This window comes from Rhodococcus sp. NKCM2511 (assembly GCF_014905595.1).
GTDB classification, from domain to species: domain Bacteria; phylum Actinomycetota; class Actinomycetes; order Mycobacteriales; family Mycobacteriaceae; genus Rhodococcoides; species Rhodococcoides fascians.
This window is the reverse complement of sequence record NZ_BNHJ02000004.1, coordinates 56,165-168,504: the sequence shown is the minus strand read 5'-3', so window position 1 is coordinate 168,504 and position 112,340 is coordinate 56,165. Positions and strand designations below refer to the sequence as shown.

Genomic DNA, 112,340 nt, shown 5'->3' with positions numbered 1-112,340 from the left:
GCCCAACGTATCGGTGCTGCAGCCGATCTGATCGAGATTCTGGAAGGGAAGCGATGACCCTCGCGGGTAGCTACACGAAGGGACAGTTGACGGTTCACCACGATCCCGCGGTGATCACGTCGGTGTCCAAGGCCCTACGTGGCGTCGGCAAGCAGGTCGCTCTGGTGCCGACCATGGGCGCACTGCATGCCGGCCACCTGCAGTTGGTGCGCCAGGCGAAGCTCACCGGCGCGGTCGTGATCGTGTCGATCTTCGTCAATCCTCTGCAGTTCGGCGTGGGGGAGGACCTCGACGCCTATCCGCGGACCCTCGATGCCGATGTCGAACTGCTCCGCGGGGAGGGTGTGGAATTGGTATTCGCGCCGTCCGCGTCGGACATGTACCCGTCCGGGCCGCGCACCACGGTCCATCCCGGTCCGCTCGGTAGTGAACTCGAAGGTGCCAGCAGGCCAACGCATTTCGCGGGAATGCTCACCGTCGTGGCCAAGCTGCTGCAGATAGCCGCTCCGCATCGGGCGTACTTCGGGGAGAAGGACTACCAGCAGCTGACGTTGATTCGGCAGATGGTGCGAGACCTGAACTTCGACGTCGCGGTCATCGGAGTCCCGACGGTTCGCGAGCAGGACGGTCTGGCGCTGTCCTCGCGCAACAGGTATCTCGATGCCGAACAGCGTGACGCTGCAATGGCGTTGTCGGCTGCACTCGTGGCCGGGGCGCACGCCGCTGCCGGTGGTCCGGAGGCGATCATCGCCACCGCGCGTGCCGTGCTCGACCAGGTGCCGTTGGTGCAGGTCGACTACCTCGAAGTGCGCGACCCGCATCTCGGCCCGGCTCCCGAACGCGGGGACGGCAGACTGCTCGTGGCGGCCAAGGTGGGTACCACGAGATTGATCGACAACGTCGGTGTCGCAGTCGGCACGGGCTTTCTCGAATACCCCGACGATCCCAAAAGTGGAGAGTGACACGATGTTTCGTACCATGATGAAGTCCAAGATCCATCGCGCCACCGTCACGCATGCCGATCTGCACTACGTGGGCTCGGTGACCGTCGATCAGGAGCTGATGGAAGCAGCCGATCTGCTCGAAGGCGAGCAGGTCACCATTGTCGACATCGACAACGGTGCGCGGCTGGAGACCTACGTGATCACCGGCGAGCGGGGCAGTGGCGTCATCGGAATCAATGGGGCTGCAGCGCATTTGGTGAACCCGGGTGATCTGGTCATCCTGATCGCCTACGGGGTCATGAACGAGCAGGAGGTTGCCGACTACTCACCCCGGGTGGTGTTCGTCGACGACAAGAACCGGCCGGTCGAGCTCGGCAGCGACCCGGCTCATGCGCCCGCCGGTTCGGGTCTGATCACGCCGCGCGATCTGCGGGCCGACTCCGTGCTGGTCTGACTCGATGCTTCTCGCAATCGATGTACGCAACACCAGCACGGTGGTCGGGCTCTTCACCGGCACCGGGGATCACTCGAAACTGCTGCGCGATTGGCGTATTCGCACCGATCCCCATGTGACGGCCGACGAGCTGGCGTTCATGTTGCGGGGGTTGTTGGGCGAACAGGCCGAGCAGATCACCGGGGTGACGGCTCTGTCCACGGTGCCGTCCGTGCTGCGCGAGATGCGGACGATGCTCGTGCGCTACTGGGATCACGTGGTGCACGTGGTGGTCGAACCCGGTGTGCGGACCGGGGTTCCGCTGCTGGTCGACAATCCCAAAGAGGTCGGGGCCGATCGCATCGTCAATACCCTTGCCGCACATGATCTGTACGACTCGGCGTGCATCGTGGTGGATTTCGGCACCACCACGTGTGTCGACGTCGTCTCGGCCAAGGGCGAGTTCCTCGGCGGAGCGATCGCGCCCGGTCTCGAAATTTCGGCGTCGGCCATGTCGACTCGCACCGCGACGCTGCGTGAGGTCGAGATGGTGCGGCCGCGATCGGTGCTGGGAAAGAACACCGTCGAGTGCATCCAGGCGGGCACTATCTTCGGTTTCGCCGGCCTCGTGGACGGGCTCGTCGGACGCATCAGACGTGAGGTGCCGGAGGTCAAAGGCGCCGACGTCGCGGTCATCGGTACCGGAGACATCGCTGCGCTGATCCTGCCCGAGTCGACGACCATCGAGCATCACGAACCCGACCTGACGCTCGAAGGACTTCGACTGGTCTACGAACGCAACATGGCAAAGCGGCGGCCACGCTGAATGTTTGAGCGGCGGCCACGCTGAATGTTTCGGCGAAGCGGGGTAGCGCGTCGGGCGTTCGTGTGTCAGAATTCTCGGCGTGATGACGTGCATGGCCACCCAGGAGTGTTGTCGAGGCTGACCGCTGCCTCGTTCGTTACACACCCCTGGAGTAGAGCTTCATGCTTTCCACACCTGTATTTTCTGCACCCACCCGACCCCGTTCGACCTCGCGGTCGGTCTCGACATTGCCGACTCGGCTGCGTCCTCCCGACCTGCTTCGGATCACCGATCAGGGCGCATCGGACGTCCTCGAGGGTCGCTTCGACCACCTGCTTCCCGGCGGTGGACAGTGGCCTACCGACGAGCGTTGGGCCACTCGCCTGCACTCCGACGACGATCTCGACGTCTGGTTGATCAGCTGGGTTCCCGAGCGATCCACCGAACTGCACGATCACGCCGGATCGCTCGGTGCATTGACCGTCCTGAGCGGTTCCTTGCTCGAATACCGTTGGGCGGGAACTGAACTGAAAGAGCGTCACCTCGACGCCGGAGATCAGGCAGCCTTTCCGCTGGGTTGGGTGCACGACGTGATGCACGATCCGGCGTCGGCCACGACCGGGCCCACCCTCAGCGTGCACGCCTACTCACCGCCGCTGACGGCGATGTCGTACTACGAAGTGACCGAGCGTGCCACGCTGCGCCGTACCCGCAGTGAGCTCACCGCCGAACCCGAGAAGGCCACGAGATGACCATCGTCGAAATGCTCGAATCCGCTCGCGAGACCATCGATCGCATGACCGTCTTCGAACTCCGTGACGCTGTCGACCGCGGCGCGGTCGTCGTCGACATTCGCCCGCAGGCGCAGCGCGCAGTCGAGGGCACCCTGCCCGGTGCGTTGGCCATCGAACGCAACGTCCTCGAATGGCGTCTCGATCCCACCAGTGACGCGCGGCTGGCGATCGCCACCGACCACGACGTCGAGTGGATCGTCATCTGCTCCGAGGGCTACACCTCCTCGCTCGCGGCCGCGTCGCTCAAGCTGCTGGGTCTGCACAAGGCCACCGATCTGGTCGGCGGCTATCAGGCACTGAAGTCGGCCGGGCTGCTCGGGGTGTTGACGCAGGCCAAGCACTGCGTTCGCGAGGCCGAGGCCGTCGCAGCGCACTGATCGTCCCGACAGTCTCGGACTGTAAAGTGTGTGCGCGTGAGTGATACAGCTTCTACCCAGCCGGCCGACGACACCCCGGAGCAGCTACGGATTCGTCGCGCCAAGCGCGCTGCGTTGCTCGAGCGCGGGGTCGAGGCGTATCCGGTGTCGGTTCCGCGGACCCATTCGCTGCTCGAGATCCGCACCCAGTTTCCCGAGCTCGACGCCGACACGACGACCGGCCTGATCGTCGGCGCCGTCGGCCGCGTAATCTTCGTCCGTAACACCGGCAAGCTGTGCTTCGCCACCCTGCAGGAGGGCGACGGCACCCAGCTCCAAGCCATGATCAGCCTGGCAGGTGTCGGCGAGGACGCCCTCGCAGCGTGGAAGGCCGACGTCGACCTGGGCGACTTCGTGTTCGTGCACGGCGAGGTCATCAGCTCCCGTCGTGGTGAGCTCAGCGTCATGGCCGACGCATGGCAGATCGCGTCGAAGTCGTTGCGGCCCTTGCCCGTCGCGCACAAGGAACTCAGCGAAGAGACGCGTATTCGGCAGCGCTACCTGGATCTGATCACGCGTCCGGAGGCCCGAGAGACCGCCCGCAAGCGCATCGCCGTGGTTCGTGAACTGCGTAACGCACTCGAGCGTCGCGGCTTCCTCGAGGTCGAGACCCCGATGCTGCAGACGCTGCACGGCGGTGCCGCGGCCCGGCCGTTCGTCACCCACTCCAATGCGATGGACACGGACCTGTACCTGCGCATAGCGCCGGAGCTGTTCCTCAAGCGCTGCGTCGTCGGCGGCATCGAGAAGGTCTTCGAGATCAACCGCAACTTCCGCAACGAAGGTGCCGACTCCTCGCACTCGCCGGAGTTCGCGATGCTCGAGACCTACGAGGCCTACGGCACGTACGACGACTCGGCGAAGATGACGCGGGAACTCGTCCAGGAAGTGGCCATGGCCGCGCTGGGATCCACCGTCGTGACGCTTCCCGACGGCACCTCCTACGATCTCGGCGGCGAATGGACGACGCTCGAGATGTACCCGTCGCTGTCGGAGTCGCTCGGATTCGACGTCACTCCTGACACCACCGTCGACGAACTGCTCGCGATCGCCGACAAGGTCGGGCTGGACGTGCCGCGCAAGGACGGCGTCTCGATCTATGGCCACGGCAAGCTCGTCGAGGAACTGTGGGAACACCAGGTGGGCGACGCGTTGACCGAACCGACGTTCGTTCGTGATTTCCCCGTCGAGACGTCGCCGCTGACGCGTCAGCACCGCAGCAAGCCGGGCGTCACCGAGAAGTGGGACCTGTACGTTCGCGGATTCGAGCTGGCGACCGGCTACTCGGAGCTGGTCGACCCGATCATCCAGCGCGAGCGTTTCGAGGACCAGGCGCGTCAGGCTGCCGCAGGCGACGACGAGGCGATGGTGCTCGACGAGGACTTCCTGGCCGCGATGGAACAGGGCATGCCGCCGACCACCGGAACCGGCATGGGAATCGACCGTCTGCTGATGGCGTTGACCGGGCTCGGGATCCGCGAAACGATCCTGTTTCCGATCGTCAAGCCGTCGCAGGCCTGATCGGAGGCCAGAAAGCTGTTCGCCAGCAGCGGACAGCGATCGGGAAACGTTTTGCAAAGTGCCTGCGTTATGAACAGTAAGCACACGAGGCGGTCCGTCTCGTTGCCGGATACGCAGTATTTCAGGGGTGGAGGGTCGGCGTTCGTCACGTCGGCCAACTACAGTGAGACACAGTCTTACCTTCGAATGCACAAGCGACCGAGTGTTCAGGACACTGCGGCGCTGGAAGAACTGGTGGGCGAGCTACCACCCACCGAGAAGTGAGGGAGAGCGATGTTCGAGAGGTTCACCGATCGCGCGCGGCGTGTTGTCGTCCTGGCTCAAGAAGAAGCCCGGATGCTCAACCACAACTACATCGGCACGGAGCACATTCTGCTGGGCCTCATCCACGAGGGTGAAGGTGTTGCAGCAAAGTCTCTCGAGTCGCTGGGCATCTCCCTCGAAGGAGTCCGCAGCCAGGTAGAGGAAATCATCGGCCAGGGCCAGCAGGCTCCGTCCGGTCACATTCCGTTCACTCCGCGCGCCAAGAAAGTACTCGAGCTCAGCCTGCGTGAAGCACTGCAGCTCGGCCACAACTACATCGGCACCGAGCACATCCTGCTCGGCCTGATCCGCGAAGGCGAAGGCGTCGCAGCTCAGGTTCTGGTCAAGCTCGGAGCCGACCTCAACCGCGTGCGCCAGCAGGTCATTCAGCTGCTGTCGGGCTACCAGGGCAAGGAGCCGTCCGAGAGCGGCAGCGGCCGCGGCGAGGCGGGCACCCCGTCGACGTCACTGGTTCTCGACCAGTTCGGACGCAACCTCACCCAGGCCGCGCTCGAAGGCAAGCTCGACCCGGTCATCGGTCGCGCGAAGGAAATCGAGCGCGTCATGCAGGTGCTGTCGCGTCGTACCAAGAACAACCCTGTTCTCATCGGCGAGCCCGGTGTCGGCAAGACCGCAGTCGTCGAAGGCCTGGCTCAGGCCATCGTCAACGGCGAGGTTCCCGAGACGCTCAAGGACAAGCAGCTCTACACCCTCGACCTCGGCTCGCTCGTGGCCGGCAGCCGTTACCGCGGTGACTTCGAGGAGCGCCTGAAGAAGGTGCTCAAGGAGATCAACACCCGCGGCGACATCATCCTGTTCATCGACGAGCTGCACACGCTCGTCGGCGCAGGTGCAGCCGAAGGTGCCATCGACGCAGCGTCGATCCTCAAGCCGAAGTTGGCTCGTGGCGAACTGCAGACCATCGGTGCCACCACCCTCGACGAGTACCGCAAGTACATCGAGAAGGACGCCGCACTCGAGCGTCGTTTCCAGCCCGTCCAGGTCGGCGAGCCGACCGTCGAGCACACCATCGAGATCCTCAAGGGTCTGCGCGATCGCTACGAGGCACACCACCGCGTCTCGATCACCGACGGTGCACTCGTCGCTGCCGCCACTCTGGCCGACCGGTACATCAACGATCGGTTCTTGCCCGACAAGGCAATCGACCTCATCGACGAGGCGGGCGCGCGGATGCGCATCCGCCGGATGACCGCGCCGCCAGACCTGCGTGAGTTCGACGACAAGATCGCCGACGCACGCCGGGAGAAGGAATCGGCCATCGACGCACAGGACTTCGAGAAGGCTGCGAACCTGCGCGACAAGGAGAAGACCCTCGTCGGTCAGCGTGCCGAGCGGGAGAAGCAGTGGCGTTCCGGTGACCTCGACGTCATCGCCGAGGTCGACGACGAGCAGATCGCCGAGGTTCTGGGCAACTGGACCGGCATCCCCGTCTTCAAGCTCACCGAGGAGGAGACCACCCGTCTGCTCCGCATGGAAGACGAGCTGCACAAGCGGATCATCGGCCAGGTCGAGGCAGTCAAGGCCGTCTCGAAGGCGATCCGTCGTACCCGTGCAGGTCTGAAGGACCCGAAGCGCCCGTCGGGCTCGTTCATCTTCGCCGGCCCGTCCGGTGTCGGTAAGACCGAGCTGTCGAAGGCACTCGCGAACTTCCTCTTCGGCGAGGACGACGCGCTCATCCAGATCGACATGGGCGAGTTCCACGACCGCTTCACGGCCTCGCGTCTGTTCGGTGCTCCTCCCGGATACGTCGGCTACGAAGAGGGTGGCCAGCTTACCGAGAAGGTCCGCCGCAAGCCGTTCTCCGTCGTGCTGTTCGACGAGATCGAGAAGGCCCACTCGGAGATCTACAACACGCTGCTCCAGGTCCTGGAAGACGGTCGTCTGACCGACGGACAGGGACGCACGGTCGACTTCAAGAACACCGTGCTGATCTTCACCTCGAACCTCGGAACCGCAGACATCTCGAAGGCTGTCGGTCTCGGCTTCTCCTCGGGTGAAGGCACCGGCTCGAACTACGAGCGGATGAAGCTCAAGGTCAACGACGAGCTGAAGAAGCATTTCCGCCCCGAGTTCCTGAACCGTATCGATGACATCGTCGTGTTCCACCAGCTCACGCGAGACGAGATCATCCAGATGGTCGATCTCATGCTCAACCGAGTCGAAGGTGCGCTCAAGAACAAGGACATGGCGATCGAGGTCACCGAGAAGGCGAAGTCGTTGCTGGCCAAGCGCGGATTCGACCCCGTACTGGGTGCGCGGCCACTGCGTCGCACCATCCAGCGCGAGATCGAGGACGCGTTGTCGGAGAAGATCCTCTTCGGCGAGATCGAAGCCGGCCAGATCATCCTGGTCGACGTCGAGAACTGGGACGGCGAAGGCGCAGGCGAGGACGCGAAGTTCACGTTCCGCGGTGAGAAGAAAGCCATCATCGTCCCCGACGAGGTTCCGGTCGATCTGGCCAAGGCCGCCGGAGACAGCGACAGCGAGTAAGTTCCACCAGTTCCAACACAACGGGCGATCCTCTTCGGAGGGTCGCCCGTTGTCGTATGTCCACAAGCCAACCAACACCCGCCCCCCGCCCCCGTTCGCGTCAATGGACCCCTGCAGCGCTCAGACGCATGCAATGGTTCATTCACGCAGATCACCTCCGTGGGTGAATGGGCCGTTGCACCGTTCAGACGTGTGTGCAGGGGTCCATTGACGGAGGGTGCGAACAGCGAGAGCAACGGCGATGACGGCAAGTTCCGACAGCACGAGCCAGAACAGCACTGTCACGTCGGGAGCCCAACGGCCCAGGGTGGAGATGGGTACACCGGTGAGCGTCGGTGTCGCGAAGTACAGCACTCCTCCGGCAGCAACAGCGATGAGGACGTGCGCAGGTGCCCACCGGCCGGGCGCGGTTTGCCGGCGAAGCAGAATGCGGATCGCGCACACGGCGAGCAGCACGGCGACAGCGGTCGAGCCGATCAACAGCATGGCGTACAGGCCCGGGCCGGTGCTGCGGGGCTCGTCGAATCCGAGTCGAGTGAGAACCAGTGCGCGGGTCGCCGAGGCCAACTGTTCGGCTTCGAGTTCGCCGTATCGGTTGGTCGCGAACACTACGGCCATGTGGCGGTCCGGGATGAGCGCGACGTGGGTGAAGTAGCCGGGAACGGCCCCCGAGTGCCAGCGCATCTCGGTACCGTCGGGCAGGGTTTCGACGTACCAGCCGAATCCATAGGACAGTCCCGACCCCGTGGGCACCGCATCTCGACCGGTCGACGCCACAGTGGTGAGTTGGCTCGATGCGTAGCGTGAGAGTTCGTCGATGGATCCGGCGAGGTAGCCGTAGCCCAACCCGGCGTTGTCGATTCCGGTGTCGATGCGTCGAGGGAAGGTGAAGAACGGGACGTGACCGGGTGGCACTGCTTCGCTGGTGTGCACACCGGTTTCACGGGCGACGACGTCGGCGAACGGTTCGTCGGTGATTCTCTCGACGATTGCTTGCAGCAGTAGATAGTCGAGGCTGGAGTAGCGGAACGAACCCGGGTCGTCGGGTGTGAGCCGCAGGGTGGGCACCACGTCGAGGGCTCGTTCTGTTCTTCCCCACACGTCCAACGCGGTGACGTCGTGGGGTAGCCCGCCGGTGTGGTGGATCAGGTCTGCAACGGTGACGTCGGCCGAGATGATCGAATTCGATTCGGGCAAAACGTCTTCGACGAGATCGGTCAGGTCGAGACGGTGCTGGGCCACGAGCGCCTGCACCGTTGCTGCCGTCACCGATTTCGATACCGAACCCCACACGAAGGGTGTGCCGTCGTCGATCGGGGAACCGTTTCCGTCCATCCCGACCGCCACGTCCTCGGTGACCTCGCCTTCGGAGACGACGCGAAGCGCCACTCCGGGCAGACCCAACACGTCGGCGACGTGCTCGACGTCCGACCGGGCGTCGGTGTCGGGTGGAACAGGAGAGATCGAGGTAAGGATGGCTGCCACGGTCAACAGGGTGTGCACGATGCGCATGAATGGGCGTCCCTCGGTCGGCGAACTGCGTTGCCGCACGAGTGAATCAAGGAACTCCCCGCGATCGCCTCGGTGAAGACCCTGATTTCGGTGCTGAGATCAGGCGTCGCTTTCGTGAACGAGGTCCGCGATCCAGGGCAATATGTCGGCGTATGCGGCCAGGGCTCCGGGTGTATGGTTCGCGCCGGTGATCGGGACGACCGGAAAGTCGTATTCGCGGTAGGTGACGTCGGCACCGAGTTCCCGCCAGCGTTCGAGCAGAGTGCGGGACTGCTCGATCGGTACGACGTCGTCCGCGACGCCGTGCGACAGGTAGACCGGCATGCTCGGTGCGATTCGGCCGACGGTGTTCGCATCGATCACGTCGAAGATTCCGGGGTCGTTCAGGTGTGCGGTGAGTGGGCGTCCGTCTCGGGTGAGTTCGCTGGTGTCGACGGGGTCGTTCGCGGCGCGGTCGGTGCTGCACCAGTTCTGCGCGGCGTCGAGCATCGCGGTGCCGTCGGCGTCGAACACGCTTCGGATCTCGTCGGCACGTTCGGGGTAGGCGTTGATCATGCCGTCGACCGCGAACAGCACGGCGCTGCCGAGTGTGGTGCCGTCGAGGGGCTCGATGTTGAGCGTCGGATCTGCCGGTGGCGCACCGACATAGGCGCCGACGATGTTGACCTCGGGGGCATACCCATTGGCGAGTTCGGCCGCCGAGGCCGAGGCGAACCCACCCTCCGAGTACCCGTACAGCACCACCGGCGCGTCATCGTCGGCGTTTCTGGCTACGTCGAGCAACGCATGTGCCGAGGCCAGGCGGTTCAGATACGTGTGCCCGCCCGGAGTGCCGAGTCCCTGGTAGTCGGTCGCTACGACGCGATAGCCGGCCAGCAGTAGCGGCAGGATGGCGGGGGACGACCCGACGGTACCGAGTACCGCCGATCCGGCGCAGCGATCGGCCATCCCGGATGTGCCGGGCGCGTAGGCGATCACCGGTCGCGGTCCGGGACCGGGCCACGGCGCGGTGGGGGTCATCGTGTACCCGGAGACGGTCATTGGTTCGCCGTGCGTATCGGTGGAGGTGTACAGGATTCGTTCGATGTCGAAGCCGAGTCCGAAACCTTTGGGCGAGTTCATCGGTCGTACTCGCACCACATCGCCGGGCGAATGTCCCGTCGATTCCACCGGCAGGTCGTAGAAGTCCGACAGGGGATCGGCGACGACGGGTGCCGACAGCGTGACACCCCAGACGAGCGCCGCCGCCACGATCATCGCTGTTCGCCGCAGGCAACTGGTGGCTCGCTCCTTCGTCATGTCGAGATCTCCGCACTCGATGGCCCGGTCACCCCGCCGACGTTAGCCTGAGTATCGGCCCTATGAAGGGTCAACGACGAAAGGACTCGGTTCGATGCCAACACGTACCTCACGCACCGCATGGAATGGAACTCTCGAACAAGGTTCCGGCCAGGTGGAGCTGTCCAGTTCGGGTGCAGCGACGTTCGACGTGTCGTTTCCCAAGCGTGCCGCCGAGAACGCCGACGGCACCACCAGCCCGGAGGAACTGATCGCAGCGGCTCATTCGAGCTGTTACGCGATGCAATTGTCGGCGCTGATCGCCGAAGCAGGCGGTACTCCGCAGAGTCTCGAAGTCACCGCTGATGTCTCGCTCGGTCCGGATCAGCCCGGTTTCAAGCTCACCGGTATCAAATTGACCGTCCGCGGCGAGGTGGACGGTCTCGACGCCGACGGGTTTGCGAAGGCGGCGCAGGCAGCGAAAGAGACGTGCCCGGTCAGCAAGGCTCTCACCGGTGTCGAGATCACGCTGGACGCCGCGCTCGAAGGCTGATCGAACGGATCACCCGATGTGAGACTGGCGAACAGTCGTCAGGTTTGAAATAGTTCGTGAATCGACCCATCCACGGATGGTTCGGTGCCGAATCGAGGTCAAGCATCGGGTTAGATCGGCTGTTGCATACCTTTGGGGAATGTAACGACCAGCCTAGGAAGGATGTGCCCACCATGTTGTGGACGCGCTTCCTAGGCCTGGGTGCCCTCGCAGTCGCAGCGCACGCGGCAGCCCCGCACGGATTACCCCGCGACATCGTCTATGCAATCGTGGTCCTGGCCACAATGGCGGCATTCGTCTATCGGTACCTGCGCGAGAACGGTCCGGATCGGCGCACATGGAAGTACATGGCCCTCGGTGTCGGCTGTTGGGGCGTGGGCGACGGCTTGGTCGCCCTGATGCAGTACGGGGGCGGTCGGGTCTCGACTTTCTCGGCCGCGGACGTGCTGTTTCTGGCCGGGTACGTGATCATCGCTGTGGGGTTCGCGCGTGCGGCCGACGAGAACGGGCTCGTTTTCGGTTTGGAAGAGCTGCTCGAATGTCTGGTGGTCGCAGTGGGCGTCGGTCTGGCCGCGTGGATGTTCGTCGTTCCCGGCGACTGGACGGGGCCGCTGGCCTCGATGCTCTCGTTCCTGCCTGCGACCGTCTACCTGACCATCGACGCGTTCTTGCTCACTCTCATCGGCAGTCTCTATCTGTTGACGCGTTCGACCGGAATCCCGGTCGTGGCTGCCACCATCGGCACAGTGCTTCTCACCGTGTCCGACTTCGCCACCTACTCTCGGCTCGACGATGTCGAGCTCTACCGCTCGCTGATCCCGAACACGCTGTGGCTGGCGGCCTACGTGTGCTTCGGAGTCGTTGCGCTGTTCGTGCCGGAGCGGGCGGTCGCACGGATCGAGCGGCCCAGTCCGTTCAGGTTCGGGCGAGCACGATTCGTCGGTCTGGGTCTCGCGGTTGCCGTCACCCCGGCGGCCATGGCCGTGCAACTGGCTCGCGGAGTGCCCGTCGCGCAGTGGGGTTGGGTGATCGTGCTGTCCTCTGCGTTGGTCATATCCCTGGTCGGCGGCAGGATGGCCTGCTTCCTCGGAACGCTGCGCAGGCAGGCTTCGGTGCTCGAGAACGTGGCACGAACGGATGCCGTTACCGGACTGGGCAACCGCAGGCTGCTTCGGGAGCGGCTCGACACGATGCTCGCCACGCGCGGCGAATCGGACGTCTTCACGCTCGTGGTCGACATCGACCGTTTCGCTCAGATCAACGAGACCTTCGGTTACAGCGTGGGCGACAGCGTGCTCCGCGAGATCGGCCATCGCCTCGTCGCCTCGGTGCGGTCCGACGATCTGGTGGGGCGGCTGGGAGGCGATCAGTTCGTCGTGGCGATGCGTCGGCTCCCGGGCAGGACCGATATTTTCGACATGGCTCATCGGCTCCAATTCGCGGTCAGCAGAACGATGTTCGTGCACGACATCAACGTCGCCCTCGATGCGGCGGTAGGGATAGCGGCGTTCGAGGAGTGTTCGGGAGCGTCCGAGACGAACGGCGTCGACGGCGAGGCGATGTTGCAGCGAGCTCATGTGGCGTTGACGTCCGCGAAGGCAGGCCATGCTCGCATCGGTCTGTACGAGCCCGACATGGACCGAAACCGACACGATCAGATGCGACTGTTGGGCGAACTCGACACGGCGATCCGTGACCATCAGCTCCGGGTGTTCTTCCAGCCGTGTCTCGATCTCGAGTCGGGCAGCGTCGACCGGGTCGAGGCTCTGCTGCGGTGGCTGCACCCTCGCGAGGGACTGATCGGGCCGTCGACGTTTCTCCCCGATGCGGAGCGCACCGGCATGTTGCCCGCCATCACCGCGCTGGTACTGGACGAGGCACTCGCGCAGTGCAGCGCATTACGACGGCGAGGCATCACTCTGTCTGTCTCGGTGAACCTTTCGGTTCGGAATCTTCTGGACGAGACACTCACCGAACAGGTCGCCGCGGCACTGGCGAAACACTCCGTACCGGCGCACGCCCTGGAGTTCGAGGTCACCGAAACGACAGCCATGACCGACCCGGTGCGATCGGTGGCTGCGTTGACCTCGTTGCGCAGCCTGGGGGTGACTCTGGCCATCGACGATTACGGGACCGGCTACAGCTCGCTGGCGTACCTGCAGACCCTGCCGGTGCAGACCCTCAAGATCGACCGCTCGTTCGTCTCGAAGATGAACTCCGACGACACCGACGCGTCCATCGTTCGCTCGACCATCGACCTGGCCCGCAGTCTCGGTGTGCGGATCATGGCCGAGGGCGTCGAGGATGCAGGCACCCTCGACGCCCTTCGTCGGCTGGGTTGCGATGCGGCACAAGGCTTTTACCTCGGTCGCCCGATGCCTGCCGAGCTGTTGTTCGACGCCGTGCACAAGCTCGATTCCGATACGCCCACCAGACTGGAGTGGGAGCTCGCCCGTCAGCCCATCTGACGGGCGAACTGCGTCGTCACGAGGTGGCGGGCACGTCCAGCACGACCTCGAACTCCAGCAGTGACGCGCCCGACGCGACCGGCTTGCTCTCGCCGGAACCGGCGTGCGCCTGCCGTGACGGGCCACCGGACCAGGCCTGGAACGACTCCTCGTCCTCCCACTGGGTGACGACGAAATAGCGTGTCTCGCCCTTGACCGGACGGAGCAACTGGAACCCGAGGAAACCGGGTGAACCGTCGACCGTTCCGGCACGCGCGGCGAAGCGCTTCTCGAGCTCGGGGCCTGCGCCCTCGGGTACGTCGATCGCGTTGATCTTCACAATGGCCATTCTCGGGAGACTACCCCGCCGATATGCTCGGCGGTGATGCTCTACGACGAGGGTGGATCCGGCCGTTCGATACTGCTGCTGCACGGGCTGATGGGCAGTGCGGCGACGTGGCGACGCCAGATTCCGTGGCTCCGAGAATTCGGGCGGGTGCACACCTACGACGCCCCGGGCCACCGTCGGCCTCCGCCGCCCGAACTGACGACCGAGGCGTTCGTGGACGACCTGATCGAGCACCTCGAAACGGTGGGTCCCAGTGTGCTGGTTGGTCATTCGATGGGAGCGCTGCACGGCTGGTGTGCGGCTGCGCGGCGACCCGATCTGGTCACCGCGCTCGTCATCGAAGACATCGCGCCGGACTTTCGCGGTCGAACGGCGGACGGCTGGGCGGCGATGATCCGGGCGTGGCCGCAACCGTTCCCGGACGCCGACGCGGTACGCGCCTTCTTCGGAGATGTTGCCGGACAGTACTTTCTGGATTCGTTCGAGCTCAGCGACGACGGCTGGCGACTGCACGGTGACGTCGATACGTTCGAGGCCATTTCGCAGGAGTGGGGGACGCGGCACTTCTGGAACGAATGGGATGCCGTCCGTGCTCCGGTTCTGTTGATCGAAGGTGAGCACACCATCACGCCTGCCGGACAGATGAGCCGAATGCACTCGGCCAAGCCCGGATCGGTGTACGTCCGAGTCGAGGGTGCGGCGCATCTCGTTCACGACGAAGCCCCGGAGCGGTATCGCGACGCCGTCGAGGGGTTCCTGCGCACACTAGGATCATCCGAATGCCGCTCGCACAGCTCAACGGAATCGACCTGAACTACGACGTCACCGGTGACGGACCGCTCGTGGTTCTGGTGATGGGAACGGGAAGCCCGGGCCGCGTCTGGCGAACCCATCAGGTTCCCGCGCTGGTGAAGAGTGGATATCGCGTGGTCACATTCGACAATCGCGGTATCGCACCGTCGTCCGAGTGTGCGCGCGGGATGACGCTCGACGACCTGGTCGAAGACACCGCCGCCTTGATCGAACATCTCGGCGGCGGAAAGGCGCGCGTCGTCGGCACGTCGATGGGCGCACGCGTCACCCAGGAATTGGCGTTGGCGCGGCCGGATCTGGTGTCGCACGCAGTGATGATGGCCACCTACGGCAAAAACACCACAATGCGTCAGCAGTTGACGAAGGGTGAGAAAGACCTGTTCGACGCCGGAGTCGAACTTCCGGCCTCGTACCGGGCGGCGATGACTGCGATGCAGAACTTCTCGCCCAAGACCTTGGCCGACGAGGCAGCGATCGGCGACTGGCTGGCGGTGCTCGAATACTCCGGCGGCAAGAAGACGGCCGGTATGCGGGCGCAGATCGGACTCGAAATGCGTGCCGGCACAGACAGATTGATAGCGTATCGCCGAATTTCGGCCAAGTCGCTCGTCGTCGGATTCGCCGACGACCGGCTCATTCCGGTGCAGCAGTGTCGTGAAGTGGCTGCGGCGATACCCGGTGCGCGCTACGTCGAAATCGCCGATACGGGCCACTTCGGCTACCTCGAACGACCCGACGCCATCAATGCGACTCTGGTGGAGTTTCTGTCGTCCTAGCTGTCCGAACCCTCACCGGCCAGCGCGAACAAGCCCGATTCGGTCTGCTCGATCAAGCCGTCGGTCAACAGTGAGTCCAATGCGCGGTCACGCTGGGTTGGGTCGGTGGGCCAGACGATGTCGAGCTGAGCCCGCTCCACCGGCCCGGTGCTCTCCCGCAGGACCGACATCAGTTTGCCGCGTACCTGTCGATCGGTTCCGGCGAATTTCTGCACCTTCTTCGCCGGGCCGGTGTGCGCAGGCCGCCCGGCCTCGATCCAGGCGCACTCGGGAAGTGGGCACAGCAGGCACGCCGGATTCTTGGCGGTGCAGATGAGCGCGCCGAGCTCCATCAATGCCGCCGAATACCGGGCGGCGCGGGGCACGCTGACCGGAAGCAGTTGTTCGACGTCGGCCAAATCCCTTGTCGTCGAGGGATTTCCAGGCTCGGCGTTGCCGTGCAACGCACGCGCGACGACGCGTCGAACATTGGTGTCCACCACCGGAACTCGCTGGCCGTAGGCGAAAGTCGCCACCGCCCTGGCCGTGTAGGCCCCGATGCCGGGCAGGCCGAGCAGGGTGTCGACGTCCCGCGGAACCTCGTCGCCGTAGTCCTCGGCAAGCACCCGAGAACACTCGTGCAGACGCAATGCGCGACGCGGGTACCCCAGCTTCCCCCACGCCCGCAGCACCTCGGCCTGCGACGACGCGGCCATCGCCGAGGGGACCGGCCACCGCTGCACCCACTGCTCCCAGATGGGAGCCACCCGCACGACGGGCGTCTGCTGCAGCATGATCTCGCTCATCAGGATCTGCCATGCGGTCACTCCCGGACGACGCCACGGCAGGTCGCGTCCGTCGGTATCGAACCATCCGAGCAGGGCCTCGGGATCGATCGGCAACTGTGCGCCCTTCTTCTCGTGTCTGTGACGGGTACCAACAGTAGTGAACCCGACTCGCCGGTAGCCCGCTGCGCGTGCACCCGACTCGCCGGTAACCCGCTGCGCGTGCACAATGAGAGCTATGCCTGCTTCGAATCCGATCGCTGCCTGGAAGTCACTCAAGGAAGGCAACCAACGGTTCGTCTCCGGAGAGGTCCTGCATCCGTCGCAGGGGATCGAGGACCGCGCCCGGCTCGAGAGCGCTCAGCACCCCGGGGCCATCCTGTTCGGCTGCGCCGACTCACGCGTCGCCGCCGAGATCATCTTCGATCAGGGCCTCGGCGACATGTTCGTCGTTCGCACCGCCGGCCACGTCGTCGATTCCGCTGTTCTGGGCTCCATCGAGTACGGCGTCGCGGTGCTCAATGCTCCGCTGATCGTCGTGCTCGGACACGACCACTGCGGTGCCGTCCAGGCGACTGTCGACGCACTCGAAAGCGGCGACGTGCCCGGCGGCTACATCCGCGACGTCGTCGAGCGCGTCACCCCGTCGGTGCTCTCGGCCCGACGCGACGGCCACGAAGCCGTCGACGAGTTCGAGGCGCGCCACGTCCAGGAAACCGGCAACCTACTGATGCAGCGTTCGCGCATCGTCGCCGAGAAGGTCGAAGCCGGCGAGCTGGCGATCGTCGGGCTCACGTACCAGCTGTCCAAGGGGCGTGCGCAGCTTCGCGAGGTCATCGGCGACATCGGCGAACAGCCCGCCTGAACGGTCGAACAGCCCGCCTGACGGTCCGGCAGCCCCCGAAAGCCCGTTCGCCGGTGCGACACGCCGCGTGGGCTCAGGGATAGCGTGGCTTCGGCCGCATACGGTTGATTCGTGTTGGAACCGACCGGGCCATTGCCTCCCGAAATCTACTGGCGACGCCGCGCACTCGCCATCGGTGCGGCCGTTGTCGTCCTCGGCTTGATCGTGTGGTTCATCGCCTCGCTCAGCGGTCGTTCCGACGACCCCGAGGCCGCTCCGGCCGGGGTCGCAGCTCCGGCGACCACGTCCGCGCTGCCGTCGCCCAGCTCGTCTGCCACGCCCGGTGGTTCGGGTGGCTCCGGTGGTTCGGGTGAGGGATCGGGCGGTTCCGGTGGGTCCGGTGGTTCGGGCGGCGGTACCGACTCCGCGGCCGGCGGTGGCACGACAGCAGCAACGACCAGTGGTGCGCCGGCTCCGGCGATCGCCAACCAGTGCCCGGATCAGTCCCTCGCGATCAAGGTGACGCCCGAGAAGGCCACCTATCGCCTCGGCGAAGAGCCCGTGTTCACCGTCGTGATCACCAACATCGGGTCAGCGGAGTGCCAGCGCGACGTCGGTGCCGGGCTGCAGCAGGCGCTCGTCTACACGCTCGACAATCAGCGCATCTGGTCCAACATCGACTGCTTCCCGAACGCTGCGTCGGATCTGCGAACCTTCAAGCCCGGTGAGCAGGCCGGCTTCACGGTGAAGTGGTCGGGCACCAACTCGGTTCCCGGTTGCGGTGAAGAGCGCGTCCCGGTCGGCGTCGGTGCATACCAGGCCATCGCACAGCTCGGCGAACTCAAGAGCGTGCCGGAACCGTTCAACATCACCGGCTGAGTACGGTCGAATCTCATGACCACCCCGACAGCGCTTGCCCGAGCGGCCTACACGACGCTCGAACCCTTCCATGTGACCGCGTACTTCAATCCTGAACTCGGATCTGCGTACGAGGACACCGGACTCGACGGTCATGCCTGGTACGTGGGCGCGAGGGCCGCGCCGATGGGTCCGTGCGCGCCCAGCGTCGTCGCGGCTGCGTTCTACAACTTCAACCCGGTGTTGATCGAGCAGGCGTGGCCGGCCGCTGTGGCCGTCGGTCTGGATGCAGTGTCCGATCGTCGGTGGGCACTGCTCGACTCCGTCCTCGGCGCAGCACTGGGTTCCTTGGCCTCCGAGCCCGATCTCGCGACCATCGCGGAGCGGTTGCGCAGCATCGGCGACGCGGCGTCCTTCGCCGGCCGTCCTCTCGCAGCAGCATGGCATTCCACCGAACGACCCGACGTGCCTCATCTCGCCCTGTGGCATTCGATCACCGTGCTGCGTGAGTGGCGGGGCGACGGCCACCTCGCCGCGTTGATCGACGCGGAACTCGACCCCGCGGAAGCAGCGGTGTTCCACGAAGCCGTCCGCCCGACACCGCAGCCCGGGCGCCGAGCGCTCGGCAAGCGCATCACACAGCTGACGCGACAGTGGTCCGAGACCGAATGGGATTCGGCTGCAGAACGACTCGCCGTCCGGGGGCTGCTCACCACTTCTGCCGAGGGGGAGACGTTGACCGAGGCCGGCACCGCTCTCGATCGGCACATCGAGGATCGCACCGACGCCATGGCTTCGGCAGTGTGGAAGACCGTTCCGGATGCGGAGCAGCTGATCACGAGCGCACGGCCCTACGTGAAAGCCGTGATCGACGCTGGTTTCCTCCCGGGGACCAAGAAGCGGTAGGCGTTACCGGTTCCCAGTGGTCCCGGGTCTCGGTTGTAGCGCTTCCTAGTCGTAGGGCCCGGAGATCGAGGCCTCTGCCAAGCGCGACAGCCCCTCTCGAATGTGCCTGGCCCACAGGCCGCCGATGCCGTCGACCGACTGCAGATCGGCTGCGGTGGCGGCCAGCAGGCCCTGCAAAGTGCCGAATGCGCCCACGAGTCGGTGAATCTGGCTGAACTGCAACCGCGGCACTCGCGTCAGTACGCGATAACCGCGCGGACTCATCGGGGTGTCCAACGCTTCGATGGTCGCGGGATAACCGAATGCCCGGGACAGAGTCGTCAGGTCCAACAGGTCGACATCGGTCAGCTTGTCCAGCGCCGCGAGCGCTTTCTCCACGCCGGTGGTGCTCGACGGTTCGTTGCCGGCGAGATAGTCGCGCACGATCAGTTGACGGTCGATGTCGTTGTCGCCCAACAACTCTTCGAGCTGGAGAGCGAGCTGACGGCCGTCGGTGCCGAGCTCGAGGACGTTCTGCTCGATTTCCACCGACACCCGTCGCACCATCTCGAGGCGCTGGGCGACGGTCAACGCGTCGCGCAGGGTCACGAAATCTTCGATCTCCACGACCGAGAGCTGACGCGTGTTCTCGTCGAGCCGGGCCTTGTATCGCTCGAGCGTGGCGACGGCCTGATTGGCGCGCGAGAGGATGGTGGCTGAGCCCTCGACGACGTGCCTGATGCCGCTGATGTAGACACTGACGATGCTCATCGACTGGCTCACGGAGACAACGGGATACCCGGTCTGCATCGCGGTTCGCTCGGCCGCGCGGTGTCGGGTGCCGGATTCGACGGTAGGAATCTTGTGGTCGGGGACGAGCTGAACATTGGCCCGAACGATGCGCTGCCCGTCGGTCGAAAGCACTACTGCGCCATCCATTTTCGACAGCTCGCGCAGTCGTGTCGGCGCGAACTCGACATCGAGCTCGAACCCGCCGTCGCAGATGGCCTCGACCTCTTCGTCGTAGCCCAGGACGATCAATCCGCCGGTGCGGCCGCGCAGGATTCGTTCGAGACCGTCCCGCAGGGCGGTGCCCGGTGCCAGTCGAGCGATGGTCTCGCGTAACGCCGGGGACTGCGCGGCGCCTTCCATGGCCAACCCCCTCGTGTCGTAACGGCATGCGGCAGATCTGGAGCTCGTGCCCAACAAAGACTAACGCGCCGCCGAATGCGGGCCACGCCGTTGCACACGGGCAGCGCCGTAAAGGGTACCGCCCGGTGTCATACCGGCCGCATACGCGTGTACGTCAGGGCCTCGCCGACGTTGGTGACGGTTTTGACCTTGATGCCGGGCGGGATGGGGCCCGCGTCCTCGGGGACGATGGCGTAGTTGAACCCCAGTCTGGCTGCCTCGGCGAGGCGGCGCCCGAGCCCGGCGACGCGTCGTACCTCGCCGGCGAGCCCTACTTCCCCCAGAATCACCATTCCTGCGGGCAACGGTTGATCACGCACCGCCGACGCCACCGCAGCTGCCAGAGCCAGATCTGCGGACGGCTCACTCGTGCGCATCCCGCCGACCGTCGCGGCATAGACCTCGGCCTTGGACACCTTCACGCCGCACCGGCGTTCCAGGACGGCCAGAATCATCGCGACACGGGCGTGATCGAGTCCGCTGACCGCGCGTCGCGGTGACGGCATCGCGGTGTCGACGATCAGTGCCTGCAACTCGGCCAGCAGCGGTCGCTTGCCGTCCATCGTGACGGTGACGGCGGTCCCGGGGACGGCGTCGTTGCGGTGATGCAGGAACAGCCCGGACGGGTCACTGATGCCGACGATTCCGGTCTCCCGCAACTCGAAGCAGCCCACCTCGTCCGAGGCACCGAACCGGTTCTTGACGCCGCGAATCATGCGCAGCGTGGAGTGCTTGTCGCCCTCGAAGTTGAGGACCACGTCGACGAGGTGTTCGAGCGAGCGCGGGCCTGCCACCGCGCCTTCCTTCGTCACGTGCCCCACGAGCAGAACGGCGACTCCGGTGGTCTTGGCCAGCGTGGTCAACGCACTGGTGATGGCGCGGACCTGAGTGACACCGCCGATGACGCCGTCGACGTCGGCGGCGAGCATGGTCTGCACCGAATCGACGATCAACAGGCTGGGCTTGACCTGTTCGACGTGTCCGAACACGGTTGCCAGATCGGACTCGGCGGCGAGAAAGACGCGCTCGTGCACCGCGCCGGTACGGTCTGCCCGCAGCCGAACCTGCCCTGCCGATTCCTCACCGGTGACGTAGAGCGCGCGGCGATTGGGAGCCGAACGCGCCCACCGATGCACCACCTCGAGCAGCAGCGTCGACTTGCCGACGCCCGGCTCACCGGCCAGCAGAACGACCGAACCGGGGACCAGACCGCCGCCGAGGACACGATCGAACTCGTCGATGCCGGTGGTGTTCGCCTGCGAGGTTGCGCTGCTGATGGTCGTCAGTGCAGCTGCGGGCGTCGTCGGGATCATGGCACCGCCGCCCGAGCGGAGCGCCGATGCACCTGCGCGCGACGTGAGCGGTGCCGCGGTGGCCTGGACCTCGTCCATCGAGCCCCAGTCGCCGCATTCGGGACACCGACCGACCCACTTGGAGACCGAATGATGACACGCGGAGCAGCGGTAGCTCGACTTCAGTTTGACCACGTCGGAAGCCTAACGATCGGCACCGACAGGTCCGGTGACCTCGTACGGAGGGGTCAGTGCCCGCCGCTGTGCTCGGAGACTGCCTCCTCGGAGCGCTCCAATTCGTGACCGGCGTCGACGGGCACGTTGACGACAACATCGCCCGCATTGGCGAACTCGAAGGTGACCGGCAGCGTCAGGCCCGGGCGCACGTTCTCGCTGATGTCGGCCATCTCGACCTTGATGAGCTGGATCGGAAGCAGAGGATCGTCCAGCTGCGTGTCGGCGGGTGATCCGGCACCGAGCGCGGTCAGCGGAGCGATCTCGGTGCTGCCCGGTTCTGCCTCGTCGACGATGGTGACCCGAGCCTCGGGAGAGGAGATCCCGGTCAGCTCGTCCGCAACGGCGGGGTTGGCGTTGATGGCCGTGAACCCGAGCTCGACGGTGCCGCCGGGCTCGATGCTGTACTCCTCGGAGGAGGGGTACACGACGTGCACGTTGCGAAGCTGAATGTCTCCGACGTCGACGGAATTGCCGTTGACCGCCGCGACCTGAGTGGCCGTCTGCGAGATCTGACCCGCGCCGCAGGCGGTGAGTACGAGGGTGCCACCAGCGAGAAGCGCGAGGGCGGCGGCCGTTCTGCGATGGCGGCCAAGCGGTGTCGCAGCGTCGATTGCAGTCACTTCGGTCGTCCTCCATGTGGTGCCGGGCCGGCTCGGTCCATCTCGTCCACTAGGCAGAGTAGTAGTTCTCGTCCACCGACCGCTCGTGGGGTCCGCCACTGCTCACGATGCGCCAGGTAGGGCAGCCTTCCGCACGGAACGGGGGTGTTACGACCGCGGCCGAAATGTGGCCCCGGATACACGTCGAACCGTCTGTGTCAACCCCTGATTCGGCAGCACTGTGCCCCTGACCTGCGCCGTTGATATTGGGCGTGGTATTCTGGGTAAATCGAAAGGGGCACTTGTCACATGATTTTCAAGGTCGGAGACACCGTCGTTTACCCCCATCACGGAGCGGCGCTGATCGAAGCGATAGAGACACGCACCATCAAGGGTGAACCGAGAGAGTACTTGGTTCTCAAGGTCGCGCAAGGCGACCTCACCGTTCGAGTCCCCGCGGACAATGCCGAGTACGTCGGCGTTCGCGATGTCGTCGGGCAAGAAGGCCTCGACAAAGTCTTTCAGGTGCTGCGCGCACCGCACACCGAAGAGCCCACCAACTGGTCGCGTCGCTACAAGGCCAACTTGGAGAAGCTGGCTTCCGGTGACGTGAACAAGGTGGCAGAGGTCGTTCGTGATCTCTGGCGTCGCGAGCAGGATCGTGGATTGTCGGCAGGCGAGAAGCGGATGCTCGCCAAGGCGCGTCAAATCCTCGTCGGCGAGTTGGCACTGGCCGAGGGAACCGACCAGGCCAAGGCCGACACCATGCTCGACGAAGTTCTCGCCACCGCTTCGTAGAGTGAGCAGCTTCGCAGAATGAGCAGCTTCGTAGCGTGAACGGTACCGCCGGCGACGTTGTCGCCCTGGTACCCGCAGCAGGTAAAGGCCTTCGGCTCGGACACGACGAGCCGAAGGCTTTCGTCTGTCTGGGTACCGACTCTCTTCTCACGCGATCCGTGGACGGACTGCGTGCCTCGGGTGCCGTCGACCGCATCGTCGTCATCGTGCCCGTCGATCTGCTCGACGCGGCCCGCGGGCTCGTCGGCGACGACGTCATCGTCGTGGCAGGCGGCCGCGAACGCACCGATTCGGTGCGCGCCGGTCTCGCCGTCGTCGGAGACGCTTCCGTCGTGCTGGTCCACGACGCCGCTCGCGCTCTCACGCCGCCCGCGTTGATCGCCCGCGTCGTCGCCGAGGTCCGAGCGGGACGACCAGCGGTCATCCCGGTGCTGCCCGTCGTCGACACCGTCAAGGAAGTCGACCTCATGGGCGCTGTGGTCGGCACGCCCGATCGCGCGAGTCTGCGTGCGGTCCAGACCCCGCAGGGCTTCGACGCCGACGTCCTGCGTCGTGCCTATGCCGCAGCTACCGACATCTCGACCGACGATGCGGGACTGGTCGAGCGGATAGGCGAGACGGTGCACACCATCGTCGGGGACGCCCTCGCATTCAAGATCACCACTCCGCACGACCTACTACTGGCAGAGGCGCTCCTATGAGAGTCGGCATCGGCACCGACGTCCACCCCATCGCTCCCGGCCGACCCTGCTGGCTGGCCGGACTGCTCTTCGAGGACGCGGACGGTCTCGAGGGCCACTCCGACGGCGACGTCGCCGCGCACGCGCTGTGTGACGCCCTGCTGTCCGCTGCGGGCCTGGGCGATCTGGGGTCGGTCTTCGGTACCGGGCGTCCGGAGTGGGACGGGGTCAGTGGAGCCGCGATGCTGACCGAGGTACGACGGTTGCTCGACGCCGACGGGTTTGCGGTCGGCAACGCTGCGGTGCAGATCATCGGTAATCGGCCCAAGATCGGACCGCGCCGCGTCGAGGCGCAGGACGTTCTCTCGGGTGTGCTCGGTGCCCCGGTGTCGGTGTCCGCGACCACCACCGATGGGCTCGGGCTGACCGGTCGCGGCGAAGGAATCGCGGCCGTCGCGACCGCACTTGTCATGACGAGGTAAAACCACCGGTAGCATTGCTGGTCGTGACCCTTCACCTACACGACACCGAGACGAGGGCCCTGCGGGAATTCACCCCCTTGGTCCCTGGCCATGTATCGGTGTACCTGTGTGGGGCAACGGTGCAGGGTGAGCCTCACATCGGCCACGTACGCAGCGGAGTGGCGTTCGACGTCCTGCGCCGCTGGCTGTTGGCACACGACTACGACGTCGCTTTCGTTCGCAACGTGACGGACATCGACGACAAGATCCTGAACAAGGCGCGCGACGCCGGTCGTCCGTGGTGGGAGTGGGCGGCAACGTACGAGCGTTCGTTCACCTGGGCCTACGACCGACTCGGTGTGCTGCCGCCGTCCGCCGAACCGCGTGCGACGGGCCACATCACTCAGATGGTCCAGATGATCGAGCGGCTGATCGAGCGTGGCCACGCGTACGCCGATTCGTGCGGAGACGTGTACTTCGACGTGCAGAGTTTCCCGAGTTACGGCGCGTTGTCCGGTCACAAGCTCGACGACGTACACCAGGGCGAGAGCGTTGCCGAGGGCAAGCGCGATCCTCGCGACTTCACACTGTGGAAGGGTGCCAAGCCCGGCGAGCCCTCGTGGCCCACGCCGTGGGGCCCAGGCCGTCCCGGCTGGCATCTCGAGTGCTCGGCGATGGCGGAGACCTACCTCGGTCCGGACTTCGACATCCACTGCGGCGGACTCGATCTCGTGTTCCCGCATCACGAGAACGAGCGAGCCCAATCCATGGCGGCCGGCGACGGCTTCTCGCGCTACTGGTTGCACAACGGCTGGGTGACGATGGGCGGCGAGAAGATGTCCAAGTCTCTCGGCAACGTCCTCTCGGTACCCAACGTGCTCAAAAAGGTTCGGCCGCAAGAACTTCGGTTCTACCTCGGCGGCGCGCACTATCGCTCGATGCTGGAATACTCCGACACTGCGCTCGAGACCGCGGCGGTGACGTACCGGGGCATCGAAGGATTCGTCCGGCGAGCTGTCGAACGCGCAGGTGACGTTCCGATGGGCAAGTGGACCGCCGGGTTTGCCGCGGCTCTCGACGACGATCTCGGAGTTCCCAAAGCGTTGGCCGAGATTCACGCCACCGTCACCCTCGGCAACACCGCCCTCGAGTCCGGTGACCTACCGGCAGCCGTGGAGCATGCGGGCAGCGTGCGGGCGATGCTCGACATCCTCGGTGTCGACCCCCTCGATCCGCACTGGTCGAGCGACAGTGGTTCGGACGCAGCAGCTCTCGGTGCACTCGGCGTTCTCGTCGAGGCCGAGCTTGAGCGTCGAGCAACGGCGAAGGCGACCAAGGACTGGGCCGTCGCCGACGAGATACGCGATCGACTGGCGCAGGCCGGAGTCGATGTGACAGATACACCCAACGGGCCCGAATGGTCGCTGGGTACGAGCAAGACCGACGAAGCAGGTTTGTGATGGCAGGCAATTCGAGTAGGCGCGGCGCAATCCGCAAGGACGGCACCAAGAAGGGACAGGTCGCCGGATCCGGAGGCAAGCGTCGTAAGGGCCTCGAGGGCCGCGGCGCGACGCCCCCCGCCTCCGAGCGCACCAAGCATCCCGCAGCGCGTCGGGCCAAGCTCGCCGAGAAGTCCGCGCAGAACCGCGGCGCTACCACCGGAGGACGCGCGGGTGGACGCCCGGCCGGACGTAAGGCCGAAGACGGTCCCGAGGTGGTACTCGGGCGCAACCCGGTCGTCGAGTGCCTGCGTGCAGGCGTGCCCGCCACCGCCCTGTGGGTTGCCGTCGGCACCGACAGTGACGATCGACTCAAGGAAGCCGTGCAGCGCGCAGGCGACGCACGGATCTCCATCCTCGAAGTTCCCCGCTCCGATCTGGACAAGCTCAGCGCCAACGGACTGCACCAGGGCTTGGCCCTGCAGGTGCCGCCGTACCGCTACGCGCACCCCGACGATCTGATCTCGAACGCGCGCACGCACCAGGAACCCGCACTGCTCGTGGCGCTCGACAACATCACCGACCCGCGCAACCTCGGTGCCGTCGTGCGTTCGGTGGCCGCGTTCGGTGGCCACGGCGTCGTGATTCCGCAGCGTCGCAGCGCCAGCGTGTCGGCGGTGGCATGGCGCACCAGCGCCGGTGCCGCAGCCCGACTGCCCATCGCGCGGGCGGTCAATCTGACTCGCACACTGAAGGATTGGCAGTCCAAGGGCGTCACCGTCGTCGGCCTCGACGCAGGCGGCGACACCGACCTCGACACCTTCGACGGTAAGGGGCCGGTCGTCATCGTCGTCGGGTCCGAGGGCAAGGGCCTCTCGCGTCTGGTCAGCGAGACCTGCGACCATATCCTGTCGATCCCGATGGCGGGGCCGGTGGAATCGCTCAACGCCTCCGTCGCTGCCGGCGTCGTGCTGGCCGACATCGCGCGTCAGCGTCGAGGCTGAGGTTGCGCGGGGCCTGGATCAACCGGTAGCGCGGAACTGGATTCGCGTTCCGGGGGTCAGTTGCGCGGCGGCGGATACATCGTTCGTGGTGACGACGGCGATCACCGGATAGCCGCCCGTGACGGGATGGTCGGCGAGAAACAACACCGGCTGTCCCGAGGGCGGCACCTGTAGTGCCCCGAGAACCATTCCCTCGCTGGGCAATTCGTCGTCGACCGCGCGGGTCAAGGGCTGCACGCCGTCGAGCCTGATGCCGACGCGATCCGAATCCTGCGTGACCGTCCATGGCTGCTGCACCAGAACCGATCGGGCGTGCTCGGTGAACCAGTCCTCGCGCGGGCCGAACGTGATGTGCAGTGTCTGCTCGAGCGGGTTCGGTACTACGAAATCCGTTGCAGGCCACTGGTCTGTGGCGTCGCCGACCGGGAGCACCGTCACGGGGGAGAGTCGATCGGGCCCGAGGCCCGACATCGTGTCCGTCGATCTGCTGCCGAGAACCGGAGGGACGTCGATGCCTCCCCGGACGGCGAGGTAGCTGCGCAGACCCGATGTGGGCGGCGACAGAGTCAACTCCTGCCCGGCTCGGACCACGAGCGTCGAATGCAGTCCCTGCACGGTGCCGTCCACGCGGCAGATCACGTGCGCGCCGGTGACGGCCATGACGGCGTCGAACTCGGCTCGGACCTGCAGGCCACCGAACGTCACTTCCAGGGTGGCGGCCCCGAAGTCGTTGCCCACCAGACGGTTTGCCGCATCGTGTGAACGGAGATCCGCTGCACCGGATCGTCCGACGCCCACCGCCGCGTGGCCACGTCGTCCACGATCCTGGACGGTGCACAGCGGACCCGTCTGCAGGACGGTCAGGGCCTTCATGTCGACTCGAATCGGACGGTGGTGCCGGGTGTGAGCAGTGCCGGTGGAGTGCGCTCACTGTCCCACAGCGTCACGTCGCTGCGGCCGATCAACTGCCATCCCCCGGGTGAGGATCGCGGGTAGATGCCGGAGAACTCGCCGGCCAGACCCACTGCGCCTGCCGGGACGCTGGTGCGCGGTGAATCACGCCGCGGCACGTGCAGTCGGGTGTCGGTGCCGACGAGGTAGCCGAAGCCGGGCGCGAAGCCGCCGAACGCGACCGTCCAGGTCTGTTCCGTATGCGCTGCAACCACTTCGGCGGTGGACAGGCCCGTCAGGCGGGCGACGTCGTCGAGATCTGCGCCGTCGTAGGAGACGGGAATCGTGACCGCCTCGGATGCGGCAGTGGGGTCGTCGACAGCGGGTTCCAGCGCCGCGACCCACTCGAGTATCGGTGCCGGTGCCCCGTCGAAGATCACCAGCACGGTGCGGGCGGCAGGAACCAGATCGACGACCGCGTCCGGCCGTTGGCGGACCATGGACCGGTGGTACGACATGGTCTCGGGCAGGTCGGCGAACTCGATCAGCAGCGCGTTCTCGCCTGCGGGTAGGAGGCGCATCAGACGAAGGAAGAGATATCGACAGCGTTGGCGCGCAACAGGTCCCGCACGGCATTCGCCATCGCCACTGCGCCGGGGGAGTCGCCGTGCAAGCAGATCGATTCGGCGCGGACTTCGACCGTTGTGCCGTCCACCGCCTCGACCGTACCGTCGGTGATCATCGTCAGTACCCGGTTGGCGACCGCCTCCGGGTCGCTGAGCACGGCTCCCGGTTCCGAGCGCGAGACCAGAGTTCCCTGTGGGGTGTAGGCGCGATCGGCGAAAGCCTCTGCGACCGTGCGTAACCCGACGCGTTCGGCTTCGTCGAGGAATGCCGAACCGGGCAGTCCGAGTACCGGCAGGTGCGGGTCGTACGCGGCGACTGCCTCGGCGACGGCTTTCGCTTGCTCGCGGTGATGCACGATCGCGTTGTACAGCGCACCGTGCGGTTTGACGTACGTGACGGCCGAACCGGCCACTCGGGCAAGGCCGTCGAGGGCACCGATCTGGTAGATCACGTCGGCGGTGAGGTCTGCGGGGGCGACGTCGAGAAAGCGTCGACCGAATCCGGCGAGGTCCTGATAGCCGACCTGAGCCCCGATCCGCACGCCCGCGTTCGCAGCAGAGCGACACGTGCGCAGCAGAGTGGTCGGATCACCGGCGTGAAAGCCGCACGCGACGTTGGCACTGGACACCACTGCGAGCAACGCGTCGTCGTCGCCCAGAGTCCACGCACCGTAGCTTTCGCCGAGATCGGCGTTGAGATCGATGGCCGTCACCTTGGACAGTCTAGGCGGCGACGAGCCGTCCGGAATTGGCCTTGCGGGTTGCCCCGATGCCGCGGCAGAGGAGGTAGATGACGAACGAGATGGTCGTGACGAAAGTCGAGACCGGGAGCCCCGGAGCGAGCGAGAGCAAGATGCCACCGACAGCGGCGATCTCGGCGAAGAGGATGGACAGCAGCGTCGCCTTCAGCGGGCTGGCCGTGACCCGCGCGGCGGCCGCGGCAGGCGTGATGAGCAGCGAGAGCACCAGCAGCGCGCCGACGATCTGCACGCCAAGTGCGCAGGCAACACCGACGAGTACGGCGAACACGACCGAGAGTGCGCGAACGGGGACGCCGCGGGCCAGGGCCACCTCGGGGTCGGTGCTGGCGAACAGCAGCGGCCGGTACACGACGGTGAGGACGATCAGCACGAGGACGGCGCACACCAGCAGCAGCTGGATTCCGCTCTGCCCGACGCCGACGATCTGGCCGATGAGCAACGAGAAGCTGGTGCCTGTTCGGCCCGGGTACAGCCAGATGAACAGCACCGACAGGCCGAGGCCGAACGACATGATGACGCCGATGACCGAGTCGCGGTCGCGGGCCTTGTTGCCGAGCAAGGCGAACATCACCGCGGCGACGACGGACCCGACGATGGCACCGAGTCCGACGGTGATACCGACGAGCAGTGCAGCGGACGCACCGGTGAGGGAGAGTTCACTCGATCCGTGCACCGCGAAGGCCCACTGCCTACTGACGATGAGCGGTCCGAGCGCGCCGGCGAGCAATCCGAGAATGGCAGCGGCGATCAACGCCTGCTGAACGAAGTCGTAGCTCAGCAGATTCGCCGTGGTGTCGAAGTCGAGCATTTTCGAGAATGCGTCGAGAACCTTCTCGTTCATGCCTTGTCTTCTCCGTCGTGCGGTACGGGTGGGTGGTGGGCGCCGGCCGAGCCGAGCGCATCGATCGAGTCGCCGGTTCCGACGACGACGAGCCGGCCGCGAACCTTCAGCACCTCGACCTCGGTGCCGTACAGCTCGGACAACACCTCGGTGGTCATGACGTCCTCGGGAGTCCCGATCCGGAACCGGCCGTCGACGATGTAGACGACGCGGTCGACGAGCGGAAGGATCGGGTTGATCTCGTGCGTCACGAACAGCACGGCTGTGTCGTGCTCCCGCCGTCGGCGATCGATGAGGCCGGAGACCAACGATTGGTTGGCGAGGTCGAGGCTGAGCAGGGGCTCGTCGCACAGCAGTACCGACGGATCGCCGACGAGTGCCTGGGCGATCCGCAGTCGCTGCTGTTCACCACCGGACATCGAGCCGACCGGTGCGCCGGCGAAGGAATTAGCGTCGACCTGATCGATGGCGCGCTGCACCGTCTCCTTGCGCTGCCGCATGCCGCGCAGTCCCATGCCCCATTTGTGGCCGTCCCAGCCCAGACCGACGAGATCGCGTCCGCGTAGCGGCAGATCGTCGTCGATGTTGCGTTGCTGGGGGACGTACCCCACGCCCGACTGGCCGCGGCGAACGGGACTGCCGCCGATCGACGCGGTGCCGGACGTGAGGTGGTTCTGACCGAGCAGCACCTTGAGCAACGACGTCTTGCCCGACCCGTTGGGGCCGAGGACGGCGACGAACTCGCCCGCCGCGACGGACAGATCCAGGTTCTGCCAGAGGGTGCGGTCGCCGAAGGCCAGTCCGGCATCGCGCAGTTCTACAGCAGGCATGCGTTACAGCTTTCCATCAGCTGCCCACCGATCGGGAAGCGGATCGGCTCACGGGTTGGTGCTGAGCGCGGCCTGCAGGTCCGTCGCGGCCTTGGTCTGCCACTCGATGAACGTCATCCCGGCGGGCAGAGTTTCGGTGACCTCGACGACGGGGATGCCCGCAGCCTCGCTGGTGGTGCGAATGTCCTGTGTGACAGCGTCTTCGGTCTGAGTGTTGTAGACCAGCGCGCGGACGGACTTGGACGTGAACAGATCCCGTGTCGAGGCGATCGATGCGGGCGACGGGTCGTTGCCCTCCTCGATGGCGTCCTTGAAGTCCTCGGGAGTGCGGTCGTCGAGATCGGACTCCTCGAGGAGGTAGTGCGCGATCGGTTCGGTCTGTGCCACCGGTGCGTTCGGGAACTCGGCGGCGATCCGGTCCGTCACGTCGGTGATGGCGTGGATCTGCTCATGGAACGTTTCGGCGTTGGCGGTGTACTGCGCGGCGTTGTCCGGGTCGAGCTGACCGAGCTTGTCGGCGATCTCCTCGGCGGTGTGTGCTGCGACCTCGGCGTTGTACCAGACGTGTTCGTTGACCTCACCGTGCGAGTGGCCGTCTTCGGTCGCGGGCTCGGTTGCGGACTCGGTTGCTGCCTCGGACGTCGTCTCGGAGTCGTGATCGTGGTCCGCGTCGAGCAATGTGAAGGCATCGACGGACGGCACGTCCTTGCCCTCGGAACCGAGGATGTCCTCGATGAACTGGTCGTAGCCGCCGCCGTTGTAGACCACCAAGGACGCCTCGGCAACCGCGGCAGCGTCACCGGGACTCGCCTCGTACGAGTGTGGATCTGCCGACGGGTCGGCGATGATCGACTTCACGGTGGCCAGGTCGCCCGCAACGGCCTCGGCAACGCTGCCCCACACGTTCGTGGACGCGACGATCGTGATCGGACCGTCGACGGGGTTGGCCGGTGCGGACTCGGTGCTCGTCGGCTCGTTGGAGCTGCAGGCGGTCAGTGCCAGCGCGGCAGCGCAGGTCAGGCCGATGAGGGCCGAGCTCTTGACCCGAGACGGGCGGTGGAAGGACGACATCGATGTACTCCTGAAGGCAGGGCTTGACGCTAATGGAAACCGTTACCGTTGTACTCTAGCTCTCGGGCGGGCTCGGTATCGAATCGGACGAGCCCAACCTCGATTTTCACTGCAGCGTGGTGTGGGACTAACGTCCCGGTTATGGCCAGGTCAAGCGAGCCCCGACGTCAAGCGACGTTGGCGTCGATCGCAGCCGAGCTGAAGGTATCGCGAACCACCGTCTCGAATGCCTACAACCGACCCGATCAACTCTCGCCCGAACTGCGCGAACGCGTTCTCCAGGCAGCCAAGCGACGCGGTTACGCAGGCCCGGACCCGGTCGCGCGATCGCTGCGCACCCGCAAAGCCGGAGCCATCGGACTACTGCTCACCGAAGCCCTCAGCTACTCCTTCCGCGACCCCGCCGCCATGAGCTTCCTCGCCGGTCTCGCCGAATCATGCGAGGCCGCAGGACAAGGACTGCTGCTCATCCCCGCCGGAGCCGAACGCGACGACGTCCAAGCCGCAGCCGTCGTCCAACAAGCAGGAGTCGACGGATTCGTCGTCTACTCCGTTGCCGACGACGACCCCTACCTGGCCGCAGTGCGCGAACGACACCTACCCATCGTCGTATGCGACCAACCCCGCAACATCCCCGAGGCCGCCCTCGTCGCAATCGACGACCGCGTCGCCATGAAAATGCTCGCCGCACATCTGATCTCGCTGGGACACGAGCATCTTGCAGTGCTGTGCATGCGGCTCGGACGCGACCGCCGCGATGGCGTCGTACCCCCGGGGCGGCTGGCCGACAGTCACTTCCACGTCCAACGTGAACGTATCGCCGGAGTCCAGGCCGCCATGATCGACGCCGGACTCGACCCCGACACCCTCACCGTCGTCGAACGATTCGACCACACCGTGCGCTCCGGCCACTCCGCCGCAGCCCAGGCACTACAGGCCAACCGCGAGACCACTGCACTGCTGTGCACCACCGACGTCATCGCCCTCGGTGCACTCAACTTCGCCAGAGTCTCGGGAATCGATGTGCCGATCCAACTCTCGGTCACCGGATTCGACGGCATCTCCGACGCCATTCGCGAGAACCTGACCACCGTGCGCCAGGACGCCGAGGAAAAAGGCCGCCGCGCAGGCAAACTGGTGCTCTCGTCCTCGCACTCGGGCATCGTCGCCGCCGAAACCCTCCCGACCGAACTCTTCCGCGGCCGCACCGCAGCACCGCCGCCGGCTCAACCGCCCGCAATCGCCTGAGCTGTCCTCGCGCGCTCACTCCAGATTTGCGCCCCATTTGGGATCAATGTGGGTTTCAGTCACTCAGAGTGCAACAAAGCCACATTCATTCAGTGTCGGCTGGAACCCCGTTCGGGATGAATGTGGGTTTCAGTCAGTCTGAGTGCAACAAAGGCGCATTGATCCCAACTGGGGAGGAGTGAACTGGGGAGGAGTGAACCGGGGGTGGGGGTCAGACGGGCTGAGCGCTGAGCAATCTCGCGCAGCGCAGCAGCCCCAGGTGACTGTAGGCCTGGGGGTGGTTGCCGAGCGACCGTTCGGCGATCGGGTCGTATTCCTCACTGAGCAGTCCGGTCGGTCCGGCGGCGCTGACGAGTTGAGCGAACAGAGCCTCGGCCTCGGCGCGTTGGCCCACCAGCAGGTATGCCTCGACGAGCCATGCTGCGCACAGGTGGAATCCGCCCTCGCCGCCGGGCAGACCGTCGTCGTGGCGGTAGCGGTAGACCGTCGATCCGCTGCGCAGTTCGGCTTCGGTTGCGGTGACGGTGGCTGCGAAACGCGGGTCCGACGGCTCGATCAGTCCGGACAGGCCGATGTACAGCGTCGCGGCGTCGAGGTCGGTGCCGTCGTATGCGGCGGTGAAGGACTGCACCTCGTCGTTCCAGCCGTTGGCGAGCACTTCTTCTCGGATGGTGTCACGAAGCTCGGACCAGCTCGATTCGGCTGTGCGACCAAATGTTTCGGCCAGACCGATGGCGCGGTCCACCGTCGTCCAGCCCATCACCTTCGAGTAGACGTGGTGGCGGGGATTGTCTCGGATCTCCCAGATGCCGTGATCGGGTTCGAACCAGCGTCGCTCGACGGCTTCGACCATCGCGCGGACGAGGTCCCAGTCGTCGTCGGACAGGCCGTTCTCCGAACCAGCGGCTTTGCGGGCGTGCGCGAGGGCGGACACCAATTCGACGATGGGGCCGAAGACGTCGAGCTGAACCTGTTGGTTGGCAGCGTTTCCCACGCGGACCGGACGCGATCCGGCGTAGCCGGGCAGCTCGTCGATGACGGCCTCGGGCGGCAGGCCCAGGCCCCAGATGGTGTAGAGCGGGTGCAGGCGTTCGGGTCCCGACACCGATTCGAGTACCCCGTGGATCCACGAGAGGTAGTTCTCGGCCTCGGCTGTCGATCCGACGTCGACCAGTGCGGTTGCGGTCAATGCTGCGTCGCGCAGCCAGCAGTATCGGTAATCCCAATTGCGCACTCCACCGATATCTTCGGGCAATGACGTGGTGGCGGCGGCCATGATCGAACCGGACTCGGAGTGCACGAGGCCGCGCAGCGTCAGGGCCGATCGCTTCATCAGGTCGCGCTTGAGCGGCGGCAGATTCAGGCCGTCGGCCCAGTCCTTCCAGTACGACTCCGATGCTCGACGCCGTTCGACCTCGGGCCACGGGTGCTCGCTCAGATCGTCTGTGCCGAGCCGCAATTCGAGAACGATCGGCCCGTTCGACGGATCGACCTCGGCGTGGGCCGATTGCTGGGATCCGTCGGAGACGATGTTCCAGGTGACACCGGGGCTGCGCAGGACCATCGGGTCCGCGGTGCCGAGGATGCGCAGTCCGTCGACGTCGGGTTCCAGTGACGCCCACGCCTTTCCGAACTCCGGACGCGGCGCGAACGTGACGATGGCCGGTGCCTTGCCGGTGATGACGCGTGTCAGCGCGGTCTGGCCCTGGCCGATGTCGTGCGGGAGGTAGTCGGTGACCTGCAGGCTGGCCCACTTGGTCTGCACGGTCATCGTGCCGTCCACGTACTGCTGGCTCAGCGGAAGCGATGCGCGGACGGGTCCGATGCTGAAGTGACCGGCCTGATCGCCGCCGAGCAGGTGCGCGAACACCGCTGCCGAATCGGGCTCGGGGTGGCAGAGCCAGGTGACGTCGGCATCGGGAGTGAGCAGCGCGACGGCGTTGGGGCTGGCCAACATCGTCAGTCGTTCGATGCGCGGGGCGTCGGCTCCGGAGAGCCACTGCCGACGCTCCTCGAGCAGGAACGCCAGTGCCAGTGCCACGTGCTCGGTGCTGTCGATGCGGAACTCGGCGAGGGTATCGCCCGGCCCGATCTTGACTCCGATGTCGGGCCCGTGCAGGTGGCCGAATGCCTTCTCATCGGTGACGTCGTCACCGAAAAAGATTGCAGCAGTAGAGGCTTCCTGATGTCTGAGGATATCGAGGGCGACGCCCTTGTCGGTGATGATGACGGCCAGTTCGATGACGGACTTGCCCTCGGTCACCTGGACGCCGTCGCGTGCGGCCGCACCGGAACGCACGGCGGCGAGGGCTTCCTCGCCCGCGGCGGGCTCGGCGTTGCGCACGTGCAGTGCGACGCTGGCCGGCTTGGTTTCGATACTCACGCCCGGATGGGCGTCGGCGATGGCTTGGAGCTCGCCGGTGATGACGGTGAGGAGCTTCTTGGCGTCGTCGTCGATGGCGTTGACGAACCCGGCGTCGAACTCGCTGCCGTGGCTGCCCACGAGCTGCACCTCGGACGGCAATCGCGAGAGGATCGCGAGATCGCGAAGAGCGCGGCCGGAGATGACCGCAGCGTTGGTGCCGGCGAGGGAGGCGAGCCCGCGCATGGCGCTGACGGACTCGGGGTGCGGGAAGGCCTTCTGCGGGTCGGAGACGATCGGAGCCATGGTTCCGTCGTAATCGGACGCGACGAGCAAACGCGGAGTCCGAGCGACTCCGACGAGTGCGCGGCGAAGTTCGAGCGGCAATTCGAGAGCAGTCACGCGTCGAATCTAGGCGATGAACCTCGTCTCGGCGTACCTGGCTTCGTGCGTCCGGTGCATCACTGCTGGTCGGGAACCAGACCGGGCGACGGCGTCACACCGGAAGCAGCCGACATCGACCTCGCGGATTTGGTGACGATGGCCAACATCGCTCGTTGTGCGGCGTCGGCGTCACCGGACTGGATCGAGGACGCGACCACTCCGTGCAACCGGATGGCCTCGGGGTCTGCTTGCCGCGACATCAAGGCATGGCGGGTGCGTCCGGCGAGTACCTCGACGACGATGTCCGACATCGACCGCAACATGGGATTGCCCGACGCCTCCAGCAGCGTGCGGTGGAAGTTGCAGTCGTGTTCGAGGTAGGCCTCCGAGTCCGCGGACCGCGACGTCGAGGACATTCCGATGACGGCAGCGGTGAGCGCCCCGCAGTGCTCGGGGGTGGCTCGGTGGGCAGCGAGTTTGGCTGCCAAAGGTTCGATACCGGACCGCAGTTCGCTGAGCAGCAGCAGCTGCTCGGCGCGGGCAGGCCCGGCCAGTTGCCAGCGGATGACCACCGGGTCGAGGGAGTTCCAGTTCTGCGACCCCAGCACTGTGATGCCGACGCGACGCCGAACGGTGAGCAGGCCCAGCGACTCGAGAACACGAACGACTTCGCGCACCACGGTTCGCGATACGGCGAACCGCACGGCGACATCGTCGGCCGAGATTCGGGTGCCACTCGGGATCGCGCCACTCACGATGTCGCGCCCGAGCTCGTCGAGCACCGAATCGTGGAGTTGGCGAAAATCGTTGGTCTCGGTCATGTCCGATCGATCGTCCCACGGGTTGCCCGGTTTCTCGCGTCTGTCCGATCCCGATGCACCGGATGGAGCAGTATCGAGTCATGGCAGCAGAGAAGACAGGCAGAGCGCACCATCCGGTTCTCGTGGTGATGGGGGTATCCGGATCGGGCAAATCCACCGTGGCAGGCATCCTCGCCGGAGCCTTGAAATGGGACCTCCAAGAGGGCGACGACCTGCACCCGGACGCCAACGTCGCGAAGATGGCGTCGGGTCAGCCCCTGACCGACGAGGACCGATGGCCGTGGCTCGACATCATCGCCGAGTGGATCACCGACCACACCAGCACGGGACGATCGGGAATCGTGACGTGCTCGGCACTCAAACGGTCGTATCGGGACGTACTGAGCGCAGGAGCCAGGGACGGGGCGCCGGTGATCTTCGTGCACCTGGCCGGAACCAAGGACCGAATCAGCGGGCGTCTGAATGCACGGATGGACCACTTCATGCCGTCCTCGCTGCTGGACACCCAGATCTCGACACTGGAACCCCTCGGCGACGACGAGAACGCCATCGTCGTCGACATCGGCCCGCCGCCCACCAAAATCGCCGAACACGTCCTCGTCGAACTCGAAAAACGCGCAGGAATGTCCGAAAGCCACTGAGTGCTGCCTGCCTCTGCCCTCTCGCTCCCCACCCGGGTTCGGATCAATGCGGGATTCAGTCGGTCAGAGTGCGGCAATGGGACATTGATCCACACCCGGGGGCCGAAACAGGGCAGAGGTCCGGGGCGGAGTGTCCGGTAAGTGCATATTCCAAGCAAGCGCGCTTGATTTTAAGTACTACGAATGACCGAAAGGACTTGTAAAAGTACGACGAATGCGAGAAGGTGAGCTTGTTCACTTTTCAGTGAGGAGACAGCTCATGGTGCGAGGCGCACCCGCCAGGCCGGTCCAACTTCCCGTTCCCAATGCAGATGTCTGGGACTGGCAACTCGACGGTCTGTGTCGTGGTCTCGACTCGTCCGTGTTCTTCCATCCCGAGGGGGAGCGAGGCCGTGCCCGCGCCACGCGGGAAAAGACCGCCAAGCAGGTCTGCGGCCGATGCCCGGTGCTCGAGCAATGCCGTCAGCACGCACTAGAGGCGAACGAGCCGTACGGCGTGTGGGGCGGAATGTCTGCACACGATCGCGCCGACTTTTACCGCGGAGCCGTTCGTACCGCTTGATCGTGCTGTGCCGGTGCTGCGGAGACTTCGTAGACGATCTCGAGGCCGTCCTCGTCATCCCATTGCTCACCCACTTCGATGAACGCGAAGCTCTCGATGAGGGCCAGCGAGGGCGTGTTGTTCGGGCTGACGGTGGCGCGAACAGTACGCACCTTCTTGTGTTGCCGTGCAACGGCGAGAAGGGTTTCTACCGAACGTCGGGCATGGCCTCGTCGACGAAACTCAGGATCGACTCGGTACCCGATCTCCACCATCCCCGTCTCGTCGGGAGCTCCGTGGAAGCCGGCCACGCCGACTGGCATGGCGACGTTCGGGTCGACCATCAGCCGCGTGATCCACGATGCATCACCGGGGATGTCGATGATCTGCTTGCTTCTCCTCCGCCACAGGCTGCGGCATTCGACCCCGGCGAGATAGGGCGAAACACTGTGGTGTGATGCGGGAATCGACTGTCCCATTGCCAAGGCATGCAGCATCTCCGCGGGAATTGCGTCCAGGCGAAGTCGTGACAGCTGGGGCTGGGGATGACGCCACGGGGCACTGGTCATAGTCATTGGCGAGACCTTTCCACTCTTTCCGGCCGATCAGCCTTCCTCGATGAGATCGAGCACAACGCCGCTCGAGTCGAAGCCGAAACGGGAGTTGAGCGGCAAGCGATGTGCTTCAGGTTTCAAACTTTCGATACCTTGGCGAACTATTTTGGCTCAAACCCTTGTCTTGGACGTATGTGCCGTTTTATGTTCGAAGCGTCCAGAAGCACGAAACAACTCATGTTTTTCGAGGAGTAGACATGCAGATCAGACGCGCTATCGGGGGAGTATTCATCGGGGTTGCCGTTCCCGCACTGGCCATGGCGGGAGTGCAATCAGCCTCGGCTGAACCTATTCAGCCGCAACCGCAACCGCCCGCTTCCGTCGCCGGCGGCTTCGCTCTTCCACTCCACGAAGCCGGTTGCGTGGTGGGCAATGACAACGGCGGATGTGTTGGCGGCGGGGTATACGATCAGATAGTAGAAGGCGGGACGAAAGGCGCGGCGACCGGCGCCGCGGGCGGCTGCGCGGGTGGCCTACTGGCGGGCGGCGTCGGGTGCGGTCCTGGCGCAGCCGCGGGAGGCTTGACGGGGCTGGTGGGTGGCGCAGTCGGAAACGTAGTCGGAGGACTGTTCTGACATAACGGCCGACAGTCGACCGAACAAGCGAGAGGATGCGAGATGGCAGCACCACTGATCAGTTCATCGCAAATTCCTGCCCCGATCAAGGTCGGGTCGCGGATACCACAAGGCACCTCGATAGATCGCATCATTGCTGCGCTGGAGCATCTGAACGGGAAAGTGACGCGTGTAAGCGAGACGTCAGCCCGAATCGACGCCGGCAATATAGCCATTTATCGAATGCTGGGAAGTTCACTGGCACTGGGGCGGCGAAACTTGCCAATCACAGTTTCGATCCATGTTAGTGATCAAAAGCCCTTAGTCTCAGTGACATTGAGAGACACGACCGCCGTTCTACTTCGCGTACGGAGTGAGGGCGATGCGTTGAATGAACGCGTCTCGGAAATCAACGAGCTCTTGAAAAATGTATGACTCCCGACTCTGCGGTACTCCGAGCTACAGATCTCACGATATCGGTGGCAAACCGCACACTCATCCGCAGTGCCTGCTTCGCGGTCGCTGCGGGTGAGTGTGTAGGGCTTACAGGCCCGAATGGTTCTGGTAAGTCGACACTTCTGCGGACTGTCGCGGGAAGGCTCGACGGCGGCGGTGGTCGGATCTCTTACGGGGGAATGATCACTGATGCAATCGGGGGCTGGCGCCACGGAATAGGCTACATGCCAGCCGATCTCGATGCACCGGGTCTGTTGACTCTGGATGAGTATTTTCAAGTGGTTGCGGCTGCTCGAGGACTGCGGTCGACGGAATGGCCGGGCCGTGTGGCAGATCTGATGGAGGCGTTGCGTTTGACTGCCCATCGTGACTGCGCGCTGTCTGACCTGTCTACTGGGACTGCCAAGAAGGTCGGATTTGCGACGGCAATGCTTCACCGGCCACCGCTGTTGCTGTGCGACGAGCCATTCGAGGGCTTGGACGGCGAGTCTGCGAATGCTGTGACGGATTTGGTTCGCGAGCATCTCGGACGCGGCGGCGCGGCCCTGATTTGTACGCACCGCACCAGATTTATTGCTGGACTTGCGCATTCGGTGCTCACAGTCTCGGAGGGGAAGATACATGTCGCCGAACCCGCAGTTAGTGAAGGCTCTGGCGCGGACGACTGAGCGGGCTTCCGCGCAACCGGGCGAAGAGCCGCAAGTTTGTCCTCGAGTTGTGCTGAAGTTCAGCATTTTTGTGGGTATGGCGTTGCTCGGCTGGCTCGTTGTTGGCTACAAGCTCGACTCGATAGCACCGCAAGCCCTACTCGGTGCCATGTGCGGGACGTTGACAGCAGTTCCAGCATTACGCGCCGTGCAGGCGCGAGTGGTCCCCGCTCCGCCCGGGGTCTTCCGGGTACGGCACCTGGTGGGTCTTACGACAGACAGTGTCGCAGTCTTCGCGGGCTTCGTCGCGGGAAGGTGCCGCCATGACCTTGGACCGGCGCTGGTCGGGCTCGTCGGTCTTGCAGTCGGGATGGCGACTGCGCTTCGGGTCCTTCACGGCGTTGCTTTTGCAGGCTTATTTGTTCTTGCGGCGATTCTCGTCGCAGTTGTAGGCGGTCCCTGCTCCAAAATCGACGCTAGCGCCTGTGTTGCGAAGATGGAGTCACGAACGCTCCGTCTGGCGCGAGCGGTCGTTTTGATTTTGGGGATTGCAACTTCCGCGCTGGTGACCGCTGGATACATCGAAGTGGGTTCCGCTCTCGTAATCGCGGGTATTTGTACTGCCGCAACAGTTCTGTGTGGAACGCGTGCAGTATCGACAGCGCTTACCGCGGTTCCGCTGCCCATCGATAAAAAAGCGAACGAAAGAAATTGTGTCGCAGCGCTTTTGAATTCAGCAGCCGCACGCACTGTTCCGATGCGAGTATTGATCATTTCGCTGGTTCGGTCGGGCGAGTTGAGAAGGTGGGCAATGACTTCCTGTCTGTTTGCAGGATTCGTCCTGGCGTGGCGTGTCTCGCCTTTCGAAATCGATTTGGTCACTGTAACGGGAATTTTTGCTGCCCTTTCCATGCTGGGGGTTGCGTACAGCTTACGGGTACCAAGCATCAATAATTCGTGGGCGCTTTCGTTCCCCGGTGGAGTGCGTCGCGACTTGGTCTCTCGGATACTCTTGGGCGTACTTGCCGCGGTGCCATGTTGGATCTCGCTCGGCATCCTTCGGATTCTCGACGGGCGAGCGATCGATGCTTTGATGGTTCTGTGGGTGTTCGCGGTGTGCGCGATGCGCGCCGCAGCGCACGCCCCGCGTTTCGCGGATCCGAACAGCAATGCGAACGAGCTGCTCTTTCAACTTGTTCAAGTTCTGTTGGGCAGCATTTCTATTGCGCTGCTCGACGCGCTGTCACACGTTCAGTCGAAGGGCTCGGTCACGGCATTCTGCTTAATGGTGATCATCATGGTTTTGCTTCCAGCTGGATACATGGTCCGAATGTGGAAAAGGTGGGGCGACGGAGGCGCAGACTGGAAGCGGATTGCCTCGTTATCATCGAGCGTTCACTCGTCCGAGCCGTGATCGGAAGTATCGAGGTGGAGTGCAGCACACGGTGCCGGACGTGATCTGCGCACTGGATTCGGGGCCACTAGCGTGCTCGTCGCCGAACCTGTCGGTGGGCTCGTGTTTCATGACGACCCATGAACAAGGTCCTGCGTGCGACGCTCGTCAGTGCGGTCGTCATCACCACCGTCATCGGAATCGCGTCGTTCGTGTTGAGTTTCGCCGCACTGTGGGATCTCGCCACGATGGCGGGCGTCCCGCGATCACTGTCGTGGCTGTGGCCGGTGATCGTCGACGGCACCATCCTGCAGGCTACGATCTCCGTCATCGCACTCGCCCAATTCGAGGAACAACGCAGTGGTCGACGCTTCTTCTGGGGCGTGTTGATCACGGCAGCTCTGGTCAGTATCGGCGCAAATGCCATGCACGCCTTCATTTCCGACGCCGGAACACTGCATCCGGCGCTGTCGGCGGCCATTGCGACGGTCGCCCCGGTCAGTCTGTTGGCCGCGACCCACGGACTCGGCATCCTCGTCCGAGTACCGGCCGAACTGCCGAACAATCCAGAGATCCCGGACGACGCCCGAAGCCTCACGCAGGCAGACGACGACACCGTGGCCGCCGACGTGGTGCCGCTGCAGACCGGGATCGAACCGAGACCGGAACTGGCTGAGCCCGCGTCTGCTGTGTCATCCACCCCGGTACCGGCCGCACCCGTCGAGGACGTTCGTCGCGAGGTGCCGGCGCGCGATATTCCGGTCACCTCCGTGCGTACGGTCGAACCATTGGACGACGTCGATCGCTGGATTCTCGACGAAGAACGGGTGGACGATCTCTATCCCGTCGACGCTCCGTGACATCCGGTGGCACCATCGAGTGATGAGCCAGAATCTGCCGAGATCTGTAGTTCCCGAGAAGCCGAAGCCGGGTCAGGAGTCGGTGTGGGATTACCCCCGTCCACCGAAGCTCGAGTCCTCCAACCGTTCGCTGGTCGTCCGGCTCGGTGGCGAGGTGGTCGCGCGCACCACCGCTGCGTACCGAGTGCTCGAAACCAGCCATCCGCCCACCTGGTACATCTCTCCCGCAGACGTGGTTCCGGGTGCGTTGACGCCGTCCGAGGCCCGGTCGACGCACTGCGAATGGAAGGGCGCGGCGACGTACTGGGACGTGCACGGCGGCGACGCCGTGGCACCGGCCGCGGGGTGGAGCTACGAGAACCCGACACCGCGGTTCGCCGAGATCGCCGGCTACCTCGCGTTCTCACCCAGCCGACTCGACTGCGAAATCGACGGCGAGGCGGTCCGGCCGCAAGAAGGCGGTTTCTACGAGGGCTGGATCACCGACGACGTGGTCGGCCCGTTCAAGGGCATCCCAGGCTCCTACGGCTGGTGATCACTCACCCCGCGGGTAGCTCGGCGCGGGGGATGATCTGAATCGAACTCGTTGCGCCGGGGTCGCTGCCGGTCACCAGAACGTCCCCGGTGCGCGGGTCCACGGCAACGGAGTTGGCCTGTGTCACGGTCGGGACGTCGCCCAGGATTCGCGGTGCGGAGACGTCCGAAACATCGACCACGCGCAACAGATTCGACGCGGTCAGCGTCACGAACAGCAGTGCCCGGTCGCGGTCGACGGCAAGTCCGTACGGATTACCCGGGGCCTCGATCGACGCGGTCTGGCGGATACTCCCCGCAGCGTCGACCGAAGCGAGAAGAACGGTCCCGCCGTCGGTATCGGCGAACCCGGCCGTTGTCTCGTTCACCGTCACGGCGTGGGTCAGCTTGACGCCGATCGGGGCCTGCGCCACCTCCCGCTGGGTCGCGCCGTCGTAGACCCACACACCGTTGCCCTGCACGTCTGCGACGGCGGTGTACGGGCCGAGAGCGGCAGCGCCACCGGGCTGGACCGGGCCCGGCGGTAGCTCCGACACGACCGATCCCTCGCGCAGGAAGGTCACCCCGCCGCCCATCTCGTTGGTGGCCACGATCGTGCCGCCGGAGGTGAGCACCGCGTCGTGCGGCTGCCGTCCGACACCCGTGGCCGTGGACAGGATCGCGCCGTCGTTCAGCGCCACTTCGAGTAGTTCGTCACTGCCTTCGAGCGGGGCCAGGACCGGGCCGTCGGGACCTGCCAGCGAAAGATGCCGGGGTGCGCCCGTCGTCTGGACCATCTGCCGGACGGCACCCGTCGCCGCGTCGAAGAGCACCACGCCGTCGGGCTCGCGTACTCCGGCGGCGGCGATGCCCGACGTCCCCACGACGATGCCCTCGGGAGCCCCCGGGAGCGGAACGACAGTTCCGACGGGATCGGCAGAATCGGGCGCCTGGGCGGGTTCGGCCGCCGGAGTTGTTGCCGGCGTGGTTGCGGGCGAAGGGGATTCGTCAGGGGCAGAAGAGCACCCCACGAGCAGGAGGCACATGACCGTCGCCGCGGCGAGAGCGGTTTTCACGATCGGCGGTACTGCTCGAAGTGCAGGGCATCGTCCAGTGGACGCCCCGTGCGCCAGCCGAATCGCTCGAGATCCGGTACCTCCTGGAACGACTCGACCGGGCCCACACACAACCATGCGATCGGACGCACCGGGGCGGGGATGTCGAGCAGTTCGGTGAGGTACGCCTCGTCGTAGAACGACACCCAGCCGACCCCGACGTTCTCGGCTATCGCTGCGAGCCAGAGGTTTTCGATGGCCAGTACTGCCGAGAACAATCCGGTGTCGTCGACGGTATCGCGGCCGAGGACGTGCGGGCCTCCCCGGTTCGGGTCGTACGTGACCACCACTCCGGTGCCGCTGGTCTCGATCCCTTCGATACGGATGGGGTCGAACGTCTGTCGGCGCTCGGAGTCGAGCTTGTTCGCGAAGTCCTGTCGGCAGTCGGCGACGTGTGCGGCGAAGGCGCTCAACGTGTCGGGTTTGCGGACCACTATGAAATCCCAGGGCTGGGTGTTGCCGACGCTCGGTGCCTGATGCGCTGCGCCGAGGATGCGGCGCAAGGTGTCGTCGTCGACGACGGTTCCGTCGAACTCGGCTCGCACGTCGCGGCGAGATCGAATGGCCGCGTATACCGACAGTGTGGCTTCGGTCATGATATCCGTTCTCCGATAACAGTTTTCAGGTTCTCGTTCAGTTCGTCGACGAGGGCGGGCAGGTGCTCGCCGGGGGTGGGGCGGCCCAGATGGAAGCCCTGCGCCCGTCCGCATCGCAGCTCACGCAACACCGATACCGTCCTTTCGTCCTCCACGCCCTCTGCGGTCACCGACAGCCCCAGTGTGCGCGCCAGTTCAATGGTCGAGCGAACGATGGCGGCGTGAGTGGCATTGTGCGACATTCCGCTGACGAACGTTCGATCTATCTTGAGTTCCTGGACCGGGAGGCGCTCGATGTAGGCCAGAGAACTGTAGCCCGTGCCGTAATCGTCGATGGCGACCTGCACTCCCATGGCGTGCAGACCGGCCAGCACTTCCGTGGCACCGGCGGGGTCGGTCATCGCGGAGCTCTCGGTGACCTCCAAGGTCAACTGCTCTGCAGGGCAATCGAACTCGGACAGGACTCGGGACACGTGGAAGATCAGACTGTCGTCGAACAGGTTTCGGGTGGAGATGTTGACGGCCATGCGCAGGTGCAGGCCCGATGCTGCCCATCGCTGTCGTTCCGCCAGGGCTTGCTCGAGAACGTAGCGGGTCAGTGGGCGGATCAGTCCGGTGTGCTCGGCCGTGGGCAGGAATGCGCTGGGAGAGAGAATGTCTCCACTCGGGTGGTGCCAACGCAGCAAGGCTTCGACCCCCACCACGGTCATCGAGTCCAGATCGACCTGGGGCTGATAGCGCAGTCTCAGTTGATCCGACGCGAGGGCGGCGGTGAGCTCGCCCAGCATGATCAACTGCTCGCTCTTGTCCCGGTCCATGGACCGGTCGTAGTACGCGACGCGCGATTGCACGGTCTTCGCGGCCTGCACGGCGAGGTCGGCGCGCTGCACCAGACGGTCGGGTGTGGCGTCGTCCTCGGCGACGCGCGCCGGGGCGTTCGTCGCCACCCCCACGCTCGCTTCGATGAGCAACGACATGTTGCCCACCTCGAACGGCGTCGAGAATTGTTCCAGTATGTCGCGGGCGAGGGCTGCGGGATCCATCGAATCCGATTCACCGCACAACGCGAATTCGTCACCGGCCAAGCGTGCCAACAGGATCGCGTCGTCGCCCACCGTGCGCAGTCGGGTGGCGACGGCGGCCAACACCTGATCTCCGAGGCCCCGTCCGAACGTGTCGTTGATTTCGGTGAAGCGGTCGATGTCGACCGTCAGCAACGTCGATTCACCGGCGTTGCCGTAGATCCGGTGTTCGAGAGCGCGCAGATTGGCCAGCCCGGTGAGGTGGTCGGTGTCGGCGACGGCGCGAAGCTGAACGGTCTGGGTGTGCAGCAGCCGCAGCAGGTCGGTGATGCGCAGGATCACCAGGACCACCAGAATGCCCGCGCACAGCATGACCGCCCATCCCCATTGTGCGATCGGCTTCTCGCGCACGACTTCGACGACCATCACGGCGGGGGCGGTGAGCGTGGCGGCGGTCAGCACGACGACGGACGGTGTAGTGAACGACGCCATCAGGTGGGCGTCGGATTCGATGGTGGGGCTGGTGATTCTCCGCATCGACGGGTGGAGTGCGGCGACGCCGATGAGGACGTAGGACAACGTCCACCCCGCGTCGAGCAGCGAGCGGTCGGCCGAGGAATCGGACACGATGGAGAAGTTGTTCACGGTGTCGGTGACGACGAGCAGGACCACCGCCGCGGTGAGCAGTCGGTAGGACAGTGCCCGCCACTGACGAGAGCCGACGAAGTGGGCGAGCAACCCGAGCAGAAAGATGTCCATCGCGGGATAGGCGACATCGACCAGCCCGGCGACGCCGGAAATGCCGTCCCCGTCCAGCGACGGTTGGACCGCAAAAACCCAGGTGAGCAGTGCGAATGCGACCATCACGATAGCGCTGTTGGCGATGTGGCCGCGTTCGCTCGCCCGCCACTTGTGCCGGACCAGCAGGAACAGTCCGAAACCGTAGATCGGGTAGCCGACGAGGTAGAGCGCGTCGGCGAGCGACGGGTAGGGCGCGACGCCTCCGCCGGCGTGAAGCCACTCGTAGACGATGTCGCCGAGCACCCACACCGCGGTGCCCGCGGCGATGCTCCACCAGGCGGTTCGGTTGCGCGGACGGTTCAGCCTGGTTCCCACGATCGTGGCGGCGACGGCGGACGCCCCGACCACGACGAAGATCGATTGCGACCAGGCGGAGTCGGGCACCGCGAAGTAGGCGATGCAGCCGAGTACGCCGAGTGCTCCGTACCACCGCCACCAGGCCGTCACAGTTGTCTCCAGCCGTTCGCGTGATCCGACGACTCAACAATGGCACATCAGGTGACCTGGGTCACTTTCTCGGGGTGTTTTTCGGGCTCGATGCAGGTAACGGGGATGTCGGTGCCTCGTGGGAGCATCAAATCGTGGAGTCGAACGCCGGGAAGGCGAAGAGCGGGGAAGCGAGCATCATGCACGCCGATCTCGACTCCTTCTATGCCTCGGTGGAGCAGCGAGACGACCCGCGGCTGCGGGGAAAACCGGTGATCGTCGGCGGGGGAGTGGTACTCGCGGCCAGCTACGAGGCCAAGGCCTTCGGGGTACGCACCGCGATGAGCGGTGGGCAGGCGCGGGCGGTCTGTCCGCAGGCGATCGTCGTGCCGCCGCGTATGGAGGCGTACTCCCAGGCGAGCAAGGACGTGTTCGACGTCTTTCACGACACGACGCCGCTCGTCGAGGGAATCTCCATCGACGAGGCCTTTCTCGACGTCGGAGGCCTGCGCAAGATAGCGGGCAGCGCACTCGACATCGGGCAGCAACTGCGCCGCGACGTCGCCGAACAGGTAGGGCTCCCAATCACCGTCGGGATTGCCACCACCAAGTTCCTGGCGAAGGTGGCCAGTGCGTTCGCCAAACCCGACGGGCTGCTGTTGGTGCCACCCGGTGGTGAACTCGAGTTCCTGCACCCGCTGAACATCGAAAGGCTGTGGGGCGTCGGCAAGGTCACCGCCGAGAAGCTGCACGTACTCGACATCAGAACCGTGGGAGACATCGCGGCCTACGGCGAGAGATCGCTGGCCTCGGTGTTGGGAAAGGGCGCAGGAGCGCACCTGTACGCACTGGCCATGGGCCGAGATCCGCGCCGCGTGCAGCCCGGAAAGTCGCGCAGTTCCATCGGTGCCCAGCGGGCCCTGGGCCGCGGGCGGCACGACGCGGCCGAGGTGGAGGCGTCGTTGATCGGCCTCGTCGATCGCGTCACGCACCGAATGCGGGGCGCGCAGCGGACCGGCCGAACCGTGATGTTGCGCTTGCGGTTTGCCGATTTCACCCGGGCCACCCGATCGCACACCCTCGATCGCGCCACCGCCGACACCCGGGACATCCTCGATGCCGCACTCGAGCTGCTGCACGAGGCGGCTCCGCTGATCGCGGAGAAGGGCATCACTCTGGTCGGGGTGACGGTCTCGAGCATCGACAGGGGCGGAGCCGAGCAACTGGAACTGCAGTTCGACCCCCCCTCGGTACGTAGACCACCCGAGGCGTCGGCACTCGACCGTGCGTTGGACGGGGTGCACAAGAAGTTCGGGTCGACGTCGCTGACGCGCGGGGTACTGCTCGGACGAGACCCGGGGGTATCGGTACCGCTGCTGCCGGACTGACTACGTGCGCACCGTCGGCTGCACCCGAAAGCCCTCGGGCATCATGGTCAGCCGCTCCGTGACCTTCAGTCGATACGACGGGTCGGCCTGCAGATCGAAGCGTTGCAGCACGGTTCCGAGTACCAGTACGGCCTCATGGATGGCGAATTGCCTTCCGATGCATGCTCTTTCGCCCGTCCCGAAGGGCTTGTACACGTGCGCCGGCCGAGCTTTGATGCGGGCGGGCAGAAAGTTGTCGGGGTCGAATTTCTCCGGCCGATCGCCCCACACCGGATCTCGGTGCAGGGCCGTCGCGAGCACGATCGCCCAGTCTCCTGCCGCCATGGGGTAGCCGTCGCCGATGACGGTGTCGGCTCGTGCGCCGCGTCCGAACGCGGGAACCGTCGGCCACAGACGCAGTGATTCGTCCAGGACTCGGCGGACGTACCGGAGTTTGGGGACCTGGCCGAACTCGGGCTTGTCCGTCCCCCAGATCTCGTCCACCTCGGCCCTGGCACGTTCGAAGACCTCGGGGTGGGTGGCCAGGAAGTACAGTGCGAAAGACAATGCACCAGAGGTGGTCTCGTGCCCGGCGATCAAGAACGTCAGAATCTGGTGGCCGATGTTGGCTTCGCTCAGGGCATTCGGGTTGTCGGCCTCGCGCGCCGCGTCCATCATGATCTGCAGTAGGTCGGTGAAGTCCTCGTCGGACTGTCGACGAGTACGTACGACGTCGGTGAGTACCTCGGCCAGGTACTTCTTGTTCTGCTCGTATCGGCGGTCCGATCGGGCGAACAGCGGCGCGGCGAACGCCGGGATCGATACCAACGCCCGCCGTTGGTTGTACGTCAGTGCGCCGACCATCGCGGACACGAACGGGTGTGGTTCGGCGCGGGTGAACGAGCCGAAGCTGTAGCTGAATCCGGTGCGTCCGATGGTCTCGAGCGTCAGCTTCGTCATGTCCGAGGACACATCGGTCGTCGACGCGTCGCGCGAACGCTCGCTCCAGTGCTCGATCAGATCGTCCGCGACGTTCACCATGATGTCGTGGTAGCCGCGCATGGCTCCGGCGGTGAACGCCGGCCGCAGCAGATCGTGGGCCCGTTGCCAATTGGGCTCGTCGTTGTAGGCGGTGAACAGGCCGTCGGCACCGATGTCGCGGAGGCGCTCGACGCCCGGCGGCAGGAACTTCTCGAAGCGGCGTTCGTCGCAGAGATCGCCGACCACGTCGGCACCCGAGGCGAAGACGAAGCGCTTGCCGAGGATGTGGCGCTCGAACATCGGTCCGAGCCGTGCGGCCAGAGCGGTCGAATCCTGGATCGGCGAGCGCGGGTCGACACCGATGACGTCGCCCAGTATCGGCAATCGATACGGCGGATGCGGTAGTGCGCCGTCTCGCAGTGCGAATTCCGTCGACATGGCCGCTCCTCAGTCCCCGAACCGACTCGTTGAACCGGTGTCAAATAGTGACCGTACTCATCGTTGAACTCGTGTCAAGTAAGGTTCGAAACCCCATGACCACACCTCGAAAACGCATGACACCGGAGCAGCGGCGTGCGCAGCTGATCGAGATCGGGTCGACCCTGTTCGCCGAACGTCCCTACGAGGACGTATGGATCGAGGAAGTGGCAGACCTGGCCGGGGTCTCACGGGGTCTGATGTACCACTACTTCCCGTCCAAGCGGGAGTTCTTCGTCGAGATCGTGCGCACCGAATCCGAGCGCAACCTCGCCGTCACCGCCCCGGACCCGTCGTTGCCGGTCCTCGAGCAGATAGCCGCCGGACTCGACGCCTACATCGCCTACACCGACGAGCATGCGCACGGCGTCCGAGCGGTCAATCGAGGCGCGCTGCTCGGAGACGACCGCATCAACGACATCCTCACGCGCGAGTTCGACATCCAGCAGCAACGCATTCTCGACGCGCTGCCCGACCAGTTCCACGACGACCAGATGATCCGGGCCGCGCTCCGCGGGTGGGTGGCATTCGTCCGCGCGGTCTGTCACGACTGGGTGGAGCGCAGGACCCTGAAGAGGGAACAGGTTCGCGAGCTGTGTCTGAAGGCGATCGCAGGTCTTCTCGAGGTGTGACCTGCGGGTCTATCGTCGGGGAATGTGCCGAAACATCACCACCCTGCGGGGATTGGAACCACACGCCACCGACGACGAGATCGAGGCTGCGGCGCGTCAGTACGTCCGCAAGATCAGCGGAGTGCAGAAGACGTCCGACGCCACCCGTGACGCGTTCGAGACGGCAGTCGCCGAGGTGACGGCCACGACGCATCGGCTGCTCGACGCCCTGCCGGACCGGCGGCAGCCACCTCCGACGGTGCCTCCGCTCAGGCGTCCGGAAGTGCAGGCGCGGATTGCCGCCAAGGCGGCTGCCGGGGCCTGACGCGCGCTAGCAGACCACTGCATCGAATGGATGGTTTTCCGCAGAATCGGACGCGCGATCGGGGTCGAGGGTGGCAAACTGGTCGAGTCAGGCGAAGGGGGTGACGATGACCGATCGACGACGACGACGCACGTTCGATTCCCGAGACGGTGACGCCGAGGTCGCCGAGCCGCTGCTGCGAGCGGTGTTGTCCTACGCGCCCCGCGACGAGTCCCCGATGCCCCATCCTTCCGAGGGCATCACCTTGCGGGCCGAGAACGGATGTGGCTCGATCCGCCTGGAATTGGCGATCGCCGACGAGCTCGGGGTAGGCGTACCGGGACCGTTCGGATCCAGATTCTACGAATGTGGATCGTTCGAAGTGGTTGTGCCGCAACGAGACCCACGCGAGGGTGCGTTGTTGATGATTCACCTGCTCGAAGCCCAGGCTCCGCATCGATTCGAGTTCACCGCATCCATGCCTGCGTGCTGGGAGTTGCGGCTCGAGCGAGACGGTTCCGTATCGGTGCTCGACGACACCGGCGACGCAGTGATATTCATCGGCCGCCCTTGGGCTTTCGACTCCGACCTGCACCCGGTGCACGTGTACTACACCATCGAGAACGGCCTGTTGGTGCAGAATGTCGGAGCTACGTCCGACACCGGATACCCCATTCTCGTCGACCCCGATCCCGAGGCGATCATCACCGGAGACGGCAGGCTCGTCACCGAGAGCTGGACACCGCGGCTGGTTGTCGGAGGCATCGTCGAGGACCTCCCGCCGCGGTCGATCTCCGGCCGAAAGATCATTCCCGGCTGAAAAGCGTTGCAGCGCAGTCAGAACGGATCGTGCTGAATGTGCTCCATCGGCGTACCGACCTTGCGCAGTGCGTACAGCGTGGTGCGCACCATCGACGGCGATCCACAGATCTGAATCTGCCGATCGGCCCACGAGCCGAACCGCGTCACCACCTTGCCCACCGGGCCGTGCAGTCGATGATGCATGCCCCACGGGAGTTCGCGCGTCGGACCCGAGTGCCACCACGGATCCTCGAGCTCCTCGGTCACCGGCACCACCGTCAGCCACGGATTCGACAACGACAGCTGCCACAGTGTGTCGAGGTCGTAGAGGTCGCACGGATACGTCCCACTGACGAACAGATGCACCCGCGGATTGGTGCTGCGCTGGGCCATCTCCATCACCTGCGCGCGCAACGGTGCCAAACCGGTGCCCCCGGCGATCATCAGCACGTCCTCGCCGATCGTGCAATCGACGTGCATGCCGCCCAGCGGCGGGCTGATCAGCCAACGGTCGCCGACAGTCGTTTCGGTGACCATCGCCGGTGATACCCAGCCTCCGGATACGCGTCGAACATGGAACTCGATCTCGCCGTAGGGGTTGCTGGGAATGGCAGGGGACAGGTAGCGCCACAGTTTGGGCCGCTGCGGAATCTGCACACTGACGTACTGGCCGGGGAAGTACGGAATCTCCCCGTCGGTCTTCAGTCGCACCACGGCCAGGTCGTCGAGCAGGCGGTGATGTTCGACGACCGTCGCGCTCCAGTACGGGGGCAGCTCGTCGTTGTCGGCGGCGGCGGCCATCGCGTTGCTCACCACGGTGAGGGCGTCTCGCCAGGCGGTCTCGACCTCGTCGGTCCACATCTCGGTGCCGGCGAAGCTCCGGAAGGCGCTGATCAGCGCCGAACTCCCCGCCCGGAAATGTGCCCCGGAAATTCCGTGCTTGCGGTGGTCCCGGCCCAGCTGTTCGAGGAACGGCTCGACGCGGTCGGCGTCGTCCAGATTGTCGAAGATGTACCCCAGTGCCAGGACGAAATGCTCGCGCAATGCGTCCATCGACGCCGGGAACAGGGAACGGAAGTCGGGATACTCGGCGAAAAGGTGAGCGTAGAACGACCGGGACAGCTGTTCGGGACCGTTCGGTGCAGCCGCTACCGACTTGAATCCGGTGCGGACCAGGGAGACCGTGCGTGCGTCGAGCAACCTCCACCCCCACCGATTGACACCTTCGACCGTCACCAAAGTAGACCGATCGAGACTTTCGCGCATCAGGGCTTCGCCCTCGTGCGCGTCTTGCGCCCCTCCGGGTACGCAAAACGCGCACGAGAAAAATCAAGGTTGAGCGGAACAGACTCAACTTGTCTATGGTTGTACCCAGCGACACGCTCGAACCCCACACTGGAAAGAAGGTGACCGGTGGACAGTTTCACTCCCACCACGAAGTCGCAGGCAGCACTTTCCGCTGCCCTGCAGGCCGCATCCGCGGCCGGTAACCCGGATATTCGTCCGGCACATTTGTTGGTGGCGTTGCTCGATCAGACCGACGGCATCGCCACACCATTGCTGAAGGCCGTCGGCGTCGACCCCGCAACGGTGCGTCGAGAAGCGCAGAACCTCGTCGATCGCCTGCCCTCGGCATCCGGTTCGACCACCACTCCGCAACTCGGCCGTGAAACCCTCGCCGCGATCACCGCAGCGCAGCACCTGGCCACCGAACTGGACGACGAGTTCGTCTCCACCGAACACCTCATGGTGGGTCTCGCGACCGGAAACGACGACGTCGCCAAGCTCCTCTCCGGCCATGGTGCCGGAGCCAACGAGCTGCGCGACGCGTTCCAGGCGGTCCGCGGCAGTGCCCGCGTCACCAGCGCGGATCCGGAGAACACCTACCAGGCGCTGGAGAAGTACAGCACCGACCTGACGGCGCTCGCCCGAGAAGGCAAGCTCGATCCCGTCATCGGTCGCGACACCGAAATCAGGCGTGTCGTCCAGGTGCTGTCCCGCCGAACCAAGAACAACCCCGTTCTGATCGGTGAACCCGGTGTCGGCAAGACCGCCATCGTCGAAGGACTCGCGCAACGCGTCATCGCCGGCGACGTACCCGAAAGCCTGCGAGGCAAGACCGTCGTATCCCTCGATCTCGGTTCGATGGTCGCAGGCGCGAAGTTCCGCGGTGAGTTCGAGGAACGGCTCAAGGCCGTGCTCGACGACATCAAGAACTCCGCCGGTCAGGTCATCACGTTCATCGACGAGCTGCACACCATCGTGGGCGCAGGAGCCACCGGCGACTCGGCGATGGACGCGGGCAACATGATCAAGCCGATGCTTGCGCGTGGCGAACTGCGTCTCGTCGGTGCAACGACGCTGGAGGAGTACCGCAAGTACATCGAGAAGGACGCCGCCCTCGAACGCCGCTTCCAGCAGGTCTACGTCGGGGAGCCGTCGGTCGAAGACACCGTCGGCATCCTGCGCGGACTCAAGGAACGCTACGAGGTGCACCACGGCGTCCGCATCACGGACTCCGCCCTGGTGGCCGCCGCGACCCTCAGCGGCCGGTACATCACGGCCCGGTTCCTGCCGGACAAGGCCATCGACCTCGTCGACGAGGCTGCATCACGTCTGCGCATGGAGATCGACTCGCGCCCCGTCGAGATCGACGAGGTGGAACGAGCCGTCCGTCGCCTCGAGATCGAGGAGATGGCCCTGGCCAAGGAGACCGACGACGCATCGAAGGCCCGGCTGGACAAACTGCGTCAGGAACTTGCCGACCTGCGGGAGAAGCTGGCCGAGCTCAGCACGCGGTGGCAGAACGAGAAGAACGCCATCGACTCGGTGCGGGTGCTCAAGGAAGAACTTGAGAACCTTCGCGGAGAATCCGATCGCGCCGAACGCGACGGTGATCTCGGCAAGGCCGCCGAACTGCGGTACGGCCGGATCCCGACCCTGGAGAAGGAACTCGCGGCCAAGACCGAGGATTCACCTGCCCAGGGCGACGTGATGCTCAAGGAGGAGGTAGGCCCGGACGACGTCGCCGACGTGGTGGCGGCGTGGACCGGAATTCCGGCCGGCCGAATGCTGGAAGGCGAGACCGCCAAACTGCTGCGGATGGAAGACGAACTCGGCAAGCGAGTCGTCGGACAGAAAGATGCAGTGCAAGCGGTGTCCGACGCCGTCCGACGGGCCCGCGCCGGGGTGGCCGACCCGAACCGTCCGACGGGCTCGTTCCTGTTCCTCGGACCCACCGGCGTCGGTAAGACCGAGCTCGCGAAAGCGTTGGCGGAGTTCCTCTTCGACGACGAACGCGCGATGGTGCGCATCGACATGAGTGAGTACAGCGAGAAGCACGCCGTGGCCAGACTCGTCGGTGCCCCTCCGGGCTACGTCGGCTACGAGGCCGGCGGCCAGCTGACCGAGGCGGTACGCAGGCGTCCGTACACGGTGGTGCTTTTCGACGAGGTGGAGAAGGCACACCCGGATGTGTTCGACATCCTGCTGGCCGTGCTCGACGAGGGCAGGCTCACCGACGGCCAGGGCCGCACGGTCGACTTCCGCAACACGATCCTGATCCTCACCTCGAACCTCGGTGCCGGCGGTACCAAGGACGAAGTGATGGACGCGGTGCGGCGCTCGTTCAAGCCCGAGTTCGTCAACCGGCTCGACGACGTCGTCGTGTTCGACGCACTGTCGGAGGACCAGCTCGAGTCGATCGTCGACATCCAGCTCGGCTTCCTCGCGAACCGTCTGGCAGCTCGTCGACTGACTCTCGACGTGTCGTCGCCGGCCAAGATGTGGCTGGCCGTACGCGGTTACGACCCGCTGTACGGTGCTCGACCGCTTCGCCGACTGATTCAGCAGGCAATCGGTGACCAGCTGGCGAAGCTCCTCCTCGCCGGTGACGTGCACGACGGCGACGTGGTGCCCGTCAACGTCAGCCCCGACGGCGAACGGCTCATCCTGGGCTAACGCCCGAGCCGGCAACCAGCCGGAGCAGGCCCGCACGAGACCTCGTGCGGGCCTGCTGTCGGTTGCCACTGTTGACGTTCTCGGCGTGGGTACCCTCGTGGAATGACAAATCCGGACGACCCGCGAGCACCTAGAGATCGCGATCAGGACGCGGCGCAGCAGCCGGAGTCATCCAAGCCGACCCAGGACTACGGGCACCCAGGTGCCCAGCAGTACCCGGACGCCCAGCAGTATCCGGATGCCCAGCAGTATCCGGATGCCCAGCAGTATCCGGATGCCCAGCAGTATCCGGGCGCTCAGCCGACGGAGGCGTATCCGACCCAGGCCTACGGCAACCCCGACCCGCAGGCGTACCCACCGGGCTACCAGCCGACGCAGGCGTTCCCGCCCTTCGACCCGGCGCAGCAGGCGGCCGCGAACCAGGCCTACGGACAGGCCCCGGGATACGACACCCAGCAATACGGTCACACCCAGCAGTTTGGACAACCACAGCAGTTCGGGGGCACCCAGCAGTTCGAGGGTGCGCCGCCGCCGCAGGAGCCGAACAGCGTCGATTCCGGCAGTAAGGGGCCCCGTCCGTGGGTTCTGGCGCTGATCGGGCTCGTTGTGCTCGTCATCGTCGTCTCGTTCGGGATTGCGTTTCTGAGCGGAGGGCGCGACGAACCGGGCACCACCGCCGCGGCACCGTCCACCTCCATCCGGCCCTCGCCGTCCAGCGCGCCCACGACCACGCCGCGGCCCACGGAATCGGGTGCGACAACCACACCCGAGCTCATCCCGGGCGGCATTCCCGAGATCCTCGGCCAGCTCGGCTCGTCGGTGGGAACGATCAACGCCAACGACGGTTCGACTCTGACGCTCGACGGCCTCGACGGCGCTCCCGTCACTGTGCAGACCACTCCGCAGACCCAGATAATTTCGTTGTCCGGTCGCGATCTCGCGTCGTTGGCCGTCGGTGCTTTCGTCGTGGTGCAGGGCGAGGCCGTCGAGAACGGAATCATCCGTGCGAACGTCATCATCGAGACCCCCAAGCTCGGAGGGTGAGGCGGGGGTGGAGCCTGCGGAATGACCCTGAGGTGACGCGGGAGTGGAGCCTGCGGAACGGCCCTCGGGTCCCCGCGTGGCTCCTGTGACCGTTCACAGGAGTCGGCGGCCGTGGACGGGCGCGAGGTGGAAGTCGATTAAGGTGGTTCGCGATGACGGCAATGTGGTTCGGCCTGGCGGTAATTGCACTCGTGGGCGCAGCAGCGCTGCTCTACATCGACCGATCCAAGCGAGATGGATCCGGTCGGGTTCGGCAGATGTGGGCCAAGGCCCAGGGGTACGAGTACCGACCCCACGACCGAGAGCTGGTCACCCAGTTCTCGCGCGCCGCGCTGTCCAAGCCCGAGTTCGATGTGGCTCTCGGCGTCGTCACCGGAGTTCGGCGTGGTGAGGAGTTCGTACTCTTCGACGTCGAGGAAACGGGCACCATCGTGGCCGTGCAGCGTTCCGTCGGCTCCGACGTCGATATCGACCTGAGGCCCCGCTCGACGCCACCTCCGCGCGACGAGGACATGCAACTGCTCGGGTCCATCGGACCGCGAGTGGTGTTCGCCACCGACGTCGACATCGCTCGTCGTGTCTGTGACCAGCGGATGGCGGCGTTCACCGAGTCGATTCCCGAGAATCTGCAGCTGTTGTGGAGTGAACAGGACTGGACTCTCGGATCGATGCCCCTGACCAGCTCGGGGCGCGATTGGGATGCCGCGATCGATGCGGTGGCGCGACTGTCGGGGATGCTGCACGTTCTGCCGCCGGTCCGCGGTAGCGCGGTGTACGGCTCGCGTCCGGGCGGCGGCGAGTCCGTTCGTGATCGAAGCGATCCGGGTCGACCGTTGGTGCAGGAACCGCGCGTCGGGCCGCCCCGCAACCAGCAGTCCGGAAACGTCCCGCCGCGCGGTGTGGAGCCGCGCAGTGTCGAGCCTCGCGGTGTGGAGACGAGAAGTCCTGCGGCCGACTCTCGTCCGCAGGAGGCGACTCGACGGCCGAGTCCACCGAGGCCGGATCAGAGCGGACCGCAGGCCACCCGATCGGTGAATCCGGTGCGACCGGTACCGCGTCCGCCTGTGTCCCGTCCGATTCCGTTCGATGCGGATCGGCGACGCAACCAACCCTGATCATTCTCGGGCGTGCCTACCGGCCTCGGCGGCCGGGCACCGTTAAATTCGTACCTCGTGACGGTTTTCTCGGGCGTTGTGGTCCTCGTGCTGGTACTCGTCGTTCTCGGCTATGTCCTGAGTGTGGTGCGCCGACTCGCGCGGTACCGCGGTCTGGCCGAGCAGAGCGCACGGCTCGTCGACATCGAGCTCGAGCGTCGATACGAGCAACTGCAACCGTTTCTGACTGCGGCCGAGTCGGCGGACCTGTCGGGCGACCTGCTGCGTCAGCTCGCCGGAGCGCGTTCGTGGTCCAAGGCAGTCCGTGATCGCGGACTGGGCCTGCAGGCGCAGGCTGCCGCCGAGAACGCTCTGTCCGCCGCCTTCCACGCGGTTCTCGACGACGCCGAAGCGCGCCGCAGTGTCGTCGGCAACTGGGCGTTCCAGGGGCCGGCCGGCGACCTGACTGTCACCGAGAAGCGGATTGCCGGCGCGGTGCGGGTGTACAACGACACGGCGTATCAGCTGTCCGAGGCCGTCGGATCGTTCCCCTCGTCGCTGGTCGCGAAGGCTCGCTCGGTGACCGCGCCCGAACCGTTCGTCGAAACCAAGGAGTCCCTGGACGAGCACCGCGCCGCCGAGGTCGCCGCGTAGGGGAGCGCTGCGCCCAGTACCCGGGTGCGGGTGGTCGAGAATCTCGGTGGGTAAGTTCGTACCGACCCGACCGCCTCATGGCACGACGAGAGGAACCCGAACATGGCCGACAGCGCTGCGAATTCGGACAGGCAGGAACTGGCCGATCTGGTGAAAGAGCTCGCCGTCGTGCACGGGAAGGTGACGTTGTCCTCGGGCAAGGAAGCCGACTACTACGTGGATCTGCGTCGGGCGACCCTCCATCATCGCGCAGGTGCCTTGATCGGTTCGCTGATGCGCGAACTCGTCGCCGACTGGGATTTCGCGTCGGTCGGCGGTTTGACGATGGGCGCAGATCCGGTGGCGATGGCGATCATGCACGCGCAGGGCCGGCCGATCGACGCATTCGTGGTGCGCAAGGCAGCGAAGGCGCACGGCATGCAGCGTCAGATCGAGGGACCGGACATCGTCGGCAAACGTGTTCTCGTAGTGGAAGATACGACGACGACCGGCAATTCGCCCCTGACCGCAGTTCGAGCCCTGCGCGACGCGGGCGCGACGGTGGTCGGGGTCGCCACTGTCGTGGATCGGGCGACGGGTGCGGACGAGGTCATCGCCGCCGAAGGGCTGGAATACCGATCACTGCTGGGCTTGGCAGACCTCGGTCTGTAGTCACTGTCGCGGCCGGACCGGGGGCCCGGCCGCGACAGTGATTGTCTACAAGCCTGTTTCAGCGAATCAACTGCGCGACGACGACGAAGTTGTCGTCGGTCGGCTCGCCGCCTTGAACGTCGCAGTTGGCCAGGATCAATCGACCGGGCACCGATTTGCGGAGTTCGTTGTCCGCCAACAGTGATCCCTTCGGCAGGGGGCCTACCGTTTCGACTGCGTACTCCACAGTGCCGTTGGCCGTGCGTAGTACGACGGTGTCTCCCGGTGTCACCACTCGGAGTGCCTTGAACGGGGCGTCCCGCTTCGAATAGTTGTGTCCGGCAACAACAACGGTTTGTTCGGTGTCGGTTCCCGGCATTCCGCTCTCGGCCCACCACGCGGGTAGTTCGTCGACCGGGTTCAGCACCTGCCCGCTTTCCCCGCCGCGATAGAGGGGGTCCGGATGAATGGGACTGCTCAGATAGGTCGACCCGTCCGCCGAGCGCAGCTCGATGTACTCCGGTCGAGAGGGGGCGACATCGCCCGTCGGTGCAGCCCCCGAGATCTGTGACTGCACCGGCGAACGATCGGGTGCGGCGATCCCGACTTCGTCACACGCACAACCTGATACGAGAAGAACGAACGTCAGGATCGCCGTCCACAGCCAGCGGGTGTTACGAGGTGGCATCGGTGGAGCTGCGGCGACGCAGGTAGAACGCGCCACCGGCAGCTGCGACGACGACCACGCCGACACCGGCCAGGATCACCGGGGTGTTCGACGAGCTGTCCGAAGCGCCCGACGCCTCGTTCGAGGAATCGCCGAGTGCCAGATCGACCGGCGGGAGCTCTCCGGCCACGCTGACGACGCCGTTGTCGTCGGTGGTGAAGTAGTCCGCGACGGTGAAGGATCCGTCCTCGTTCTTGACGCCGACGAGCGAGACTCCGGTCTCGTCGACGACGACGGTGTTCTCGTCGACCTCGGTGACGGGCACGTCTTCCTTCACGGTATTGCCGAGGTTGATGGTCCACTCGAACTTCGGTCCGCTGGCTGCCAATTCGGCTGCCTCGGCCTTGAGATCGGCCTCGGCCTTCGCCTTGGCGTCGGCCTCGGTCTTGGCGGCCGTTGCGGCGTCCTGAGCCGTCTTCAGCGTGGCTGCTGCCTCCGTGGCCTTGGTCTTGGCGGCCGCGGCTGCGTCGGTCTTGGCCTGCAGGTCGGCGTTCGCCGTCTCGACGGCCGTATTCGCCGTCACCAGTGCCGCTGCGGCTGCGTCGGCCTTGGCCTGCAACTCAGCGACATCGGCGTCCGACGGCGCGGAATCGAGTGCAGCCTGGGCAGCGGTTGCCGCCTCGGCCTTGGCGTCGGCGTCGGCCTTCGCTGCGTCGGCGGCAGTGCGGGCGTCGGCTGCGGCCTTCTCGGATGCAGTGTCTTCACCTGCGGCGGCCTCGGCTGCGGCTTCGAGGTTCTTCGCGTTCTGCTCGGCCACTGCGGCCACTGCGGCAGCGGTCTGAGCCTCGATGTTCAGTGCCAGCGACTTCGCGGCAGTGGCAGCGGCAGCGCGAACTGCAGCGGTCACCTTGGCGAGGTTGAAGTTCTTGAACGAATCCTGAACAGCGGTAACGGAATCCGCGAGCGCCTTGTTCGATGCGTCGGCTTCGACCTTGGCGGTGGCGGCGAGTTCGGCCTTCGCGTCGGCGTCTGCGCGAGCTGCCTCGGCTGCGGCGGTGGCCTCGGGGTCGCCCGAGACGGCTGCGGCTTCGAGCTCCTTCGCCTTCGCCTCTGCCTCGGCTGCGACTGTTGCAGCGCTGTCGGCGGCGGCCTTGGTTTCGTCGGCCTTGGTCTTCAGTTCGGCAGCGGTGTTTTTCGCTGCGGTGACCGCTGCGCTCGCTGCTGCGCTCTCGACCTTGGCGTTCGAGGCGGCCGTGACGGCGGCCTTGGCCTTGACGTCTGCCTCGGCAGCAGCAACCTCTGCCTTGGTGGCGTCGGTGCTCGCGGTGGCCTCGGCTGCCTTGGCCGTCTCGAGTCGTACCTGGGCGGCAGCCGATGCGGCTGCGGCTTCCTTGCTGGCGGCCTCGGCGTCGGCGATCGCCTTCTTCTCGGCGTCGGACAACTGCGGAATGACGTCGAGATTGACTGTGGCCGTGCCGTCTTCGTTGAACACGACGCCGCCGGTGATCTGCGGCAGTGGACGAACGGCGGAGGGGGCTTCGGGTGTCGGGACTGCGGCTGCGGCGGCCGCGGCTGCGTCCTCGGACGTGACGGCCGGGACAGGTGCGTCGATCTGTCCTTCGGCTGTTGCGGTGCCCGATCCTTCTACTGCGGCACCCTGTTCGCCTGTGGGAGCGGCGGGTTCGACGCCCTCGGATTCTTCGCCCACCGGTGCTTGAACCTCGGAGCTTTCCGGCGTGCTGGGCTCCTGAGCACTGGCGATTCCCGGTGCAGCGATGGACAGTGACAGTGCCATGGCGGCCCCGGCTGCGGCGAGGCGCGCCTTCTTGGACCTGGCGATCGACTTCTGCGACATGGAGATTGTGGCCCTTCGGTCAGTGGCAGCAGTGAGCTGCGCGCACCCGTCCTCCCACGCGGAACGAGTGTTGTTGGTGAGTCACACGAACAACCGTGATGACGTGACCGTAAACCAACCGGACGGTACATCGAACCGAAAAGTCCTTTACTGAGGTATTGGTTACCAAAGTGTTACTGATGAGACGGATGTGACGAATGAGGCCATTGATACACGTCGACGGCCGAGAGCGATGCTCTCGGCCGTCGGATCCAGCGGTTGATCGAAAGGCTCAGTCGCCTACTGTCACCGCGCGGGCTTCGTCGATGCTGTGTGGTGCCGGCTCGTGTTCGTCCACGTGAGCGAGGACTTTTCGGCCGCTCGCAAGGACGACGATGGCCAGGGCCGTGCAGGCCGCGCCGACCCAGAACGGGACGTGCATGTTGGATTCACCGAGCTTGCCGGCCAGGTAGGGAGCGGCGGCACCGCCGGTGAAGCGGACGAAGCTGTAGGCCGCCGACGCGGTCGAGCGCTCCACCGGCGCCGAGATCATGACGGTCTCGGTGATCAGAGTGTTGTTGACGCCCAGGAACAGGCCGGCCACGACGGTTCCGACGATCAGGACGGTCTTGTTCTCGGTGAACATCGCCATGACGCCGAGGTCGACGGCGAAGAGCAGGAGCGAGAGCATCATCATGTTCAGCGTTCCGTAGGCCCGCTGCAGTCTCGGTGCGATGAACACCGATGCCACGGCCAGGCAGAGGCCCCAACCGAAGAAGATGAAACCGATCGAGTAGGTGCCCATGTCCAGGGGGAACGGGGTGTACGCCAGCAGGGTGAAGAATCCGTAGTTGTAGAGCAGTGCGGTGATGCCGACGGTCAGCAGTCCGCGGTGTCGCAGTGCCCGGAACGGATCGAGGATCGACGTGCTGTGCGCGGGCTTGGGGGTGTCCGGGAGCATGACGATCAGCAGGATGAATGCGATGGCCATCAGTACCGCGACGCCGAAGAACGGTCCGCGCCAGCTGAATCCACCGAGGAGGCCGCCGACCAGCGGGCCGGTTGCGATTCCGATGCCCAGTGCGGCCTCGTAGAGGATGATCGCGCGGGCGACGCCGCCGGATGCTGCGCCGACGATGGTCGAGAGCGCCGTGGCGATGAACAGGGCGTTGCCCAGTCCCCAGCCGGCGCGGAATCCGATGATCTCGCCGACGGAACCGGACATGCCGGCGAGGGCGGCGAAGACCACGATGACGGCCAGGCCGGCCAGCAATGTGCGCTTGGGCCCGAATCGGCTGGACACGACGCCGGTGATGAGCATCGCGACGCCGGTGACGAGCATGTAGCTGGTGAACAGCAGCGACACCTGAGAGGGCGAGGCGTGCAGTTGTTCGCCGATCGGCTTGAGGATCGGGTCGACCAGACCGATACCCATGAAGGCGATGACGCTGGCGAACGCGACGGCCCACACTGCGCGCGGTTGCTTCAGCAGGCTGTCGGGGGAGGTGCTGGTGGTCACGAAAGAGTTCCTCTCTTTTCGCGATCGACGGGCTCGAGGATGCTGCGAAGCTCGCTCAGGCCGTCGGTCAATTTCTGGATTTGTTCCGGGTCTCGGTCGGACAGGTACGGGACGAGTCCGTCGACGATGTGACGGCGACTCGCGGCGAGCCACCGATGGCCGGCCTCGGTCATCTCGACAAGCACGGCCCTCGAGTCGTCGGGGTCGGACGTCTTGGTCACCAGGCCGTTCTTGCCCAACTTCGCGAGCAGTGCCGTGGCCGAGGGCTGCGAGCATCGGTCCAACTCGGCGAAGGTGCTGATGCGCAGGGGCTGATACTCCTCGAGCAGCGACAGTGCCCGCATCCACGCTCTGGGCCATTCGTCGCTGCCGAATCGGGCAGCCAAGCGAACGAAGCGTGACGAACTGGTGACCAGCTCCGAGACCAGATCTTTGAGGTCGTCGTGGGAATGGCTCACCGATTTATTGTTACATACACTAACTATCTATCGCAACGCGAGGCTCACCGGTCGTCGAAATCGGGTGGGGTGAGCTCGGGGGAAGGGAGCGGTCAGTGTCGACTCAGTAGATCGGCGATCTCGCGATCCCACTCGGCGTTTCGGCGCCCGTCGTAACGGAAGCGCATGACGTAGTAGAAGCCGATCAGCGCAGTGGCCGCCAAGATCCAACTTCCTACAGCACTGAAGATCGCGGCAGCGACGACATCCGACGAGGTCAGTGGCCGCAGGCTCAGCTCGCCGGCGTCGTTCACCCAGATCTGAGCGGTCGTACCGACCGGCGACCCGGTGTCGACGCTGACGCGGCCGGTGTGCTCGACGCCTCGGTAGACCCACTGCGAGGGAACGGCCGTCACGGCGGCACCGTTGGTGGAGTCGAAGCTGGTCGCGGCAGTCGGTGCCACGGTTGCGACATCGGTCGTGGTGGCCGTCACCTGGTGGATCGACGTGCGCTGCTCGTCGAGTCGTTGCTGCTGCTCGGAGTAGGCACCGATGCCGATCCACAGTGAGAACGGCACCATGACGATCAACAGGGTGACGACCCAGCGCTTGATCTGTGCCTGGCGGAGGTCGCAGTCGCGGAGAAGCGGATTGGGGTAGCCGACGACCTCGTCACCTGCGATGCGAGTGTGCCCGGTGAGTTTGCGGCGCATGATGGTCCCCAGTGCTTTCGAAAATGATCCGACCGACCTGTCCACGATGCCCACGCTCACTGCGAGTATCAAGCGATAGGGGTCAGGGTCACATGTGACGGTCGTTATGACGTATTCGCCCCGGAAAGGTCGGAAGTGAACATCGATCGGGTGGGATATGCCCGCGTTGCCGCGTCGGTAGCAGGTGCGGTGACAGTGCTCGGGGCGTGGACGGGCTCGGCACGGCTGCAGAAGATTGCCAAGCCGCTGATCGTTCCTGCATTGGCCACCGCCCTCGATCCAGCACACGACCGGGTGCTGGCGACGGGTCTGGTCGCAGCCACCATCGGCGACGTGCTGTTGATCGACCCGGACGACGACTCGGCGCTCGAACTCGGTGCCACGGCATTCGGAGTCATGCAGAGTTGCTACACGTTTCTGCTGTGGCGTCGTGGTGCGCGACCGATTCTGCTGGACGCCGTTCCGCGATACGCGGGCTGGCTGGCCGCGTCGATCCTGCTGGCTCGACGCCAACCGGCGGTCGCCCCGACCCTGTCGGCCTACGGCGGCGTGCTCGCGACGACGTCGACGTTGTCTGCGCGGTCGGTCTCGCGTGGGGGTGATCGCCGGCTCGTCGTGGGCGGCATCCTGTTCACGGTGTCCGACGCGTTGATCGTCCACCGACGACTGTTCCTCACCGACGAACGGCAGCGCCGCACGGCGGAGGCGGTGATCCTGTCCACGTACGTGGCCGCTCAGATGTTGCTCGTCGACGCCCTGGCCACTACTCGTCGACGCCGTGACGGGGAAGCAGCAGAACCCGCTCTCGATGGGCCGGGTCCACTCGAACGGCGATGACCGTGCCCGGCTCGAAGTGTGCGGTGTCGGCTCGGGGAATGCCGTAGACGATCTTGCCGAAGTAGCTGCTCGAGCCCGGCACGGTGAACTCCAGGTCCAGCTCGGCGGTGTCGTCGTCGATGCGCCGGATCGCGTCCACCGTCGCCCACCCCTCGACGCCGTGTTCGATCAGATCCTTCTGCTCGCGCGTGGGGCGTCCAGCGATCATCATGGCCAGGCCGAGGGCCGCGCCGAATCCGGCCACCAGGGCTGCCAACTGGTACGGCAATGTGCCGGGCGGGGTCTTGTCCACGAGCCAGCCGATCCAGACTGCCAGCACTATCGAATAGCCGATCGCCACGACGACGACGGCTCGCACGATCCTCGAGTCGTTCACTTCGGTACTCCTGTGCCGTCGGGAGACGGCGTTCGATCGATCGGAGATTGGGGGTTACTCGTAAGTAGGGTTACATGTACGGTGTTCGATGTGACTCGACCAACTGTCTTCATCTCAGGTGCCGCGGCCGGCATCGGCCGTGCAACGGCACTCAAGTTCGCTGCCAACGGTTACCTCGTCGGTGCGTACGACATCGACGAGACCGGTTTGGCGTCACTCGGCAAGGAAGCTGCTTCGCTCAGCGGTCGGGTGTTCACCGGTACTTTGGATGTAACCAACTCCGACCAGTGGGAAACCCGGTTGAAGGAGTTCGTTGCCGAGGGTGACGGTCGACTCGACATCCTGATCAACAATGCCGGGATCCTCGCTGCAGGGGCCTTCGAAGACATGCCGCTCTCGGTGCATCGCCGCCAGATCGACATCAACGTCAACGGCGTCGTCTACGGCACCCACGCTGCATTCCCCTACCTCAGGGACACCCCGGGCGCGCAGGTCGTCAACCTGTGCTCGGCCTCGGCCATCTACGGTCAGCCCGAGTTGGTGACGTACGGCGCATCCAAGTTCGCGGTGCGCGGCATCACCGAGGCGTTGGATCTCGAATGGAGCAAGTACGACATCGCGGTCAAGGCCATGTGGCCGCTGTTCGTCCAGACGGCGATGACCGAGAAGATCTCGACGGGCACCACGAGCTCGTTGGGCATCAAGCTCACCGTCAAAGATGTGTCCGACGCGATCTTCGACGCCACCCGTCCGGTCAAGCGTCGGTTGCACAAGGTGCACTTCCCGGTCGGACTGCCCTCCAAGGCGCTCTCGCTCGGTTCACGGTTCTCGCCTGCGTGGCTCACCCGTGAAGTCAACCGCCGTCTGAGCCACACCTAGAACGCCGCACCGGACGATGCCGGCGCTGCGCCGGTATCGTCTGTCTTTCGAGCAGTAGGTGTCGAAAGGTGGGTCGGGTTTTCTTCATGCTGAGCACGGTGCGGTCGAGCAGGACAAGACAATTCGGGACAGTGCGATTCGGAACGGTGCGGGCGTGGGCGGTCGCGGTCGGGATCGGGTCGGCGCTCGTACTCACCGGCTGCAGTAGCGAGTCGGCTGCGCAAGCGCCGCCTCCGTCGTCGACCACCACCCCCGTGCCGACCACCACGACGACCGCACCGACCACGACTCCGCTGCCGGTGACGACCACGTCGGAAGCGCCGCCGCCCCCGCCGGTCGAACCACCCCCACCGGTCGCGGAGCCGCAGACGACGTATGCCGCGATCGGCGGGGCCTATTACTTCACTTCGCCCGACGGGCTGTTTCAATGCGGCATCGTGCCGCTGTCGAGTCGCACCGAGGCCGGGTGTCAAGGTACGACCACCCCGGTTCCGCCGCGGCCCGACGACTGCATGATCAACTGGGGCAACGGTATTCGCGTGACCAACGACGGTCCCGCGGCATTCATGTGTTCAGGGGGAGTGGTGTACACCTCGGGTGGCGAGTCGATGGATCCGCCGCTGGCTGTCGGTGCGACCATCGCCGAGGGTGGCTACACCTGTACCTCGGCCGAGAACGGTATCTCGTGCGCGAACGACGCCACCGGTCACGGATTCCGGATCGCGCCCGACAGTAACGAAATCTATTGAGCGAGAACGAGATCGACGGCCAACCGGCCGAAGCCGGTCCCACCGAATGGGGTGAGAACCCGAACGGCGTCGGCCCGTGGTCGGACACCCACGACGAGCCGCCGCCCGACGACCCGCGACTGGACCCCGAACTGCTCGCCGCCGGTGATCGACGCAATGTCGTCGACGCATATCGATACTGGCGACGCGAGGCCATAGTCGCCGACATCGACACGCGCCGTCATTCACTGCACGTCGCCATCGAGAACTTCGCGAACGACGCGAACATCGGCACGGTGGTGCGCACGGCCAACGCCTTCGCCGCGCAGGCGGTGCACATCGTCGGGCGGCGTCGATGGAACCGTCGCGGCGCGATGGTCACCGACCGGTACCAACACATTCACCACCACGATTCGGTGGAGGCGCTGATGGCGTTCGCCGAGGACCAGGGACTCGTCGTCGTCGCCGTCGACAACACCCCGGGCTCGGTGCCGATCGAAACGGCTGAATTGCCGCGCAACTGCCTGCTGCTGTTCGGTCAGGAGGGTCCCGGCGTCTCCGATAGCGCGCGGGAGTCCGCGTCCATGACGGTCTCGATCGCGCAATTCGGGTCGACACGCAGCATCAATGCCGGTGTTGCGGCCGGGATTGCGATGCACTCGTGGATTCGTCGCCACGCCGATCTCGATACCGCATGGTGAAGACAGGGCCTTACCAGGACGGGATGTAACGGTTCGGCAACGGTAGTGGCAGGATTGCGGGTATGCAGGAGTTGTGGTCGCAGCGTGCCGACGCTGCGGAGGGGGCCGTCGTCGCACGGCACATGCGTCGGCTGTGGGGACTGCCCGGTACGGCGCTCGGAGTCGTCGCGTGGCCGCCCATCAAGCATGAGCGTGCCTTCCTGCGCTGGCACTACTGGTGGCAGGCACATCTGCTCGACTGCGCAGTGGATGCCGCCGACCGCGAACTCACCACAAAACGTCGACGACGCCTGACGAAAATCACCCGCGCGCACCGCACCCGAAACCTCACCGGCTGGACCAACAACTACTACGACGACATGGCCTGGCTCGGGTTGGCTCTCGAACGTGCGCAGCGTCAGCACTTCGTCGGAAATCGCAGCGGCATCCAGCAGATCGAGATGGAACTGTTCGACGCCTGGGCTCCGGCCGAAGGCGGCGGCATCCCGTGGCGCAAGAAATCCGACTTCTACAACGCGCCTGCCAACGGCCCGGCCGCCATCATGCTCGCCCGCACCGGTCGGCTCTGGCGCGCCCAGGAGATGTCGGACTGGATGGACCGCACCCTGCGTGACTCGCGCACCGGATTGATCCTCGACGGTATGCACTCCACCCGCGCCCTCGTCGACGCGGGCAAGTCCGGCGAGGTCGAACGCGCGATCTACAGCTACTGCCAGGGCGTCGCACTCGGCCTGGAAACCGAACTCGCACTCCGCCTCGGCGAGCCTAGGCACGCGCAGCGCGTCCACGCGCTGGTCGACGCCGTCGAGAACCACCTCACCCGCAATCTCGTCATCACCGGCGGCGGCGGGGGAGACGGGGGCCTGTTCAACCCGATTCTCGCGCGCTACCTCGCATTGGTGGCCACCGAACTACCCGGCGACACCGACGCCGACGACCGTGCACGAGAGGTCGCGGCCGCAATCGTCCTCGCCTCGGCCGAGGCCGCATGGGAGAACAGACTCGAAGTGGAGGACAACCCACTGTTCGGTGCCGACTGGACCCGCGAAGCACGATTCCCGGGGCAGGGCCTGCACATCGCCACCTTCGCCGAGGGAACGGTCCGACCGTCCGAGGTGCCCGAACGCGACCTGTCCGTGCAACTCGGTGGCTGGATGCTCATGGAAGCGGCCTACCGCGTCTGTGCTGGTGGATTCTAGGTCGTTCCGCAGGCTGCACTCCCGCGGTTTCTAGGTCGTTCCGCAGGCTGCACTCCCGCGGATTCTAGGTCGTACCGGCTGGTCCTACTCGACAACCTCGTCGACGACGATCGTCTCTTCGGGACGCGCCATTTCCTTGCGGTATTGCCAGATACCCAGACCCGTCCCGACGACCAGCAGCACGATCATGCTGATCAGCACCGCGGGCATCAGCCACGGGATGCGCTGGATGAACGAGCCGAAGTAGAAGCCGACGAGCAGCAGCACCGGTGCCCAGATGATCGCGCCCAGAGTGCTGGCGATGGTGTAGCGACGGTGATCCATCTTCGCCGCCCCGGCGACCATCGGGCACAGCGTGCGCACCCACGGGATCCAACGCGCGACGAGAACCGCCCAGAATCCGTGCTTTTCCAGCAGCAGATTGACCTTGTGCAGGTTCTTGGTGTTGAGGTACTTGCCGTTCTTGCGGGCCACCAGCGTCGAACCGGTTCGGTGGCCGATCATGTATCCCACCTGGTTGCCCGCGATCGCCGCAACCATCGCACCGACCGAGAGAGCCCAGATGTGGCCGGTGCCCGACGCGTGCGTCGCCATGACGATGCCCGCCGTGATAAGCATCGAGTCGCCGGGTAGGAACAGGCCGATGATCACCGCGCATTCGATGAACACGAATGCCATCACGATCACCCACACGACCAGCGGACCCGCCGACTGCAGCGGTCCGAAACTGCCGACGGCCTCGGTGGACACGGTCTGCAGTGCGGTGGCGGTCAATGCTGTGGCGGTCAGTGACACGGGCTCGATCGCTTTCGGAATTTCTCGATCAGGACTTGGAGTCCGGGGCGTCGGCTTCGATCGCGTCGGCTGCTTCCCCGAGTGGAGTCTTGCGGGCCTTGATCATGCGCTTGCCGACCTCGATCACGATGGGCAGTACGGACACGGCGACGATCAGCAGGAAGATGATGTCGACGTGGTCGCGGATGAACGCGATCTGTCCGAGCAGGTACCCCAGAACCGTGACACCCGCGCCCCACAGGATGCCGCCGACGACGTTGTACGTCAGGAACAGCGAGTACTTCATGTGCGACGCACCGGCGACGACCGGCGCGAACGTCCGCACGATGGGTACGAATCTCGCCAGGATGATCGTGATCGGGCCGTGCTTCTCGAAGAAGACGTGCGACTCGTCGATGTACTTCTTCTTGAAGAATCGGGCGTCGTTCGTCTTGAACAGGGCGGCACCACCCTTGGTGCCGATGAGGAAACCGACCTGGTCACCGAGGATCGCCGCGATGGGAATCAGGATGACCAGCGTCCAGATGGACGCGAACGGCTCGATCTCGGTGGACTTCGACGCCGCGATCAGACCGGCTGTGAAGAGCAACGAGTCGCCGGGCAGCAGCGGGAACAGCAGGCCCGACTCGATGAACACCACCAGCAGCAGACCGATCAGGACCCAGTGACCGAAGGAATTGAGCAGGTTCACCGGATCGAGGAAACCGGGCAACAGGGCCAGATTCGTCGTCACCGATTCCGAAGCAGCAAGAAGACTCACCGCGCCCACACTACCGGCCGAAACCGGCAACTCCTGAACAGTCGGTGTCGGCCGACCGTGAACTCGATGGCCTGTTCGGCACCCCTCGACGGACAACCACCCGGGAGGGACGTGAGCGGGTACGCACGACACCGAGCCCGGAGGTTGCCATACTGCACAGGACACAATCGAACTTTCAATGGAGGAATGACGCCGTGCCTATCGCAACTCCCGAGGTCTACGCCGAGATGCTGGGCCGGGCGAAGGAACACAAGTTCGCCTTCCCGGCAATCAACTGTGTGGGTTCCGAGTCCATCAACGCCGCCATCAAAGGCTTCGCCGACGCGGGTAGCGACGGCATCATCCAGTTCTCGACCGGCGGCGCAGAATTCGGCTCCGGCCTGGGTGTGAAGAGCATGGTCACCGGCGCTGTCGCTCTCGCCGAGTTCGCCCACGTCGTGGCCGCCGAATACGACGTCACGATCGCGCTGCACACCGACCACTGCCCCAAGGACAAGCTGGACACCTACGTGCGTCCGCTGCTCGCGATCTCGCAGGAGCGCGTCGACGCCGGCAAGAACCCGCTGTTCCAGTCGCACATGTGGGACGGATCGGCCGTGCCGATCGACGAGAACCTGGAGATCGCGAAGGATCTGCTGGCCCGCGCTGCGGCCGCGAAGATCATCCTGGAGATCGAAATCGGCGTCGTCGGCGGAGAGGAAGACGGCGTCGAGGCAGAAATCAACGACAAGCTGTACACGTCGAACGAGGACTTCCTCAAGACCGTCGAGGCACTCGGTGCCGGAGACGCCGGCTCGCGCTACCTGCTGGCGGCGACGTTCGGCAACGTGCACGGCGTCTACAAGCCGGGCAACGTCAAGCTCAAGCCGTCCGTTCTCGCCGACGGTCAGCGTGTGGCCAGCGAGAAGCTCGGCCTGGCATCGGGCTCGAAGCCGTTCGACTTCGTCTTCCACGGCGGATCGGGCTCGGCGAAGAGCGAAATCGAAGAGGCGCTCGAGTACGGAACGGTGAAGATGAACGTCGACACCGACACCCAGTACGCATTCAGCCGCCCGATCGCCGGACACTTCTTCTCCAACTACGACGGTGTGCTCAAGATCGACGGCGAGGTGGGCAACAAGAAGGCCTACGACCCGCGCAGCTACCTCAAGAAGGCAGAAGCCGGAATGACGGCCCGTGTGATCGAGGCCTGCAACGACCTGAAGTCGGCCGGACGCAGCGTCAGCGCCGGATAAGCGGCTGCGCCCCATGTGAGCGGAACCTCGTAGCCCACTACGAAGTTCCACTCACATGGGTACTCAGCTGCACACCTTCCACTGATCGCCGTCGAGGCTCAGGTCGAAGGTGCGCGGCGAGCGATCGTTCGGGTTGGCGTCCGTGTGGGCGATGACCTGAGCGATCGCCGTGGTGTCGTCGGTGACCTGGATGGCGTCGATGCTGTCGACGGTCGGGATGTTGCCCTGCTCCACGGACACCCGATGCACGTCGGCGAACTCCGTGTCCGGGATGTCGCGATAGAACGTCGCCAGGTCTCCGCAGGACGTGCTGCGCAGCGTGGCCAGATCTCCAGCGGCCAGCGCCCTGGTGAACGACTCGACCGTCGTGCGAATCTGCGCTTCCGGGGAGTCTTCGACGCTCGTGCGGTCGATCAGCAGGTACGCACCGGCGGCCACTGCCGCGATCACGACTACCGCGGCCACCAGAGCCGCCCACCACTTCTTGTGACTCGGTTTGTTCGGTTCCGCAGCCGGCGGTCCGACGCGGCGTGGTCCGACCTGCTGCGGCCGAGCCTTCTGCGGTTCGATCTTTCTGGGCGCGATCTTCTTGGGCGTGATCTTCTGGGGCTCGGCTTTTCGAGGCGCAGCTACCGGCGAATCGGCTTCAGGTGCAGCGATCTTCTCGGTGGGGGCGTCCGTCGATTCGTCGGCCGGCTTCTTCTTGTTCAGGTCGATCTTGGTCGTGTCGGCCTCGGGGGTCGCATTGTTCTTCTCGTCCGACATGCGTTCTCCCTCGTTCACCGAATTCCTCGAAAGCTGTAAGTCCGAAATTTCGTCAGCTGGCAGCCTATCGACCGCGTGTGCAGCGCAGCGTGAGCGCCGCCGGGGGTGTTCGGACACGATTGGGTGACGTAGGGGCACAATGAGCGCCATGACTTCTTTCGGTGATCTGCTCGGACCTCAACCAACGCTGTTGCCCGGCGACGACGAGGCCGAATCCGCACTGCTGAATCACGATGCTCCCGAGACGGTTGCTGCGGCCCATCCGACGGCGTCGATCGCGTGGGCGTATCTCGCCGAGGCCGCTCTCGAATCGGGTGCCACCATCACCGCGTACGCCTATGCGCGTACCGGTTATCACCGAGGTCTGGACCAGTTGCGTCGTAACGGATGGAAGGGATTCGGGCCGGTCCCGTACAGCCATGAGCCCAACCGCGGATTCCTCCGATGCGTCGCAGTCCTCGCCAAAGCCGCCCGCGACATCGGCGAGCACGACGAGTACGCCCGCTGCCTCGACCTCCTCGAAGACTGTGATCCCAAAGCAGCGGAAGCGCTCGGCCTGGGCTGATCGGGCCCGCGCGAGCCGGGCGCGTGGCCGAACCCGGATGAAGGCGGGCACCGAGCGGCTGCGGTTGTCGTTGTTGCCCATCGTGCAGTGCGCGTTGGCGGCCGGGGTCGCGTGGTTCGTCGCTACGGACCTCGTCGGTCACGAACGTCCGTTCTTCGCGCCCATTGCGGCCGTCGTCTCGCTCGGTGTGTCCCTCGGGGCGCGGTTGCGCCGATCGGCCGAGCTGGTGGCCGGCGTGACGGTCGGCATCGGCGTCGGCGATCTGTTGATCTCCCTGATCGGCAGTGGGCCGTGGCAGATCGCGCTGGTGGTCGTGTTGGCGATGTCGGCTGCGGTGTTCCTCGACGGCGGCCCCATCATCGCGATGCAGGCCGGATCGTCCGCGGTGCTGGTGGCGACCCTCATTCCTCCTGGCAACATGGGTGGCCCCAACCGCATGGTCGACGCGTTGGTCGGTGGTCTGGTGGGCATCGCGATCGTGGCGTTGATTCCGACGCATCCGGTGTGGCGGGCGCGTAAGGATGCGGCGAACGTGTTGGCGACGGCGGCGAGTGTGTTGCAGAAGGTGGCCGACGGGTTGGTGGCCAACGACCCGAAGCCTATCGAGGATGCGTTGCGCAAGGCTCGGGCGACGCAGTCCGGAATCGATGCTCTGCGGACCGATCTCAAGGGCGGCCGGGAGATCGCGCGCATTTCTCCGATGTACTGGAATCATCGCACTCGGTTGGCGGCCCTGGCGGCGACAGCCGACCCCATCGACAACGCTGTTCGCAATATTCGGGTGCTGGCACGGCGGTCGTTGACCTTGGTGCGCGACGACGAAATTCTGGACCCGCGGGTGGTCGACGAGGTGGAGAAGCTGGCGCATGCGGTGGAAGTCCTACGTCAAATGATTCTCGCCGATCCGGGGCAGAAACCGGATGCGGCGGAGGCCGCGCGGGTGTTGCGGTCGGTCGCTGCCGGAGCGAAGCCGGAACTGATCTCGAACGCCGGGTTGTCGGCGACGGTGGTGCTCGCTCAGTTGCGGTCGATCATCGTCGATCTGTTGCAGGTCGCCGGGCTCAAGCGCATCTCTGCGTTGGCGACTCTGCCGCCGACGGTCAAGCATCCGCACGTCCCGCCGGAGTTGTGACCCGAGCACACCATTGCATATATGCGTATGTACGCATATGGTGACTGCCTGAAGTCGTTGCAGTCACGAGGGGGAGTCATGGGCGCGGGTCACGGACACAGCCACGGCGTGGGTGGTCATTCGCCCGACGGCGCGGGACCGCCCAGATCTCGGGTTCGCAAGATGATCGTGGCGTTGGCCGTTCTGGTGGTGTTCCTGGTGGTCGAGCTGACCGTCGCGCTGGCCATCGGCTCGCTCGGACTGCTCGCTGATGCCGGCCACATGCTCACCGACGTACTCGGGATGTCGATGGGCTTGATCGCTCTCGTCCTTGCACGAAAGGGAAGTGCCGCAGCGGCAAGGACATTCGGTTGGCACCGTGCCGAGGTGCTCACCGCGATCGCGAATGCTGTTCTGCTGCTGGGCGTTGCGGCGTTCATCATGTACGAGGCGATATCTCGCATCGGCGATGCGCCCGAGATTCCCGGTCTTCCGTTGATTCTCACCGCTGCGGCCGGTCTTGCCGCGAACATCGTCGTCATGATGCTCATCCGCGGCGATGCGAAGGACTCTCTCGCCGTTCGCGGTGCCTACATGGAGGTGCTGGCCGACGCCGTCGGCAGCGTCGGTGTGTTGGTGGGCGGTGTGCTCATGCTGGTGTTCGGGTGGACCTGGGTCGACATCGTCGTCGGCGTGCTCATCTCGCTGTGGGTGGTTCCGCGTGCGATCAAGCTCGCCGGGTCGGCACTGCGCATCCTCACTCAGGCGAGTCCTGCCGATGTCGACGTGGACGCGTTGACCGGCGATCTGAGCGCCCTTCCCGGAGTGACGGGAGTGCACGACCTGCATGTGTGGACCCTGACCACCGGAATGGACGTGGCCACCGTGCACCTGGAATGCGAGGGATCGTCGTCGATGGTGCTCGATCGCGCGCGCTCGCTGCTGTCGACCTACGGACTCGACCATGCCACCGTGCAGGTCGAGCCGACCGCACACGGCCGAACCTGCAAGGAAGAGCTCACCTGGTGACGGTGCGTACCTCGGTTCCCGGACGCCAGATGTCGATCTGCATGTGATCGTCCACCAGTGACGTCAGTACCACTTCGCCGATGTCGAGATCGAACACGTGGTACGGCACGAGTTCGCCGGGAGCCGCGTCGAATATCGGTTGCAGCACAGCAGGATCGGTGATCTCTGCGGCGATTCCGCTGATCTTTGCATCGCCGCCCTCCATCGAGTGGTGGCCGGGATTGCTGTGCAGTGCGAACCGGCCGTCGCGCTGAAGATCTCGCGCTTTAGCGGCACCGAGCATCGATCCGAGTCGCAGCACCCCGGTGTCCACGAACTCCACCTCGGTTCCACTGACGCGCGGTGAGCCGTCTGCCCGTAGTGTCGCGAGAACATGGTGCTTGTGCGCGGTGAATCGGGCCCGCACCGCGGACGCGAGAGTCGGAGCCGCTGCCGAGAATTCGTTCCACGTCGTCATGCGCACATTATGCGATCGACCACCGACAGTGTTGGGCAGGAATGCACGGAACCTGCCCGAACAGACGGAATATAGCCGATCGCGCTCGATATCGTGCACTCTTTCCCGCTGGACCTGTCAGATCCAGAATCGCATCAGGTAGTTGCCGTTGCCGGCGAAGTACTCGGGGACCCCCGACAATCCGAACAGTGTGTAGATCGCTCCGAAGAAGACGGCGTTGACGGCCGGCACGAAGAGCAACGCAACGAGGACGAGAATCCCGTATCCCTTGACCTGGTTCAGCGACGCTCGGGTGGTGGGTGAGAGCGAGGGTTCGAGGGCCGCGTAGCCGTCGAGTCCGGGCACCGGGATCAGGTTGAGGATCGTAGCCATGATCTGCAGAAACGCCAGAAAGCTGAGCCCGTACCAGAAGGCGGCGTTGGTGCCGTCGGTACCGAACAGCCTGATGACCACCAGAAGTGCCACGGCCACAACTGCATTGGCGAATGGGCCGGCCAGTGCGATGCGCCGTTGGGTCGACGCCGAGAACTGCCCGGTGCGCAGATAGACGGCACCGCCCGGCAGGCCGATCCCACCGATCGCGATGAACACCACCGGGAGAACGATGGACAGCAGCGGGTGTGTGTACTTCAGCGGGTTCAGGGTCAGGTAGCCGCGGAGCTCGACTTCGCGATCACCGGCTCGAAACGCGGTGTAGGCGTGGCCGAATTCGTGCAGGCAGACCGACGCGATCCACCCGGCGAGAACGAGCACGAACACTCCGATGCGCGCGGCGACGGACGTGACGTCGTCCGCCGTCCAGGCAAGGGCACCACCGATTCCGGCGATGGCGAGTACCGCGACGAAGATCGGACTGGGCAGGACGGGACCGCGCCGCACCGGAACGGTCATCGGACCAGCAACCACTCCTGATGGTGGCGGTAGAAGGTCGACCGCTTCACTGCCTTGCCGCCGGCGATGCCGTCGCGAGTCAGTTCGGCGGCGGGGGAGCCGAGTTGCATGGCGCGGCCGCTCACCCAGCGGCGCGGCAGAAATCGGCGACGGCCGACCACGCGTGCACGGAGGCCGGGCATGTCCGGGGTGGGAGCCACCTCGACTCCGGGCACGACGCCGGAGAACAACCGGGTGTCGTCGACATAGGCCTCGCCTTCGAGGTCGGTTCCGTCGGCACCGCCGAGCAGAGCCCTCCCGACGACGGCCTTGCCTGCATCGTCGCGGATGAGGGGTGTGCTCGACGCAGTGCCCGTCAAGGCGACCTTGGCGGCACGTGACCCGGTGCCCAGCTTGTAGATGTGAGCGGCATCGGTTGCGTTCTCCGGCACGAACGCGACTTCGACGTGCAGCCGTTCGGTGCGCATCAGGCGCGTCAGCAGCGCGGCGAGGGACGCATCATCGCCCAGGACGATGATGCGTGGCTCGGGGGCGGATTCGATGTCGGAGAAGATCGCGCTGCAATCGTCGTCGGTCGGTACTGCGTCGGCGTTGCGCAGTGGGACGTCGGTCAGCGTGATCGGCAGCAGCGGGTTGCCGCACTGCAGAACGAACGGTGTCACGGCGCTCCTAGATCTTCCGATGAATCCTCGTCACGACCATAGTGCCCTCGTTCGGCGTCGACCGTAGCGGCATGCGGGCCAGCTCACCGCCTCGGCTAGACTGTTCCCCCGGCCACTGTCGCGCCTGCGACGAATGGTGACTGCTGCATTCGCTCTAGTACATCTGCAGCACGTCCTTGCACGAAAGCAACGTAGGAGAGCACATGCCGGCGATAGTCCTGATCGGCGCCCAGTGGGGCGACGAAGGCAAAGGCAAAGCCACCGACCTGTTCGGCGAACGACTTCAGTGGGTGGTTCGCTACCAAGGCGGCAACAACGCCGGCCACACCGTCGTTCTTCCCAACGGCGACAAGTTCGCGCTGCACCTGATCCCGTCGGGAATTCTGACGCCGGGCGTCAAGAACGTCATCGGTAACGGTGTCGTCGTCGATCCGGGTGTGCTGCTCACCGAGCTCGACGGCCTCGAGAAGCGCGATGTCGATACGTCGAACCTGCTGCTCAGCGCCGATGCGCACCTGATCATGCCGTACCACGTGGCCATCGACAAGGTCACCGAGCGCTTCCTCGGAGCCAAGAAGATCGGCACCACCGGGCGCGGCATCGGCCCGTGCTACCAGGACAAGCTCGCCCGCGTCGGAGTGCGTGCGGCGGATGTGCTCGATGAGAAGATCCTGACTCAAAAGGTCGAGGCTGCACTGGAATTCAAGAACCAGGTGCTCTCGAAGATCTACAACCGCCGGGCGTTGGACCCACAGCAGGTCGTCGACGAGGTGCTCGAGCAGGCCGAAGGTTTCAAGCACCGCATCACCGATACGCGCCTGCAGCTCAACCTAGCGCTCGAGCGCGGCGACACGATTCTGCTCGAGGGATCGCAGGGCACGTTGCTCGACGTCGACCACGGCACCTATCCGTACGTGACGTCGTCGAACCCGACGGCAGGCGGTGCGTCCGTCGGCTCCGGCATCGGCCCGAACAAGATCACCACGGTCCTCGGCATCCTCAAGGCCTACACGACGCGTGTCGGTTCGGGTCCGTTCCCGACCGAGCTGTTCGACAACCACGGTGAGTACCTGGCCAAGCAGGGCGGCGAGGTGGGCGTCACCACCGGTCGTGCCCGACGTACGGGCTGGTTCGACGCGGTCATCGCTCGGTACGCCACCCGCGTCAACGGCATCACCGACTACTTCCTGACCAAGCTCGACGTGCTGTCCAGTCTGGATACCGTCCCCATCTGCGTCGCCTACGACGTCGACGGCGTCCGTCACGACGAAATGCCGATGACGCAGACCGGTTTCCACCATGCGAAGCCGATCTACGAAGAGATGCCCGGTTGGTGGGAAGACATCTCCGGTGCCCGGACATTCGAGGAACTGCCGATCAACGCGCAGAACTACGTCCTGCGTCTCGAGGAACTGTCGGGCGCGTACATGTCGTGCATCGGTGTGGGACCGGGCCGCGACGAAACCATCGTCCGTCGAGACATCCTGCGGTAGCCGAACCCGTTATCGAAAAGCCCCGAGGCGCACTGCCTCGGGGCTTTTTGCTGTCTTCCTGCGGTCCGAAGCCACTGAATTCGCCGATCGGGACAAAGAAACTTCAGGTCGGATTTCGCGCTGAACCGCCGACGTCTCTTCGGGTTCAGGCCACTGTCCAGACGTGGCGTGAAGTCCGATTCGGCCGATTCCGGAAACGTTTCATCTTTACAGTCGTGTTGTAGATGTAACTGCCCGTATTGAGTCGGTCCACAAAATCGGGCATAAGAAAACTCTCGGACTTTTATCCCAATAGGGGTAACAGACCGCCCGGTTTAGGAGAAACAATGATCGACGCACCCTGTTGCGCAGCCCTTTTGACACAAGGGGCACCGACCCGTTGGGGTCCTCAACAGCCCTCTTCGTCAGGGCCACCGAAGAAAGTTGAAACAATGAACAAGGCAACCAAAGGCGCTGTAGCGGCGGGCGCGGCGGCGGTTCTGCTGCTCGGCGGTTTGGGATCCTATGCACTGTGGAGCGATCAGGAGACCTTGGGCGGAGGGACCATCACGTCCGGTGATCTCAGCCTGGCCCCTGTTGCCACTCCCGCGCCTCAGTGGCGAGATGTCTCCCCGGATGTTGCCGGAAACCCGAAAGTGATCGACCCTGCTACGTTCCTGATCGTGCCTGGTGACATCGTCGAGTACACGGCAAGTTTCACCATTCAGGCCAGCGGTAACAACCTACTCGCCGACCTCAGCGCCGATACCTCTGCCATCACCGGCGACGCGTTGCTGCGATCGAAGATCACCACCTCTGTCACGGCCACCTCGGGTAGTACGACGCTGCCGACCACCGGTGCCAAGACTCGGATCACTTCAGCGGACCAGAACGTCGCGGTCAGCGTCAGATTCACCTTCGACCCGGGCACTGAGAATCAGGACGCACAAAACCAGTCCATCAACCTCGCAGCCTTTGCTCTGAAGCTCGAGCAGTCTCGAACCTGAGCCGAAGTTCGACTTGAAGCACGCACGATACTGGGCGTTGGCAGCCGCGTCCGTCCTTGTGGTGATCTTCGGATCGGCGCAGGCGACGGGCGCGCTGTGGCGCGATCGAGAAACCCTGGGCGGCGGCACCATTCGGTCCGGCACGCTCGACATCAAAGTTGGAACGTCGGGTGCTGAGGTGAACGACTTCTTGTATCAACTTCCCACAATCCTGGGAGCTACCAACATTGGTCCAGGGGGCTACTCGCAGGCCCCACTCTCGGTGCGTAACAGCGGAACTGTGCCGATGAGATACAGGTTGAACAGCACTTCTCAGACTGGTTCGCTGAACTTCACCCTCACCGCGTCGAAAGTCACCGCAGTGACGAACTGCCCGGCCATCGGCGTGCCGTCGGGCACTGTCGAGGCTCTCTACAATGGTCCATTCACTGGAGCCCAGGCGCCGGCGAGCCCCGCTTTTCGCCAACTCGGAGTCGGGCTTGCTGAAGTTCTCTGCCTTCGAATGACGCTGTTGGACAGCTCTACTCAAAGTTCGTCCTCGCAGGTGAAGTTCTCGTTTCTGGCGCAGTCGCGATGACACATCGACCGATGGACAACTCGAGTCGACTCGACGACGTGACGGAGGAATGTGCAGTCGTCGACGTGACGGGCGCGACCGACGACCAAGAGCACGCCGGGCTGTGGTGGTGGATCAAGCGCGCGGCGTCCTACCTGTTGCTGTTCGCAGTGCTGGCGATATTGCTGGCTGCCGTTGTGATTCCGCGTATCTCCGGTGCGATGCCGTACACGATTCTCACCAGTTCGATGAAACCGAGCTATCCGCCGGGAACGATGGTGGTGATCGAGACCGTCGATCCGGCCGAACTAGGAGTCGGTTCGGTGATCACCTATCAGCTCGAGTCCGGCAAGCCGGACGTGGTGACACACCGCATTGTTGCCACCGAGAGAAGCGGCACCGGTGAACTGCGATTCATAACCCGCGGTGACAACAACGGGGTGGCCGACGAGATTCCGGTGCGTCCGGAACAGATCCGCGGAGAGCTTTGGTACGCAGTTCCTTTCATGGGCTACGTCAGTCGATGGATGACGGGTGAGCAACGAAAGTACGCCGTCGCTGCAGTGGTGGTCGTTCTGGCTGGTTACGCACTGTTCATGTTCGCCGGTGCCGCCGTCGATCATCGTAAGAAACGGAAGGAGCCCACTGCGCCATGACGAACAATGCAGTTGTGGTCAGCGCCGCTGGAGCTGCGTTCCTTGCGATCATTGTGCTGATCGGGGCCGGTCCCGCGCGGCCGGTTCAATTGGTCACTTACAGCACCGACGGTCGGCTGTGGCTGCAGAGCCTGGCCGAGCCCCTGGTGGACAAGGATGTGCGGTGGGTGCCGGGCGACAGCCGGACGTCGGAGTTTCACGTTCACAACGGCACCGATAGAGACGGACGACTTCAGGTGATCGTGGACAGCGATGATTCGGCTTTTGCCCGCGCGCTGAGCGTGTCCATTGCCGGCCGAGCCTTCGGAGCCTGCGCACCGGTCGATGTATCCGCAGGTGAACAGAAGCGGATCGATGCAACGATCACCATGGCCGATACGGCCGGAAACGATACTCGAACCTCCTCTGCCGAAATCGATCTCTTTCTTCGGTGGAGTGACGGCACCAGCTCTGCGTGCTCGGATTTCGCAAGCCGAGGGCCCGATCAGGAAGGGGCACAGCCCTGATGGCGCGACATCACGTCACAGTCGGATTCGCGGTGGTACTCCGCCGGATCGGTGCTGCGCTGATCAGCGCGCGGGCCCGAGCCATCATGTCGATCGGTATCGTGCTTGGACTTGGGGCAGTGGGAACCCTTGCTGCATGGTCGGATACGGCAACGGTAACGTCGGGCACCTTCACCACGGGCAAGCTCGACATCAAGGTCGGCAATCCTGCGGTGGACAACAATCCGACCGATTTTTCGACGTCGTTGACGAAGACTGCCATGTTCCCAGGCGATACGGTCGCAGCTGGGCTGTTGGTCACCAACGCAACAGGTTCTGTGGCGAACACTTACACGATTTCGGTTGTCTCGACCAACTCGACCTTGGGCGGCGTGCTGAATTCGTCGGTGTACACCGGATCGCCGTCCGCCGGGGTATGCACGGGCACGCTGCTGAGTACTGTGACCGGCCTCGGCACCTCGAAGCTGTTCCAGCAGACCACACCGACGGTCGGTAACTTGACTCGGTCTTTGCCGTTGAACGGCCAGGACCAGCTGTGTATTTCGGTCACAATGCCGTCGACGGCCACCTCGCCGTCCGCTGTCCAATCGGGCACCATCACCTACACACTGACCGCGACATCGGTGTAGACATGGTCGCCGACGACAGTGTGGTTGCGCCGAACAGCAGAGCCCGCATTCTCCGTGAAGTCGCTCTCAGTGCAGGGGCGTTGGTGGGTTTGGTGTGCGTTCTCTTCGCCCTGGCAGCAGTGTTCTTCGGGATCACCCCGCTCATCTTCAGATCCGGATCCATGTCGCCCGCGATCGACACAGGCGCGTTGGCTCTGAGCAAGAAGACACCCGCCGACGAGATCCAGATCGGTGACATCGTCAACGTCACCAATGCAGGTGGCAGCAGCATCACACACCGCGTTGTCGACATCGGTGCGGTCGGAACCGACAGCGTTCAGCTGTCTCTCAAGGGCGACGCCAATGCAGACCCTGACGTCGAGTCGTACATCGTGTCCGACGCTCGACGCGTCTTCTTCAGCGTCGATAAACTCGGCTATGCGGTCGCGTGGCTGAGCGGACCGATCGCGGTTTTCCTGGGCGGCATCGCCGTGGGCGTGTTGCTGATGTTGGCGTGGAGACCGCGCGGGGAGCGCTCCGCAGGCAACCGGCCGTCCGAGGCATCCGAAACACCGCCTGGACGGCACAGCAGGTCGCCCCTGCCGGTGATGCTTGCCATCGCATGCGTAGGTGCTGTGGCGATCACGGCATCGAACACTCCGACGACGCTCGCTGCAGGCACAGATACAGCCACCGCGACGAGCGGCAGCTTCACCACCGGACTGATACCCGCACCAGGCCCCCTCGGCTGCACCAACAAAACGAGGTCGCTTCTCGGCATCGGGTTGCTGCCGTACGTCACGCTGTCGTGGGCCACGGCCGGTGCCGGCTATACCTACCGCCTGACTCTCACCAAGTCGGGATCGGCGGACATCGTGATCCCGATCAGTACCACCGTCGCGACGGGGAACATCACCCACGACGTGGAAAACGGTGCAATTCTCAACCTTGCGCCCCTCACCGGAACGTATACGGCTCGCGTACAGGCGGTGTCCGGGACGCGCCTGTCAGCTCCCAGTGCAACGTTCACGATCGACTTCAGTGCGGTCATTGTGCTGTTGCCCTCCGCGGTGTGTGGAGTCGCGGGTTCGGCAGGCGTTGCAGCTCGAAGCGCGCCCGCAGCGGCGGCGACCACCACAGAATCGTTACCACCGGTTGCGTCGACAACGACTGTTCCCCCGACAACGACGACCACGGCTCCCCCGACCACGACGTCGACAGTTCCGCCGACCACGACGACAACCACAGTTCCCGCGCCGCCGCCGGTACCACCGACCACTACGTCCACCCCTCCGGCTCCCGCTCCTCTGTCCGCCCCGGTGACCTCGCCGTCTGGTGCGGCGACTGCTCAGGTTGTCGACATCGACGGCTCTCCGACGCTGCAGATCGTCGACACCGCAGGCAATGTTCAGTACAGCGCTCCCGCTACCTCCAGCGAGGCGTACGGCTATGGCGTCAACTGGTCGGCCGGGGATCAGTTGTGGTTGCTCGGTCCGAATCAGTTGGTTCGGCTGGACGCGTCGGGTGGAAGCTGGTCTCGAACGGTGGTCGACCCCGCAGCGACGGATGACGTCCCCGCCGAAATTCTCGCCCTTCTGCAATAGCGGAGACGCCACATATATCTCCGAATCGAAGTGCGCGTCTACGAATCGGGTGGATAATCGAGGCCAAGTAAAGCGACGGAGGGCCGGTCGATGACTGAAAATTACAATGGCTTGGAAGTTTTCAGCTACCAATTCGATCGGTTTGCTTACGAACACTCGTGGATCGGGGCGCAGACTGGCGAATTCATGCTCGGTCCGCAAGGGGGCGGCATGTTGGAGTTCACCCACGCGATGGTGTTCGCCCTCCCCGAGGGTGGTGCGCACGAAGTACACGGACCCATTCTGGAGTGGTACCTCTCGCACGGCGGACCTTATGGCGCACTTGGCTATCCGATCAGCAACGAGCGCCCGACTCCCACCGGTTCCGGACGCTACAACCTGTTCCAGCGCGGAGCGATCGGCTGGCTACCGGATACGGGCGCATTCACCATCGGCGGTAGAGAAGAGGATTCTGATGTCAGTCCGGGTCCCGACGCCGCGACGGTCTCCGTTGTCGACGCCTCGATGTCTGCGGTCGGCATATCTGGCTGACAAAGCCAACTTCAGTCCTGTTTTTCATCTATTTATTCGGTCGAGAAGTATCTTTAGCGATTACCCATGAATTCAGAACAGCGTCGGCTCGTCGAATCCGGCGACGCCTTCGATGCCGAGAATTCGTTGTTTCGTATTCGCCCCGCCGGGAGCGGAGAAGCCGCCTACCTCTCGGCCCGCGCCGAGCACGCGATGACACGGAACAATGATCGGTACCGGATTTCGGCCCAGTGCCCCGCCCACCGCCTGGGCCGCGCCCGGCACCCCGAGTCGACGCGCGATGTCTCCGTACGTCAGCGTTGCGCCCCGGGGAATCGCGCTGCACACGGTGTAGACCGAGGCGTCGAACGCCGACACCTCGAGCAATAACGGGATCGGGCTCATGTCCACGGCGCGCCCGGCGAGGAGCGCCACGATTCGATCGATCGCGTCCTCGGCGAGAGCGTCGACCGGACCTAGGTCAGCGGCGAAGCCGGCCAGGTAATCGAGCATCGCCTCCTCCGACGGCTCGGGTAGTGCCACGGCCATCACGCCGTCCGCGCTCCAGGCAAGACCGCATCGCCCGATGGCCGTGTCGAAGAGGGTGCTGCTCGGCATGGGTCGAGTATCCACCGGACGCCTACAGGCAGTCCAGTCGAACGCCTAATGGACTTGAAAGTTCGATGCCAGTGGGTGAATATGGGCTGTATGGCCTCCAGAGTGCTCAATGCAACGTCGCTGGCACGAGATCTCGGAAGCTGGCGCGGCGACGCGTCGGCCGATGGATCCGGCAGGCGCAAGGCCTCCCGTCCCACGTACAGGGCTCTCGCAGACGGGGTTCGACTGCTCATTCACGACGGCCGTATCCCGTTGGGTGTCGGGTTGCCGAGTGAACGCGATCTGTCGGCTGCTCTCGACCTGAGTCGTACCACGATCACCTCGTCGTATTCGGTGCTGCGCGACGAGGGCTATCTCATCAGCAAGCAGGGATCGCGCAGCACCGTGGCGTTGCCTGCTGCGCCGACTCCCAACGGCATGTTGATTCAGTCGACGTCGCCGTCGGGTCCGGTGGTGGACATGAGTCATGCGGCCATGTCGGCGGCCGACGGAACGATGACAGCAGCGTACGAATCTGCGCTGCAAGCACTTCCGACGTATCTGCCCACTCACGGTATGGAGCCCATCGGACTCGCAGTGTTGAGGGAGGCCATCGCGCAGCGTTTCGTCGAACGTGGATTGCCCACCACTGCCGATCAGATCATGGTCACTTCGGGTGCGCAGCAGGCGGTTCGGTTGCTACTGGGTACGCTGACCTCGCCCGGCGACCGCGTCCTGATCGATCACCCGACGTATCCCAATGCACTCGAGGCCATCAGGCGCGTCGGTGCCCGGCCGGTGCCGGTACCGGTTCGTCCCGTCGAAGGGGATTGGGATCTCGACGGAATCCGCAGTGCAGCAAGGCAAACCGCCGCCAAGGTGGCGTACTTAATTCCCGACTTTCACAACCCCACCGGGCAGGTGCTCGACGCGGAGGGGCGCGCCGAGCTCGCGCGCATCACCCGAGACACCCGAATGACGCTCATTGTCGACGAAACCATGGTGGACCTGTGGCTCGATGCGCCACCACCGCCACCGGTCGCGTCGTTCGGGCGGGTGTCGGGATCGGACATCGTGACGATCGGGTCGGCGTCGAAGTCGTTCTGGGGCGGACTGCGTATCGGATGGATCAGGGCGCATCCATCGCTCGTGTCGCAGCTCGCCGGCTCGCGAGCAGCACACGATCTCGGTACCTCGATCGTCGATCAACTGGCGTCGTCGTTCCTGCTGCAGGACGCCGAACCCGCGCTGGAGGTCCGTCGATCCCAACTGCGGGAACGTCGAGATGTGCTCGAAGATGCCCTGGCCGAACATGTTCCGGAGTGGAAATACCGGCGCTCGGAGGGCGGGATGTCGCTGTGGCTTCAGCTACCCGCTCCGGTGTCGAGTGCGCTCGCCGCTACTGCGCCTGCGTTCGGGGCAGTATTGGCCGCAGGTCCGCGGTTCGGGGTCGAGGGTGCGTTCGAGCGTTACCTTCGGCTGCCGTACACCCGTGAGCCGCAGGAGCTTCGGGCTGCAGTTGCGGCCACTGCCGCGGCGTATCGAGCCTTGGCACCGAGCGTCGAATCCGAACAGCCGGCCCTGGTGTTCTGACGGCGAGCTCGAAGTTATGGACGAGAATCAGCCGTAAAGCGCCCATAACTTCGAGTTCTGCGCAAAGAATTACGCCCAGACGGATGCGATGTCCGTGGCGGTGGCGGGCGGTGGCGTCGGGACTCCGTTTTCGGTGCGCGAGAACCGCGGTGCCGGACGGTGCTGCGTCACGCCACCGATGTCGATGAGCGAGTCTCGGTCCTTCATGTGTGGGTGGTTCGGGGCCTCGGCGAAGGTGAGGACGGGGGAGACGCAGGCGTCGGTGCCGTCGAAGATTGCGGCCCATTCGTCGCGGGTCTTGGTCAGGAATGTCGCGGTGAACGTCTCGCGCAGTTCCGGCCAGCGCGACTTGTCCATCTGTGACGGTAGGTCTGCATCGGACAGACCGAGACCGGTCACGAGCTGGGCGTAGAACTGCGGTTCGAGGGACCCGACCGCCATGTACTTGCCGTCCGACGTCTCGTACGTGTCGTAGAACGGCGCGCCCGTGTCGAGCAGGTTGACGCCGCGGTCGTCGCTCCATGCTCCGACGCCTCGCCAGGCCCAGATCATGTGCGACAGTGCCGCGGTGCCGTCGACCATGGCCGCGTCGACGACCTGTCCCTGTCCCGAATTCTGTCGTTCGTAGAGCGCCGCCATGATGCCGAAGACTAGGAACATCGATCCGCCGCCGAAGTCGCCGACCATGTTCATCGGTGGCACCGGTCGTTCGCCGTCGCGGCCGATAGCGTTGAGGACGCCTGTGACGGAGATGTAGTTGATGTCGTGGCCGGCGGTCTGTGCCCAGGGGCCTTCCTGCCCCCAGCCCGTCATGCGGCCGTAGACCAGGCGCGGGTTTCGGGCGAGGGCGTCGTCGGGGCCGAGTCCGAGTCGTTCGGTGACGCCGGGGCGAAAACCTTCGATCAGCACGTCAGCGCGTTCGATCAGGCCGAGGACCTTCTCGATGTCGGCGGGATCCTTGAGGTTCGCTTCGACAATGGTGCGGCTGCGCAGCTGGTGGTCGTGTGGAGAGACCTGTCCGGCGCGCTGGACGCGGACGACGTCTGCGCCGAGGTCGGCGAGCAGTAGCGCTGCGTGCGGACCGGGTCCGATCCCTGCGAGTTCGACGACGCGGAGCCCTGCTAGCGGTCCACCAGTGTTAGCCACGTTTGTTGCCTCGTTCCGACTCGTCAGCTGCGATTGTGAATGGAGACTAACTTGTACTAGGGCGTCCAAGTGATGTGGGTGTGGATAATAGGGCTGTGACTGCCCCAGATCCCGTCCGCATCGGTACTCCACTCACGCCCGGTGCCACCCGGGTCATGCTCCTCGGAGCAGGTGAGCTGGGCAAAGAGGTCATCATCGCGTTCCAGCGCCTCGGTGTCGAGGTGATTGCCGTCGACCGTTACGACAACGCCCCGGGCCATCAGGTAGCGCATCACGCGTACACGATCGACATGAGCAATCCCGAAGAGCTGCTGGCGCTGATCGACGCTCAGCAGCCGGACTTCGTCGTCCCGGAGATCGAAGCCATTGCCACCGATGCGCTCGCCGAGGTGGAGGCCAAAGGACGCTCGGTGGTCATTCCGACCGCGCGTGCAACACAATTGACGATGAATCGCGAAGGAATCAGGCGGCTCGCGGCCGAGGAGCTCGGCCTGCCGACCTCGCCGTACGCGTTCGCCGATTCGTTGGACGAGGTGCGACAAGCGTTGTCCCACATCGGCTTCCCCGCTGTCATCAAGCCGGTGATGTCCTCGTCCGGCAAGGGGCAGTCGGTGGTACGGAGCGAAGCCGACGTCGAGACGGCGTGGGACTACGCGTTGAAGGGCGGTCGAGTCGACCTGGGCCGCGTCATTGTCGAGGGATTCGTCGATTTCGATTACGAGATAACACTTCTCACCGTGCGCGCGACAAACGGGACTTCGTTCTGCGAGCCGATCGGTCATCTGCAGGAGTCGGGCGACTACATCGAATCCTGGCAGCCGCAACCGATGTCCGACGCGGCACTCGCGTCGGCACGCGAAGTGGCCGAGAGAATCACGACGGCACTCGGTGGTCGTGGACTGTTCGGCGTGGAGCTGTTCGTGCAGGGCGACAACGTGTACTTCTCCGAGGTCAGCCCCCGGCCGCACGACACCGGCCTGGTAACGCTTCGTACGCAACGGTTCTCGGAGTTCGAGCTGCATGCCCGCGCCGTTCTCGGGCTACCCATCGACACGACACTGCTCTCGCCGGGAGCGTCGGCGGTCATCTACGGCGGTGTCGATGCGGACGGCATCGCATTCGAAGGCGTCGCCGATGCCCTCGCGGTTCCCGAAACCGATCTCCGGCTGTTCGGCAAGCCCGCCAGCTTCGTCCGGCGGCGAATGGGTGTTGCGGTGTCGACGGCGTCGGACATCGAGACTGCGCGGGCTCGGGCCCGCGAGGCAGCAGGCAAGGTTCAACCGACCGTCTAGATCGCGCCGTCTAGATTGAGGCCACCACCGCGGCGGTAGCAAGGGCGTTGTTCATCGTGTGCAGTGCGATGCCCGGAATCAACGATCGGTGCAGTCGAACCAGCAGGGCCGCAGCGGAGCCTATGCAGACCATGATCAGCGCGATGGCGGGCAGTACGTGGACGGCCCCGAAACACACCGCAGATCCGAGAACTGCGATCTGCCATCGTGTTCGGGTGTCGAACCACCCGAAGATCACCCGGCGGAAGAGGATTTCCTCGAGTACCGGTGCGATCAGGACGGTGCAGGCGATGGTGAGAGCGCCGGCGACCACACCCACGTCGAGTGCATCGAGAGTCGACGCGCTTCCGCCGGCATCGGAGGCGGGAGCTATGTCGACAGCGCCGGCGAGTGCAATGCCGACGCCCATGGCGGCGATCCACGCGACGGGTACTTCCCACAGCAGGTGCCACAGCGATCGTGGACCCGACGTGAGCTGCAGATCCTTCCACGTCCAGCCGCGGCGACTCAGCGATTGCCACAAGGCAACTGCGAACACCGCCGTCGCCAGCGGAATGGCGTAGCCGAGTACCCAATTCAGGTCGAACACACCGACGAGAAGCACGACCGCGGCCACCACAGCGATGGCACCGATGAGCAGGCTGCCGATGGACAGCAGGGCGTCGCCGCCGGAAACAGGACGTTCGAAAGTCGCGGTTCGGGGCACAGGCGTCAACTTACCGGCGATCGGCGTGCACACTTGACCACCATGAGCGCTCTCGGAGAAATACTGGTCGGCCTGGTGATTCTCGTCGGACTCGTCGGCATCGTCGTGCCCGTTCTGCCGGGCACCATCTTGATCTTCGCGGCTGTTGCGGTGTGGGCGTGGGTTACCGGCGGCACCGCCGCGTGGACGGTGTTCGGCATCGCGGCGGTGCTACTGGTTCTGAGCGGCGTCGTGAAGTACACCTGGCCGGGCCGCCGGATGCGCGAGGCCGGCGTGCCGATGCGGTCGCTGATCGTCGGCGGCCTGCTCGGCATCGTCGGCTTCTTCGTCATTCCCGTGGTGGGCCTGTTCATCGGTTTCATCGCCGGCGTCTACGTGGCCGAACTACCCAGGCACCGCAACCATTCCGAGGCCTGGCGATCCACCGTGCATGCCACGAAGGCGGCTGGTCTGTCGATTCTGGTGGAACTGTTCGGCGCGTTGCTCGCCTCGGCCGTGTGGCTCGGGGGAGCAGTACTGATCTAAGGCACCCGATACCAGGTCCGGGCATTACCGTCGAGCACAGCGGGGAGGTCGCCGCCGACGGCCCCGGAGATGATGTCGATGTCGGTCTCGGAGAACGGCCGTGGGGCTCGTGTACCGGGCAGGTCGGTGCCGAACAGCAGTGCCTCCGGGTTCACGCGGTGGATCTGCTGCAAGGTGTCGACGATGTCGAGATCCACGCGGCCGAATCCCGTTGCCTTGACGCGTACTCCGCGGTCGACGAGGTTCAGCAGATAGGGAAGTCCCTGCGTCGACAGTCCCAGATGGTCGATGCTCACCGCCGGTAGTTTCGCAAGGATCGGCTCGAGCGAGAGCAGCAACGACGCGTCGACGTACAGCTCGGCGTGCCACCCCACCAGTTCGTGCACTCGTCTGGCCTGCGTGGTGAGCATCTCGACGTCGGTTTCACCGCGTTTGAGGTTGAATCGCATCGCCCGCACGCCTGCCTCGTCGAGGGCGACGATCTCCTCGTCCGTGCACTCCGGATCGAGCTGAGCCACCCCCACCCAGCCGCGTCCGAGCGTCTCCAGTGCGGCCAACAGATAGCTCTGATCGGTGCCTTGGAACGATGCGGTGACCACGGCACCGCCGGTGATCCCGAGCCCGTCGACGTCGTAGAGATAGTTCGAGACGGTGTACGGATCCGGCGTGTATCCCTGGTTCTCGATCAGCGGAAATCTGGGGTCGATGATGTGTAGGTGGGCGTCGAACACGGGTCCCAGCATGCCAGCTCGCCGATTCGCCGTCGCGGCCACCTGGCTCGGTGTTTGAATGCGAAACATGAAACCGGAGACCACCGTCGTTCTCGACGGATACACGTATTTCGAATGTCCACGCTGGCACGACGGGAGGATTTGGGTATCGGACTTTTACAGCCATCGCGTCGTATCCGCCCTCGAGGACGGTTCCGACGTGCGAGTCGAGGCCGAGGTGCCCAATCAGCCGTCGGGCCTGGGCTGGCTACCCGACGGGCGGCTGCTGATCGTCTCGATGCGCGATTACAAACTGCTACTACGCGAGCACGACGGGTCGCTGACCGTCCATGCCGATCTGTCGACGTACGTGAAGGCGAACCTCAACGACATGCTCGTCGACGCGCAGGGACGCGCCTACATCGGCAATTTCGGGTTCGATCTGATGAACTTCGCGCCCGTCGAGACGGCAGATCTGATTCGCGTCGATCCCGACGGGTCCGCGCACGTCGTGGCCTCGGACCTGTACTTCCCCAACGGAATGGCGTTCACCGATTCCGGTGAACTGCTCGTCGACGAGACGGTCGGGAACCGGGTCAGTGCCTTCGATATCGCCGAGGACGGATCGCTGGGGGAGCGGCGTGACTGGGCGACGTTCGGTGAACTGCCGTCGTCGACGGACATGGCAACGGCCATGAGTGAGGTGAAGGTGGCCGCCGACGGCTGCTGCATCGACACCGACGGAACGATGTGGATCGCCGACGCGCTCGGTCAGCGCGTGTTGCACGTCGCGCCGGGCGGAGAGGTTCTCGAGCAGCTCGACTTCGACCTCGGCGTGTTCGCGTGCGGACTCGGCGGATCCGACGGCCGCACGCTGTTCGTTTGCGCTGCACCCGATTTCAACGAGCATCAACGCAAGATCGAAACCGAGGGAAAGCTGCTGGCGGTTCGGGTGTAGAGCGCTCCGCGCATGTGAGTGGAAACTCGTAGCCTGCTACGAGGCAGGAGTGGAGCCTGCGGAACGACCCGCAGGCTCCACACTCACATGCGGCGCCAGCCGCTCTACGCCTTGTCGGGCTCGGAGGCCTTCAGCATGTCCTCACGCTCGACGACCTTGACGCGCTCGCGGCCTTCTTCTTCGCCGAGGGAGCGTTCGTGGGCGTCGAGGCGGTACCAGCCGTCCCAGGTGGTGAACGGAACCTGCTTGCCTTCGAGGAACGAGGTGACGGCATCGAGGTCCGGCTCGGCCGCACCGGCGAAGCTCGGCGCATCCTCGAGCAGGTTCGCGACTGTTTCGTTGGCGTCGCCCTTGGTGTGACCGATGAGGCCGACGGGTCCGCGCTTGATCCAGCCGGTGACGTACGTGGCGGGTACGGGCGTGGTGGAGTGCGGCGATTCGACGACGCGTCCGGCCTCGTTGGGGATGGTGCCTGCCTGCTCGTCGAACGGGAGCTGGCTGATGTTCTGGCTGAGGTAGCCCACGGCGCGGTAGACGGCTTGGACGTCCCAGTCGTTGTACTTTCCGGTGCCGCGGACGTTGCCGGTGCCGTCGAGTTCGGTGCGTTCGGTACGCAGACCGACGACCTTGCCGTCCTCGCCGAGTACCTCGTGCGGGGACTCGAAGAAGTGCAGGAACAGCTTGTGCGGGCGAGCGCCGACGTCGCGGATGGCCCAGTCCTGCAGGGTGTTGGCGACCATGTCGATCTGCTTGGAGCTGCGGCGAGCCTGCTCGGAGCCTTCGTCGTAGTCGATGTCCTCGGGGGCGACGATGACCTCGATGTTGGGCGAGTGGTCGAGCTCGCGCAGTTCGAGCGGGGTGAACTTGGCCTGAGCCGGGCCGCGACGTCCGAAGACGTGCACCTCGAGTGCCTTGTTGGCCTTGAGGCCTTCGTAGACGTTGGCGGGGATTTCGGTGGGGAGCAGTTCGTCGCCGGTCTTGGCGAGAACGCGTGCGACGTCGAGGGCGACGTTGCCGACGCCGAGGACGGCGACCTTCTCGGCCTCGAGGGGCCAGGTGCGGGGGACGTCGGGGTGGCCGTCGTACCAGGAGACGAAGTCGGCGGCACCGTAGCTGCCGTCGAGGTCGATGCCGGGGATGTTCAGTGCGCGGTCCGCGTTGGCTCCGGTGGAGAAGATGACGGCGTCGTAGAAGCGACGCAGGTCGTCGAGGTTGATGTCGGTGCCGTAGTCGATGTTGCCGAGCAGGCGAACCTGAGGCTTGTCGAGCACCTTGTGCAGGGCGGTGATGATGCCCTTGATGCGTGGGTGGTCAGGGGCAACGCCGTAGCGAATGAGCCCGAACGGGGCCGGCATCCGCTCGAAGAGGTCGATGCTCACGCCCGGTCCGCTGACATTGTGGTCGGACTTCATGAGCGCGTCGGCGGCGTAGATGCCTGCCGGTCCGGCACCGACGATGGCGACGCGGAGTGGACGAGTCTGATCAGTCATGTGCAGCGAGCTACCTTCTTCGAGGGAAGTGCGGACACCCCAGCATAAATTAAGGACAACCTGAGCTGGGGCAGTGGGCAACTTGCCGTATTCCCCGGGTTCCGGTAGGAATTGACCCGTGCAGACGACATACCTGGTCCGACGGTTCACCGTCGACTTCTGTCGCACCTGCACCAACATGTGTTGTCGGTGACCTGACCCGACGCCCAATCCCTGTTCCCCGACGTCGTCGGGACGGGATCCCTCCCTCGACGGCCGTGCCGCGACCAGTAGGCGCACCGCTGTCTCTCGGATTCGAGGACACATGACCACTCTGGAACAGACAGTTTCGCTCACTCTCGACAAGCTCGGCCCGTCGTTCGGTGCCGAAGTCATCGGTCTCGATGTCGCGTCGGCCTCCGATGCGCAGATCCACGCCGTCCGCCGAGCTCTCGTCGAGCACAAGGTTCTCGTGCTCCGAGGTCAGTCGATCGACGACGCAGGCCACATCGAGTTCGGCCGCCGACTCGGTGACCTCACCGCCGGGCACCCCGTGCACGACAGTGGTCACGTCGCCCCCGAGGTCTATGCCCTCGACAGCCAGGACAACGGTTTCGCCGACGTGTGGCACACCGACGTGACATTCATGGAGCGCCCACCGATGGGGTCTATCCTGCGGCCCGTCGTACTGCCTCCGCACGGCGGCGACACCAACTGGGCCGACAGTCAACTCGCCTACGAGTCCCTGTCCGCGCCGGTTCGCCGAATGATCGACGGGCTCACCGCAATTCACGACGGTAACCGTGAGTTCGGCTACTACCTCGCGCAGAAGCGCGGCGGTAAGGGCAACGTGTGGGACGGCAAGGAAGTGACCGCGCTGGTCCCCGTCGAACATCCCGTCGTGCGGGTGCATCCGGAAACCGGCCGCAAGGGGCTGTTCGTCAATCCGGGTTTCACCTCCCACATCGTGGGCGTCTCGGAGGCGGAGAGCCGCGGAATCCTGGATCTGCTGTACGCGCACCTCACCAAGCCCGAGCACATCGTGCGCCACCGTTGGCGTCTGGGTGATCTGGTGCTGTGGGACAACCGCAGCACCTCGCACTACGCCAACCGCGATTACGGCACCGAGCACCGCAAGATGCACCGCATCACGTTGCGCGGCGACATTCCCGTCGGACCCCGGTAGTTCCGGGCACGTCGGATCGAGGAAGATTGCCTACATGGCGTCGTGGAGTGAACGTAGGCAGCAGTGGGTCGACAGTCGTGAGGAAGCGCGCAACAACGCATCCCAGGCGGCTGCCGACTCCGGTGAGCAGCGTCCGCCCACCGCGTGGCCGTTCATCATTGCCGCGGGCATCGTCGTCGTGCTGCTCGTCGGCATCTTCGCGGCGTCCAAGTTCGCCCCCGCGGAGGACAACGTGACGCAGGCGCAGTTGCTCACTGACGCCGTCGACGGTTTCCTCGAAGCACAGAACACCGGCGACGCGGATCTGCTGCGTGCGAACACGTGCGCCGATCAGGTCGAGCGCCTGATTCCCGGCGACGACGCCCAGTACCGCACCGACCGCGCAGGCGAAGTGGAACGCAACGGCGAGACGTCGATCGACGGAGTGCCCACGGGGTACGAGGTCAACGGCGACCGCGGCGTAGTCACGGTACCGCTGAAGGAAGAGAAATCCGGAGCGCAGACCGACGACAAATGGAAGTTCGTCCGGGTGAACGACACCTGGTTGGTGTGCAATGTGTGATTCGGGCCCGTGTGATGTCGTAACAGCAAGTGACGGAAGGCTGATCCAGTGACCTACGCAGGTGACATAACCCCGCAGGCGGCGTGGGAGTTGTTGCAGAGCAACCCCGATGCCGTTCTCGTCGACGTCCGCACGCACGCCGAGTGGCAGTACGTCGGCGTACCCGACACCTCCGGCATCGATCGCCCGACCCACCTGATCGAGTGGGTGAGCTACCCCGACGGCGCTCGCAACACCGACTTCGTCGACGAGCTGAAAGCCGCAGGCGTGGACGGCGATCGGCCGGTGGTGTTCCTGTGCCGCTCCGGTCAGCGATCCATCGGTGCCGCCGAGGCGGCCACGGCTGCGGGAATCGGCCCGTCCTACAACGTGCTCGACGGTTTCGAAGGTGCCACCGATGCCGACGGCCACCGCGGTGCCGTGGGGTGGCGTGCGGTCGGGTTGCCCTGGAGGCAGTCGTGACGAACATTCCCAGAGGCGGGGGTTTTCAGAAGCCGCTACCCGACGGTGTGGGTCAGGGAACGCTGGGAGTTCGCGGCGGTCTGATGCGATCGGGCTTCGACGAGAACGCCGAAGCGCTGTATCTCACTTCGGGTTTCGTCTACGAGAGTGCCGGTGCCGCCGAGCAGGCGTTCACCGGTGACATCGATCATTTCGTGTACTCGCGCTACGGCAACCCGACGGTCAAGATGTTCGAGGAGCGGTTGCGGCTGATCGAAGGTGCCGAGGCGTGCTTCGGCACGTCGAGTGGAATGTCGGCAGTGTTCACCGCGCTCGGCGCATTGTTGAAGGCCGGTGATCGATTGGTCGCTGCGCGTAGCCTTTTCGGTTCCTGCTTCGTGGTGTGCAACGAGATTCTGCCGCGCTGGGGCGTCGAGACCGTCTTCGTCGACGGCGAGGACCTCGAGCAGTGGGAGCACGCGCTGTCGGTGCCGACGACCGCGGTGTTCTTCGAGACCCCGTCCAATCCGATGCAGTCGCTCGTCGACGTCAGGCGGGTGTCCGAGATGGCGCACGCCGCCGGCGCAACGGTGGTGTTGGACAACGTGTTCGCGACGCCTCTGCTGCAGCGCAGCCTCGAACTCGGTGCCGACGTGGTGGTGTATTCCGGCACCAAGCACATCGACGGTCAGGGCCGGGTGCTCGGCGGCGCGATCCTGGGATCGAAGGAGTACATCGACGGTCCGGTACAGACGTTGATGCGGCACACCGGACCTGCCCTGAGCCCGTTCAACGCCTGGACCTTGCTCAAGGGGCTCGAGACAATGCCGGTGCGTGTGCGGCATTCGGTGAACTCCGCGCTGCAGATCGCCGAGTTCCTCGAAGGGCATTCGGCGGTGCGGTGGGTCAAATACCCGTTCCTGCCATCACATCCGCAGTACGAGCTGGCGACGTCGCAGATGTCGGGCGGCGGCACGGTCGTCACATTCGAGCTCGATGCCCCCGAGGGCGCAGGCAAGCAGCGTGCTTTCGAGTTGCTCGACGGCCTGAAGATCGTGGACATCTCGAACAACCTCGGCGATTCCAAGACGCTCATCACCCATCCGGCCACCACCACGCACCGCGCGATGGGGCCGGAAGGTCGTGCCGCAGTGGGCATCACCGATGGCGTCGTGCGGATCTCCATCGGTCTCGAAGACACCGAGGACCTGATCGGGGATCTGGACCAGGCGTTGAAGTAGCTGGGTCAGTTCTCGAAGACGCTGAGTACCGTTCTGAACTTTGCCGTGGTTTCGTCCAGCTCGGCGTCGGGGTCCGAGTCGGCGACGATGCCGCCGCCGGCTGTGGCGGTACCGGACAGGCCGTCCGCGGTGAGTTCGATGCACCGGATCGCGACCATCCATTCACCGTCCCCGCTGCCGTCGGTCCATCCGAGCGCCCCGGCATAGAAGCCGCGGGATCCCTCGATCTCGGTGATCGCTCTCATGGCGGCGGCGCGGGGAACACCGGCGACGGCAGCGGTGGGATGCAGCGCCAATGCGAGGTCGAGGGCCGACGTCGACGGGTCGGCCAACGTACCGACGATCGGCGTGGACAGGTGCCACAGCTGCGGAGTGCTGCTCAGCTGAGGTGTCGCGGGTACGTCCAGTGTCTCGCAGAACGGCGCCAGTGCTGCCTTGATCTCTTCGACGACGAAGCGATGCTCGGCCTGGTCTTTCGCGCTGGCCGCCAGTGCCGCCGAGATACGCGCGTCCTCGTCGGGGTCGGTGGAGCGCGCGGCCGTCCCGGCGAAGGGATGGCAGCTGACGACGTTGCCGCGTTTGCGCACCAGCAGTTCGGGGCTTGCGCCGACGAGATGTCTGCCGGACTCGTCTGTGGGCGAGAGGTCTGCGAGAAATCCGTTTCCCATCGGATCGCGAGTCACCAACGCGCTCAACACCGCTGACGGATCGATGGGCGACTCTGCGGCCAATTCGATCGCTCGTGCGAGCACGATCTTCTCGGCGACACCGGCTTTCACACGCCGCACGACCTCGCGTACCCGTTCGACGTGCACGTCCGGCTCGGGGATCTGGCGTTCGACGGTGACGGACGGAAGTGGCGGCTGAGCATCCGGTACCGCCCACGCACCGGCGCGTCGGTAGAACTCCGCCGGCTCGATCAGCGCGGTGGCGTCGGACATGTCGAAAGGCAGTACCCCGACGACGTTTCGGCCTTGCTGTACCGCCACGACTGCGTCGGCGACGTCCGGAAACTGTTGCTGCACTCCCAAGCCGACGACATGATGATCCTGCCGAGACAGAACGAATCGGAGCTTCATCAGAACGGGTTCTGTGTGCGGCCCACCAGGTCTGCGACGGAATCGAGCACTTTCGTCGGACGGTACGGGTACTGCTCGACGGACTGCACGGTCGAAATGCCGGTCAACACCAGAATGGTCTGCAATCCGGCTTCCAGGCCGGACAACACATCCGTGTCCATCCGGTCGCCGATCATCAGCGTGTTCTCGGAGTGCCCGCCGATGGCGCGTAGAGCCGAACGCATCATCAACGCGTTGGGCTTGCCCACGTAGTACGGCTCCTTGCCCGTCGCCTTGGTGATGAGTGCGGCGACCGAACCGGTCGCGGGCAGCGAACCCTCGCGCGACGGACCGGTCGCGTCGGGGTTGGTGGCGATGAAGCGTGAACCCTTCTCGACGAGACGAATGGCGGTGGTGATGGCCTCGAACGAGTACGTTCGGGTCTCCCCGAGCACCACGTAGTCGGGGCTGGAGTCGGTGAGGGTGTAACCGATGTCGTGCAGCGCGGTGGTCAGACCGGACTCGCCGACGACATACGCACTGCCGCCGGGCCGCTGATTGCCGAGGAAGGTGGCGGTGGCGAGAGCAGAGGTCCAGATCGACTTCTCCGGAATGTCCAAGCCGGTGAATGCGAGACGTGCGCGCAGGTCACGTGGGGTGCGGATCGAGTTGTTCGTCAACACGATGAACGGGATCTCGTTGGCCTGCAGCTCGGCGAGGAACGTGTCGGCACCGGGGATCAGGTGATCCTCGTGGACCAGAACTCCGTCCATGTCCATCAGGTACGTCCACGGCAGGGGCTTCTCGATATCGGTCACCCCTCCATTGTGGACCATCCGGCGACCTGCGGACCATCTTCTGGTCGCGGCCTAACTCGCCCGCCGCTCGTGGTCGCGTCGCGAGTTGGCCCGATGCACCAGCCGTTCGCGGGCCGTCATGCCGCCCCACACTCCGAACGGTTCGTTGGCTGCCAACGCGAACCGCTTGCAGGCGTCGAGCACTCCGCAGCCTGCGCACACCTGCTTGGCGCGATCCTCGCGTTGGCGACGCGCCGTTCGCCCCTCACCAGAGGGGGAGAAGAAGATCTCCGAGTCCTGACCCCGGCACAGTGCGTCGAGCTGCCAGTCCCAGCATTCGGCGGCAGACGAGGAAATCCTGCGTTCGATCATGGCAATTGCGGTGTTTTTCGACGGGACAGATTCGTTCGGCATCGTGGCGACCCATTCCTTTCGTCGACGCTGTCGCTAGGAACCCTTGCCGTGTCGAAGGCGCGAGGCAATGGTTGAAATCAGGGTGATTCGAGACCGCGGTTCAGGACACGTCGGGGGTGTACCGATAGAGGGCGTTCACTCGGTCGTCCAGCATGAACAGCGGAAGGATCACAGCCTGGATCGCGGCGACCACAGCAGGGAGGTAGTCGCCCGCGACGACACACACGAGACTGCCGAGACCCAACAGAATCAGTGTCGTACGGGGAAGAATCCACGTCGGCTTTCGGTCGGTTCGCCTAAGCGCGTACAGAATTGCGGCTGCGACCGCCACGAGGATGGCGCTGTGAGCGGCCACGCGTATCGAATCGGACGTGTCGGCCGCCTGGAACGTGCCGATCACGACCAGCGAACCGAGAAAGACAACACTCGCTGCGTTCAGCTGCCGATAGCGCGGCGTTCTTCGAAAGCCATCGTCACCGATCCTGGCTTTCCACACGTGCATGGGTCGAATTCTCGCACGAGGGTGGTGGAGTTCGTCGACCCTCTACAGATCCAACCCGGGGGCGGTTGCGCCGGTGGCAAGGGTTGAAATCATCGTGATTATAACCGAATGCGCACGTGCACTTGATTTTTCGATAGATTGTTCTGTACGTTCCTGTCACCATCCAGAGCGACCGAGAGACCTTGGCTCGATGACGTCGCAGCAACCCCGCCTTACGGCGTGTGGGTGCTACCGCCAGGACCGATGGAGGCACGACCGATGAACATCTGCATCTGTACGCACGCTTGACCGATCGGCGTACTCACAGCACGAAATCTTCGAAAGGCAACCCAGCGATGATCGCTGCCCATCCGACCCGGCGGTTCCGGTGACTCAACTCGACTCTCGTCCCGTTGTGGATACGACGGACGACATTCCCGACGAACAGCTCGTCGTTGCACGCACGTGGCACCCGTGGCGCTGGGTGATCGCGGTCGCAACGCTGATCGTGGTCGGTCAGTTCCTGCACGGCTTCGTCACCAACCCCGGCTGGGATTGGGGCACCTTCGCGCAGTACTTCACTGCAGCATCGGTGATGTCGGCGCTATGGTTGACCATCCAGCTCACCTTCTGGGGAACGCTGATCGGTTTCGCCATCGGTATCGGCCTGGCGGTGGCCCGGCTGTCCGACAATCCTGTGCTGCAGGTTATTTCCTGGTTCTACATCTGGGCCTTCCGTTCCATCCCGTTGATCGTGCAGCTTCTGTTCTGGTTCAATATTGCGTACCTGTACCAGACTCTGTCGTTGGGAATTCCGTTCGGTCCCAGCTTCTTTCAGTTCGACGTCAACAACGTCATCAGTGGATCGACGGCGGCCATCATCGGGCTGGCCCTGCACCAAGCGGCCTACTCCGCCGAGATCGTTCGGGCCGGCATCATCTCGGTGGACCAGGGGCAACTCGAAGCCGCAGCAGCGCTGGGGATTCCGAAGAGGCGGGAGTTCTTCAAGATCGTTCTGCCGCAGGCGATGCGAGGGATTCTCCCCAACGCAGCCAACGAGGTGATCAGTCTGTTCAAAGGCACGTCGATCGTGTCGGTGATGGCCATTGCCGAATTGTTCTATCAGGTGCAAGTCATATACGGACGCAACGGGCGCGTGGTTCCGCTGCTCATGGTCGCGACCGTCTGGTACATCATTCTGACGTCGGTGCTGTCGATCGTGCAGTTTTACGTCGAGCGGCACTACGCCAAGGGCGCGGTACGCAACATTCCGCTGACGCCGATCCAGCAGATACGCCACAAGCTCTCCAACGTCCCCTTCGCGCCGAGAGGGGCAACCCGATGACCACTCTCGATGCCTCCACATCCACTGCCGCAACGAGATACGCGGTCGAGGTGCGCGGCGTCCACAAGTCCTACGGCGGGCTCGAGGTGCTCAAAGGCGTCGACCTCCTCGTACGTCCCGGTGAGGTGACCGCGATTATCGGCCCCTCGGGTTCGGGCAAGTCGACCCTGCTGCGCGCTCTGAACCATCTGGAGAAGGTGGACCAGGGCACCGTCCGGATCGACGGTGATCTGGTGGGATATCGGCGCAAAGGCAACAAACTGCACGAATTCAGCAACAGGGAGATTCTGCGGCAGCGTTCCCAGATCGGTTTCGTGTTCCAGAACTTCAACCTCTTCCCGCACCTGACGGTGCTCGAGAACGTCATCGAGGCCCCGATCTCGGCGCAGAAGCGCACGCGTTCCGACGTCGAACCCGAGGCGCTGGCTCTCCTCGAACGAGTCGGGGTGCACGCGAAAGCCCACGATTATCCGCGACGACTCTCCGGCGGACAACAGCAGCGGGTCGCCATCGCGCGTGCACTTGCCCTGCGTCCCACAGTGATTCTGTTCGACGAGCCGACATCAGCGCTCGACCCCGAATTGGTGGGAGAGGTTCTCGAGGTCATCCGCGGCCTGGCACGCGATGGTGCGACCCTGGTGATCGTCACGCACGAGGTCGGGTTCGCCCGCGAGATCGCCGACACCGTCGTCTTCATGGATGGCGGCGTCATCGTCGAACAAGGCTCTCCTGCAGAGCTTCTCGATTCACCCCAGGAGGAACGCACCAAGTCGTTCCTCGCTCACGTTCTCTAGCTCTAACTCACACTTCACCTGCACCCACGAACGGGGAAAGTCATGTCCGGATCATCTCGTAGGCTCGCGGTAGTAGCGTCCGCATTCGCTGTCCTGGCACTCACTGCGACAGCATGCAGCGAACCCACTGCCGAATCTCAGGTCGTCACCGATGACGGCGGAACGTTCGATCTATCACCCGAGCAGGCCGACCGCGTTCGCGCCGAGAAGGTTGACGACATCGCAGCCGAAGTGCCGCAAGCGATTCGTGATCGCGGCACGCTGATCGTCACCGGGTCGGGCGGTACCGCACCGCCGCTGCGCTTCTACGCCACCGACGACACCACCATCGTGGGGTCCGAGGTGGACTTCTCGTACCTGATCGCCGACATTCTCGGTCTCGACGTCGATCTTCAGGTCGCAGATTGGTCGCAGAACTTCGTGAAGATCGACTCCGGCGAGAACGACGTGTTCATCTCCAATGTCACCGTCACCGAGGAGCGCAAGGACAAGTACGACTTCGCGACCTATCGACTGGACAACCTCGCTTTCGAGGCGCAGAAGGACACCGATTGGACAGTCGAGAAGCGTCAGGACATCGCAGGCAAGAAGATCGGTGTCGGCTCCGGTACCAACCAAGAGCAGTTGCTGGTCGACTGGAACGATCAGAACGTAGCCGAGGGTCTGGCTCCAGCCGAGATCGCTTATTACCAGAACACCTCCGATTACTACCTGGCGCTCGGGTCAGGCCGTATAGACGGGTACCTGGGACCGAATCCGTCGGCTGTCTACCACGCGGCAACCGGTGGTGAAACCAAGATCATCGGCACGTTCTCGGGTGCCGGAGATGCGCTGCAGGGTGAGATAGCAGTACTGACCAAGAAGGACAACGGGCTCATCGACGCCGTGCAGGACGCAGTGAACCACGCCATCGAGGACGGCAGCTATCAGAAGGTGATCGATCGTTGGGGCCTGCAGTCCGAGGCAGTGACCGAGTCCGTCATCAACCCGCCCGGGCTACCCCGCAAGGAAGGTTAGACAGCTGAGCAGGGTTGACGTCGGCCGGGGAGTTGGTCGCTGATCTGGTGGACAGATAATCGAGACAGGAAGCACATGAGCGCGACGTTCGATGTCAACATTCGCACTGGTGACACGGGTCCAGGACGCGTGGACTTCGTCGAGGTCGATCAGCACGATCGGCTGGCGACGCCCCTGCTGCAAGAACTGGCGATCGAATATTCGTCCCGATACGGCCGGAGCCCCGGTGTCCAATACGAGGAACTGAAGTCCTATCCCGCCCGGGAGTTCGCACCGCCGGATGGTGTGTTGGTAATTGCCTTGGCCGATCGCGTTCCTGTCGCCGGAGGTGCGTACCGGAAATACGACTCGGAAACCGCAGAGCTGAAACGTATTTGGACATCGAAAGAGCACCGCGGCAGGGGATTCGGCAGACTCGTCGTGGCCGAGCTGGAACGCAGCGCACGTGATCGCGGATATCGCAGGGTCTACCTGACGACTGGCTGGAATCAGCCCGAGGCCGTTGCGCTGTACCTGGCAGCTGGATACACCCCGCTCTACGACCGAAGTCTGCCGTCCAGAACAGTCGGATCGCACCCCTTCGAGAAGAGTCTCGAATGAGCCCGGTTCAGTGATGCCCGACTACGGCCCGAGTGGGGTGCGGTGTCGCCGAGCAATGTTTGTCAGCCCGACGTGTCGGCGTGGTGTTCCAGAGCTGCACCGACCCAGAACTGCAATGCCTGTTCGCTCGTCAGCGCTTCTGCATCGACGGTGATCCAGCCTTCACCCATCGACCGCCCCTTGCCCATGACGGCATGGTGGGCCCCATCGAGCTGGAGGTATTCGGGTTCGCGTACCCCCGTCCACACGAACAAGCAAGGCACGGTTTTCGGTGCCGACACACACCACCATTCTGTCTCGCACCATGAACGCCAGACCGCCGAACATCTTCTGCTCACGCAGACTCTCCTGGTCCCAGAGAGCGTCGCGGATGCGGTCCGCAAGAAGCTCGTCGTACGCCATGCGCTCGTACTCCTCCTGAGATGGTTGTATCGATGGAACCCCCTGGTCGTGTCGAGCGCAACTGTGGGTCGACGCAATGGGGATTCGGTATCTGCGTTGCAGTCCTGCCGGAGGCAGGGCTGTGTCGATGGCCGGGTGGTGCGACAGGCAGAGCTGTGCCGTGGTGGTGGTGTGGGTCGTCATGCGGGTTGTCGTGGTTCTTCGTCGCCGGTGTCGCCCGTGTAGTTGTGGTGGTCGGGTGGGTACAGGACTTCTTCGGGGTGGTGTGCGTGGTTGATCAGCCCACGGCGTGTGGGGTCCATCCCTGTTGGTGGGTGCCACAGGGTGCGGCCCGGGTATCTGTGTCGCGCTGTGGTTTTGGTGGTGGCCCACTTTCCGGGACCGGTGCCGACGAGTGCGTGGTGCATGTCGCATCCGAAGGTCAGGGAGTCGATGTCGGTGGGTCCGCCCTCGACCCAGTCGTCGAGGTGGTGGGACTGGCACCAGGTTGCGGGTCGGGTGCAGGAGGGGAAGCTGCAGCCGCGGTCGCGGGCGATGAGCACGATGCGTTGGTCGGCGGAGGCGACGCGTTTGGATCGGCCGAGGTAGAGGGCTCTGCCGTTGTCGTCGAAGATGGTGAGGTAGTGGTGGGCGTGCGAGGCCATGCGGATGGCGTCGCGGATCGAGACGCGGGATCCGGTGGCGGTCATGGCGTAGCCGCAACCTGCGTCGAGGTCTCTAAGGGTCATGGTGACGATGGCGGTGACGGGCAGCCCGCGATGGGTGCCGAGCGTGCCGGAGGCGAGGGTGTGCCGGAGCGCCATCTTCAGGGCGTCGTGGCGGCGTTCGTTCTGGGTGCGTCGATCCCGCGCGGCGGCAGCGTCGCGAGCAGCGGTGTCCGATGCGTCGGCGTCGGCGTGGCCGCCGGGTTCAGCAGTGCTGTCGGAGCCGGCATTGTCGTTGGTGTCGTTGGTGTCGTTGGTGTCGGTCGTGCTGTGTGGCGTTGTGCCGCAACCACAGTCGTCACCGTCGCACTCGCCGCAGTCGTCTTCGCAGCAGTCCTCGTCACCGCAGTCGTCGTCACTGCAGTCACTGTCCCCGTTGCGGGTCGTCCCATCCCACAGGCCTGCATCGCTCGACCCGGCATCACCGGACGACGGCTCGGACGTCGGCTCGGGCTGCTCTGCAGTGGACTTGCTGTCAGCTTCATCGTCGTGGACGACCGACGTCGGGTCGGCAGGATTGTTGACTCCTGGTTTCGCGGCTTTGGAGAACAAGGCCTCGAGGTAAGCGCGTAGTTCGGAATCGACGCAGAAGTTTCCTTCCGACATCCCGTCGGCACCCTGCTCACCGAGGTAGAAGAACGAATCCCGTCGTTTGGGTGGCTTGGGCTTACCGTCCTCGTTCTCGTCGTAGTCGCCGTCGGGGCTGAGGATCGAATCCAGATGCGCCACCAGCGGTGCGAAGTCGTCGGGCCGCCTCGTCGAGGCGAGACCGACCAACTGCTGTTCGGCGCGATCGCGGGTTTGCGGATCCACAGTCGACGGTAGGTGTCGGAAGAATTCGCGGATCATCTGCACGTGCTGGGCACCGAGCAACCCTGCCCGCACCGCAGCAGCGGTGTGCGGCAACAAAGGCGGTAGCGGTTCGCCGGACAGTGCGGTGCGGTCACCCAACTCCGCGGCCAGACGTACTCGCGCACCGGCTGTTCGTGGGGTGATTCGCAGCATCCACGCCACCGAGCACGGCACGGAACCCGGATAGACATCGAGGCCGTGCTGTGCGATCAGTTCGTTGAGCCAGGTGTGCGAGTACGCCGTCGCAGAGCGCGAGACAGTTTCCATGCGTTGGATCACCGCACGCCGGTCGGCGTTCGACCATGCCGCCGACGCCTGCCCCGCCAACTCGGCGACCGCCGACTCCACCGCCTCGACCAACCCAGCCAAGACAGGGTCGGACACGACGGGGGCAGGCGGCACCGTGTCGATGCCGTCCACCCCTGATCCGCCGTCCCCCGAAAGCATGAACAGAATCTACCGCGACCCACCGACAAGTATTCGAACGTACGTTCCCGCATCATTTGGCTGTCGCTGCGGCCCAGCTGGAGTCGGAGCACGGCACTATGCGGCCAATTTACATATGGACCAAAAGTGTGACGTTGTCGGTTTTGTACAACCACGAGTCGCGAAGATGCTGGTGGCGGCGTTCAATATCCCCCAAGGCGGACGTAACGACCACAGCAGCGTTGCTTGCATCGGTGACGAAAGCCACTGCTCGACGGTATCTCCGAATGCGACTGTCGAGCCGGTGACCAATGTTGTGTGTTGACCCAGTGGGGATGATCGACATGAACGACTCGTGTGGCTCCGCGCTTTCGTGCAGTTCGCCCAAGGACATGATCACCCGACTCCAGTTCGGCACCGCCGACCTGTGGCCAGAGGACGCGGCGCTTCCTGCCCGCTGGCGCTACATGGCCGATCTGGTCGACTCCGATCGCGGCATTCTCGCTGAGCTCCACGGTTCGGTGTCGGCGCCGGTGGCGGATGCTCTCGCTGCGGCTGCGGAACTGTGCAGACAATCGGCCGATGAGCCTGTGACCGCCGGAGACTGGGCGCTACTCGGACGAGCACTGGCGTGGCTCGGCCCCGGCGGTTCCGATATCGATCGCGCGTTGCTTGCTGTGGGAGAAGAATTGACACTGATCGGTCTCGACGGTGCGGAACAGGACTTCTCGGTCGCGACCTGGCTCTGCATGGACGTCCTCGTCCGATTCGCTCATGCCGGCGAAGCGATCGACTACTGGGTGCACCGCGTGAATGCGCCAGAGTTGAACAAAGTTGCGTCGCATGATGATTCGAGATCTTGCGCGAGTGGGAGCGCTGGACTGGCGCTGGCCGTCTGAACGGTAGGCGTCGGTCCGACCGCGCTTCTCGCGTCTGTTTTCGGCGGGTTTTCCTACCCCGGTTGGCAACCGGGGCGATGCTCTCGTAGTATCGGAAACTGTAGGACCATCCAGAGCGACCGAGAGACCTGGCTCTATGACGTCGCAGCAACCCCCCGCTCGTCGGGTGAGGGTGCTACCGCCGGGACCGATGGAGGATTGCACGTGAACACCCGAGTTGCCGCAGGCTTCGTCAACGGTTGCCGCCGTCTCCATGTCGATCTGTGCCGCCTCAACGGTTCGACCTGTCGCAGCTGACATTTCGTCACAACTCGTACTTCACACCTCACCTCATCATCTGCGCGCACTCCTTCCTGGGCACACTCAGCTCGGATGCGGGATCGTGCGCGCGATCGACCAGATATCGGAGACACCTACGTGTCCACTCGTCCTGCATTCCTGGTGGCCGGCCTGATCGCCACTACGGCCACAGTCCTCGCCGGATGCGCCGGTGGTGCCGGCACCACGGCCGCCGACGCCGGTCCGGCCCAGCCCGGCGGAACTCTGCGTTACGGCTTGTCCGGGGCCCCGACCTGCTCGGATCCTGCCCAGTCCGGCACCAACCAGACCATCTACGTCACCCGTCAGGTCGTCGATTCACTCACCGATCAGAACCCCGAAACCGGTGAGATCGAACCGTGGCTGGCCGAGCGGTGGGACGTGGGTGCCGATGCGAAATCCTTCACATTCACGCTGAAGGACGGCGTCACCTTCAGTGACGGCACGGTGCTCGACGCGGCGGCGGTGAAGGCGAATTTCGACGCGATCATCGGCCTCGGTGCAGCGAAGGCACCGTTGGCGGCGAGCAATCTGACCGGTTATCGGAGCGCCACGGTGGTCGACCCCTCGACGGTGCGCATCGACTTCGCAGCACCGAATGCGCAGTTCCTGCAGGCGAGTTCGACACCTCAGCTCGGAATTCAATCCATCGCGACCTCGGCGCAGTCGGCCGAGTCGCGGTGCTTGGGTACCAATATCGGATCGGGACCGTTCACCTACGCGGACTACCAGCAGGACCGTTCAGTCACTCTGGCCAAGCGAAGCGGATACAACTGGGGTTCAGCGGTATTCGGTCACACCGGCGAGGCCTATCTCGATCGCATCGAATTCACCATCGTGCCCGAGTCGGGCGTTCGCACAGGAAGCTTGTCCTCCGATCAGCTCGACGCCGTCAGCGACGCGTTGCCGCAGGACGCTCCGCAGATCGAAGCGACCGGCGGCCGAATTCTGACCACCTCGAACCCGGGAGTCCCGTTCGGCATTCAGCCCAACGTCACTCGCGGGGCGCTACAAGACCCCGTCGTCCGGAAGGCCCTGGTACCGGCGATCAACCGTCAGGAACTCGTCGATACCGTCCTCGGGCCCGACTTCCGCACGGCGACAAGCACGTTGGCCAGCGCCACCCCAGGTTACGTCGAGCTCGCCGATGTCACCTACGATCCCGAGAAGTCGAAATCGCTGCTCGACGACGCCGGCTGGGTTCCCGGTGCCGACGGAATCCGTGAAAAGGACGGGCAGAGGCTGAGTTTCGAGATCATGTACTCCGCAGTGTTCGCTGGCAACCAGGCGATCCTGGAGTTGACGCAGCAGCAGCTACGTGCGGTGGGCGTCGACCTGCAGCTCGAGTTGGTCTCGACGTCCGAGGCGACAGCACGTCAGGGCACCAAGGACTACGACTCCACGTACTACAACAGCACCCGCGCCGACGGCGACATTCTGCGCACCACGTTCGCCGTGGACGGACGTAACCTGAACGCGCGCGGCCCGATTCCCAATCTGGATGCTTCGCTGACCGATCAGCTCTCGACCACCGATCTAACGGCGCGCAACGACATCCTCGCCACCGCTCAGCAGCAGGTGCTCGACAACGGACTGTGGATCCCCACCATCGAGCTGTCGCAGGCCGTCGGCGCGGCGTCGAAAGTGCAGGATCTGAAGTTCGAGGCCTCCGCTCGACTGCAGTTCTTCGATACCTGGCTGAGCGCATGATCCGGTACCTCGGACAGCGCGTACTGCAGGCAGTGGCAGTGCTGTGGGCCGCGTTCACCATCTCGTTCGGCGTGCTGTTCCTGCTGCCCTCGGACCCAGTCAGTCTCGCTGTCGACTCTGCCGGTTCGGGCACACCGGTCGACGCGGCGGCCGTCGCAGAATTGCAGGCCCGCTACGGTTTGGACCAGCCGGTGTGGGTGCAGTACTGGCATTCGCTGACCGGGGCTGTGCAGGGCGATTTCGGATTGTCCATCGCCACCGGACAGCCGGTGACGACGGCGATCCTCGATGCCGTGCCGAGCACGCTCGGCCTCGCAGGCACCGCACTGGTATTGGCGGTCGTGTTCGGGTCGGCACTGGCGTACGCCGCGACGTACACCCGAACGCCGTGGCTGAAAAATCTGTTGTTCGCACTCCCGCCGCTCGGGGTGGCTGTACCGACCTTCTGGGTGGGACTGCTGTTACTGCAACTGTTCTCGTTCCAATTGAGGTGGTTCCCGGCCTTCGGTGACGCCGGAGCGGCTGCACTGGTGTTGCCTGCGGTCACGTTGGCATTGCCGACCGGTGCGGTCATCGCTCAGGTGTTGGCCACCAGCATGTCGACTTCCTGGAAGCAGCCGTTCGTCGATGTTGCTCGCGCCAAGGGCGTCTCGCGGCTACGGGTGCAGACGCGGCATATAGCGCGGCTGTCGTCCATCCCGGCTTTCACGATCGCGGGTGTGTTGGTGGGGACGCTGCTCGCCGGATCGGTCGTCGTCGAGACGGTCTTCTCGCGGGCCGGAGTAGGACGGCTGACCCAGACCTCGGTGTTGGCCCAGGACATTCCGGTGGTGCAGGGCATCGTGGTGCTGACCTCGCTGGTGTTCGTTGTGGTGAACCTGGCCGTGGACCTGCTGTATCCGCTGATAGACCCGCGCATCGTGCGCGAGTACAAGCCTGCGCGCGCAGTCGCGGAACCGGAGAAAGTGCATGTCTGACATTCTGATTCGTGACCGCGAGGTTCGGGCAGAGGCGTTGCTCGAGGCAGAGCCGGTGCCGTCGACAGCTCGGCGTCGCCGGGTTCTGACGGACGCCCTGAAGCACGTGTGGCTTACCTTGTCCGCGCTCGTGCTGCTGCTCGCGCTGGGATTCGCACTCTTCCCCTCCGTGTTCGCGAGCGGAGACCCGTTGGTGGGCGTGCCCGCCGACAAGCTCCAGGCCCCCAGCACGGCACATTGGTTCGGCACCGACAACATCGGCCGTGACGTCTTCACCCGCGTGGTCCACGGCTCCGGTCTGTCGTTGACTGCGACACTGCTCGCCGTCGGGATCGCACTGGTCGTCGGATCGCTCGTCGGCCTGATCTCCGGGGCAGTCGGGGGCCTCGTCGACGCCGTGCTGATGCGCATCGTCGATGTGCTGCTCTCGATTCCGACGCTGCTGCTGTCGCTGGCCCTGGTCACAGCGCTCGGCTTCGGAACCGTCAACGTTGCCATCGCCGTGGGGGTCACCCTCATCGCCAACTTCGCCCGGGTCATGCGGTCGGAGGTGTTGCGTGTGCGTCGATCGCTGTATGTCGAGGCGGCGTACGCCTCGGGTGTGCGATGGTTCGACGTCTTTCGCCGACACATCCTCCGCAACTCGTACGGTCCCGTGATTGCCCTCGCAGCAGTCGAATTCGGTATGGCGGTCCTGGCGGTCTCGGCGTTGAGCTTCCTGGGATTCGGCGCTGTTCCGCCTACACCGGAGTGGGGATCGCTGATCTCCGAGGGTCGGAACTTCCTCGCCACCGCCTGGTGGATGACCACCTTGCCGGGCCTGGTGATCGTGGCAGTCGTGCTGTCCGCGCACCGTCTCGGGCACGCACTCGAGAGGCGATCCGAATGAGCCCCATCCTCGAAGTCGACAACCTCACGGTCGGCTACGGCACGACGACGGCCGTGCGCGGAATTTCGTTCACCGTCGAACGCGGCGAGGTACTGGCCGTCGTAGGCGAATCCGGTTCGGGAAAATCCACCACGGCCCACGCGGTCATCGGCTTGCTGGCCGGCAACGGCCGGATCCGAAGTGGCTCGGTGACCTTCGACGGCCGGCGCCTGGACACCGCATCGGACAAGACACTGAATCGCCTGCGCGGTCGGCATATCGGGCTCGTCCCGCAGGATCCGACCACCTCACTGAACCCCGTCGTACGCGTCGGAGACCAGGTGGCCGAGGTGCTGCGTGTGCACGGGTTGGCAGATCGGCGTACCGCGAAGCTCGAGGCGATCCGCATTCTCACCGACGCGGGCCTCGACAACCCCGAGGTGCGGGCACGCCAGTACCCGCAGGACCTGTCCGGTGGGCAGCGGCAGCGGGTACTGATCGGTATCGCTCTCGCGTGCCGCCCCGAACTGGTGATCGCCGACGAACCGACCAGCGCCCTGGACGTCACCGTGCAACGACGCATCCTCGACCATCTGGACGCCCGAATTGCCGAGACGGGTGCCGCAGTTCTGTTGATCACGCACGATCTGGGCGTTGCGGCCGATCGCGCCGACCGGCTGGTCGTCATGAGTGGTGGTGAGATCGCCGAAACCGGTCCGACTGCAGAGGTGTTGGCGAACCCCACCCATCCCTACACACAGAAGCTGCTCGCGGCCGCGCCGTCTCTGAACTCGACGCTCCGTCCGGCCAGGACGGGTGCGGGCGACCCAATTCTGTCCGTCTCGTCGGTGTCGAAGCGTTTCGCCATCGGACGAGGCGTTCACCTGGATGCGGTGCGAGACGCCACGATCACGGTCGAGCGGGGTCGAACCGTCTCTGTCGTCGGCGAATCCGGTTCGGGGAAGTCCACCCTGGCGCGTATCGCGATCGGCCTGGAAACACCCTCCGCGGGCACGGTCACGTTCGACGGAATCGATGTCACCGGCCTTCGTGGCACGGCGAGGCGGGAGCTGCGGCGTCGAGTCCAGATCGTCTATCAGAACCCGTACGCATCACTGAACCCGAAGTTGCGCGTCGGCGAGATCGTGCGAGAACCGCTGGACGCGTTCAAGATCGGGACGTCCCGAGACCGCTCGGCGCGTGCCGCGGAACTGCTCGACCAAGTGGCTCTGAGCAGTGACCACCTGGCGCGTCGCTCGGCCGAGTTGTCGGGTGGTCAACGTCAACGCGTCGCAATCGCTCGGGCACTGGCGTTGGCACCGGAGGTGGTGGTGCTCGACGAGCCCGTATCGGCCTTGGACGTGTCGGTGCAGGCACAAATTCTTTCGCTGCTCGGCGATCTGCAATCCGAGTTCGGTCTGAGCTATCTGTTCATCTCGCACGACCTGGCCGTGGTTCGCCAGATCAGCGACACCGTGGCTGTGATGCAGTCGGGTGTGATCGTCGAATATGGCAGCACCGCTTCGATATTCGACAACCCCCAGCAGGAATACACCCGCGAGTTGCTCGCGGCCATCCCAGGAACAGCGACACAGAGAGTGGGTACCGGTGTCTGACAAGCTTTTCGTCACGGCAATCGAACCGAGGGGAACCGGCGCACATCCACAGGCGTGGCGGCGACAGGATTCTCGCGCCGAGGAAGTGTTCACCGCGGCATTCTGGATCGAACAACTCCGCGCGGCAGACCGGGCCGGGATCGATCTGGTCTTCCTCGCAGACTCCTTCGCTTCCCGGACCCTCGAGGCGGTTGCCGTGGCAGCCCGGGCTGCTGCGCTCACCGAACGCATCGGTTTGATCCCGACGGTCACCGTCACCCACACCGAGCCGTTCCACATCTCCAAGCAGATCGCGAGTCTGGACTTCGCCTCACACGGTCGCGCAGGTTGGCAGGTCGAGGTGTCCGGCGGCGCGGAGCAGGCAGCACTGTTCGGGCGTAAGGGCGAGCAGGACGAAGAGAGCCTGTGGCAGGAGGCCGGCGAGGCCATCGAGGTCGTCGCTCGGCTGTGGGACAGCTGGGAGGACGACGCCGAGATTCGAGACGCTGCGACGGGCCGGTTCGTCGACCGAGACAAGTTGCACTACATCGACTTCCAGGGTGAGCACTTCTCGGTCAAAGGGCCGTCCATCACGCCGAGGTCACCTCAAGGCCAACCGCTGGTGACAGTGCGCGCCCACTCCGCCGAATCCACCGCGGTAGCGGCCGCCAGAGCGGACATCGTGCGGATTGCTGCGGACTCGATCGAGGGCGCAGCTGCCCTCGCGGCGCGTATTCGAGGGGCCGTCGTGGCCGAGGGCCGCGACCCGGTGGACGTGTTCGTGCTACTCGACGTCGAGACCTTGGTGTCGGAGACCGCGGCCGAAGAATTGGCGCAGCTCGACAACTGGGCAGGCCGAGTACGTACGCCGCAATCGCTGCAGTACGTGGGCGACGTCGCCGGGCTGAACTTGCTACTCGGAGCGGCCGAATCCGCGGGACTGGACGGGGTCACCCTCGTGCCGCTCGCGCTTCCGTCGGGAGTGAAGACACTCCCGGCCACGGACAGCAGAACCGGAGCGACGGTGCGCGAGCGCCTCGGCCTGGCTCGTCCGACAAATCGTTTTGCAGCACCCGAAAGGAACAGTCGGTGACGATCTCGAAGCGGACCAAGAAGCAGATCCACCTCGGCGCG

At 64.8% G+C, this 112,340-nt stretch carries 117 protein-coding genes and 2 riboswitches (2 of these 119 running past the window's edge); of the genes, 73 read left to right on the top strand and 44 right to left on the bottom strand.

Going from position 1 to position 112,340, the window contains the following annotated elements:
- The 8 genes from JLZ96_RS22835 to JLZ96_RS22800 all read left to right on the top strand — a co-directional run.
- On the top strand, positions 1–57 hold the final stretch of the coding sequence (locus JLZ96_RS22835) for a Rossmann-like and DUF2520 domain-containing protein (RefSeq protein WP_032391344.1). Its footprint begins 858 nt before the window's first position; 57 of the gene's 915 nt are visible here — the last part of the coding sequence; its start codon lies off the left edge, out of view; its stop codon occupies positions 55–57.
- Entirely contained in the window at positions 54–962 is a 909-nt protein-coding gene (gene panC / locus JLZ96_RS22830) for a pantoate--beta-alanine ligase (protein WP_027494365.1), read from the top strand. Before JLZ96_RS22835 ends, panC begins: the two co-directional genes overlap by 4 nt.
- Before the next feature lie 4 nt (positions 963–966).
- Positions 967–1,398 (top strand): aspartate 1-decarboxylase, encoded by a 432-nt coding sequence (panD, locus tag JLZ96_RS22825; protein ID WP_057472908.1) that lies wholly within the window; start codon positions 967–969, stop codon positions 1,396–1,398.
- A gap of 4 nt (positions 1,399–1,402) precedes the next feature.
- Positions 1,403–2,203, top strand: coding sequence for a type III pantothenate kinase (locus tag JLZ96_RS22820; protein WP_027494363.1), 801 nt, complete (start codon positions 1,403–1,405; stop codon positions 2,201–2,203).
- 161 nt (positions 2,204–2,364) lie between these two features.
- On the top strand, positions 2,365–2,934 hold the full coding sequence (locus JLZ96_RS22815; protein WP_080735589.1) for a cysteine dioxygenase family protein: 570 nt from the start codon (positions 2,365–2,367) through the stop codon (positions 2,932–2,934).
- Positions 2,931–3,353: a rhodanese-like domain-containing protein gene (locus JLZ96_RS22810; protein ID WP_032364474.1), complete on the top strand. Its 423-nt coding sequence runs from the start codon at positions 2,931–2,933 to the stop codon at positions 3,351–3,353. Before JLZ96_RS22815 ends, JLZ96_RS22810 begins: the two co-directional genes overlap by 4 nt.
- A 36-nt stretch (positions 3,354–3,389) precedes the next feature.
- The gene (gene lysS / locus JLZ96_RS22805; RefSeq protein WP_201011331.1) at positions 3,390–4,913 is read left to right on the top strand and encodes a lysine--tRNA ligase; all 1,524 of its coding nucleotides are present in this window, start codon (positions 3,390–3,392) and stop codon (positions 4,911–4,913) included.
- Positions 4,914–5,186: 273 nt separating this feature from the next.
- A complete protein-coding gene (locus JLZ96_RS22800) occupies positions 5,187–7,727 on the top strand; it encodes an ATP-dependent Clp protease ATP-binding subunit (protein WP_032364473.1) in 2,541 nt (846 codons plus the stop codon).
- A gap of 138 nt (positions 7,728–7,865) precedes the next feature.
- On the opposite strand, the gene JLZ96_RS22795 is transcribed toward JLZ96_RS22800, so the two are convergent.
- Positions 7,866–9,239 carry a serine hydrolase gene (locus JLZ96_RS22795; protein ID WP_027494357.1) on the bottom strand — a complete coding sequence of 458 codons (1,374 nt, stop codon included), beginning with the start codon at positions 9,237–9,239 and terminating at the stop codon, positions 7,866–7,868.
- Positions 9,240–9,338: 99 nt separating this feature from the next.
- Positions 9,339–10,538: a lipase family protein gene (locus tag JLZ96_RS22790; protein ID WP_201011330.1), complete on the bottom strand. Its 1,200-nt coding sequence runs from the start codon at positions 10,536–10,538 to the stop codon at positions 9,339–9,341.
- Between the two features lie 94 nt (positions 10,539–10,632).
- Here JLZ96_RS22790 and JLZ96_RS22785 point away from each other — a divergent pair, with 94 nt between their 5' ends.
- Both JLZ96_RS22785 and JLZ96_RS22780 read left to right on the top strand, forming a co-directional pair.
- Entirely contained in the window at positions 10,633–11,070 is a 438-nt protein-coding gene (locus tag JLZ96_RS22785; protein WP_027494355.1) for an OsmC family protein, read from the top strand.
- 173 nt (positions 11,071–11,243) lie between these two features.
- Positions 11,244–13,538 (top strand): bifunctional diguanylate cyclase/phosphodiesterase, encoded by a 2,295-nt coding sequence (locus JLZ96_RS22780; protein WP_094622827.1) that lies wholly within the window; start codon positions 11,244–11,246, stop codon positions 13,536–13,538.
- A gap of 16 nt (positions 13,539–13,554) precedes the next feature.
- Here the strand turns inward: JLZ96_RS22780 and JLZ96_RS22775 are convergent, their stop codons facing one another.
- Positions 13,555–13,866 carry an antibiotic biosynthesis monooxygenase gene (locus JLZ96_RS22775; RefSeq protein ID WP_027494354.1) on the bottom strand — a complete coding sequence of 104 codons (312 nt, stop codon included), beginning with the start codon at positions 13,864–13,866 and terminating at the stop codon, positions 13,555–13,557.
- A gap of 36 nt (positions 13,867–13,902) precedes the next feature.
- On the opposite strand from JLZ96_RS22775, the gene JLZ96_RS22770 reads away from it, so the two are divergent.
- Together JLZ96_RS22770 and JLZ96_RS22765 are read left to right on the top strand one after the other, a co-directional pair.
- Complete coding sequence (locus JLZ96_RS22770) at positions 13,903–14,679, top strand: alpha/beta fold hydrolase (protein WP_052073632.1); 777 nt, start codon at positions 13,903–13,905, stop codon at positions 14,677–14,679.
- A complete protein-coding gene (locus JLZ96_RS22765) occupies positions 14,646–15,455 on the top strand; it encodes an alpha/beta fold hydrolase (protein ID WP_201011329.1) in 810 nt (269 codons plus the stop codon). Before JLZ96_RS22770 ends, JLZ96_RS22765 begins: the two co-directional genes overlap by 34 nt.
- Here JLZ96_RS22765 and JLZ96_RS22760 read toward each other — a convergent pair.
- Complete coding sequence (locus JLZ96_RS22760) at positions 15,452–16,336, bottom strand: A/G-specific adenine glycosylase (RefSeq protein ID WP_032386079.1); 885 nt, start codon at positions 16,334–16,336, stop codon at positions 15,452–15,454. The two genes, JLZ96_RS22765 and JLZ96_RS22760, sit on opposite strands and share 4 nt — an antisense overlap.
- Before the next feature lie 121 nt (positions 16,337–16,457).
- On the opposite strand from JLZ96_RS22760, the gene JLZ96_RS22755 reads away from it, so the two are divergent.
- From JLZ96_RS22755 to JLZ96_RS22745, 3 genes are all read left to right on the top strand, one after another.
- Positions 16,458–17,084: a carbonic anhydrase gene (locus JLZ96_RS22755; RefSeq protein ID WP_027494350.1), complete on the top strand. Its 627-nt coding sequence runs from the start codon at positions 16,458–16,460 to the stop codon at positions 17,082–17,084.
- A gap of 111 nt (positions 17,085–17,195) precedes the next feature.
- Positions 17,196–17,942 (top strand): hypothetical protein, encoded by a 747-nt coding sequence (locus JLZ96_RS22750; RefSeq protein WP_027494349.1) that lies wholly within the window; start codon positions 17,196–17,198, stop codon positions 17,940–17,942.
- A 15-nt stretch (positions 17,943–17,957) separates the two neighbouring features.
- Entirely contained in the window at positions 17,958–18,827 is an 870-nt protein-coding gene (locus tag JLZ96_RS22745; protein ID WP_032371515.1) for a hypothetical protein, read from the top strand.
- Positions 18,828–18,872: 45 nt separating this feature from the next.
- Here JLZ96_RS22745 and disA read toward each other — a convergent pair whose 3' ends face one another.
- From disA to JLZ96_RS22730, 3 genes are all read right to left on the bottom strand, one after another.
- A complete protein-coding gene (gene disA, locus JLZ96_RS22740) occupies positions 18,873–19,958 on the bottom strand; it encodes a DNA integrity scanning diadenylate cyclase DisA (RefSeq protein ID WP_027494347.1) in 1,086 nt (361 codons plus the stop codon).
- 128 nt (positions 19,959–20,086) lie between these two features.
- Positions 20,087–21,484, bottom strand: a complete 1,398-nt coding sequence (radA, locus tag JLZ96_RS22735; RefSeq protein WP_201011328.1) for a DNA repair protein RadA — start codon at positions 21,482–21,484, stop codon at positions 20,087–20,089.
- Positions 21,485–21,537: 53 nt separating this feature from the next.
- Positions 21,538–22,146 (bottom strand): hypothetical protein, encoded by a 609-nt coding sequence (locus JLZ96_RS22730; RefSeq protein WP_032391217.1) that lies wholly within the window; start codon positions 22,144–22,146, stop codon positions 21,538–21,540.
- 288 nt (positions 22,147–22,434) lie between these two features.
- Between JLZ96_RS22730 and JLZ96_RS22725 the strand changes: the two genes are divergently transcribed.
- From JLZ96_RS22725 to rlmB, 5 genes are read left to right on the top strand one after another with little or no spacing between them, the layout of a single operon-like run.
- Positions 22,435–22,923 carry a CarD family transcriptional regulator gene (locus JLZ96_RS22725; protein WP_027494344.1) on the top strand — a complete coding sequence of 163 codons (489 nt, stop codon included), beginning with the start codon at positions 22,435–22,437 and terminating at the stop codon, positions 22,921–22,923.
- 35 nt (positions 22,924–22,958) lie between these two features.
- Entirely contained in the window at positions 22,959–23,624 is a 666-nt protein-coding gene (gene ispD, locus JLZ96_RS22720; protein ID WP_032388290.1) for a 2-C-methyl-D-erythritol 4-phosphate cytidylyltransferase, read from the top strand.
- Positions 23,621–24,085, top strand: coding sequence for a 2-C-methyl-D-erythritol 2,4-cyclodiphosphate synthase (gene ispF, locus JLZ96_RS22715; protein WP_027494342.1), 465 nt, complete (start codon positions 23,621–23,623; stop codon positions 24,083–24,085). The genes ispD and ispF overlap by 4 nt, the downstream gene beginning before the upstream one ends.
- Before the next feature lie 23 nt (positions 24,086–24,108).
- A complete protein-coding gene (gene cysS, locus JLZ96_RS22710) occupies positions 24,109–25,524 on the top strand; it encodes a cysteine--tRNA ligase (RefSeq protein ID WP_094665718.1) in 1,416 nt (471 codons plus the stop codon).
- The gene (gene rlmB / locus JLZ96_RS22705; protein WP_027494340.1) at positions 25,524–26,507 is read left to right on the top strand and encodes a 23S rRNA (guanosine(2251)-2'-O)-methyltransferase RlmB; all 984 of its coding nucleotides are present in this window, start codon (positions 25,524–25,526) and stop codon (positions 26,505–26,507) included. The genes cysS and rlmB overlap by 1 nt, the downstream gene beginning before the upstream one ends.
- An 18-nt stretch (positions 26,508–26,525) precedes the next feature.
- On the opposite strand, the gene JLZ96_RS22700 is transcribed toward rlmB, so the two are convergent.
- From JLZ96_RS22700 to JLZ96_RS22675, 6 genes are read right to left on the bottom strand one after another with little or no spacing between them, the layout of a single operon-like run.
- A complete protein-coding gene (locus JLZ96_RS22700) occupies positions 26,526–27,380 on the bottom strand; it encodes a biotin-dependent carboxyltransferase family protein (RefSeq protein ID WP_201011327.1) in 855 nt (284 codons plus the stop codon).
- A complete protein-coding gene (locus tag JLZ96_RS22695; protein WP_201011326.1) occupies positions 27,377–27,979 on the bottom strand; it encodes an allophanate hydrolase subunit 1 in 603 nt (200 codons plus the stop codon). The genes JLZ96_RS22700 and JLZ96_RS22695 overlap by 4 nt, the downstream gene beginning before the upstream one ends.
- The gene (locus JLZ96_RS22690; RefSeq protein ID WP_201011325.1) at positions 27,979–28,737 is read right to left on the bottom strand and encodes a LamB/YcsF family protein; all 759 of its coding nucleotides are present in this window, start codon (positions 28,735–28,737) and stop codon (positions 27,979–27,981) included. The genes JLZ96_RS22695 and JLZ96_RS22690 overlap by 1 nt, the downstream gene beginning before the upstream one ends.
- A 10-nt stretch (positions 28,738–28,747) precedes the next feature.
- Positions 28,748–29,626, bottom strand: a complete 879-nt coding sequence (locus JLZ96_RS22685; RefSeq protein WP_027494336.1) for a metal ABC transporter permease — start codon at positions 29,624–29,626, stop codon at positions 28,748–28,750.
- Positions 29,623–30,456: a metal ABC transporter ATP-binding protein gene (locus JLZ96_RS22680; protein WP_027494335.1), complete on the bottom strand. Its 834-nt coding sequence runs from the start codon at positions 30,454–30,456 to the stop codon at positions 29,623–29,625. Before JLZ96_RS22680 ends, JLZ96_RS22685 begins: the two co-directional genes overlap by 4 nt.
- A 48-nt stretch (positions 30,457–30,504) precedes the next feature.
- On the bottom strand, positions 30,505–31,527 hold the full coding sequence (locus JLZ96_RS22675) for a metal ABC transporter solute-binding protein, Zn/Mn family (RefSeq protein WP_032386084.1): 1,023 nt from the start codon (positions 31,525–31,527) through the stop codon (positions 30,505–30,507).
- Between the two features lie 141 nt (positions 31,528–31,668).
- Here JLZ96_RS22675 and JLZ96_RS22670 point away from each other — a divergent pair, with 141 nt between their 5' ends.
- Positions 31,669–32,775 carry a LacI family DNA-binding transcriptional regulator gene (locus JLZ96_RS22670; RefSeq protein WP_201011324.1) on the top strand — a complete coding sequence of 369 codons (1,107 nt, stop codon included), beginning with the start codon at positions 31,669–31,671 and terminating at the stop codon, positions 32,773–32,775.
- A 211-nt stretch (positions 32,776–32,986) separates the two neighbouring features.
- Here the strand turns inward: JLZ96_RS22670 and otsB are convergent, their stop codons facing one another.
- On the bottom strand, positions 32,987–35,539 hold the full coding sequence (gene otsB, locus JLZ96_RS22665; RefSeq protein ID WP_201011323.1) for a trehalose-phosphatase: 2,553 nt from the start codon (positions 35,537–35,539) through the stop codon (positions 32,987–32,989).
- Positions 35,540–35,598: 59 nt separating this feature from the next.
- On the bottom strand, positions 35,599–36,342 hold the full coding sequence (locus JLZ96_RS22660; protein WP_027494331.1) for a FadR/GntR family transcriptional regulator: 744 nt from the start codon (positions 36,340–36,342) through the stop codon (positions 35,599–35,601).
- Between the two features lie 80 nt (positions 36,343–36,422).
- On the opposite strand from JLZ96_RS22660, the gene JLZ96_RS22655 reads away from it, so the two are divergent.
- Complete coding sequence (locus tag JLZ96_RS22655) at positions 36,423–36,983, top strand: gluconokinase (RefSeq protein WP_032364969.1); 561 nt, start codon at positions 36,423–36,425, stop codon at positions 36,981–36,983.
- A gap of 259 nt (positions 36,984–37,242) precedes the next feature.
- Complete coding sequence (locus JLZ96_RS22650; RefSeq protein WP_032364923.1) at positions 37,243–37,545, top strand: WhiB family transcriptional regulator; 303 nt, start codon at positions 37,243–37,245, stop codon at positions 37,543–37,545.
- On the opposite strand, the gene JLZ96_RS22645 is transcribed toward JLZ96_RS22650, so the two are convergent.
- The gene (locus JLZ96_RS22645; RefSeq protein ID WP_236254213.1) at positions 37,518–38,099 is read right to left on the bottom strand and encodes a GNAT family N-acetyltransferase; all 582 of its coding nucleotides are present in this window, start codon (positions 38,097–38,099) and stop codon (positions 37,518–37,520) included. The two genes, JLZ96_RS22650 and JLZ96_RS22645, sit on opposite strands and share 28 nt — an antisense overlap.
- Before the next feature lie 656 nt (positions 38,100–38,755).
- Between JLZ96_RS22645 and JLZ96_RS22640 the strand changes: the two genes are divergently transcribed.
- From JLZ96_RS22640 to JLZ96_RS22620, 5 genes are all read left to right on the top strand, one after another.
- Positions 38,756–39,127 (top strand): hypothetical protein, encoded by a 372-nt coding sequence (locus JLZ96_RS22640; protein WP_201011322.1) that lies wholly within the window; start codon positions 38,756–38,758, stop codon positions 39,125–39,127.
- Entirely contained in the window at positions 39,124–39,816 is a 693-nt protein-coding gene (locus JLZ96_RS22635; RefSeq protein WP_080735569.1) for an ABC transporter ATP-binding protein, read from the top strand. The genes JLZ96_RS22640 and JLZ96_RS22635 overlap by 4 nt, the downstream gene beginning before the upstream one ends.
- On the top strand, positions 39,770–41,209 hold the full coding sequence (locus JLZ96_RS22630) for a hypothetical protein (RefSeq protein WP_201011321.1): 1,440 nt from the start codon (positions 39,770–39,772) through the stop codon (positions 41,207–41,209). The genes JLZ96_RS22635 and JLZ96_RS22630 overlap by 47 nt, the downstream gene beginning before the upstream one ends.
- 119 nt (positions 41,210–41,328) lie before the next feature.
- A complete protein-coding gene (locus JLZ96_RS22625; RefSeq protein WP_057472639.1) occupies positions 41,329–42,048 on the top strand; it encodes a DUF2637 domain-containing protein in 720 nt (239 codons plus the stop codon).
- A 22-nt stretch (positions 42,049–42,070) separates the two neighbouring features.
- Positions 42,071–42,583, top strand: a complete 513-nt coding sequence (locus JLZ96_RS22620) for a DUF427 domain-containing protein (protein WP_032364925.1) — start codon at positions 42,071–42,073, stop codon at positions 42,581–42,583.
- A 4-nt stretch (positions 42,584–42,587) separates the two neighbouring features.
- Here JLZ96_RS22620 and JLZ96_RS22615 read toward each other — a convergent pair whose 3' ends face one another.
- The 3 genes from JLZ96_RS22615 to JLZ96_RS22605 are packed head-to-tail and all read right to left on the bottom strand — an operon-like array spanning position 42,588 to position 46,542.
- On the bottom strand, positions 42,588–43,637 hold the full coding sequence (locus JLZ96_RS22615) for a YncE family protein (protein WP_236254212.1): 1,050 nt from the start codon (positions 43,635–43,637) through the stop codon (positions 42,588–42,590).
- On the bottom strand, positions 43,634–44,257 hold the full coding sequence (gene bluB / locus JLZ96_RS22610) for a 5,6-dimethylbenzimidazole synthase (protein ID WP_174557217.1): 624 nt from the start codon (positions 44,255–44,257) through the stop codon (positions 43,634–43,636). The genes JLZ96_RS22615 and bluB overlap by 4 nt, the downstream gene beginning before the upstream one ends.
- Before the next feature lie 11 nt (positions 44,258–44,268).
- Complete coding sequence (locus tag JLZ96_RS22605; protein WP_201011320.1) at positions 44,269–46,542, bottom strand: bifunctional diguanylate cyclase/phosphodiesterase; 2,274 nt, start codon at positions 46,540–46,542, stop codon at positions 44,269–44,271.
- Between the two features lie 134 nt (positions 46,543–46,676).
- Between JLZ96_RS22605 and dinB the strand changes: the two genes are divergently transcribed.
- A complete protein-coding gene (dinB, locus tag JLZ96_RS22600; protein WP_268963069.1) occupies positions 46,677–47,909 on the top strand; it encodes a DNA polymerase IV in 1,233 nt (410 codons plus the stop codon).
- On the opposite strand, the gene JLZ96_RS22595 is transcribed toward dinB, so the two are convergent.
- Complete coding sequence (locus tag JLZ96_RS22595; RefSeq protein WP_201011319.1) at positions 47,910–49,307, bottom strand: cytochrome P450; 1,398 nt, start codon at positions 49,305–49,307, stop codon at positions 47,910–47,912.
- 95 nt (positions 49,308–49,402) lie between these two features.
- Between JLZ96_RS22595 and JLZ96_RS22590 the strand changes: the two genes are divergently transcribed.
- The 3 genes from JLZ96_RS22590 (at position 49,403) to JLZ96_RS22580 (ending at position 51,081) form a co-directional block, all read left to right on the top strand.
- A complete protein-coding gene (locus JLZ96_RS22590) occupies positions 49,403–49,978 on the top strand; it encodes a TetR/AcrR family transcriptional regulator (RefSeq protein WP_032386090.1) in 576 nt (191 codons plus the stop codon).
- Positions 49,979–50,000: 22 nt separating this feature from the next.
- Positions 50,001–50,282: a DUF2277 domain-containing protein gene (locus tag JLZ96_RS22585; RefSeq protein WP_032373673.1), complete on the top strand. Its 282-nt coding sequence runs from the start codon at positions 50,001–50,003 to the stop codon at positions 50,280–50,282.
- A 106-nt stretch (positions 50,283–50,388) separates the two neighbouring features.
- The gene (locus JLZ96_RS22580) at positions 50,389–51,081 is read left to right on the top strand and encodes a hypothetical protein (protein WP_201011318.1); all 693 of its coding nucleotides are present in this window, start codon (positions 50,389–50,391) and stop codon (positions 51,079–51,081) included.
- A gap of 17 nt (positions 51,082–51,098) precedes the next feature.
- Here JLZ96_RS22580 and JLZ96_RS22575 read toward each other — a convergent pair whose 3' ends face one another.
- Positions 51,099–52,262, bottom strand: coding sequence for a globin domain-containing protein (locus tag JLZ96_RS22575; RefSeq protein WP_201011394.1), 1,164 nt, complete (start codon positions 52,260–52,262; stop codon positions 51,099–51,101).
- 213 nt (positions 52,263–52,475) lie between these two features.
- Here JLZ96_RS22575 and clpB point away from each other — a divergent pair, with 213 nt between their 5' ends.
- The 5 genes from clpB to pyrE all read left to right on the top strand — a co-directional run bounded on the left by clpB (position 52,476) and on the right by pyrE (position 58,465).
- Positions 52,476–55,022, top strand: a complete 2,547-nt coding sequence (clpB, locus tag JLZ96_RS22570; protein ID WP_201011317.1) for an ATP-dependent chaperone ClpB — start codon at positions 52,476–52,478, stop codon at positions 55,020–55,022.
- A 102-nt stretch (positions 55,023–55,124) separates the two neighbouring features.
- On the top strand, positions 55,125–56,066 hold the full coding sequence (locus tag JLZ96_RS22565; RefSeq protein ID WP_201011316.1) for a DUF5666 domain-containing protein: 942 nt from the start codon (positions 55,125–55,127) through the stop codon (positions 56,064–56,066).
- 161 nt (positions 56,067–56,227) lie between these two features.
- Positions 56,228–57,181, top strand: coding sequence for a hypothetical protein (locus JLZ96_RS22560; RefSeq protein WP_374758066.1), 954 nt, complete (start codon positions 56,228–56,230; stop codon positions 57,179–57,181).
- Positions 57,182–57,238: 57 nt separating this feature from the next.
- A complete protein-coding gene (locus JLZ96_RS22555) occupies positions 57,239–57,814 on the top strand; it encodes a LemA family protein (protein WP_032364932.1) in 576 nt (191 codons plus the stop codon).
- Between the two features lie 102 nt (positions 57,815–57,916).
- Positions 57,917–58,465: an orotate phosphoribosyltransferase gene (gene pyrE, locus JLZ96_RS22550; RefSeq protein ID WP_032364933.1), complete on the top strand. Its 549-nt coding sequence runs from the start codon at positions 57,917–57,919 to the stop codon at positions 58,463–58,465.
- A 58-nt stretch (positions 58,466–58,523) separates the two neighbouring features.
- On the opposite strand, the gene JLZ96_RS22545 is transcribed toward pyrE, so the two are convergent.
- The 5 genes from JLZ96_RS22545 to JLZ96_RS22525 all read right to left on the bottom strand — a co-directional run bounded on the left by JLZ96_RS22545 (position 58,524) and on the right by JLZ96_RS22525 (position 63,614).
- Positions 58,524–59,021 (bottom strand): class F sortase, encoded by a 498-nt coding sequence (locus tag JLZ96_RS22545; RefSeq protein ID WP_236254211.1) that lies wholly within the window; start codon positions 59,019–59,021, stop codon positions 58,524–58,526.
- A gap of 97 nt (positions 59,022–59,118) precedes the next feature.
- The gene (locus JLZ96_RS22540; protein WP_201011313.1) at positions 59,119–60,966 is read right to left on the bottom strand and encodes a hypothetical protein; all 1,848 of its coding nucleotides are present in this window, start codon (positions 60,964–60,966) and stop codon (positions 59,119–59,121) included.
- A gap of 271 nt (positions 60,967–61,237) precedes the next feature.
- Positions 61,238–62,464 (bottom strand): MFS transporter, encoded by a 1,227-nt coding sequence (locus JLZ96_RS22535; RefSeq protein ID WP_032388972.1) that lies wholly within the window; start codon positions 62,462–62,464, stop codon positions 61,238–61,240.
- A complete protein-coding gene (locus JLZ96_RS22530; RefSeq protein WP_032364936.1) occupies positions 62,461–62,922 on the bottom strand; it encodes a MarR family winged helix-turn-helix transcriptional regulator in 462 nt (153 codons plus the stop codon). The genes JLZ96_RS22535 and JLZ96_RS22530 overlap by 4 nt, the downstream gene beginning before the upstream one ends.
- 92 nt (positions 62,923–63,014) lie before the next feature.
- Positions 63,015–63,614: a hypothetical protein gene (locus tag JLZ96_RS22525; protein WP_052066462.1), complete on the bottom strand. Its 600-nt coding sequence runs from the start codon at positions 63,612–63,614 to the stop codon at positions 63,015–63,017.
- A 141-nt stretch (positions 63,615–63,755) separates the two neighbouring features.
- Between JLZ96_RS22525 and JLZ96_RS22520 the strand changes: the two genes are divergently transcribed.
- Positions 63,756–64,451 (top strand): lysoplasmalogenase, encoded by a 696-nt coding sequence (locus JLZ96_RS22520; protein ID WP_052066485.1) that lies wholly within the window; start codon positions 63,756–63,758, stop codon positions 64,449–64,451.
- On the opposite strand, the gene JLZ96_RS22515 is transcribed toward JLZ96_RS22520, so the two are convergent.
- The gene (locus tag JLZ96_RS22515) at positions 64,378–64,827 is read right to left on the bottom strand and encodes a hypothetical protein (protein WP_027494309.1); all 450 of its coding nucleotides are present in this window, start codon (positions 64,825–64,827) and stop codon (positions 64,378–64,380) included. The two genes, JLZ96_RS22520 and JLZ96_RS22515, sit on opposite strands and share 74 nt — an antisense overlap.
- A 90-nt stretch (positions 64,828–64,917) precedes the next feature.
- On the opposite strand from JLZ96_RS22515, the gene JLZ96_RS22510 reads away from it, so the two are divergent.
- From JLZ96_RS22510 to JLZ96_RS22495, 4 genes are all read left to right on the top strand, one after another.
- Complete coding sequence (locus tag JLZ96_RS22510; RefSeq protein WP_027494308.1) at positions 64,918–65,706, top strand: SDR family oxidoreductase; 789 nt, start codon at positions 64,918–64,920, stop codon at positions 65,704–65,706.
- Positions 65,707–65,792: 86 nt separating this feature from the next.
- On the top strand, positions 65,793–66,455 hold the full coding sequence (locus tag JLZ96_RS22505; protein ID WP_374758065.1) for a DUF6636 domain-containing protein: 663 nt from the start codon (positions 65,793–65,795) through the stop codon (positions 66,453–66,455).
- Entirely contained in the window at positions 66,452–67,135 is a 684-nt protein-coding gene (locus JLZ96_RS22500) for an RNA methyltransferase (RefSeq protein WP_045841394.1), read from the top strand. Before JLZ96_RS22505 ends, JLZ96_RS22500 begins: the two co-directional genes overlap by 4 nt.
- Positions 67,136–67,197: 62 nt before the next feature.
- Positions 67,198–68,334 carry a glycoside hydrolase family 76 protein gene (locus JLZ96_RS22495; protein WP_201011312.1) on the top strand — a complete coding sequence of 379 codons (1,137 nt, stop codon included), beginning with the start codon at positions 67,198–67,200 and terminating at the stop codon, positions 68,332–68,334.
- Between the two features lie 84 nt (positions 68,335–68,418).
- Here JLZ96_RS22495 and JLZ96_RS22490 read toward each other — a convergent pair whose 3' ends face one another.
- Positions 68,419–69,084: a DedA family protein gene (locus tag JLZ96_RS22490; RefSeq protein WP_027494304.1), complete on the bottom strand. Its 666-nt coding sequence runs from the start codon at positions 69,082–69,084 to the stop codon at positions 68,419–68,421.
- 73 nt (positions 69,085–69,157) lie between these two features.
- Positions 69,158–69,898: a VTT domain-containing protein gene (locus JLZ96_RS22485; protein WP_370878752.1), complete on the bottom strand. Its 741-nt coding sequence runs from the start codon at positions 69,896–69,898 to the stop codon at positions 69,158–69,160.
- A 185-nt stretch (positions 69,899–70,083) separates the two neighbouring features.
- On the opposite strand from JLZ96_RS22485, the gene fbaA reads away from it, so the two are divergent.
- Positions 70,084–71,124, top strand: coding sequence for a class II fructose-bisphosphate aldolase (fbaA, locus tag JLZ96_RS22480; RefSeq protein WP_027494302.1), 1,041 nt, complete (start codon positions 70,084–70,086; stop codon positions 71,122–71,124).
- A gap of 63 nt (positions 71,125–71,187) precedes the next feature.
- Here fbaA and JLZ96_RS22475 read toward each other — a convergent pair whose 3' ends face one another.
- Positions 71,188–71,889 carry a hypothetical protein gene (locus tag JLZ96_RS22475; protein WP_156394450.1) on the bottom strand — a complete coding sequence of 234 codons (702 nt, stop codon included), beginning with the start codon at positions 71,887–71,889 and terminating at the stop codon, positions 71,188–71,190.
- 148 nt (positions 71,890–72,037) lie between these two features.
- Here JLZ96_RS22475 and JLZ96_RS22470 point away from each other — a divergent pair, with 148 nt between their 5' ends.
- The 3 genes from JLZ96_RS22470 (at position 72,038) to JLZ96_RS22460 (ending at position 74,594) form a co-directional block, all read left to right on the top strand.
- Positions 72,038–72,454 (top strand): DUF3151 domain-containing protein, encoded by a 417-nt coding sequence (locus JLZ96_RS22470; RefSeq protein ID WP_032391235.1) that lies wholly within the window; start codon positions 72,038–72,040, stop codon positions 72,452–72,454.
- Positions 72,455–72,491: 37 nt separating this feature from the next.
- Positions 72,492–73,586 (top strand): aromatic acid exporter family protein, encoded by a 1,095-nt coding sequence (locus JLZ96_RS22465; protein WP_032371495.1) that lies wholly within the window; start codon positions 72,492–72,494, stop codon positions 73,584–73,586.
- Positions 73,587–73,664: 78 nt separating this feature from the next.
- Positions 73,665–74,594, top strand: coding sequence for a cation diffusion facilitator family transporter (locus JLZ96_RS22460; protein ID WP_027494299.1), 930 nt, complete (start codon positions 73,665–73,667; stop codon positions 74,592–74,594).
- Here the strand turns inward: JLZ96_RS22460 and JLZ96_RS22455 are convergent.
- From JLZ96_RS22455 to JLZ96_RS22445, 3 genes are all read right to left on the bottom strand, one after another.
- Positions 74,584–75,051 (bottom strand): pyridoxamine 5'-phosphate oxidase family protein, encoded by a 468-nt coding sequence (locus JLZ96_RS22455; protein ID WP_032382205.1) that lies wholly within the window; start codon positions 75,049–75,051, stop codon positions 74,584–74,586. The genes JLZ96_RS22460 and JLZ96_RS22455 overlap by 11 nt on opposite strands.
- Positions 75,052–75,168: 117 nt before the next feature.
- Positions 75,169–75,942: a site-2 protease family protein gene (locus JLZ96_RS22450; protein ID WP_032364980.1), complete on the bottom strand. Its 774-nt coding sequence runs from the start codon at positions 75,940–75,942 to the stop codon at positions 75,169–75,171.
- A complete protein-coding gene (locus JLZ96_RS22445) occupies positions 75,939–76,604 on the bottom strand; it encodes a hypothetical protein (protein WP_052053266.1) in 666 nt (221 codons plus the stop codon). The genes JLZ96_RS22450 and JLZ96_RS22445 overlap by 4 nt, the downstream gene beginning before the upstream one ends.
- Before the next feature lie 203 nt (positions 76,605–76,807).
- On the opposite strand from JLZ96_RS22445, the gene JLZ96_RS22440 reads away from it, so the two are divergent.
- The 8 genes from JLZ96_RS22440 (at position 76,808) to JLZ96_RS22405 (ending at position 83,544) form a co-directional block, all read left to right on the top strand.
- A complete protein-coding gene (locus tag JLZ96_RS22440) occupies positions 76,808–78,097 on the top strand; it encodes an adenylosuccinate synthase (protein ID WP_027494295.1) in 1,290 nt (429 codons plus the stop codon).
- 431 nt (positions 78,098–78,528) lie between these two features.
- Entirely contained in the window at positions 78,529–79,083 is a 555-nt protein-coding gene (locus JLZ96_RS22435) for an alternate-type signal peptide domain-containing protein (protein WP_057472654.1), read from the top strand.
- 37 nt (positions 79,084–79,120) lie between these two features.
- Positions 79,121–79,660: a hypothetical protein gene (locus tag JLZ96_RS22430; RefSeq protein WP_235579902.1), complete on the top strand. Its 540-nt coding sequence runs from the start codon at positions 79,121–79,123 to the stop codon at positions 79,658–79,660.
- Positions 79,661–79,671: 11 nt separating this feature from the next.
- Positions 79,672–80,295 (top strand): signal peptidase I, encoded by a 624-nt coding sequence (locus JLZ96_RS22425; protein WP_201011311.1) that lies wholly within the window; start codon positions 79,672–79,674, stop codon positions 80,293–80,295.
- Entirely contained in the window at positions 80,292–80,801 is a 510-nt protein-coding gene (locus JLZ96_RS22420; RefSeq protein WP_201011310.1) for a hypothetical protein, read from the top strand. The genes JLZ96_RS22425 and JLZ96_RS22420 overlap by 4 nt, the downstream gene beginning before the upstream one ends.
- Positions 80,801–81,430 (top strand): SipW-dependent-type signal peptide-containing protein, encoded by a 630-nt coding sequence (locus JLZ96_RS22415; protein ID WP_201011309.1) that lies wholly within the window; start codon positions 80,801–80,803, stop codon positions 81,428–81,430. Before JLZ96_RS22420 ends, JLZ96_RS22415 begins: the two co-directional genes overlap by 1 nt.
- A 2-nt stretch (positions 81,431–81,432) precedes the next feature.
- Positions 81,433–83,013: a signal peptidase I gene (locus tag JLZ96_RS22410; protein ID WP_201011308.1), complete on the top strand. Its 1,581-nt coding sequence runs from the start codon at positions 81,433–81,435 to the stop codon at positions 83,011–83,013.
- A 90-nt stretch (positions 83,014–83,103) separates the two neighbouring features.
- Positions 83,104–83,544 (top strand): LGFP repeat-containing protein, encoded by a 441-nt coding sequence (locus tag JLZ96_RS22405; protein WP_201011307.1) that lies wholly within the window; start codon positions 83,104–83,106, stop codon positions 83,542–83,544.
- Positions 83,545–83,616: 72 nt separating this feature from the next.
- Here the strand turns inward: JLZ96_RS22405 and JLZ96_RS22400 are convergent, their stop codons facing one another.
- Positions 83,617–84,141, bottom strand: coding sequence for a methylated-DNA--[protein]-cysteine S-methyltransferase (locus JLZ96_RS22400; protein WP_201011306.1), 525 nt, complete (start codon positions 84,139–84,141; stop codon positions 83,617–83,619).
- A gap of 90 nt (positions 84,142–84,231) precedes the next feature.
- Between JLZ96_RS22400 and JLZ96_RS22395 the strand changes: the two genes are divergently transcribed.
- Positions 84,232–85,713: a PLP-dependent aminotransferase family protein gene (locus JLZ96_RS22395; RefSeq protein WP_032373687.1), complete on the top strand. Its 1,482-nt coding sequence runs from the start codon at positions 84,232–84,234 to the stop codon at positions 85,711–85,713.
- 69 nt (positions 85,714–85,782) lie between these two features.
- Here the strand turns inward: JLZ96_RS22395 and JLZ96_RS22390 are convergent, their stop codons facing one another.
- Positions 85,783–86,859, bottom strand: coding sequence for a CaiB/BaiF CoA-transferase family protein (locus tag JLZ96_RS22390; protein ID WP_094643863.1), 1,077 nt, complete (start codon positions 86,857–86,859; stop codon positions 85,783–85,785).
- Between the two features lie 95 nt (positions 86,860–86,954).
- Between JLZ96_RS22390 and purT the strand changes: the two genes are divergently transcribed.
- Positions 86,955–88,151, top strand: a complete 1,197-nt coding sequence (purT, locus tag JLZ96_RS22385) for a formate-dependent phosphoribosylglycinamide formyltransferase (RefSeq protein WP_268963067.1) — start codon at positions 86,955–86,957, stop codon at positions 88,149–88,151.
- Positions 88,152–88,161: 10 nt separating this feature from the next.
- Here purT and JLZ96_RS22380 read toward each other — a convergent pair whose 3' ends face one another.
- A complete protein-coding gene (locus tag JLZ96_RS22380) occupies positions 88,162–88,857 on the bottom strand; it encodes a CPBP family intramembrane glutamic endopeptidase (protein WP_094665653.1) in 696 nt (231 codons plus the stop codon).
- Positions 88,858–88,899: 42 nt separating this feature from the next.
- Here JLZ96_RS22380 and JLZ96_RS22375 point away from each other — a divergent pair, with 42 nt between their 5' ends.
- Positions 88,900–89,382, top strand: a complete 483-nt coding sequence (locus tag JLZ96_RS22375) for a DUF456 domain-containing protein (RefSeq protein ID WP_032406543.1) — start codon at positions 88,900–88,902, stop codon at positions 89,380–89,382.
- Here JLZ96_RS22375 and JLZ96_RS22370 read toward each other — a convergent pair.
- On the bottom strand, positions 89,379–90,125 hold the full coding sequence (locus JLZ96_RS22370; protein WP_032406542.1) for an amidohydrolase: 747 nt from the start codon (positions 90,123–90,125) through the stop codon (positions 89,379–89,381). The genes JLZ96_RS22375 and JLZ96_RS22370 overlap by 4 nt on opposite strands.
- Positions 90,126–90,180: 55 nt before the next feature.
- On the opposite strand from JLZ96_RS22370, the gene JLZ96_RS22365 reads away from it, so the two are divergent.
- On the top strand, positions 90,181–91,050 hold the full coding sequence (locus JLZ96_RS22365; protein ID WP_027494282.1) for an SMP-30/gluconolactonase/LRE family protein: 870 nt from the start codon (positions 90,181–90,183) through the stop codon (positions 91,048–91,050).
- 104 nt (positions 91,051–91,154) lie between these two features.
- Here JLZ96_RS22365 and JLZ96_RS22360 read toward each other — a convergent pair whose 3' ends face one another.
- The gene (locus JLZ96_RS22360; RefSeq protein WP_032364954.1) at positions 91,155–92,540 is read right to left on the bottom strand and encodes an FAD-dependent oxidoreductase; all 1,386 of its coding nucleotides are present in this window, start codon (positions 92,538–92,540) and stop codon (positions 91,155–91,157) included.
- Between the two features lie 304 nt (positions 92,541–92,844).
- Between JLZ96_RS22360 and JLZ96_RS22355 the strand changes: the two genes are divergently transcribed.
- Genes JLZ96_RS22355 through JLZ96_RS22340 form a run of 4 tightly spaced genes read left to right on the top strand, consistent with a single transcriptional unit; the run spans position 92,845 to position 95,949 of the window.
- On the top strand, positions 92,845–93,705 hold the full coding sequence (locus tag JLZ96_RS22355; protein ID WP_201011305.1) for a TauD/TfdA family dioxygenase: 861 nt from the start codon (positions 92,845–92,847) through the stop codon (positions 93,703–93,705).
- A 34-nt stretch (positions 93,706–93,739) separates the two neighbouring features.
- Complete coding sequence (locus JLZ96_RS22350; RefSeq protein ID WP_201011304.1) at positions 93,740–94,267, top strand: hypothetical protein; 528 nt, start codon at positions 93,740–93,742, stop codon at positions 94,265–94,267.
- A gap of 48 nt (positions 94,268–94,315) precedes the next feature.
- Positions 94,316–94,729 (top strand): rhodanese-like domain-containing protein, encoded by a 414-nt coding sequence (locus tag JLZ96_RS22345; protein ID WP_032364957.1) that lies wholly within the window; start codon positions 94,316–94,318, stop codon positions 94,727–94,729.
- Complete coding sequence (locus JLZ96_RS22340) at positions 94,726–95,949, top strand: O-succinylhomoserine sulfhydrylase (RefSeq protein WP_201011303.1); 1,224 nt, start codon at positions 94,726–94,728, stop codon at positions 95,947–95,949. Before JLZ96_RS22345 ends, JLZ96_RS22340 begins: the two co-directional genes overlap by 4 nt.
- A 5-nt stretch (positions 95,950–95,954) precedes the next feature.
- Here JLZ96_RS22340 and JLZ96_RS22335 read toward each other — a convergent pair whose 3' ends face one another.
- The 4 genes from JLZ96_RS22335 to JLZ96_RS22320 form a co-directional block, all read right to left on the bottom strand.
- The gene (locus JLZ96_RS22335) at positions 95,955–97,028 is read right to left on the bottom strand and encodes an isochorismate synthase MenF (protein ID WP_201011302.1); all 1,074 of its coding nucleotides are present in this window, start codon (positions 97,026–97,028) and stop codon (positions 95,955–95,957) included.
- On the bottom strand, positions 97,028–97,843 hold the full coding sequence (locus tag JLZ96_RS22330; protein ID WP_045840622.1) for an HAD-IIA family hydrolase: 816 nt from the start codon (positions 97,841–97,843) through the stop codon (positions 97,028–97,030). The genes JLZ96_RS22335 and JLZ96_RS22330 overlap by 1 nt, the downstream gene beginning before the upstream one ends.
- 33 nt (positions 97,844–97,876) lie before the next feature.
- Positions 97,877–98,218 (bottom strand): WhiB family transcriptional regulator, encoded by a 342-nt coding sequence (locus JLZ96_RS22325; protein ID WP_371128974.1) that lies wholly within the window; start codon positions 98,216–98,218, stop codon positions 97,877–97,879.
- Between the two features lie 100 nt (positions 98,219–98,318).
- The gene (locus JLZ96_RS22320; RefSeq protein ID WP_201011301.1) at positions 98,319–98,720 is read right to left on the bottom strand and encodes a hypothetical protein; all 402 of its coding nucleotides are present in this window, start codon (positions 98,718–98,720) and stop codon (positions 98,319–98,321) included.
- A 156-nt stretch (positions 98,721–98,876) separates the two neighbouring features.
- Positions 98,877–98,970, top strand: a riboswitch (SAM riboswitch).
- Positions 98,971–99,183: 213 nt separating this feature from the next.
- Between JLZ96_RS22320 and JLZ96_RS22315 the strand changes: the two genes are divergently transcribed.
- From JLZ96_RS22315 to JLZ96_RS22300, 4 genes are all read left to right on the top strand, one after another.
- Positions 99,184–100,044: an amino acid ABC transporter permease gene (locus tag JLZ96_RS22315; protein ID WP_374758064.1), complete on the top strand. Its 861-nt coding sequence runs from the start codon at positions 99,184–99,186 to the stop codon at positions 100,042–100,044.
- Positions 100,041–100,838, top strand: a complete 798-nt coding sequence (locus JLZ96_RS22310; RefSeq protein WP_201011300.1) for an amino acid ABC transporter ATP-binding protein — start codon at positions 100,041–100,043, stop codon at positions 100,836–100,838. Before JLZ96_RS22315 ends, JLZ96_RS22310 begins: the two co-directional genes overlap by 4 nt.
- Before the next feature lie 42 nt (positions 100,839–100,880).
- Complete coding sequence (locus tag JLZ96_RS22305) at positions 100,881–101,855, top strand: ABC transporter substrate-binding protein (protein ID WP_201011299.1); 975 nt, start codon at positions 100,881–100,883, stop codon at positions 101,853–101,855.
- A 75-nt stretch (positions 101,856–101,930) separates the two neighbouring features.
- The gene (locus JLZ96_RS22300; protein ID WP_201011298.1) at positions 101,931–102,455 is read left to right on the top strand and encodes a GNAT family N-acetyltransferase; all 525 of its coding nucleotides are present in this window, start codon (positions 101,931–101,933) and stop codon (positions 102,453–102,455) included.
- Between the two features lie 62 nt (positions 102,456–102,517).
- Here the strand turns inward: JLZ96_RS22300 and JLZ96_RS22295 are convergent, their stop codons facing one another.
- Both JLZ96_RS22295 and JLZ96_RS22290 read right to left on the bottom strand, forming a co-directional pair.
- A complete protein-coding gene (locus JLZ96_RS22295) occupies positions 102,518–102,709 on the bottom strand; it encodes a hypothetical protein (protein ID WP_201011297.1) in 192 nt (63 codons plus the stop codon).
- A gap of 327 nt (positions 102,710–103,036) precedes the next feature.
- Positions 103,037–104,860, bottom strand: coding sequence for an HNH endonuclease signature motif containing protein (locus JLZ96_RS22290; RefSeq protein ID WP_201011296.1), 1,824 nt, complete (start codon positions 104,858–104,860; stop codon positions 103,037–103,039).
- Between the two features lie 323 nt (positions 104,861–105,183).
- Here JLZ96_RS22290 and JLZ96_RS22285 point away from each other — a divergent pair, with 323 nt between their 5' ends.
- The 7 genes from JLZ96_RS22285 to JLZ96_RS22255 all read left to right on the top strand — a co-directional run.
- Positions 105,184–105,738 (top strand): hypothetical protein, encoded by a 555-nt coding sequence (locus tag JLZ96_RS22285; protein ID WP_201011295.1) that lies wholly within the window; start codon positions 105,184–105,186, stop codon positions 105,736–105,738.
- A gap of 103 nt (positions 105,739–105,841) precedes the next feature.
- Positions 105,842–105,935, top strand: a riboswitch (SAM riboswitch).
- A 220-nt stretch (positions 105,936–106,155) separates the two neighbouring features.
- Positions 106,156–107,766: an ABC transporter substrate-binding protein gene (locus JLZ96_RS22280; RefSeq protein WP_374758062.1), complete on the top strand. Its 1,611-nt coding sequence runs from the start codon at positions 106,156–106,158 to the stop codon at positions 107,764–107,766.
- The gene (locus JLZ96_RS22275; RefSeq protein WP_201011293.1) at positions 107,763–108,743 is read left to right on the top strand and encodes an ABC transporter permease; all 981 of its coding nucleotides are present in this window, start codon (positions 107,763–107,765) and stop codon (positions 108,741–108,743) included. Before JLZ96_RS22280 ends, JLZ96_RS22275 begins: the two co-directional genes overlap by 4 nt.
- Positions 108,736–109,632 (top strand): ABC transporter permease, encoded by an 897-nt coding sequence (locus JLZ96_RS22270; protein WP_057472675.1) that lies wholly within the window; start codon positions 108,736–108,738, stop codon positions 109,630–109,632. The genes JLZ96_RS22275 and JLZ96_RS22270 overlap by 8 nt, the downstream gene beginning before the upstream one ends.
- A complete protein-coding gene (locus JLZ96_RS22265; protein ID WP_201011292.1) occupies positions 109,629–111,227 on the top strand; it encodes an ABC transporter ATP-binding protein in 1,599 nt (532 codons plus the stop codon). The genes JLZ96_RS22270 and JLZ96_RS22265 overlap by 4 nt, the downstream gene beginning before the upstream one ends.
- Positions 111,220–112,299, top strand: coding sequence for an LLM class flavin-dependent oxidoreductase (locus tag JLZ96_RS22260; protein WP_236254208.1), 1,080 nt, complete (start codon positions 111,220–111,222; stop codon positions 112,297–112,299). The genes JLZ96_RS22265 and JLZ96_RS22260 overlap by 8 nt, the downstream gene beginning before the upstream one ends.
- Before the next feature lie 2 nt (positions 112,300–112,301).
- Positions 112,302–112,340 carry the start of an NtaA/DmoA family FMN-dependent monooxygenase gene (locus JLZ96_RS22255; RefSeq protein ID WP_048317248.1) on the top strand. Its footprint extends 1,326 nt past the window's final position, so only the first 39 of its 1,365 coding nucleotides appear in the window; it begins with the start codon at positions 112,302–112,304; its stop codon lies off the right edge, out of view.

Excerpts from the sequence above, each read along its gene's own strand:
- panC (WP_027494365.1), top strand. The coding sequence starts at position 54 with ATGACCCTCGCGGGTAGCTACACGAAGGGACAGTTGACGGTTCACCAC.
- panD (WP_057472908.1), top strand. The coding sequence starts at position 967 with ATGTTTCGTACCATGATGAAGTCCAAGATCCATCGCGCCACCGTCACG.
- JLZ96_RS22820 (WP_027494363.1), top strand. The coding sequence starts at position 1,403 with ATGCTTCTCGCAATCGATGTACGCAACACCAGCACGGTGGTCGGGCTC.
- JLZ96_RS22815 (WP_080735589.1), top strand. The coding sequence starts at position 2,365 with ATGCTTTCCACACCTGTATTTTCTGCACCCACCCGACCCCGTTCGACC.
- JLZ96_RS22810 (WP_032364474.1), top strand. The coding sequence starts at position 2,931 with ATGACCATCGTCGAAATGCTCGAATCCGCTCGCGAGACCATCGATCGC.
- JLZ96_RS22800 (WP_032364473.1), top strand. The coding sequence starts at position 5,187 with ATGTTCGAGAGGTTCACCGATCGCGCGCGGCGTGTTGTCGTCCTGGCT.
- JLZ96_RS22795 (WP_027494357.1), bottom strand. The coding sequence starts at position 9,239 with ATGCGCATCGTGCACACCCTGTTGACCGTGGCAGCCATCCTTACCTCG.
- JLZ96_RS22790 (WP_201011330.1), bottom strand. The coding sequence starts at position 10,538 with ATGACGAAGGAGCGAGCCACCAGTTGCCTGCGGCGAACAGCGATGATC.
- JLZ96_RS22785 (WP_027494355.1), top strand. The coding sequence starts at position 10,633 with ATGCCAACACGTACCTCACGCACCGCATGGAATGGAACTCTCGAACAA.
- JLZ96_RS22780 (WP_094622827.1), top strand. The coding sequence starts at position 11,244 with ATGTTGTGGACGCGCTTCCTAGGCCTGGGTGCCCTCGCAGTCGCAGCG.
- JLZ96_RS22775 (WP_027494354.1), bottom strand. The coding sequence starts at position 13,866 with ATGGCCATTGTGAAGATCAACGCGATCGACGTACCCGAGGGCGCAGGC.
- JLZ96_RS22770 (WP_052073632.1), top strand. The coding sequence starts at position 13,903 with ATGCTCTACGACGAGGGTGGATCCGGCCGTTCGATACTGCTGCTGCAC.
- JLZ96_RS22765 (WP_201011329.1), top strand. The coding sequence starts at position 14,646 with ATGCCGCTCGCACAGCTCAACGGAATCGACCTGAACTACGACGTCACC.
- JLZ96_RS22755 (WP_027494350.1), top strand. The coding sequence starts at position 16,458 with ATGCCTGCTTCGAATCCGATCGCTGCCTGGAAGTCACTCAAGGAAGGC.
- JLZ96_RS22745 (WP_032371515.1), top strand. The coding sequence starts at position 17,958 with ATGACCACCCCGACAGCGCTTGCCCGAGCGGCCTACACGACGCTCGAA.
- disA (WP_027494347.1), bottom strand. The coding sequence starts at position 19,958 with ATGGAAGGCGCCGCGCAGTCCCCGGCGTTACGCGAGACCATCGCTCGA.
- JLZ96_RS22725 (WP_027494344.1), top strand. The coding sequence starts at position 22,435 with ATGATTTTCAAGGTCGGAGACACCGTCGTTTACCCCCATCACGGAGCG.
- ispF (WP_027494342.1), top strand. The coding sequence starts at position 23,621 with ATGAGAGTCGGCATCGGCACCGACGTCCACCCCATCGCTCCCGGCCGA.
- rlmB (WP_027494340.1), top strand. The coding sequence starts at position 25,524 with ATGGCAGGCAATTCGAGTAGGCGCGGCGCAATCCGCAAGGACGGCACC.
- JLZ96_RS22700 (WP_201011327.1), bottom strand. The coding sequence starts at position 27,380 with ATGAAGGCCCTGACCGTCCTGCAGACGGGTCCGCTGTGCACCGTCCAG.
- JLZ96_RS22695 (WP_201011326.1), bottom strand. The coding sequence starts at position 27,979 with ATGCGCCTCCTACCCGCAGGCGAGAACGCGCTGCTGATCGAGTTCGCC.
- JLZ96_RS22685 (WP_027494336.1), bottom strand. The coding sequence starts at position 29,626 with ATGAACGAGAAGGTTCTCGACGCATTCTCGAAAATGCTCGACTTCGAC.
- JLZ96_RS22680 (WP_027494335.1), bottom strand. The coding sequence starts at position 30,456 with ATGCCTGCTGTAGAACTGCGCGATGCCGGACTGGCCTTCGGCGACCGC.
- JLZ96_RS22675 (WP_032386084.1), bottom strand. The coding sequence starts at position 31,527 with ATGTCGTCCTTCCACCGCCCGTCTCGGGTCAAGAGCTCGGCCCTCATC.
- JLZ96_RS22670 (WP_201011324.1), top strand. The coding sequence starts at position 31,669 with ATGGCCAGGTCAAGCGAGCCCCGACGTCAAGCGACGTTGGCGTCGATC.
- JLZ96_RS22660 (WP_027494331.1), bottom strand. The coding sequence starts at position 36,342 with ATGACCGAGACCAACGATTTTCGCCAACTCCACGATTCGGTGCTCGAC.
- JLZ96_RS22655 (WP_032364969.1), top strand. The coding sequence starts at position 36,423 with ATGGCAGCAGAGAAGACAGGCAGAGCGCACCATCCGGTTCTCGTGGTG.
- JLZ96_RS22650 (WP_032364923.1), top strand. The coding sequence starts at position 37,243 with ATGGTGCGAGGCGCACCCGCCAGGCCGGTCCAACTTCCCGTTCCCAAT.
- JLZ96_RS22645 (WP_236254213.1), bottom strand. The coding sequence starts at position 38,099 with ATGACTATGACCAGTGCCCCGTGGCGTCATCCCCAGCCCCAGCTGTCA.
- JLZ96_RS22640 (WP_201011322.1), top strand. The coding sequence starts at position 38,756 with ATGGCAGCACCACTGATCAGTTCATCGCAAATTCCTGCCCCGATCAAG.
- JLZ96_RS22635 (WP_080735569.1), top strand. The coding sequence starts at position 39,124 with ATGACTCCCGACTCTGCGGTACTCCGAGCTACAGATCTCACGATATCG.
- JLZ96_RS22630 (WP_201011321.1), top strand. The coding sequence starts at position 39,770 with ATGTCGCCGAACCCGCAGTTAGTGAAGGCTCTGGCGCGGACGACTGAG.
- JLZ96_RS22625 (WP_057472639.1), top strand. The coding sequence starts at position 41,329 with ATGAACAAGGTCCTGCGTGCGACGCTCGTCAGTGCGGTCGTCATCACC.
- JLZ96_RS22620 (WP_032364925.1), top strand. The coding sequence starts at position 42,071 with ATGAGCCAGAATCTGCCGAGATCTGTAGTTCCCGAGAAGCCGAAGCCG.
- JLZ96_RS22595 (WP_201011319.1), bottom strand. The coding sequence starts at position 49,307 with ATGTCGACGGAATTCGCACTGCGAGACGGCGCACTACCGCATCCGCCG.
- JLZ96_RS22590 (WP_032386090.1), top strand. The coding sequence starts at position 49,403 with ATGACCACACCTCGAAAACGCATGACACCGGAGCAGCGGCGTGCGCAG.
- JLZ96_RS22585 (WP_032373673.1), top strand. The coding sequence starts at position 50,001 with ATGTGCCGAAACATCACCACCCTGCGGGGATTGGAACCACACGCCACC.
- JLZ96_RS22580 (WP_201011318.1), top strand. The coding sequence starts at position 50,389 with ATGACCGATCGACGACGACGACGCACGTTCGATTCCCGAGACGGTGAC.
- JLZ96_RS22565 (WP_201011316.1), top strand. The coding sequence starts at position 55,125 with ATGACAAATCCGGACGACCCGCGAGCACCTAGAGATCGCGATCAGGAC.
- JLZ96_RS22560 (WP_374758066.1), top strand. The coding sequence starts at position 56,228 with ATGTGGTTCGGCCTGGCGGTAATTGCACTCGTGGGCGCAGCAGCGCTG.
- pyrE (WP_032364933.1), top strand. The coding sequence starts at position 57,917 with ATGGCCGACAGCGCTGCGAATTCGGACAGGCAGGAACTGGCCGATCTG.
- JLZ96_RS22540 (WP_201011313.1), bottom strand. The coding sequence starts at position 60,966 with ATGTCGCAGAAGTCGATCGCCAGGTCCAAGAAGGCGCGCCTCGCCGCA.
- JLZ96_RS22525 (WP_052066462.1), bottom strand. The coding sequence starts at position 63,614 with ATGCGCCGCAAACTCACCGGGCACACTCGCATCGCAGGTGACGAGGTC.
- JLZ96_RS22505 (WP_374758065.1), top strand. The coding sequence starts at position 65,793 with ATGCTGAGCACGGTGCGGTCGAGCAGGACAAGACAATTCGGGACAGTG.
- JLZ96_RS22495 (WP_201011312.1), top strand. The coding sequence starts at position 67,198 with ATGCAGGAGTTGTGGTCGCAGCGTGCCGACGCTGCGGAGGGGGCCGTC.
- JLZ96_RS22475 (WP_156394450.1), bottom strand. The coding sequence starts at position 71,889 with ATGTCGGACGAGAAGAACAATGCGACCCCCGAGGCCGACACGACCAAG.
- JLZ96_RS22470 (WP_032391235.1), top strand. The coding sequence starts at position 72,038 with ATGACTTCTTTCGGTGATCTGCTCGGACCTCAACCAACGCTGTTGCCC.
- JLZ96_RS22465 (WP_032371495.1), top strand. The coding sequence starts at position 72,492 with ATGAAGGCGGGCACCGAGCGGCTGCGGTTGTCGTTGTTGCCCATCGTG.
- JLZ96_RS22460 (WP_027494299.1), top strand. The coding sequence starts at position 73,665 with ATGGGCGCGGGTCACGGACACAGCCACGGCGTGGGTGGTCATTCGCCC.
- JLZ96_RS22455 (WP_032382205.1), bottom strand. The coding sequence starts at position 75,051 with ATGACGACGTGGAACGAATTCTCGGCAGCGGCTCCGACTCTCGCGTCC.
- JLZ96_RS22450 (WP_032364980.1), bottom strand. The coding sequence starts at position 75,942 with ATGACCGTTCCGGTGCGGCGCGGTCCCGTCCTGCCCAGTCCGATCTTC.
- JLZ96_RS22440 (WP_027494295.1), top strand. The coding sequence starts at position 76,808 with ATGCCGGCGATAGTCCTGATCGGCGCCCAGTGGGGCGACGAAGGCAAA.
- JLZ96_RS22435 (WP_057472654.1), top strand. The coding sequence starts at position 78,529 with ATGAACAAGGCAACCAAAGGCGCTGTAGCGGCGGGCGCGGCGGCGGTT.
- JLZ96_RS22425 (WP_201011311.1), top strand. The coding sequence starts at position 79,672 with ATGGACAACTCGAGTCGACTCGACGACGTGACGGAGGAATGTGCAGTC.
- JLZ96_RS22420 (WP_201011310.1), top strand. The coding sequence starts at position 80,292 with ATGACGAACAATGCAGTTGTGGTCAGCGCCGCTGGAGCTGCGTTCCTT.
- JLZ96_RS22415 (WP_201011309.1), top strand. The coding sequence starts at position 80,801 with ATGGCGCGACATCACGTCACAGTCGGATTCGCGGTGGTACTCCGCCGG.
- JLZ96_RS22410 (WP_201011308.1), top strand. The coding sequence starts at position 81,433 with ATGGTCGCCGACGACAGTGTGGTTGCGCCGAACAGCAGAGCCCGCATT.
- JLZ96_RS22405 (WP_201011307.1), top strand. The coding sequence starts at position 83,104 with ATGACTGAAAATTACAATGGCTTGGAAGTTTTCAGCTACCAATTCGAT.
- JLZ96_RS22400 (WP_201011306.1), bottom strand. The coding sequence starts at position 84,141 with ATGCCGAGCAGCACCCTCTTCGACACGGCCATCGGGCGATGCGGTCTT.
- JLZ96_RS22395 (WP_032373687.1), top strand. The coding sequence starts at position 84,232 with ATGGCCTCCAGAGTGCTCAATGCAACGTCGCTGGCACGAGATCTCGGA.
- JLZ96_RS22375 (WP_032406543.1), top strand. The coding sequence starts at position 88,900 with ATGAGCGCTCTCGGAGAAATACTGGTCGGCCTGGTGATTCTCGTCGGA.
- JLZ96_RS22370 (WP_032406542.1), bottom strand. The coding sequence starts at position 90,125 with ATGCTGGGACCCGTGTTCGACGCCCACCTACACATCATCGACCCCAGA.
- JLZ96_RS22365 (WP_027494282.1), top strand. The coding sequence starts at position 90,181 with ATGAAACCGGAGACCACCGTCGTTCTCGACGGATACACGTATTTCGAA.
- JLZ96_RS22360 (WP_032364954.1), bottom strand. The coding sequence starts at position 92,540 with ATGACTGATCAGACTCGTCCACTCCGCGTCGCCATCGTCGGTGCCGGA.
- JLZ96_RS22355 (WP_201011305.1), top strand. The coding sequence starts at position 92,845 with ATGACCACTCTGGAACAGACAGTTTCGCTCACTCTCGACAAGCTCGGC.
- JLZ96_RS22350 (WP_201011304.1), top strand. The coding sequence starts at position 93,740 with ATGGCGTCGTGGAGTGAACGTAGGCAGCAGTGGGTCGACAGTCGTGAG.
- JLZ96_RS22335 (WP_201011302.1), bottom strand. The coding sequence starts at position 97,028 with ATGAAGCTCCGATTCGTTCTGTCTCGGCAGGATCATCATGTCGTCGGC.
- JLZ96_RS22330 (WP_045840622.1), bottom strand. The coding sequence starts at position 97,843 with ATGGTCCACAATGGAGGGGTGACCGATATCGAGAAGCCCCTGCCGTGG.
- JLZ96_RS22325 (WP_371128974.1), bottom strand. The coding sequence starts at position 98,218 with ATGCCGAACGAATCTGTCCCGTCGAAAAACACCGCAATTGCCATGATC.
- JLZ96_RS22320 (WP_201011301.1), bottom strand. The coding sequence starts at position 98,720 with ATGCACGTGTGGAAAGCCAGGATCGGTGACGATGGCTTTCGAAGAACG.
- JLZ96_RS22310 (WP_201011300.1), top strand. The coding sequence starts at position 100,041 with ATGACCACTCTCGATGCCTCCACATCCACTGCCGCAACGAGATACGCG.
- JLZ96_RS22305 (WP_201011299.1), top strand. The coding sequence starts at position 100,881 with ATGTCCGGATCATCTCGTAGGCTCGCGGTAGTAGCGTCCGCATTCGCT.
- JLZ96_RS22300 (WP_201011298.1), top strand. The coding sequence starts at position 101,931 with ATGAGCGCGACGTTCGATGTCAACATTCGCACTGGTGACACGGGTCCA.
- JLZ96_RS22290 (WP_201011296.1), bottom strand. The coding sequence starts at position 104,860 with ATGCTTTCGGGGGACGGCGGATCAGGGGTGGACGGCATCGACACGGTG.
- JLZ96_RS22285 (WP_201011295.1), top strand. The coding sequence starts at position 105,184 with ATGAACGACTCGTGTGGCTCCGCGCTTTCGTGCAGTTCGCCCAAGGAC.
- JLZ96_RS22275 (WP_201011293.1), top strand. The coding sequence starts at position 107,763 with ATGATCCGGTACCTCGGACAGCGCGTACTGCAGGCAGTGGCAGTGCTG.
- JLZ96_RS22270 (WP_057472675.1), top strand. The coding sequence starts at position 108,736 with ATGTCTGACATTCTGATTCGTGACCGCGAGGTTCGGGCAGAGGCGTTG.
- JLZ96_RS22265 (WP_201011292.1), top strand. The coding sequence starts at position 109,629 with ATGAGCCCCATCCTCGAAGTCGACAACCTCACGGTCGGCTACGGCACG.